This is a genomic window from Streptomyces sp. NPDC000594, from assembly GCF_040299965.1.
In the GTDB taxonomy this organism is placed as follows: Bacteria; Actinomycetota; Actinomycetes; order Streptomycetales; family Streptomycetaceae; genus Streptomyces.
On the sequence record NZ_JBEPCY010000010.1, the window covers coordinates 115,344 to 226,110 of the forward strand.

Genomic DNA, 110,767 nt, shown 5'->3' on the forward strand with positions numbered 1-110,767 from the left:
CGTACCGGGCCGCCGCTGGAACCCTTCCGCTGACACCCCACCGCAGGGGGGAATCCGGACCGGTCCCGTACATTGCGGCGAACGAGGCTTCCCGGAAGGCGTGGGCAGCCTGAGCGGATGACCTGTTTGGTCGCATCCTCCAGACGTAGATGTCGTGTTGGCGTCGATGTCCCCCAACCCCCTGAGTGCGCTGGAGTGTTGGACGGTGTGTGCATATGTTGTTGGTCCCGGCGACGACGGCCGGGGAACAAGCGAGAAGAAGGGGGGATGAGGTGAACGACCCACCGCCACAAGCCGGGGAAACGGAAACGGCGCCCGGGAGTTAGCCGCTCCCGAGCGCCGCACCGACACCCCGAAGGGTGCACATAACCGAAGCGGGTCGGCCGACCTTTTCGACGAGAAAGGCCGCCCCGCTCCACCTACAAGTAGGGAATTCTTGCATGTCCGCGCACCAGAACGGAAGGGCCACCGCCCCGGCCCCCGACCGGGGCCTCCGGCTCGCCCGCGCCATCGCCGCGATGATCCCCGGAGCCACTACCGCCCGCGTCTCCCAGTGCGACCCCGCCCAGAAGTGGCCCAGCCCCCACCTGCGCGCCTACGACGCCCACGGCCGCCTCCTCGCGGTCACCCGGGCGAAGGGGCTGACCGCCGCCCGCTGGATCATCCGCGCCCACCCCGCCGTCGACTGGGCCGAGGCCCACGACCTCGACCTCACCACCGGCACCCTCCGGCCCGCCGCGAAGGCATACGCCGCCACGGGCGGGGGCCGCTGACGATGCCGCGCATACGCACCATCAAGCCCGAGGCGTTCCGCTCCGAGTCCCTCGCCGCGGTCTCCCTCTCCGCCGAACGGACCTTCCTCGGCCTTCTGACCGAGGCCGACGACCACGGGCGCTTCCGCGACCAGCCCGCCGTCCTCGCGGGAGCCCTCTGGTCCTACCGCCCCGGCCACGGCCCCCTCGGGGTCGAGGACGACCTCACCCAGCTCGCCGCCCACAACCTCGTCTGCCGCTACACGGTCCACGAGGACGGCGAGAACCGCCGGTACGCGCACATCGTGACCTGGCGCAAGCATCAGCGGATCAACCGGCCCTCCGGGGTCCGGACCCCGCCCTGCCCCCACCACGAAGCCTCCGCCGTACCGGCCGCGACCACGGTCGTGCCGGAGCCGGCCGTGAGGGCTCACGGAGCCCTCACGGAGGATGCGGTGAGGACTCACGGAGGGCTCACTGAGGGCTCAGTGAGCCCTCACGGAGTCCTCAAGCAATCCGCCGCACATGGCAAAACCGCAGGTCAAGCGGCACTCAGTGAGCCCTCACTGAGCACTCATGGAGGACTCAGTGAGCCCTCAGTGAGGGCTCATGGTCCGGATCTAGGACCTAGGAACAGGGATCTAGGAACTACTGTGTGGGGCGCAAGCGCCCCCGCACCCCAGGCTCCCCCGGCGAAGCAGCTCATCAACGAGTACGCCGGCGCCTGCACCCACACACCGCCGAGCAAGGTGCTCGACCACCTCGGGCGGGAGACCGCCAAGCTGCTGGCCGAGGGCATCGACCCCGACCACGTCCGCGCCGGGCTCGCCCGCCACCGGGTCAAAGCCCTGCACCCGAGCACCCTGCCGAGTCTGGTCCACGAGGCCATGAATGCCGGGGGCGGCTTGGACCGGCCGGGCTTCCCGGCTACCGTGCCCGCACGCCGGGCCTGGGCGAACCCCGCCGACCCTGCCGCCGCCTACGCCGAGGAGCTGTGATGCGCCACCACCAGGCTCAGCCCCAGCCCGTCGGGGGCCTCGCCCGCCGCCTCGCCCACATCCTCACCACCCGGGGCATCGACCCCACCGCCCCGCACCCGGCCGAGGCGGAGCCGGTTCCGGCCCTGCTTGCCGCCGAGTCCCGTATCCCCGCCCGCTACCGGGGTGCCACGGCGGACCACCCGGCGGTCGCCGCCTGGGTGCGCGAGATCGCCGCCGCCGGACGCCCGGGGCCGGGCGGTGCGCCGGGGATCGCGCAGGGCCGGTCGCTCCTAATCGCCGGAACCACCGGCACGGGCAAGACCCATCAGGCGTACGGTGCCGTCCGCAGCCTCATCTCCGCCGGGGTCCGGCTGCGATGGAAGGCGGTCACCGCCGCCGACCTCTACGCCGACCTCCGCCCCCGCCCCGGGCACGACGGTGAGCGTGAACTCGCCGATCTGGCCCGCTGCCCGCTGCTGATCATCGATGACCTCGGGGCGGCAAAGCACTCCGAGTGGACCGAGGAGGTCACGATGCGGCTGATGAACCGCCGCTATAACGAGATGCTCCCGACCCTGGTCACCACCAACCTCGGCATGGGCGACCTTCGCGCCCACATCGGCGACCGCGTCGCCTCCCGCCTCGCGGAGATGGCCGACAAGGTCATCCTCGATGGCCCCGACCGCAGACGCATCCACATCGCCGGGCGACGCCACCCCGTCGCCGCCTGATCCTGCCGACCCCACCGGACCCTGCCGACCACGGGTCCGCCTTCACCGACCCCGGACGAGCACAGCCCTGCCCCGGGATCCTCTGGAGACCACGCATGCACAGCGCCACCGCTAACGAGCCGCGCACTCTCGGCGACCACACCTGGCAGGACCAGGCGGCCTGCAGCACCAGCCACGGCACCGACCCCGAGCTGTTCTTCCCCGAGCCCGACGAGATCGACCGCATCACCGCCGCCAAGAGCATCTGTGCTCAGTGCCCGGTCCGCCGAACCTGCCTGGACAGCGCACTGGAGAACGGCGACCGCGACGGCGTCCGGGGCGGACTCACCGAGGAGGAACGCGACGCCCTCCACAGCAAACTGCCCGAGCGCCTCGACTACGCCCGGATCAACGACACCCTCGCCGGCCGCGACGTCCACCTCAGCCGCGCCGAGCGCCGCGCGGTCGCCCGCAACGCCCACCAAGCCGGGATCCCGGCCGACCAGCTCGCCCGCCTCCTCAAGATCACCAAGGAGCATGCCCAGAAGCTCTACCGCCGAGCCGCCCGCGAGATCCGCAACCGCAACACCACCCAGAAGACCGGGTCCCCCACGGTCACGGTGACCCCGGTGAAGACCCCGGCCCGTGCGGACCTCGGGACGGCCGCGTGACCACCTCGGCGCCGATAGCGGCGCACACCACCACCGCCTGGGACAAGGCCGCCGTCGTCGCCCTCGGCTCCGCCGCCTGCGCCCTCTCCTACGACGCCCTCCAGCAGATGGCTGCCTCCATCCACATCCGGGGCGCCCTCACCTACCTCTTCCCGCTGATCATCGACGGGTTCATCGCCTACGGCGTCCGCGGACTCCTCGTCCTGCGCACCGCCCCGTTCACCGCCCGCCTCTACACCTGGACCCTGTTCGGCACTGCCTCGGCGGTCAGCATCTGGGCCAACGCCCTCCACGCCGTCCGCCTCAACCAGCAGGGCCCATCGGGGACCGGGCTGAAGCTCGGCGACCTCACCGTCGGCGTCCTGTCCACAGTCGCCCCGCTCGCCCTCGCCGGAGCCGTCCACCTCTACATCCTCATCGCCCGCCGCACGGAACCCACCGACCAGCCCGGACAGTCGGGACAGCCGGACACCCCGACCGTCCGCACCGACCGCATCACCACCCACCGCCCGGGACTGACCGACCAGCCGGAGAATGAGCGGCTGGGACTGACCGGTCGGACCGGCGGGGACCGTCCGGAACTGACCGACCCGCCGGACACCGACCGACCGACAGCCACGGTGACCCGACTTACCGCGCCCTCCGGTCCGGTCACCACGGACGGGGACACCCTGGAGGTCCGGACCGGACAGCCGGTCAGCCTGCCGGAGCCTGAGCACACTGGCCGCGAGGAGACCGCGCTGTCCGGGGAACCGGTCAGAAGACCGGCCCCGGACAGCGCACCGACCGGGCTGACCGGCCCGGAGGGCGAGGACGAACTCCTCCCGATCGCCCGCGAGGCGGTCACCCGGGCGGACAAGGTCACCCGCCAGATCGTCGCGGACGCCATCCGGGGGCAGGGCATCCCGCTGGCCAACGACCGGCTGACCGCCCTGGTCACCCAGCTCCGCGCCGAGACGCGACCGGTGCCGGTCACCGCGACCGGATGACCGACCGCTCCACGGGGTGGCCGGGCCGGACACTGACCGGCCCAGTCACCCCCACCCCGGGACACCCGGACACCGAAACCCCGAGCCCACCCGCTCCTGCTCGTACCGGAGGCCCTCGTGCGCACCACCCCGGTCACCCCGGCCGAAGCCGACGCCTGGATCACCACCCTCCACCGCCACGGTCACCTCCACCACGCCGAACGCGGCCCGGACGGGAGCTGGACCGTCCGCCGGACGGCCACCAGCCAGCCGTGGACCCTGCACCACCCGACCCTCGCCCTCGACTACACCGCCGAAGTCCTCCGGGACCTTCGGCGAGCCGTCCCGGAGACCCGCCGATGACCCGACCCGAACCCGCCGACCCCACCACTGTGGTGGAGGGAGGCGACTGCCCGGCGCGAGGCCGAGCAAGCTGTAGCGTCCGAAACTCCTCCGTAGCCCATGGCTGCGGAGGAGTTTCGGACGCGCATGCCCCCACCCCGGAGGGGGCGGGGGAAACCTCCCGGCACCAGGGGGTGCCGGGAGGGGAGGCTGCGACCGGGGGCGGACCGCAGCCAGAAGACGGAGGGGCCGAACCGCCCGCGCATCGCCAGCGTCCTCGCCTGCGCCAGACCGTCCAGCGCGACCACGTCCGCAGCGTCCGCCTCACCGCCGACGAACTCGCCACCGTCCAACACGCCGCCCAGTCGGTCGGGCTGACCACGGCCGGGTTCCTCGCCGACGCCGCCGTCGCACTCGCCCGCACCCACAGTGACGCCCGCGCGTGGCTGACCGACCAGAGGGCCCTGGTCGCAGAGCTGATGACCGCCGCCGCCCAGCTCGCCCGCGCCGGGAACAACCTCAACCAGGTGGCGAGGATCCTCAACTCCGGCGGTCACAGCGACGGCGTCGACCGCGCCGTCGAGCGGGTACTCAAGGCGGCGGTCCGGGTCGAGGCCGCCGCGGTCGAGATCGCCCGGCGGCGGTGACCGGCATGGTTCCGGACATCTCCACCGGCAGCCGTACCTACGGCCTGCTCGCCTACCTCTACGGCCCCGGCCGCCGCGACGAACACACCGACCCCCACATCGTCGCCGCCTGGGAACCCGGCCTCGCGCCCGACCCGGGCCGGGACCCGGCGGCCACGCTCAAGCAGTTGACCGACCGGCTCGACCTCCCCGTCCGCGCCCTCCCCGCCGGCCGACGGCCCCAGCGGCACCTCTGGCACTGTCCCGTCCGCACCGCCCCCGGCGACCGGCTGCTGAACGACGCCGAGTGGGGCGAGGTCGCCCGCCGCATCGTCCACGCGACCGGCATCGCCGAAGCCGGTGACGATCAGGCATGCCGGTGGATCGCCGTCCGCCACGCGCCCGATCACATCCACATCGTCGCCACCCTCAAACGCCAGGACGGCCGCAGCCCCCGCCGCCACCAGGACGCCGTCCGGGCCCAAGCCGAGTGCCGCCGGATCGAAGCCGACTTCGGCATCCAGCGCCTCAACTCCGGCGACCGCACCGCCGCCCAGCGCCCCACCAGCGCCGAGCGCTCCAAGGCGGAGCGCGCCGGGCGGGCCGAGCCGCCGCGCGAGACCCTCCGCGAAGCCGTCCGCCAGTCCCTGGCCGGAGCCGCCACGGAGGACGAGTTCTTCGCCCGGCTCACCGCCGCCGGCCTCCGCGTCGAGAAACGCCTGGCCCCCTCCGGGGACACCCTCGGCTACAAGGTCGCCCTCCCCGGCGACCGCAACCGGGCGGGCGAACCGGTCTGGTTCTCCGGCTCCAAACTCGCCCCTGATCTCTCCCTCCCCAAGATCCGCCAGCGCCTGGAAGCCGGAGCCCTGGACGCCGAAGAGGGGCCCCGGCCGCGCCCGGCCGCCGCCCGCCGGGACGCCGTCACCCCGGCCGTCCGTGCTGTTGCCGTCCTCGACCAGGACGACGAGGACACCGCGGTCGCCCACCTCGTCGGCACCGGTGAACTCCTGGACGCCCTCGCCCAGACGGCCCCGGCCACCACCCGCCGGGAGCTGTCCCAGGCGGCCCGCGCTTTCGAACGCGCCACCCGCACCCACGAACGCGCCGCCCGAGCCGACCACCGCGCCCTCCGCACGGCGGCCCGGGGCGTCCTCCGCGCCGGGGACGCGCTCGGCCGGGGCGAGGACGGCGGCACCACCGCCATGGTGCTCTCGACCCTCGTCCTCGTCACGCTGGCCGCCGCCCGTTGGCACTCCGCCCACGGCCACGCCCAGCAAGCCGCCGCCGCACGGCAAGCCGCCCAGCACCTCCGAACCGCCTACCAGGGTGCCGCCGCACCGCCGTTGAGGGCAATGCGGCACCACGCCCAACGGCTGTCCGACCCCGTACGCCGTCAGCACACCACTACGGTGACCGCCGCTCTCCCCGAGTACGCCGACCGGCTCCGGCAGGAGACCGGCTGGGACGCCCTGATCGCCACCCTCGACCAGGCCCAGGCAGCCGGCCACGACCCCGGCGCCCTCCTCAAGACCGTGGTCGAACAGCGCGAACTCGACACCGCCGACAACGTCAACGACGTCCTCATCTGGCGCATCCGCCACACCGCCAACCTCCCGACCGCGCCGAAGCCGGCCATGGCCCCCGGCCCGGCCCGCACCCGGGCCCTGAAGCCCACCGAGGTCCCCGCCCACACCATCCCGACCCCGTCCGGTCAGCGACGGCCACGCCGCTGACCAGCACAAACCCCTGGACTCCCACCAGCCCTACTGCTATGGCTCGAAGAAGCGAGCCCCGGAGGAGAATCGTGATCCACGACGACACCCACCAGCAGCCCAGAACCACCACCCAGCCCGCCCCCACACCTGATTCCCTGGTCCCGGTGCCGGCCCCGGGCGACGACCCGCTCCGCCGCCTCCAGGAGGAGATCCGCCCCGACGGCGTCCGTATCCGTATCCGCAGCGTTGACCACCCCGAGGAACTCTTCATCACGGGCCTCGTCGTCATCTGCCCCCACTGCTCGGCCCGCCGCGACTGGATGATCATCTGCGACGGCAACCGCATCGACATCCGCTGCCGGTGTGCCCATCAGTGGCATGAGCCCGAACTCAGCCGCGCCGACTTCGAGGTCATGACTGGCGGCAACACCACCGGCCCGGTCTACCCGAGCTTGGAGGACGCCGCCCGCGCCACCGGCTACGACGGCGCCTTCACCGGCATGTACCTCAACGAGCCCCGACCTCTCAGGGAACCAGCGGACGCCGGAGATCAATCAACCCTCACACGGGAGTGATTCCCGGATGTGAAGTATTGACATCCGTCGGGGCAGCCTTTGATCCGAAGGCTGTTTTCCCTGGCCAGAATACATTTCCGCCATAGTCATACAAGCGCACTTTGTCGCTCGAAAGTGTGATAAGCACGATTGAGGACTACTGGCGTGGCGCAGGGACTGGTGTGCTCTGGGCGGCCCTTCGTCAGGCGGGCCGTTCGCCATAACACGGACATGTTCGCCGTGTGGGGAATGTGAAGGAGTACGCCATGATCCGTACGTCGAGGACGAGGGCAGTGATGGCCGTCGCGAGCGCCGTCGGCGCCGCCGTGCTGGCCCTCGGTGCGACCGCCGCCCCGGCCCAGTCCGCCCCGGCCGGGAGCGACGCTCCGGTCAAGGCCGCCGCGCCTGTCCTGCCCGCCGGTGCCGTCGCCCTTCCGCCTGGGGCCCGGGGGCCGGAGCAGTGCCCGGACGGCGCGATGTGCTTCTGGGAGGGCGCGAACTTCTCCGGGAACGGCTGGGCCCTGGCCAAGCCGTCCAACGGTCTGCAGTGCCAGGGCGCGGTTCCGCAGGGGTTCTCCGCGCCCCGCAGCGCCTACAACCGGACCAACGGGAACATGGCCCTGTACCGGGGCGGTTCCTGCATCGGCGTGTGGCAGATCGGGGTCCTCAGCCCCGGCTACGCGTACGGCGATGTCAACCCGAACCGCATCTACGCCTGGAACTGGACCCTGTGACCGTCCGGGCGTCCCTCTGACGGATCCGTCCGGGCCCGCTCCGTGAGGCCCCGGACACCATCCCCGCCCCGGCTGTCCCGGTACGGGGACCGGTGAGGCGGTCTCGAAGAGCCCGCGACCCCGTCCCGCGGCCCCGGCGTCCCGCCTCACCGACCGGCCGTGCAACCGCTCTCCACCGAGGGGCACGGCCCGGCGAAGCCCCCGCTGTCCGGCCCGGTACGCCTATGTATCCGGCCGGCACCGGAGGCTTCGCCGGTTCCGTACGCGGCGGCACCAGACCCCGCGTCACACGCTCGCGGTGGGCTCAGCACACACGTCGATGAACGGATGACGTGCCCACCTTCCAGGCGGAGTACCGGAAACCGCCACTGAGCCGGACCCCACAGACATGCCCGGTCTCCTCTCCCTCCGCAACGGAGACGGGGCCGGACACCTACGACGCGGTGAGCGGGCACGACAACGGGGCCGCCCGGAGATCCGGGCGGCCCCATCGCGGGTCGGTGCATCGGTGGGTCAGACGGGGGCGAGGGCCTTTGTGGCGACGCGGAGCGCCGCGTGGAGGGCGAGGGCTTCGTAGACGGTCGGGTGGACGGTGGTGCTCCAGTCCCCGTGGAGGTTCGGCCAGGTGGCGAGAGTGACGTCCATGCTGTTCAGGCCGAGGTGAGCGGTGACGTCCATGCCGCCGCAGGAACCCGGGGTCCAGGTGAGGAAGAGGCGCCGGGGCCGAGCCGGTCCCGGCGGACGGGGGTGGGGTGCCAGGTGGCGCGGAGGATGTCGCCGGGGCAGGGGGAGACCTCGCGGACGAGGGCTCCCCGGTAACCGTCCGGCACGGGGCGGCGGGTGACCTCGCGCAGGGGGAAGAGGCCCGTGGTGGGCGGGGTCATGCGTCGGTCCAGTCCAGTTCGGTGGTGACGGCGGGTGGGAGGACGTGGTCCTGGCCGTCCTCGGCGATGTAGACGGCGGGGCCGTCCAGGCCGGTGCCCTCGATGACCCGGCCGATGCTGTGGCCGTATGGCCAGTCGGGGTTGACGGCGAGGAAGACGGGGAGGGCGGGGTTCAGGGTCTGGAGCTGGTGGACGAGCTGGGCGACGGTCAGCGGCTTCGACAGGACGGGGACCTCCGGTTCGGAGACGGGCGGGGGTGGTCAGCGGGTGGCGGCGCGGTGGCGTCGGCCCATCTCGGCGGCGTAGCCCTTGGTCGCCGAGCCGGTGCTGGACCAGCTCCCGCAGGCGCAGATGGCGAAGAACACGGTGCGGCCGGGGCAGCCTTCGGCGAGCGGTCTGTTGCTGGTCGTGTACTTGTGCTCGGGCGGGCAGACGGTGCTGTCCGGGTGGTACGCGTTCACGGTGACCTTGTGGGACACGGGCAGTCCTCCGGGGGGACGGTGGTACGGGTCAGGAGCAGTGGGCGCAGAGGGCGGTGGGCGTGGCGAGGAGTCCGGCGAGGAACCCGGCGACGGCCTGCGGGGGGATTCCGCCGGGGAAGGTCTGCGCCCAAATGGGTTCGCCGTTCACGTCGAGGGTGCGGATGTGCCAGAGGTCGCCGTGGCGGGCGGCGGGGGCCTCGGGGAGGAACCCGACGTACATGCCGCCGTCCGGGCTGGTGCAGTGGACGTTGGCGTCCGGGTCGGTGATCACGGCCCAGCCGTGAGCTTCGAGGAAGGGGAAGACGGGTCCCGCGCAGCCGCACCCGCGCGGCCATTCCCGGGCGGCCGGGGTGTGGAGGGGGCTGAGCTTCGCGGGGCGGGGAAGAGCGAGGGCGGAGTGCGTCACGGGTTCGGGTATCCCTTCGTTGACCTGGGTTTTTCCCGACACCCGTACTTGAACATGGGTCCGCAGATGTGTTCCAGTCCGTTCGGGCGGGTGGGTGTCTGCCGTGGGCGAATCCCGCCCCGGACAGGCCGGCGGTGGGAATGGAGGTGCCGCCCGCGGACGCTGTCCACGGGCGGCACCATCGAACAGAAGCAGGACAACGGGGAGGTGGAAAGGTGAACAGGGACGATGCCCGGGAGTACGCGGAGCTGGCCGACGACGTCCGGGCGGCATCACAGGCGCGGGCGCGGATGGCCGACGGCCGCCGCATCGAGATGACCGTGGAGGAACTCGCCGACCTCGTCCGCCCGGACGCCGACGGGGACGAAGGGCGTTAGCCCCGCCCGGCCCGAGGCTTGGCCGCCGGTGCCCCCGCCGGGATCACCGCCTGCGTGCCCACCACCGCCGGTGCCAGGGCTGCGGGTACGGGGGTGGTTGTCCGGGCGCGGGCGGCCTCGGCGCGCGGCTGGACGGCCGCCGAGCGGTCGAGGTCGCGGGTGAGGTGGTTGGCGAGCTGGTTCTCGGGGTGGGCGTCGATCACGGCGCAGATGGCGTGGACGCGGGCGTGGGCCTCGGTGTGGGCGGTGCGGAGCTGGGCGGCGGCGGAGGTGACGGAGTCCAGCTCGTGGAGGAGAGGGACGTGGCCAGGGCGGGTGAGGTGGTGGAGCCGCTCCTGGTGACTGGTGATCTCGGCGTCGGGGAAGACGAGGCTCTGCCGAATCCGGAGCACGGTGAGCAGGGTGGGGTCGGTGGTGCGGCCTTCGCGCAGAAGGGTCTGGAGGGTGTCGACGGGCCGCTGCCAGGCGGCCTCGATGACGGTATCGGCGGTGGCCAGGGCGGCGGGGCTGGGACAACGGGGGTCCTTCCGAGGGGCGGGGGCGCGGTCAGCGGCCGGGTGAACGGGGCGGCGGCCCCTGGCGTGGGGTGAAGGGGAGGACGTTCGGCCCGGCCGGATGCCGGGGCCGGGTGGTGCCCCGGGCCGGGGAGACGGCGGTCGCCACCACGCTCCGTACAGAAGTCCGGCCGGGGTCGGCGTAGCGGTCGGCGACCCGCTGGACGAGCCGCTGCTGGTAAGCCAGAGGCAGGGACTCGATGCGCTCGACGGCCCGGGACAACTCCGGGGTGAACAGGGCCGGCTCGCCGTGGCCGGCCTCCCGGGTCACCGCTCGGACGGCTTCGGCCTCGATCATCGGGGCCCACGCGTAGTCGAGTTCCGCCGTGTCGCAGATGTGCTGGGCGCCGCCGTGGAGCGCGTCGGTGAAGGGCAGGCCGTCCTCCATGACCGTGGGCAGGGAGTCCAGGAGGGTCTGGGTCGCGTGGCGCAGGCGTTTGGTCAGCTCGGGGTCGGTCACCCAGGTCACCGGCTGGAACGGGAGCGGCGGACCACCGGACGGTGGGGTGTCCTTAGATGTCCCGCCGGTTCAGCGGTACCGGGCCGACGCGGCGGCCGGGAGCGCGGTCGTCGTCCGGTACACGAGAGCCGGTGAGGCGATCACCGTCCGGGCCACAGTCGACCGGGACCGGGCGACCGCCGCGCGCTGGATGTCCAGCGGGCTGGGGACCGGCGGTTTGACCGGGGTGATGTGGGACGCGGCCCGGTTGCGCTCCGGGAGGTAGTCCTTGTAGCGGGCGACGGGGGTGGGGTCGGCGAGCCGGTTCATGGTCGCCGTGATCAGGTGGGTCGGGGTGTTCGTGGTGAAGGTGCCGAGCCACTCGGAGGAGTAGCCGGAGGCGCCGCCGCTGACGGTCCACTTCGACCGCTGGTCGCTGATCTCCTCGTGGTGGTCCAGCCGTCCTTTGATGCGGGTGACCAGGGCGAGCCGGTCGGGCGGCTGGCTGACACTGAGGTAGGGCCCGTGGTCGACGCGCCAGCCCGCCTCGGCCAGAGGACGCAGGGGCTCCGTCTTCGAGGCGTTGAGGCGGTCGTGGACGGAGGCGTTGCTGCCGTGGGCATGGTCTTCGGCGAGGGCGGTGGTGAACGCGGCGACCACCTCGACCGGGGTGTAGTGGTCGAAGGTGGCCAGCCACCGGGGCGGGGCGAACGGCTGCTCGTGGCCGGTGATCCGCCACAGGGCGTCGTCCTCGCCCTCGGGCAGCCACCCGATGCGTATTCGCTGGTCGGGCGAGGAGAGATAGATGTTGCCGAGGTCGTCGTCCAGGCTGTGGAACCCGGCGGCGAGCAGGGGGACCAGGGCCGGGTCACCGGTGTAGGTGGACCCGGCGAGATACACCGGGGAGACGAAGACGTCGCCGTCGATCTCTTCAGCAGGGGGCATGACGGGGGCTCCGTTCCTCGGGGGCGGGGTGGTCAGCGGGTGCGGGGCGGGCGGGAGATCGCGGTGACGGCGGCCGGCACCAGGGGCTGGGCCGCGGGCGGGTGCGAGAACAGCCCCGGGACCGCCGCCGTGGAGGGGGCGCGCTGGACGGCGACGGCCGCCCACTCGTTGCTCACGGCCTGCGGCCGGACGAGGACCGGCCGGCCCGGAGCCGGCCCCGGGTCTGCGGAGGCGGGGGTCCAGGAGGCGAGGGCCGTGTACGCGTCGCCGAGCTGCTCGGTCGCCGGGCTCACCCCGTACCGGGCACCCCGCCCCGGGGAGTCCCGGAGGATCAGGCCGTCGCGCTCCATGCGGGTCAGGCGTTGGTAGGCCGAGCTGGGGTGGAGTCCGGTCGTCTCGACGACCTCGGGGTAGGTGAGCGGGCCGTGCTCGTCCAGTGCGGCGAGGGTGGCGGTGGTCCCGGCGGGGCGGAGCCGGGCGAGGACGTCCTCGGCGCGTTCCGCGTCGGCGGTGACCGTGGTGAAGTTCTGGCGGTGCCAGTCGGAGAGGGCACGGTGTACGGGCTCGGTCGCGCGCCCGTACGTCGTGAGCCCGTACGTCCCGTGGCCCGGCCGGTGCACGAGACCCTGGGCCTGCAGCCGTCCCAGGAGCTGGACTGCGTACACATTGGTGTTCCACGGCATGGCCGAAGCGATCTCCGCCGTCCGCATCGTCTCGTGCTGCCGCAGGGTTTGAAGGGTCCAGGTGGTCCAGCGCGGCGAGAGAACGCTGAGGGCGTGGTCGACGGACTCGGTACGGCCGTTCAGGACCGAGTGCAGGGTGGGCATGGTGGAGTCTCCGGTTCGGTTCAGCGGTTGTGGCGGGCCGGGACGGCGGCGCTGGGTAGACCGGTGATCGGGGGCACCGGGGCCACGACGGTCGGTGGGCCGCCGGGGGTACGGGAGACGGCGGCCTCGGCCCGGGACACCTGCCCGAGCCCCTGCACCTGTGCGGGGGCGTACTCGGTGTCGTTGGCGAGGGAGCGGCGGTAGGCGCCGGCCATGGTCCGCAGGTGCTCGGCGCTCTGGTCCCGCCGGGCGGACAGCAGCGCGATCTCGGTACTGGCGGAGCCGAGGGTGGCGGCGCTCTGCCCGCCGCGGACGGAGTCCAGCTCCCGGGCGATGTGCGCGGTCCGCTCCTGGACGCGCTGGTCCAGGTCGTCCACCTTGAACGTGGCATCCGCGATCAGCGCGGTCAGCTGCCCGTACGGGCTGAGGAAGGGATGGCGGCCGAGGAGATCGGCGGCCGATTCGGCACCGAGCGTCTCGCGGACGAGACGGGTACCGAGGCCGGGCGGCGGGGTGCCGTGCACAACAACTCCAGAAGAGAGGAAGGGCGGTTCAGGAACGGGACCGGCGTTGAGCGGCCGGGGCGGTGGCTGCGGTCGGCGCGAGGGCCTGGGGTGGCTGAGCGTCGGCGGTGCGCATGTGCGGGGAGCGGGAGCGCGCGGCCTCGGCCCGCTGGTCCGGTGCCCCGGTGGTGGCTTGGCGGCGGAGGCGGTCGGCGGCGGTGCGGTAGACCGTGTTGTCGTACCGTTCGCCGACCGCGACCAGGAAGATCTCCCGCGGGTGCTGAGACGAGGGCGGGGCGGGGCGGAACTGGATAACCATCCGCCATCGGGTCTGCGGGTCGACGTAGACCTTGTGGCAGCCGGCCAGCTCCCGGTGCATCCGCGCCCCGCGCTCGTTCCCGTGGACCAGGTGCTGGAGTTCCAGCAGGGCCAGATCCCGGATCTTGTCCGGCACAGACCGTAGATCCTCCAGCGCCTCGGGGTGCGCGGCGAACCCGAAACGGGCGCTCTTCACGACAACCCCCGCCGGGCGGGGACGGCCCCGGCCGAGACGACGGGCCGGGGTGGGGTCACCGGGGCCGGGGGAACGGCGAGCCGTACCGGGGCATGGGGAGAGCGGGAGCGCGCTGCCTCAGTGCGTGCCGTGAGGGGGTCGGGGGCCGAAGGCAGGGGCCTGTCGGTGTTCCAGGTCCAGTCCTCGGCGGCCTCGGCGGTGGGGAACGCGCCTTCGCGCAGGGTGTAGGTGCGCAGGCTCGGCGCGATTTCTTCGAGGAAGAGCCGGTAGGGAGCATCCGCCGAGTCGGGGTGCGTGTCGTGGACGATGACCCAGGTCTCCATCCCGGTGTCGAAGCCGCCCGGCTCCCCGGTGTAGTGGTCGAAGACCTCGTACCGGCCTTCGGGATTCACCCGCAGACGGTCCTCCAGCCGGGCGGTGAGCGCGTCGGCAGGACGCGGCCCGTTGGGGTTCAACAGCTCAATGCCCTCGGGCGGGCAGCCCTGCTCGATGAGCCAGTGCTGCGCCAGCGGCGCCAAGGGGTGCTTCTCCCTGGCGAACCGGTAGGTACGCTGCTCGGTGTCGCGGGTGATGTGCAGGGCGACGAACGAGGCGGTGCCGGGGACGTCGTAGATGTACGTCGGGTCGTGGAACAGGAGGTAGCTGTCGCGGCCGTCCGCGGTGTGGTGGGCGGCCATGGGCACGAACGAGTCCTCATCGAGCGTCACGCTGAAGAAATCGTGCGCGACCTCCTCGTTGACGGCGGTGAAGCCGTCGAGCCGGTAGTCCGGCGCGGTGCTGGTGGACATGTCAGTTCACCTCTGCACCGGGCGCGGCCAGCAGTCGGTGGCTGGGCCGGGCAGGGCTGGTGGTGCAGGCGCCGAACGGGCCGTCGGGGGCGCGGAGCTGGAGCCAGGTCGGGTCGAGGTGGTCGCGGTGCCAGGTCGCCGGCCCCGCCAGGCCCGCTTCGGTGTCGGTGAACTGCTGCCACGCCAGCCACAGGCCGTGCAGGCGGGCGATGGCCTCGGGGTGCTCGCGCCACTCGAAGCACCACGGGCGGCCGGTGGTGATCTCCCGCCCGTAGACCGGCAGCAGGAGCCGCTCCACCCAGGTTCCGAGGGCCGCGAGTTCCTCCTCGTACGCCGTCCCGGCCAGCGCCAGGATGAAGATCGAGGACGGCCCCTCCGGCTCCGCCGGACCGCCATCGGTGCTGGTCGGTTCGGCCTCGCCAGGGCCCTCTTCGGCGTCCTCGCCGGAGAGGCGGGCGATGGTTTCGCCCTGCCGCTGGGCCTCGGTGACGAGCCGGTTCACGGTGGAGACCAGGTCGTTCAGGTCGTGGTCCGCGACACGGACCGGCTCGTTCGGGAGTGGTTCGGACATCGACAGCCCTCACTTTGCGTAGATCGGAAGGGTGTTGGGCTGCCGATGGTCCGGAGAAATCCCGGTTTGCCCCGGCCGGGAACCCCGGTGTAGAAGCCGGGGTTCACCCCGCCCCGTGGGCGCAGTGGCCCAGGGGCGGGGCGAGCCGCTCGACCGCGCGGGCCGCCTGCTGGGGGACGACGCCGTTGCCGAGCGCGGTGAGCTGCGCGGGACGCCCCAGCCCGGAGGTGTCGGTGACCCAGCCCGGTGGGAGGCCCTGCATCCACTCCACAAACCGCGGGCTCAGACGGCCCGCGCCATCGGTCGGCGCCGGTGCCGGACGGGTGGCGTTCTCCCATCGGGCGACGGCGGAGGCGTAGGGCCCCCACCGCTGTCCGTCCCGGCGAACAGCGGCAGGACCACCGCCGACAGCGGCGGCCGGAACCCCTTCCCGCCCGCCGCCCCGGAGTGCCCGTGTCCGTAGCCCTGGGCGTCGGGAGCAGCCGGGCCGCCGCCGAGGGCAATGTCAGATCGCCGTTGCCGTGCCGCTGGTTCGGCGACCCCTTGATCCCGTCCGACGCCTTCGGAGTCGGCAGGAGCCACTCCACCTCGTCCGCGAGATTCGGACCGTGCCCACCTTGCTTCCGTTTCACCGGGTGCTGGCTCCCGCCGTTCTTCCCGATATTGCTCGTCGGCGTCTTCAACAGCGGCGTGGCGGGGCCAGGCGGTGAGGAAGATCCGCTCGCGGCGGTGGGGTGCTCCGATGTCGGAGGCTCGAAGCACGCGCCAGCGCGCATCGAACCCGAGGTCGGCCAGGGAGCCGAGTACGGCACCGAGTGCCCGCACAGCAGGCTGGCCTGCATGGTTTCCCAGACACCACGGGCAGGGTTCCAGCTCGCCAGAGGCGGGGGCGGCGGGGGAGGTGAGGAGCCCCCGGACATTCTCGATCACCACCAGACAGGGTCGGAGGATGTTGATGGCGCGGGCGACGTGGTGCCACAGACCGGACCGGGTGCCCGCGGACAGCCCGGCCCGGCGACCGGCGACCGAGACGTCTTTGACAGGGGAAACCGGCCGTCAGGACGCACACCCCCGGAACGGTCGCCCAGTTCACCGTCGAGATGTCGCCGAGGTTCGGTACCCCGGGCCAGTGCCGGGCCAGGATCTTCGACGCCCCCGGGTCGGTGTCGGCGTGCCAGGCGAGCCGGCCGCCGAGGACCGTCTGGACGCCCAGGTCCAGGCCGCCGTACCCGGAGCACAGGCTCCCGATCAGCCGCCCGCCCGGCGGCGGCAGGTGTTCAGCGGGCATGGCGCTGCGCCGACGGGGGCGGGAGGAAGGCCCAGGTTCCCGGGATGCCACGGTGTTCGGGGCGGGCCGGGGGCACCGGCTGGGTCGAGCGGCTGAGCGCGGCGGTGACCTGGGGCGCGGGCCGGCCGATCGTGTCCGCCGCGGTCCGCAGCTCCAGGGCGACGGAGTCCAGGTTCTCCCGTGACAGTTCCAGGTGGTGGCGGAGCAGGCGGAAGGTCGCGTTGGTGTTCGCGGCCGGGAGGGTTTCGGCGCGGTGGTGGAGCTGGCCGAGCTGGCTGTACGCGCGGGTGAAGTTCGCCACCGCCTGCCCCGCGTGCTCGGCGGCGGCGGTGCAGCCCTGGACGACCGTTCCCTGTTCGGGCCCGGGGCTGCCGAGAGCGTTCCGGTGCATGACGTGGCCGGCCAGATCGTTGACCAGACCGTTCAGCGCGGTGAGTTCCTGGGACGCGGTGACCAGGTCCGGGAGACCAGCGAGGGAGCCCGGGACGGTGATCTCCTCGCCGAGTTCCTCGGCCTCGTCGGCCAGCGCGTACAGCTCGTCCCTCTCCAGGGCAGCCCGTCCGGTGAAGTCGTTCATGCAGGGCTCCGTCGGGACGTACGGGCAGGGACAGCGGGGACCGGAGCGGCGGCCGGAGTCGGCGCCGAGGTACGGCGGGGGCGGCTGCGGGCACGGGCCGCTTCCGCCCGGCCGGGCGACGACCTCGCCGCAGGCGGGTTCTCGGGTACGGGGCCGGTGCGGGCGGTGTGCCACCGCCGGCGGGCCTCGTCGAGCGGGCCGAGGGCGTGCAGGGCGTGCCCGATCAGCCGCCCCGCTGGTACGGATGCGTCGTCGGCCAGGGCCCGGATCTGCCGGGCGGACTCGGCCGCCGTACGGACCAGGGCAGTGGCAAGGACCTGTTCGCCGAAGTGCTCTGCGGACCCGGCCAGTGCCAGGGGGTCGCAGACCGCGAGGACCCGTTCGGCGTCGAGGTCACCGCTGGTGAGGGCGCCGCGCCGCTGGACCTCCCACAGCACGGTGAGCTGGTCGACGGGTTCGCCCCGGTGGTGCAGGGCCCCGAGCGCCCGGTAGAGCTGCTGATGCCCCGGGTCCGCGAAGTCGCCCGGCCGCAGCCAGCCGACGACCGCGTCGAGCTGGTCCGGACTGGCGGTGAGGCAGGCCAGCAGGAACTCCTCGTCCGCGAGGAGATCCCCGTCCGCCACCACGGTCGCCCGGGGCACCGGTTCCGGTTGGGTCGGGAGTGGGACGGGGCGGGGGTCGGTGCCCCAGCGGCGTGCGAGGTCCGCCAGCACGGTGGCGAGGGCGTCGGCCCGGAGGAGGGTTTCGTCGGTGCCGCCGCGGACGGTGTCGGCGCGGGCGGCCTGGTGGAGCCGGACGGCGTGCTCGGCGACCGTGCGGTGGATGGCGCCCTCCAGCACCATCCGCCCGTACACCACCGCGTGTTCCGGGCGGGGGCAGGCGGCGACGAGCTGATGCGCGTACGAGGCCGTCACGCCCCGGGTCCGGGTGCCGGCCTCGGTCACCGCGTCCGCGACCCACGACACTGGCACCGCCCCGACCGCCGCCGTGCTCCCCGGATGGCCGCGCTCCCGCAGGGCGAGGGCAGAGGCGTAGAGGGCCTGGTGGGCGGGCCGGTAGAAGTGCTCGGGCCGCAGCCACGGGGAGAGCCGTTCGAGCTGGCCGGGGTCGAGGAACACGGCGCCGAGCACGGCCTGCTCGGCCCGCACCAGCGGGTTCACTCCGGGCCTCGGCGGGAGCGGAGGGTGGTGATGGCCTGCTGTGCGTCGGTGAGATCGGCGGCGTACCGGTCCAGGTCAGCGGCGAACACGGGGTCATCGACTCGTAGGGACAGGATGGGGGTGGTGAGCCACCACTTGCCGCTGCGGCGGACGACGGGGGCGTCACCCAGCGGGCCGGAACGGTCGGAAGAAGGGGAGGGCACGAGGACTCCAGAGGGCGGAGAGAACGGGAAGGGCGGGTGCGGGGAGTCCGTCTGCACCGGCCGGAGAAGGAGAAGAGGGTCATGCGGCGGGTCCGAGGTCGTGGCGGCCGAGGGTCTTGGCGAGGGCGCGCTCGGTGATCGCGGCCGTCGCCGCAGCGGAGGCCGCGCCGTGGCGGGCGGCGTCCGGCTCCTTGTACCAGGGCTTCAGGTCGAGGAGGGCGGGGCGGATGCCGGTGGCCAGCAGCAGGGCCGAGCCCTTCGGGAGCGCGCGGATCGCGTCTGCGGGCAGCACCCGTTCCTGCCGCATCGACACCGACGTCGACTTGCCCGACTCGCTCGTGGACACCGACACCGTGCGGACATCGTGGTCACCGACGAGACGCGAAAGCTTGTCGGCGAAGTCCGCGTCATCGATACCGGAGCCGATCAGCTTGACCGTCGCCGCGGACCACAGCGCGTCCATGCCGCTCTCGCCCCAGACCCGGACCCCCTGCCGGTAGGACTGGAGGATCGTCACCGGGATCACGCCCCGGGACCCCAGGTGGGAGTAGAGGTCGGGCAAGTCCTGGATCTTGCACACGTTCGCCGCCTCGTCCAGGATCGCGAGCAGGCAGGGGTCGAGGCGTCCGCCGTCGCGCTCGGCCTGGATGACCGCCGCCCGCATCACCGCGTCGGCCGCCGCAGCGATGATTGCCGAAGCGGAGCCGCCGCCGTCCTTCGACAGCAGGAACAGCGTGTCGCGGCGGGTGGCGAACGCGTCCGGGCGGAACTCGGCGATCTTCTCCGACCGGCGGGGCGGGGTGACCCAGGCGGCGATCTCCGGGTCGAGGAGGCAGCTCGCGTACTGACGGGCGGTCTCGTAGATGCCGTCGCGGGTTTCGACGGCACCGGCCACGGTGCCCTGGAGCTGCGCGGCGACCGCGTCGAGCCCCGCGTCGTGAAGGAGATCGACCGGGGTGCGGTCGGCGGGCGAGGCGAGCCAGGCCAGCACGTCGGTGATCGGCCGCCCGTCGTTCGCCGCCGCCAGGAACAGAGCGGTCAACGTGTTCGCCGCAGCGGTGGACCAGAAGTCCCCCGCAGACGACTCATCCACCGAGGCGGTGACGAAGTGCCCGGCCAGCCGCCGTGCCCCGGCGAGATCGTGGGCGTCGGCGAGGACGTCCCACCACATCTCCCGGGGTGCGTGGGCGATCTGCTGCGGGTCCAGCGTCCACACCGTCCCCACCTCGGCCCGCGCCGTCGCGGTGGCGGTGAACGCGTCGTTCGCGGCCTTGTTCGATGTCAGCAAAACCGGACCGGGCGCCCGCAGGATCGCCGGGATCGCCAGACCGCTGGTCTTCCCGGAACGCGGGGCCATGATCGCCAGCAGCACGTCCTCCCACGAGGACCGCACCTCCGCCCGTCCCGGCTTCAGGGTGCCGAGGAGGACACCCCTGTCGTTGGGCGCCACGTCCTTCGGGGCCGTGCCTTTCAGACTCGGCCGCAGCCCGATCGCCTTCGCCACGCCCTCCTTCGGCAGCAGCGCGGACAGGTCTCGGGCAGTTGCCAGGCCGCTGGTGCTGCCACACCAGCGCAGCCAGAGCTTCGCGCCGAAGAACCCGCCGGTGAACAGGACGAGGGCGGGCAGGACCCGGCACCCGGCGATGAGCGCCGCCTCGGGCAGGCCCGGCCACACCTCCTCGGGCCGGATCAGGGCGGCGGCGGGATCGTAGGGGACCCAGGCCCCGGTGCCGACGAGGAGGTTGGCGAGGTTACCGAACAGCCATGTCAGGAACCCGGCCCCCATAGCGAGCGCGGCTGCGCCGAGCATCAGATAGAGGAGGAAGTCGGTCCCGGTGGTGGCCGAGGGCGGACGAGAAGAAGACACAGAGCAGTCCCAGACGGAGCAGGCGGACGGGCGGCGGGGCGGGGATGGCCCGGGGCTCTGGTGACCACGAACACGACGAACTCCTTCAGTGACGGCGGGAGGCGGAGGAGGGCGGGGCGGTGGCGGACGGGCGGCTCGCCGCAGGTACGGTCTGCTCCGGAACGGCGGGCGCGCGGGTGGTCGCGGCGGGTGAGGTGGCGGTGGCCGCCGCGCTCCGGTCGGCCCGGCTGGTGCGGACCTCCGTCAGCACGGCCCGGTACGCCGCCTCGGAGACGAGCGACGGGTCGAGTTCCGCGTCGAACCCGGCGGCCCGCAGAAGAACCGTGGCGCGGGTGGACCGCCTCTTCTCCTCCTCGACGCCGAGCCCTTCGGGTAGCTCGTGCCACACATACAGCGGCGGCACCGAGTTCTCCACGAACCCGCACTCCCGCAGCACCTGGTGGGCAAGGGAATCGGTGGCGTCGGCAATGACCTCGCTGCTCAGGGGCTTGCGGTAGATCGCGGCAGCGGTGCCGGACTCCTCATGACGGAAGGACACGCAGGAACCTTTCAGCAGAAAACGGGGTGGTCACCGGGCCCGGCGCTGGTCCGGGACGGCGGACGCTGTCCGGGCGGTCGGGGTGGCGGGCGAGGGGGAGACGGTCCGGCCGGTGAGGGAGGGGGACTGGGCGCGGGCGGCTTCCTGCAGCGCCGGTCCCTGGCCGGTGGTCAGGGCATGGAGGGTGTCGACCTCGGAGAACAGCGGTACAGCGGTTAACGCTAAGTCGGTGATCATGGGCATCTAGCACAGCCGATCGGCCTGGCTGGAGTAGAAGCCTCTTGGCATCCTGGGCCGGGCCGGCCCAGGATCGGATGCCGTTGCCCCATGGCCGAGGCGTGCCGTTTGCCGGGGTCGGGTCGTTGACCGGTATGAGCGCCCCGTCCGGGGCGCGAGACCATGCGAGGGACCGCTGTCGGTGCACGGGGTGACGACGTGCGGGGCAGTGAATCCCGTTTCGGGAAGGACATTCATGACTGACGCGCTGCGGGTGGGCGAGGTACTTCGTCTTGGTGAGTCTTTGCAGGGTGGTGCCTACACCCTGACGCTGCGTGACCACGGGAACCTGGAGCTCACCGAGCCGGACGGCAGTGCCGTGTGGTCGACCGAGACCTGGGACCGGGGGGTGCGTGTGGCCGTGCTCCAGGACGACGGCAACTTCGTCCTCTACGACGGGGACGACACCGCGGTGTGGGCCACCGACACCAACGGCCGGGACGGCGAGCGGCTGGTGGTGCAGGCCGACCGCAACGTCGTCCTGTACGCCAAGGATGGGTCCCCGCTGTGGGCGTCCGGAACCAACACCGACCACCCGCTCGAAGCCCCGTCAACCAGGGCCGGCCACGCCTGAGACACGCACCCGCACATCCCGCTACGTGAACCGGACCCCGCCAGTCCGAACTCGACTGAGCCCCGCTGTCCGCGGGGCTCAGTCCTGTTTCGGGCCCATCCCGCCGCGCCGTGGCGGAGTGTCGTATGGCTCTGGGCGACGATCGTTGCGCATGGTGATTCTCATAAATGACCGGTTGTGAGAACCGTTCTTGCTGGTCGGCGCCGAGCACGTTTGCCCAGACCGGTTCTCGCAGAACCCCTCTCACAACCGGTGAGTTCTGCGAAGCCGTCCTGAGGGACGCGGCCGGGGGAGCCGCGACCTGCGGAAACCGGCTTAGCGTTACTGGCTGTTCCGTTGGTCCCCGACGCCGGGTGTCTGCCGTGGCGGCGAGTTCGGTCTGGAGGTCGCCCAGGTGCTCAGCAGCGGCGGCCAGTTGGTGCCAGGGCCGGTAGGCCGGATCGCTCTCGGCCATCGACAGCATCAGGGATTGGGCGTGGTCCCCGACGGCCCAGAGGACGGAGGCTGCCTGACCCAGCGCTCCGTGATCGGGGTCGAAGAACGGTCGCACCTCGGCGGCGATCGCGCTCGTCTCGTCGGCCTCCAGCAGACGGTCGGTCAAGGAGGCCAGGGCGTTGTTGGCGAGTCCGGCGGCGTTGGTGGCCGGGGACGGGACGGTGGTCATGCTTGTACCTCCTGGTCAGCGGGAACGGGGGGCGGAACGGCCTGGAGCGGGATCGGGGTTCACAGCGGGCTGGGCTTCACCGGAGGGCGGGGCCGCAGCCCTGGCCGGTGCGGTGGCGTAGTAGTCGGTGACCTGGGCCCGCCACGCCGGGGCGGCAGCCGGCTGGCCCTCGCCCAGGGCCCGCAGTTCGGTGGTGGTGCCGTCGAGGCCCTCGCCGAGGGCGAAGAGGGTCGCGGCGGCGGTCTCGAACCGGTCGGCCAGCTCCCAGCCCTCGTCGGTCCCGGGCTCCCGGGCCTGGTCGACCGCCGCCTCGAAGAACTCCGACAGCCGCACCAGGACCCCGTCGACCGGGTCCAGGACGTGCTCGGTGATGTCTGCGGCCTTGGCCGGGGACTCGGCGCCGTTGAGCCGGTCGGTCAGCCGCAGGAGCTGCTGCCCGAGAATGCGCAGTCCGCTCGGATCGGAGGGGGTGGTGAGCCGGTCGGTGTCGAGGGTGGGGTCGAGGTCGACCCGGAAGCCGGCGGCGGTGAGCATCTTCGCCGCCGAGGTGGCCTGCCGGTTCTCGTACTCCCGGCCCATGTCCCAGTGCAGCCGGTACTGCCGGGAGACCAGGCCGTGGTCGTTGATGAACCCGGCATGCCGCAGCATCTCCACGGCCAGGACGCCGTGCTCGGCCCGCCGGAAACCGCCCTGGGGGATGGCGGCGACGTTGCCGCCCCACTCACGGACGATCACCACATGCGGCTGCTCGGACTCGGACATCAAGGGCTCCAGAGGGTGAGGGGCGGGGATCAGAAGTGGGGGTTCTCGGTGGGCCGGTCCGTCCCGGTGGCGGCGGCCAGCAGCTCCGGCAGATCGGCCGGGCTGGCCTCGCGCTGGTCGATCCACCAACCGGCACGTGTCACCGGCCGCACCGCGTCCTCCAGCTCCGCCCACTCCGCCTCGCTGGTGGTGCCCTCGGTGACGAGGGCGGCGTACGCGGCGGTGACGAGCTGATGGCGGCACCGCGCACCCCAGGCGACCGCGCGCTCGCCGCCCTCCAGCGGCGGCATCCGGAACTCCACCTCCCACCCCCGCGCTGCCTCCGCCTCGGCGGCCCGCTGCCCGGCCAGCCAGGACGCGGTGGCCTCGGCGTCCTGCGTGCGGGTGGCCTGCCAGCAGTCGGTGCAGTCCCGCCCGGCCAGCCACCGGGCGTACCCCGCCCGCTGATCAGCCGGACGGGCGGACAGGTCGGCATCGACGCTGTGCCCGCAGGCATGCTCGACGGGCCAGATGGTCTTCACAGCCATGAAGGGACTCCTCGAAGAGGGAAGTGGATACGAGGGGCGCAGGCCGGCGTGTACGGGCCGGATGCCCGCCGGGGCGGGGCAGGGGTGATGAGGATCAGCCCCGGGTGCCGGTTTGGCCAGGCCGCGATATTCCGCTAGACGCCGACGTGGGCAGGGTGGCCAGGACCATTAGGCTGATGATGATCTTGGTCTGTAGCGTGGAGGCCGACACGGCGCAGTCCGCGCCGGTGCGCATCGCATGACGACCAGGAGGGGTTCCGCATGGCTATCGAATCGGGCAAGTGGGAGATGACCAGCAGTGACAACTACGGCGAGTATCTGAAGGCCGTGGGCGTCGGCATGATCCAGCGGAACCTGGCCGAGAAGGCCACTCCCACCGAGGAGCTCACGACCGGCGACGGACCCTGGGAGCTGTCCCACACGACTCAGCTCAAGGTCTGGAAGGTGACGTTCACTCTCGGCGAGCCCTTCGATCAGGTGTCGGAGGACGGACGCACCGCGAAGTCGGTGTTCGCCAAGGACGGGGACAAGCTGATCCTGGTCCAGAAGATCGGGGGCGATCAGAGCCAGGTGATCAGGGACTACAGCCCGACCGGAATGACGGTCACCTATGCCGCCAAAGGCATAACGGCCACCCGCGTGTTCAAGCGCCTCTGAAACCTTTCGCGCACCACAGCATGCCGACACGCCCGGGGCCAGGACCGTGACGACGGCGGCCAGGCCATGTCCGCCGGCCGAGAGCCCTCGGCCGGCAGCAACCTGGGCGGCAACCCCTCCGCCCGGGGCAACGGGAACCGGGTGGGAAGAGCAACGTCCCGATCCAGAACGGACTTCCCAAACCCGCCGGCAACAGCACCGTCTGTGCTCCCCTGTCTGCGGTCCGCCCTCCCGGCACCAGCTGCACCAAGGGCGAATCAGCGCGCCCCCGGCCGCTGGTGACGTGCGATGGGAACGGCCGCCGGGACGGTGCTGGTCGGAGCCGGGGCAGGCCCGGGGAGGAGCCCGGCGTGGGGTGAGCGGGAGCGGGCGGCCTCGGCCCGGAGCGCCCGGGAGGCTTCTGGGCCCGGGACTGCGAGCGGCTGGGCGGCCTGGGCGATCTCGACCAGGGCGCCCGCGTTCTCGTTCCAGGTCAGGGCGTAGTGCCAGCCCTCGGCGTCGCACAGGCCGTCGGAGACGGCGTCCCAGTCGGCCAGCACCTTCTCCCCGGCCTCGATCGAGGCCGCCAGACGGATGAACGGGCTCGTCCACGGTCAGCGCTCCCCGTCCCGGCTGGAACGGTGCCGGGTGCGGCGGGTGCTGGGCTGGGTGCCGAAGGCGTCGGCGCCGAGATGAACGCGGCCGTGACCGGAGTTGGCCGTGCAGGTGTCGAGGTAGAGCCGTACGAGCTTGCCGATGGCTCGGCGGAGGCGGCGTCGGAACACCGGGGTAACGCTCCTTGTATAGAGGAGGAGTGAAGGCGGGGCCACCGGCCGAGGACGAGCAGCCCCGCCGGAAGAGGGCGGGTCAGGCAGCCATCCGGGCGTCCGTGTCGAACAGCGTCCGCTCGGCCGGGTGGAGGAGGTGCTGGGTGATGAAGCTCCGGCCCGCGACCTTCCACAGACCACGCCCCTTGGTGAGCGCCGATACGGCCTGGGTCTCGACGCCGGTGAGGCCGAGGAGGGCGGCGGCGGAGGCGAGCTGGTCGGCTTCCTGCCGGTAGATGATCCGCGTCGAGCAGTCCGTGAGGAGGCCCTCGGCGAGGGCGCGGCTCCGGGAGCCTGCCTCGCCCGCGGTCAGCAGATCGGACAGCCGGTGGATGACCATGACATTGGCGATGCCCAGACCCCGGGACAGCTTCCACTGGGACTGCATCCGCTCCAGCAGGGCGACATGCCGCATCACCCGCCACGCCTCGTCGTAGATCACCCAGCGGCGCCCGGCGGTGGGGTCGGAGATCGCCGCCTCCATCCACGCCGACGCACACGTCATCGCCAGCACCAGCCCCGTGTCGTCGCCGGTGCCGCCGAGCCGGGACAGGTCGATCGACAGCATCGGCGCCGACGGATCGAACCGCACGGTCGACGGGGCGTCGAACATGCCGCCGAGGTCACCGTGGATCATGCGGCGCAGGGCGTGGGCGAGATCCTCGGCAGCCCGCCCGAGCCGCCCCGACGACTCGCCGGTCGCGGCGTCGAGATGCTGGGGCGAGCCGAGAACGAAGGCGACATCGCCGAGCAACGGCGTCGTCCCTGTCTGCTGCGTGTACGCGACGACCTGGTCGAGCGCGATGTCCAGAGCGGTGTGCTCCATCGGGTGCAGCTCCCGGCGGAGCACTGTCTTCGCCAGCGAACCGAGGAGGAGAAGACGCCGTTTACGGACCTCGGTCGTCCAGTCCTCGTCGCTGATCCCGTACGGCTTCTCCGGCGCGTCCAGCGGGTTCAGCCGGCCGGGGAGACCGGGCCCCAGCGCGATGGTCTGCCCGCCCAGCTCTCGCGCGACGACCGTCCACTCGCCCTTCGGGTCACAGGGGACGTAGATCCGGTAGCCGAAGGCGGTGGCCCGCAGGGCGAGGGATTTGGCGAGGGCGGACTTGCCCATGCCGATGATCCCGGCCAGCAGGATGTTCGGGTTGGTGAATCCCTCCAGCCGCCCGTAGAGGGCGAACGGGTCGTAGCAGAAGCTGGCTTCGGCGTGGACGTCTTGGCCGACGTACATCCCCTGCGCGCCGAGGCCGCCCTCGGCGAGGAAGGGGTACGCGCCGCTGGCGACGGCGGTCGTCATCCGGTGGGCGGGGAGCTTGAGGTGTCCGCCCCGGGCGGAAGCCGGACCGGGGCGGCCAGCGGCCGGATAGGTGGGCTGGAGTTCGGGGTCCGGTCCGCTGGTGGCCCTGACTGTGTCGGGGCGGGTGGCGTGGCGGGCCTTGGCCTGCGCGGCGGTGAACTCGGCCTTCGACCGCCGGGAGGAGCGGCGGTCGGTGCGGTGGGGGGTGAACAGCGGGCTGGCGGTGGCCCGGGGACGTACAGGCATCGGTGGGTGCTCCAGGTCAGAGGCGGTCGGGGCCGGTGAAGGGGGCCCGTAGTTCGGCGGGGGTGTGGGTGTGGCGGACCCGTACGGACATCCGCAGGTGGCGCCCGCACACTGGCAGCCGGGGACGGCACCCGCTGCGGACGAGGAACCGGTCGGCGTCGGTGGCGGGGGCGCGGTGCCAGGCGGCGTGCAGGTGCTCGGCCGCCTGCCACAGCCGCACCCGCGCCGCCTTCAGGACTTCGCCCCCGGCGCGGTCGATGGGGGTGGTGCGGGTGGTGTGGGCGTCGAGGAGGGCGTAGAGGGCGAGGCAGTGCTGGTGCAGGGCGTCCAGTTCCGGGCGGGTGGCGGCGAGCGGGCCGTCGGGGACGGTGATCGCCCGGTGGAAATCGAGGGCTTCGGTGGCGAACGCCAGGTCGGTCGGCATCGGCTTCTCGGTCCCCGGGTCACGGCCGGGCGAGCGGCAGGGCGGCGTTGGTGAATGCCTCGGCCTGCTGCCAGGTCAGCGGACGCAGATCGACCAGCGCAGCGACGGCCGCGGTCTCGATCGCCGCGCAGGCGGAGTTGAGCTGGTCGGGGGTGTCGGCGGAGACGGTCACGAGCCCGGTGAGGGCGACATCGGCGTGGCCGGCGATGAGTTCGCGTTCGCGGTTCTTGATGTCCGCGTACTCGACGTTGTCCTCCTCGGAGTCGACCTGGCCCTTGCGCTGCCGCTCCGCCGCGTCCGCGATGACCGTCGCCTTCTTCCGCTGCACGTCCTTGAGCGCCGCGTCCAGGCCCTTCGGCGCGTAGGTCAGGGAAAGGGTGCGGCGGACGCCGGAGGTGAACAGGAGCTGGTGCAGGAAGCCCGCACCGGTTTCGATCCGGGGCCAGTTCTCGATCCAGAACGTGGCGTGGTGGCCAGTGTCGGTCTCGATCCGGTCCGCCTTCTCCACCAGGACCACCGGCCCGGCGGCGGCGGGGTCGGCCTGGGGCCGGTCGGTGTCCGACCACTGGTCGAGGGCCGCGCCCGCCTTCGGGTCGTAGGCGGTGCGGATCACGGCCGCGATCTCGCCCGCGGTCAGCCACCCGCCCGGGGTGAGACCGGCGTTGCGCACCGACTGGTCGAACGTGCCGGTGAGTTGGGTCAGTACGGAGAATGCCCCGGTGAGTCCGCCGCCGGCCTGGTTGATCAGACGGCGGGCGGCCTTCAGATCGAGGGCGATGGCGACGTAGCTCTCGTGCGGGGCGGCGGCCGGACCGGCAGCGGTCAGGAGATCGGTGTAGACGGGCCCGGCGAGATGGGTGTCCGGGTTCCCGTGCTCGGACCAGTACCGCTGGAGCGCGTCACCAGAGTCCGGGACCGTCCGCTCCAGCACCTGCACCCGGGCGATGTGCCCGGTCCGGGACAGCGCTGCCAGGGTCCGGCCCCACCCGGCGACGTTGTGGTTCTGCGCGGCCGGGTCGAGCAGCGCGAACGCCCGCGAGGAGACCCGGACCACGGCGGTCAGGGTGCCCTGGTGCGGGTCGTGCACGGCGCCGGTACGGCGGTCGGGGGAAGTGACCACCCGCAGCGAGGCGGCCGTGCCCGGAAGATGGAGCAGACCCTCCCGCCGGGGCCGGGACGAGGGCCGGGTCAGCCACACGAGCTGCCCCTTCGCCCGCCGGGTCGCGTAGCGGAGGGCGATCGGGGCCCAGTCGGCGAGCGACCGTCCCCGGTAGCGGACGAACACGGCCACGAGGATCACGGTCCACAGGGGGATGAGCTTCAGCGCGCCGGGGACGCCCGTGGACATGAGGACGGCGAGGAGGAGCAGGCCGGTCAGGGAGACGGCGACGAGCTGCGGTGCGGTCAGCCCGAGCAGGATGCCCCGGCGGGAGCGGTGGGGGAACTTCACCGTGGCCGGAGCCGGGGAAGCGGAGACGTCAGGGTGCATGGGTGGTGTCGTCCTTCAAGAAGATGAGGGGGTGCCCCCTGGGGGCGGACGGGTGGGTCCGCCCCCAGGGGTGCCGGTCAGCCGGTCAGGACCGGGGGTCCGAGCCGCCCAGACCGGTGGGCGGCTTCGGGTAGACCCACCGGGCCGGGGTCGTACCGCCCTGCGGACTCAGCCCCGGCGGAGCCGGCGGGGGCGTGGTCGGCGGTGTGGACACCGCCTGGGCCACGGGCGGAGGACCGGTCGGTGCCCCTGCGGGCGCTGGGCCTGGCGCGGTCGCCGAGCCGCTCGGGCTGGTGGTTCCCGGACCAGCGGGTGCGGGGCCCGAGGCAGCCGTGTCGGAGACGGGTGCGGCAGCGGTGCCGGTGGGTGCCGGTGTGCTGGTCGCTCCGGTCGCTGTCCCGGTCGTCCCGGTGGCTCCTGCGGATGATCCGCCGGTCACACCGCCGGTGCCGGTGGGCTGGCCAGGGCGCTGGATGAGCGGTTTGCCGCGGTCGCCGTCGGTGCGGGGGCGGCGGATGAGGGGCTGGCCCTTGTCGCCGGTGGCGTTCGGGTCCTCGCCGAACCGGAAGGTGGTCTGCGGCGGCTCGTCCCCGCTGATCCCCTCCGGCGAGGTGCTGCCTCCGGCCGGGTTGATCCCGGCGGCGACACCCCCGGCGCCCTGGCCAGGGACCTTCGCCGGACCCTGCGGAGCAGGCATACCCGTGCCCGCCTGCATGGCGAGCTGGCCTGCGGTCTTCGCCGCCCCGGCCGCGACCGTGACCCCGGCGACGCCGGTGCGGTGCAGATCGTCCTGCCCGCCGCCGTCGGCAGCCCAGTGCACGAACTTGTAGGTCGCGTACGGGCACAGCAGCACCAGAACCATGATCACGATTCCGGCCATGGCGTCCGACAGCGCGCCGAGACCGTCGGCCGGGTCGGTCTTGCCCATGGCGGAGACGCCGAGGAGGAACACGATCGTCATCAGCAGCTTGGAGACGATCAGGGAGCTGGTGGCCTCGATCCAGCCGCGCCGCCAGCGGCGGGCGACCTCCCAGCCGCCACCGGCCCCGGCGAACACCGCCAGAGTGACCAGGATGAGGATGCCGACCTTCCGGGCGACCATGACGGCCCAGTAGAGGAAGGCGCCGATGGTGGCGCCGAGGGCGACGATCGCGGGGATGCCCCAGCCGAGCCCGTACATCGCCCCGTAGGAATTGACCTTGACGACACGGCGGATCGCGTCGTCGACCGAGGAGTTCGCCGCCTTGAACAAGCCGGCGGACAGGGCGTCCACGATGGTGAGGGCGATGGTGGTGCAGGCGATGGCGGCGAAGGCGAAGAACACCCCGGCGACCGTGCCGGTCACGGCCTGGAACAGGGCCCGCTCATCCCGCCGCCACGCAGCCCGTATGAGCTGCAGGCAGAACGTGCCGACGATCATGACCAGGCCGATCGGGAGCAGCAGCTCGTAGTTCTCGCGGAACCAGGTCGCGTTGAGGTCGACGGCGGTGGTCTTGTCCACGGCCTGCGCGGCGAGGTCGGCAGCGGCCTGGGCCATCTCGCCCATGGACTTGGCGATCCAGGCGCCGATGCCGTCCGTGATGGCCTGGCCGGTCGAACTCGCCACGCCGCCGACGGCGTCGCAGACCGTGTTCATCAGGGGCAGATCACATGCTGAAGGCATGGTTCACCTCCTTTCGTACGAGGTGGTCACGGGGCGGTGGTGGGCAGGACGGCCGCGAGGCGGCACGCCTTGTCGGGGCGGCACTGGACGGCGAGGGTCGAGGACCGGGGCTCGGCCCCGGTGCCCTTGTCGGAGCCGGTCCAGGCGATCGACTGACGGCCGGTGACCGTGACCGCGTAGATGTACGCGTCGGTGATCGCCCCCGGATCGGCGGCGAGCGCGGACTTGAACGCCTGCGGGAAGTGCCCCTCGCCGACCGTCGCGGTCGCGTACTGGGCCTGGTCGCCCATCCGGTACCACAGCACCGGATCCGGCACCAAGTCCGACACGGACGCCCAGTCCGCGTACTTCTTCTCGCTGGTCATCCACTTCTTGAGCCCGGCGATGTGCTCGGGCTGGGAGAGGCGGCGGGTGTCGTACGACCACAGCACCTTCGCGGCGGACTTGGCGAACTCCACCGGATCGGACGTGTTCACGGGCGCCGCCACCTGGCCCCCTTTCGGGACCTTCACCGGGGCCGGAGCCGGCGGAGCCAACTGCCGCGTCTCCGGCACCGAGCCCTGCTCGGCGGTGGTAGGGGTGTCCTCACGGGTGAGGAAGGCGACCAGACCAGCGACCCCGGTCAGCAGCGCCAGCACCACGGCCACGATCAGGGACCGGTGCAACACCGACGACCCCGGACCCGGTACCAGAGAACCCCTCGGGCTGCGATGGAAGGAACGTTTCTTCTCGTGTGTGGGCATCAGTTGACCTGGGTGCCCATCGCGGAGAAGAAACTGACGATGCCGTTCGCCGCGCCCAGCAGCAGCGCGCACCCGGCGGCGACGACGGTGCCCTTCTTGCCGTTCGCCTCCGCCTGGTGCCCGCCGGAGTGGTGGCCCCAGGCCCACACCAGCGCCGACACCGCGAGCGCCCCGACCACCGCGATGATCCCGAAGAGGTTGATCGAGCTGATGACGTCCTTCAGGACGTCCAGACCGGGCAGACCGCCGTCCGCAGGCTTGATACCGGGGTTGAAGGCCAGGAACTGACCTGACTGGCTGAGATTCACCACAAGACTCCTGTTTCAGGGCATACGAATGCCCGGGAGGAAGAGGGAGGGGGAGGTGGACGCGGGGGCGTCAGACGATGCGGCGGACGGCGAGGATGTCCGGCCGCCACTCCGCGAGGGTGGCGATCTTGACGACGTCGCCGGTGCGCGGGGAGTGCAGGATCAGACCCGAGCCGATAGCAAGGCCGACGTGCTCCGGGACCTGGGCCGTGCCCCGGGTGAACAGAAGGTCACCCGGCCTGATCGACCCGACGCCGACCGGCTTGCCCTCCTTGACCTGGGTGTACGTGGTCCGGGTCAGGGAGACGCCGCCGGCCTTGTAGGCCATCTGCATCAGGGACGAGCAGTCGCACCGCCCCATCGGGTCTTGCCCCTGCGGATCGGCACAGGTGCCGCCCCACTGGTACGGGGTGCCCAGGGCACCGAGACCCCAGCGGATCGCCGTCTGTACCGACTTCGGTGCGTCGGACGGGATCTCGTACCCCTTCGGCAGTACCCCGGCCGGGATCGGACCGAACTCCGACCCATCACCACCAGGACCACAACCAGCAGGAGTGCCTGGGGTGTCGCCGCCCTCGGTGAGGGTGGGGGTGATGGCCTTCTGCAGCGCGGTCGCCAGCGGCTCCCACTTCGCGTACGCGTCCGGGAAACCGGAGAGCTGCACCGCCTGCGCGGCCTGGGTCACGGTCATCGACTCCCAGCCCGAGACCTTGAGCAGCCCTTCGTAGAACTTGGTCGAGGCGTACACCGGGTCCCGGACCTGCTCCGGGGTGCCCCAGCCCATCGACGGCCGCTGCTGGAACAGCCCCAGCGAGTCCCGGTCCCCGTAGTCGAGGTTGCGGAGGCCGGACTCCTGGAGGGCGGTGGCGAGCGCGACGATCTGCCCGCGGACGGGGACCTTCATCGCCACCCCGGTGGCCTGGATCGTCCGCGCGTGCGGAATCTGTTCCTTCGGACTGGTCAGGCCCGGCACCGAAACGCCGCCGCCGTCCCCGCCGTTCAGGATCGACTCCACCTGCGCGGCGACCGCCCCTGTATCCACCCCCTGTGCACCGGTGTCGCAGGTTGCCTGTGCGTTGGTGGCGCCGACCAGGGCGACGGCGACCGGGGCGATCAGCAGCAGTGGGGCCAGCGCGACCCCGCCCGCGATCACCGCGACCTTCTTCACGACCGCCCCGTCGAACGAGGCGAGGGGCGTATCTGAACATGCCGCATTGACGGCTCCTTGCGTGTAGGCCGCCCGGCCCCGGCTTTCTCGTCGAAAAGGTCACCGGGAGGCGGGCGGGTCAAAGAAGAAAGAGAAGAAGAGGGCGGGGAAGGTGTCCGGGAGCGGCTAACTCCCGGACACCGGGCCCGTCATTCAGAAGCGGCAGCAAGCCGCCCTCGTAATCTCACCCGCCACACAGGAAAAGCCCCTCCGCGATAGACCTGCGCCCTCGTCTCCTGGACGGGGCAGCACGCAACAGCACAGCTCAACCGGCCCCAGGTCAGGGCCCGGAGCGGCGAACACGAGGGGGACTGTAGGAGGGAAATCCGGCCGCACCAAACGACCCCGGAAACCCGGATCACGTCATTGGGTACGGCCGGGAAAGACGGCTACTGTTCGCGGCACCGCTCACCCCGGACAGGGCGTTTGAGCGGGCCGCGCCCGCATGCACTCAGGAATCCAGCGGGCGTGCTGCCGTCTTTCCCGAAGGAGAAACCGCCGTGCCGTACACGCTGCACCGAGGCGACGCGCTCACCGTCCTGAAGACCCTGCCCGACGAGTCCGTCGACGCCGTCATCACCGATCCGCCGTACAACTCCGGCGGCCGGACATCCTCGGAGCGCACCGCCCGAACCGCGCGGGCGAAGTACACGAGCGGGGACGCCGGCCACGACCTGGCGAACTTCCCTGGTGAGAACCGCGACCAGCGCTCGTACCGGGCGTGGCTGACCGACCTGCTCACCGAGTCGTACCGGGCCGCCCGCGAGCACGCGGTCGTGATGGTGTTCACGGACTGGCGCCAGGAGCCGACGACCTCGGACGCGCTGCAAATGGCGGGCTGGACCTGGTCCGGCACCATCCCCTGGATCAAGCCCGCGTCCCGGCCAAGGAAGGGCGGCCCGAAGCAGGACTCGGAGTTCATCCTCTGGGGCGTCAAGGGCACTCTCGACAAGACCCGGGACCTCTACCTCCCCGGCCACTACGTCGCCTCCCAGCCCCGCAAGGACCGGGTCCACATCACTCAGAAGCCGGTCGAGGTGATGCGCCGCTCGTCCAGGTCGCCCGCCCCGGCGGCACCGTCCTTGACCCCTTCACCGGCTCCGGCTCCACCGGGGTGGCCGCGCTGCGGGAGGGCCGGAGCTTCGTCGGGATCGAGCTGTCCGACCACTACGCCGCCGTCGCCGAGCAGCGGCTGCGCGAGGCCGTCCTCACCCGGGACGACGTCGACCTCGCCGGACCGGAGCAGTGAGACCTGCCGGGCCGGAGCCGACTGGTCCCAGACGCCACAGGGCGGCCGACGCATCGACTTGATGCTCCGGCCGCCCTACTTCGTGTCCGTCAGGTCGTCTCGAACGCCCTGCGGATCAGCGGCACCATCTTCTCCAGGTCTCCCGCCGAGCTGATCCGGACCTCCAGGTCCCCCGTCCCCAGATGGCCTATGCCGCGCACGTCACGCGAGAAGCCGTCCTCCAGCGCGACGGTGGTCGGGTCCACCTTGAGATAGACCAGGATCGCCTGCTGCTTCGAACGGAAGATCACGCACGCCACATTCACCATCCGCCGGTAGACGATGTAGTGCCGCGTCGGCACCGTATCCACCTCACCTGAGGCAGTCAGCAGCTCGTGCAGTTCCCCATACAGATCCCGGAGAGAAACGGGCACCATGTTGTCGACAGCCGCCTCCACCGGCACCGCGCCCTCGGTACCGGACGGTCTCGCGGACTCCCGAGTGCGTCTCGACGGGCTGGTCCCGGAGGCCCCCTGGGCGGACTCGACCAGCATCAGGCTCAGTAGCCCGCCCTCGAAGACCCGGTAGCGCACCAGATCGATCCGCTGGCGCAGATCGTGCACCGCGATCCGGTCATGGTGTGAGAAGTCGGCGGCGATGCAGACCATCCGAGGGCTGCGCCAGTCGATCTCCCCGGCCGCTTCGTCCCCGAGCTTCTCCCGGACCAGGGCCTCGAACTCGTGACGGCTGCTCTTCAGCCACGACAGATAGGAGACCGCCTGGGACATGACCCCGTGGTCGGACCCTTTCTTGTACTCGATTACAACCGGCGTGTTGTTCTCGTCCAGCCCCAGCGAGTCGATTCGTCCCCGGTGCCATGGCCCCGTCGCGTACTCCGATGCCAGGAACCGGATCCCCAGCATCGCCTCCATACCGGCCTCGACCCTGCGCTGCAGCTCCACCTCCAGCGACACCGTCGAACCCCGCACCTCCACATCTCGGCCATCCGCACCCAGCCGGAACAGCTTCAGATCACCCACACGAACCTCCAGCCCATCAGCAGATCGACTGGGCAGAGAATCCACCCGGGCCAGCGGATATTCCGCTGTTATGGAAGCGTGATCAAGTGGCCGGTGTGTCCGGGGCCGGGAGGCCGAGGATCTCGCTCACCGGGCGCCCCCAGGTGGCCCATCGCTGCAGGGCTGCCCGGTCAATCAAGTGGATACCTTGCTCCTCGGCAAACCGCCGACCCTGCCTTGCGAACCCGCCGTTGGTCACTGCGATCACGATGTCCGCCTTGTGGACTGGCCGGGCCGTCCCGTTGAGGCCGTGCAGTGCCCCGTTGCCCATAGACCGGCCGGATGTACCCACGTGTTTGCACTGCACCACCACCCGCTGACCGGAAGGTGAGACCGCTATTACATCGGCTCCCATGTCTCCCGGCCCTCCCGTGCGGCGCTCGATGGCGTGGCCATCCCGCTCCAGCAGCCAAGCCGTGAGTTCCTCGAACTCTTGGTGGTGCAGGTAGTCGACCTGTTCAAGGGACCGGCTCCGGGAGGTCGCTCTGTAGGTGCGGCACTCGGCGTTGAACACCAGGAGTCGGTGAACCTCGCCCCGCTCCTCCCGCAGGATTCGGTCCACTCCCTTCCTCACCTCCTCGGCCTTGCCGTACAGCAGCGCCGCCTCGTCCAGGAGCTGTTCCCCAGTAGCGTTATCGGCGGAGTACCTATCGGGGTCGCCCGAAGCCTCGACAAACTGCTCATGGATCTCGCGGGCCTCGCTGGCAAGAGCACCGAGGTGGTCCGTGGCCTCGTCGAGCCGTGTTGCCGTCAGACCGATGAGCTGCTGCCAGTCCTCTCGCATGGGGACCCAGAAGTCCTTGGCGGTGTGATCTCCGAAGGCCCGGCTGTGCGCGTACTTCTGTTCAGCTCCCACCTCCTCCTGCCACCGCTCGACAGCTCCAACGACGGCCCAGGCGAACGCCTCCTCCTGAGCCCAGAGGTAGGCCGCCAGCAGAGCATCCTGGCTTGCCGCAGCGAGCCCCTCCTGCATCATCCTGGCCAAACCGGGATTTGCGTAGCGGGGGAGGGCTATGAGGGACGAAGGGTTATCGATCACCGGGATAGGTTACTCAGTGGTACTGACAAGGCACCCACTCGCACCCAGGCGCCGGGCAGCGCCTTCCCCTGGATCTTGCCTCGCACTGACTGAGGACTTGGCGTTGGCGGAACCGGCCAAACGCCTTTGTGAGGCGGATAGTGGAAGTCGTCACACCCAGGGGTGGCCAAGGGGTGGCCGGATGCCTCTGGACTGTGCAGCACACCCCAGCGGAGCCCGGCACGCCACACATGCTCTGATCAGGCAAAACGCGGACCGCAGGGCACGGTCTAGAACCGGGCAGCACGATCTCTAACGTGCTCGTCATGCGTAGGTCTCGGGTTTGAGGTTGGGCCGTGTGGTGTGGTCATGGGCGACCAGCCCTGTTGACTGCCTCGGCCAACCCCTGTGCCCCATTGAGGAGCAGATCATCCAGTAGGTTGAGGATGTCTGAACGGCGTGAGGCGGAGCTCGCTTGGGTGTACGCGCGGATCAGTATCTCGCCGATGCGGTGTGCGTCGGCTGCCGCACGGGTGGAGATGTCCCCGGAATCAGTGCCGTGCTCTTCGATGAAGCGGCGGACGCACAGCAGGATCAGATCGTCGACCCGGTCGGCTGCCTGTTCCAGAGTGATCAACAACTGGGGGAGGGCATGGCTGAAGGCGGGCGAAGCCATGAGATCGGTAAGTGGCTTCCGGAACGGGCGAAGGCGTTCGCCCCGTAGGGTTGAAGCTGTTGTGGCAGCTACTACCTTACGTACTTGCTCGTTCGGGTCGTGGAAGAACTGGCTGAGTGCTTCGTGAGCCAACGCGAGGTCGCCGGCGCTGGGAAGCCTCTGGGCACACAGTTCAGCGGCCCCTTGGCGCTGTGCGCTGTCGTCACCTGTGAGGACCGCTTGCAACAGGTCCGGTATGTCCCACTGCATCGCCCCCAGTGCTGCGAGGGATCCACCCCAGCGCCGCACCGCTTCGTTGGTGGAGGACAGCATTCGCTGGATCACTGGCTTCGCCATGGAAGGATCTTCGTAGCCCATGGCCACTGTCAGGCGTACCACGTGCCGAGTGGCCAGCAGGGCATCATCCGCTGTGACGAGCACGTGGAACGCCGCAGTCGCTTGAGTACCGGCGTGACGCATGGCGGCGAGGAGGACATGGGCGGCGCAGGCACGGACCGCAGGGGACGGGTCGGAGGCCATGCGGTGCAGATGAGGGACCACCAAAGCGGTGCGCGAGCCATCCGAGTCGTGGAAAAGGAGACTGCCCAAGATCTCGGCAGAGATCCCGCGTACGGTGTTGATGCCGACTGCGTATAGATCGAGGTCGCTGCTCAACTCGCGGGATTCATCGCCCAGGAGGTCAGAGCGGAGAGCTCGGTCGAGGATCATTTCGACCAGATCAATTGGTGTGGTTGCCGCGTATTTCTGGAGCGGCCAGCCGAGCCAACGGTCATGCTCCGGCACCCCCAGGCTGGCGAGATGCCGTACTGCGGCGAAGACCGGCGCCGGGTCGCTGAGCTTTTCGGCCTTACCGAGTCCTTGGAGAAGGGACGCGCCGTATTCGGGGTGAATGCTGACGTCGAAGTGCAGAGCGAGGTGTGCGAAGCGTTCAGGGTCTTCGATTGCATGGCTTTCCAGCACATGGCGCTGCTCCAGGGCACCGCCAGTGAGGGTCAGCCAGTTGGTTCGGTCCACGTTGTGTTTCCGCACGGCCCGTAGCCACTGGGCATCGTTCATCTTCCGCGCGGCTTCTTCGGCGATGGGAGGAGCGACGAATCCTCCGGTGAGTTCCTTCGGCTCTTCTGGTTGGCGTGCGTCGCCATGACGACGGCGGAGCTCCCCGAGGCGCCGGGCCCCTCGCTCGGAGAGCTTTTCCTCGGGCAACGCTGACAGGAGAACGAATTCGTCCGAGGGAGAGAGCTCCTCCTTGGGAGGAAGCCGGAGGTGGAGCACGGCATCCTCAAGCCGACGGAGGGTTTCATTGGGGAGGAATGGGCTTACGGAGTGGATGACCTGGCGTGCACTCCAGACACCGGGGTGCGAGTACCCGGCCAGTAGGCGGTGCCGGCCTTCGAGCAACAGCTCGGCCGACCAAAGGGCTAGGGACTCTCCTGCGGCGTCCAGGGACTGGTAAAGCAGCCACTGTGCTGTGTCGTACGGGACGGCCGCCAGTTTCTCCAGCAGAGGGCGGAGTTGGGACGGAGAGTCAAGGGCACTGGCTCGCAGTGCCGCAGTCGCACCGTTGAGCAGAGCAGAGTCCAATGCTCTGTCTTCCTGGTTCGGCAAGCGGAAGGGGAAGTGGCCATCGCTGATAGGCCAGCCGGTTCGTGCAGGATGAGCGGTCGCTTCCATGACCAGTAGAAGAACGGGCAGCAGACGGGTGCAGAAGGATGCGGGAGCACCGGTGGAGGCGTGCTCCACCAAGCGCAGGGCGAAGTGTTCCTTGCTGAGGAGAGCGATGACCCTTCGGTGATTGTCGAGTTGTAGAGCGTCCGGTCGTTCGGAGAGATGGGCGACGAGCAGTTCGACTGCCCACTCCGGCTGCTGCTTGCCGAGGTCGTGCACGGAGATCCAGAGGCCGCGCTCGTAGGGGGCGTACTGCCCGGTCCGTACCGCGCTCAGGATCAGGTCGAAGAGCGGTCTGCTGTGCCCGACCTGGGCGAAATGAGTGACTCTGAATAGCCATGTTAGGTAATCCGGATGCATAGTGTGGGGCGCGAGAAGTTCAGCCACTCGATTGGGATGTGTCTTGACGGCGCCCTCCATGATCCGGAGCGCCCACGCACACTCCTGCGGATCGTGCCCGCCCAGCCAGTCCTCGATCACCCCATCATTATCGGCGCAGCGGAACCAGTCGGTGCAGCTGAGGGTGTGCACCAGTCGGTCCAGGTAGGCGGGCCGGGTCGCCAGCACTCGTGCCACGGCGTCCCACTCCTCGGCTGTTGGCGCGTCCAGGGCGCCGAGCAGCGCGAGTGTCGCCTCCTTGATGTGGTAGCGGACGTCCTGGCACAACAGCAGAGCCTCGATCTCCTCAACAAACCGCTCGGGATCCAACTCCCGCAAATGGCTGAGGATCTGGCGAACCTGGCTGCGTCGGAAGAGTTCCTGTTCGCTGCCAGTGAGAAAGGCGACCAGGGTCTCGTTGCGGTGCATCCAGCCGCGTGCGAATGCGTAGTCGAAGAAGCTCTCGTGGAAGAAGGCGATCCGCTGGCCGTCACGCACCAGTACGTGCTCCGACACCAAAGTGTCCCTACTGACAGAAAGCCCATCGCCGTCGAGGACGGTGTGAGGGACTGACAACTGCTGTCGACGGCTGATGGCCTCGGCGACAGTGGAGACCGTCTCCTGGAATCGTGCGCCTGGATTGCGGCCCTGGCATTGCCTCTCCTTATGATTCCAGAAGGAATCGAAGAGCTGCTGGGTGGTGCGGAAAGTGAGTGCTCCTTCCTTACCTGCAACCTGGGCGAGCAATACCAGATGCAGAGGAGATCGCAGCTGCCGCCGCTGATCAGGGCCGACGTCGGCGGCATCGAGCCCCATGGCGGTGATGGCTGAGTCGATCTGTTCGTTGTCGAGCTCCCCGACGGCTACGTGGGTGCAGCGTTCCGGATCGGTGAGCTGCCGGATGCGGTGGTCGTGCTCGGCGTCGAATTTCCGGCAGGCGAGGATGATCCGCATGGTGGGATAGGCACTCGCCTCACGCACCAGATCGGCAACTGCGTCGAAGGTGTTCGGGATACGCCCGGAAATCACGCTGACGGCATCGAGCTGGTCCACGATCAGGACAGACGGCCGCCCGTTCGCCAAGGCGGCGAGCGCGCTGACGGGCGATGTGGTCAGGCCGATGCGCTCGCCCAGCTCGGTCGTGGTGGAGAAGGTACCCAGACGGTCGAGCCGGAACGCCAGCACCCGAGTTTCCTCGGTATTGAGACCGGTAAACGCCTGGTGCAGCACTGCACTCTTGCCGCCCCCGGCAGCGCCTGTGAGAAGGGTGAGCTGAGGGTCATCGGCCGCTCGCTCCGTCAACAGGGCAGCCTCCGGGCGGGAAATGACAGGCTGGAGGAGATCCCGTTCGGCGCTCGCTGCCCAGCGCTGGGTGGCCTCGCTTACCGCGTCGGCCACGGCCCCGCCGTCCAGCAGACGCACGCGCCGCAGCCTGTACTCCGGAAGCCGGGCCGTGATGGCCGCAGCATCGAGACGGGTACCCAGGGAGTCGTTGAGGAGATCGCCCAGACCGAGGGCCGCGAGCCGGCCCGGGGAACCGGCCATTACTTGCTCGGCGAGGGTGGCATTGATTGCGACGATGTCCTGCTCGTCGTGGCACCTCACCCACAGAGAGCGAAGCATCTGCCATGCCGTTTTCGGAGAGCCGTAGATCTTCGGAGAAGAGAGCTGTCGGAAGGGCTTTTGGAGCTCGTCGGTCAGCCAGTAATGAACGAAGGAGTCATAGTCGTTGCACCGGCGGGCCCGGTCGCTGAGTTCTTGCAGTGGCTGCGCGGGCACCGTAGAGACGAAGTGGAAGTCGTGGTCGAGCTCAGCATGGGTGCGGAGATGTCGCCAGATCTTCTTCTCGTCGAGGGAAGAGATACTCCAGCTATTGGAGTTCTTATTCTGTCTCTTGGCCTGATGGACCTCGGTTCGGCCATTTTTTCGGTAGGTGAACTCGACGCCCTCCCCGAGGATTCCGTCCGGTTCGAGGGTGATCGACTCGGCCTGGCCGAGTAGGACATAGAGGGCGTGCCTGATCGTCCACGCACCCTCGTAGCGGTTGCCGAACTTGTCCGCTTCGCCAGCTGGCCTCGGTGCCACCGGACCCCCTTGCTGCTGGATGGCTCCCCATCCTCGCCCTGTGCGTGATGTGCAGAAGGCCACCGTACTCCGCGCCCCTGACAGTGGTGTGGTTGAAGCTTCCGCTGCTCAGCGCCAGCTCTCGGGGACCCCTGCCAGAGGCTTTCGGCGGCTGCGAGTGTGTTGCGTGGATGATTGGCGAATCCGGTGGGGCGGATCCCATACGGAGAAAGTCCGGTCAGGCCAAACTGTTGTCGTTCCGGCTGAATAGGGGCTCTGTTCGTTGGATCCCTGGAGGACAGTTATGGGCCTGTTGCAAAAGCATCGCGGCGAGGTTGGACGGTTCTATGCTGCCCGGCATGACGCAGGGAAGCCCTTGGTCATGGGGGCGTGGCTCGTTGCGACGGAAGACGATCAGGTGGCTTCTGCCGTCGTCGATCTTTACGGCGGCATGCCCAAGCCGTCGTCCTCAAGGGCTGGGGCTGTGATTGAGGTACTGACCAGCAGCGACCGTGTGATGGTGCTGCTGGAGGAGGTATCCGTCGCTTTCCGCATGGTGGCGGCTGGCGTGGACGAGTCGCTCCACGCCTGTGATGGTGACCGGTTTGTAGAACCCGCAGCGAAGCGCGGAACGGCTTGTGGCTGCCCTCCGAGCCTGAGTGACCGCAGGGCGGCAGCGCTGGCGGGGCGGGGGCCTTCTCCGGAGGTGCGGTTGGGGTTCCGGCTGGCCGGCCGTCCTGGGCTGGGGGTGTTCTCGCTCGTCTCGACATCGTGGGAGTTCGCGGCGGAGCAGCCCGAGCTGGCCGACGCTCTGCGGCGGGCAGGGGCCCCGCTCCTGTGCGCGTTGGTCTACGAGCGGGTCGACTTCGTCACCCGGTCCGGGGTACCGGTGAGCTACCGGAGGCCGAGGGTGGAGATCGGCGGTGCGCGTGTCCTCTCGCCGGCCGGGATGTGCCTCGCCGTGTGACGGACGGCCGACGGTTGGCCGGTTGCCGGGGCATCCGCCGGTAAATGGGTGGCGTGGGTCGGCGGGGCGGGTCTAGTCTTCATCCCGTTCCGCCGGGAAGGCTGGTTGCCCCCGGTCCGGTTGTCGGTTCGTCGAGGAAGCAGGAGGTGAGGACAGTGATGACGGTCACGGTCTCGGGCGCTGCCCGCACTCAGGAGTTCATCGTTCCCACCTCTGTGGTCTCCGGCTGACACCCACACACTTCCGCGCGCCGCCGTGCGCGCCCGCCGGGGCCACCCTTCGAAGGGTTTTCCCGTCTTGTCCAGCGATCCGCTGAACCTGTCTTCTTCTGCTGCCTCCGCTCAGGTCGAGGCTGCTCTCACCCCGTACGGCTGGGACGACGGCTGGGCCGACGCGTTCACCCCGTACGCCGCCCAGGGACTGATCCCCGGCCGGGTCGTCCGTGTCGACCGAGGGCTGTGCGATGTCCTCACCCCCGAGGGCATCGTGCGCGCCGACACCGCGTTCGTCGTGCCTCATGACCCGATGAAGGTCGTGTGCACCGGTGACTGGGTCGCCGTCGACCCGGCCGGCGGTGATCCCCGGTATGTCCGGACGTTGCTGCCGCGCCGGACCGCCTTCGTGCGGTCGACCTCGTCCAAGCGTTCCGAGGGCCAGGTCCTGGCCACTAACATCGACAACATCGTCATCTGTGTGTCGCTCGCGGTCGAACTCGACCTCGGGCGGATCGAGCGGTTCCTCGCCCTCGCGATGTCCAGCTCGAACGGTGATGCACTGCTGCATACGTCGGCACCCTCCTGGGAGAGCGGTGCCCACCCCCTGGTGGTGCTCACCAAGAGCGATCTGATTCCCGACCCGGTCGGGCTCTCCTATCTCGTCCAGGATGTGGAGACCGCCGCGCCGGGTGCCACCGTGATCGCCGTCAGCTCGGTCACCGGCGACGGCATGGACACCCTGCGCGCGGTGGTCGGCCAGGGGACGGCCGTGCTGCTCGGGGTCTCCGGCGCGGGCAAGTCGACCCTGGCCAATGCCCTCATGGGGCAGGAGGTGATGGAGGTCGGCGCGACCCGGGAGATCGACGGGAAGGGCCGGCACACCACCACGACCCGGAATCTGCTGCCGCTGCCCGGCGGGGGAGTCCTCATCGACACCCCCGGGCTGCGCGGGGTCGGCCTCTACGACGCCGGGGCCGGGGTCGGTCTGGCGTTCGCGGAGATCGAGGAGCTGGCCGCCGGGTGCCGGTTCCACGACTGTGCCCATGAGACCGAGCCGGGGTGTGCCGTCGTCGTCGCGGTCGAGGACGGGACCCTGCCGGTGCGCCGGCTGGAGAGCTACCGCAAGCTGCTCCGGGAGAACCAGTACATCGTCGCCAAGACCGATGCCCGGGTACGGTCCGAGCTGCGCAGGGAGTGGCGGCGCAAGGGCGCGGAGGGTCGTGCCGCCGGTGCCGTCAAGCGCGGTCTGCCGCTCTGATCCCCGTACCGGCGAGGACACCCCCTCGCACCGGGCGCACCGGGCCTCCCGCGGCCCCGCTCCGTGACCCCGGCGGCCCCGCCCGTGCTCCGGCACGGTGCGGGGCCCCGGGGGCGGGGCCTACAGCTCCAGACCCCAGCTGTGGATCTTCTTCGGGTGGATTCTGATCAGCTCCTCGCTGAAGTGCGGCCCCAGGGTGTGCGGACCCGTCAGCAGCTCCGCCACCCCCCGGATGTCCACGCCCCGCACCCGCCACGGCCGGACGCTCACGATGTCGTCCACCACCAGCGCCACCTTGGGATTGGCCCGCAGATTGCGCCACTTCTTGGTGGTGCCGAGCGCGTACCCGCCGATCAGGACGGTTCCGTCCGGCTGGGGGAAGAAACCGACCGGGTTCGCCTGGGGCTGACCCGATGGATCGACGGTGGCCAGCCGCCCCAGTCGCTGGGACGCGAGATAGGCGCGCTCGGCCTCGGTGAATTCGCTCATGCACGCAGCTTCACACCCACCCGGGCGTCCCGACCACAAATGGCCCAGTGGCACATGGGAAAGAGGTCGGAGCTCTGTCACAGTGCACCCATACCCGGGCGCCACGGGTGGCCCGGGGCCGACCCCGACCGTAGTCGATCGCGGAGGAGCACCCCCATGGCCCTGCCCGGACGATTAGTCGCCACCCTGGTGACGACGGTGAGTCTCACCCTCCTCGGTGCCGTGGGCACCACCCTGCCCGCCCACGCCGCCCCCCAGCGGACGGCCGAGGCCGAAACCGCCCCGCACCGCCCGCTGTGGACCGGGACCTGGGCCACCGCCCCCTCGCACGCCGTCCCCGCCCTCCCCGGCACCTCCATCCGCAATGTCGTCCACACCAGCGTCGGCGGCCACGCGGCCCGTATCCGCGTCACCAACCGGCTGGGCACCGCGCCGCTGCGGATCGGCGCGCTCACCGTCGCCCTCCAGACGCCCGGCGCGCCCAGAAGCCCCGCCGCCGTCCCCGGCTCGCTCAGACCCGCCACCTTCCGGGGCGCCGCCTCCGTCACCGTGCCCCCCGGCCGTGACCTGCTCTCCGACCCCGTGCGGCTGCGGGTCCCGGCCGCCGCCAATCTGCTGGTCACCCTCTACACACCCGAGGACTCCGGCCCCGCGACCCAGCACCGTTCCGCGCTCCAGACCAACTTCCTCGCCCGGGGCGCCGACCACACCGCCGACGAGACCGGCACCCCCTACACCCTCACCACCACCTCCTGGCACTACCTCGCCGGAGTCGATGTCGCCGGCTCCGGCGCCCGGGGCAGTGTGGTGGCCCTCGGCGACTCCATCACCGACGGCTCCGGCTCCACCAGCGGCGCCAACCGCCGCTGGCCCGACCGGCTCGCCGCCCGGCTGCACGCGCTGCCACCGCACCGCAGACTCGGGGTGCTCAACGCCGGGATCGCGGGCAACCGGCTCCTCCTCGACGGCACAGGCCCCAGCGTGCTCGCCCGCTTCGACGCCGATGTGCTCTCCCGTGCCGGTGTGCGCGCCGTGATCGTGATGATCGGCATCAATGACATCAAGGGCACCCCCGCCCAGACCGATCCGGCCGCCTTCACCGACGCCTACCGGAGCCTGGTCGCCCGCGCCCACGACCGGGGCGTCCGGGTCATCGGCGGCACCATCGCCCCCTACGCGGGCCACTCCGGCTACACCGAGGCCCGGGAGGCGGTGCGCCAGTCCGTGAACCGGTTCATCCGCGACGGTGAGGTCTTCGACGGGGTCGCCGACTTCGACGCCGCCGTCCGCGACCCCGGGCAGCCCAACCGCATCCTGCCCGCCTATGACCCGGGCGACCACCTGCACTTCAACGACGCCGGGCTCCAGGCCATGGCCGACGCCGTGGACCTCGCCGGGCTGGGAGTCCGCACCCCCCAGGGCGCCGGGCGCTGACCCGGGCCGGGGACGGGGCCAGGGCCGGTGCGGCGTGCCCGGGAGCCGGCCGGGTCCCGGGCGGCACCGCTCAGCCGGGCAGCCCCCAGGACGGCGCGGGCGCGTTCGGCTCCACCGGCCGGATCCGCAGCGGTGGACGGTCGCCCACCCGGGTGATCAGCGCCGTCCCGCCCCGGGCGAGCCGCAGCCGGACCGTCCCGTCGCCGATCTCCTCGTACCGGATCGGACGGCCCCGCCCGTCCCGGATCTCCAGCGGCCCCTCGATCCCGTGCCGCACCGCACAGGGCGCCCCCGCCTCGCTCCGCAGCCGGATCCAGCGGGTGCGCCCCCCTTCCCGTACCGCACTCAGCAGAAACGCCCCCTGGGTCCGGAAGTCGTGCACCACCAGATCCCGCCAGACGGCCGGCAGCGCCGGAAACACCCTGATCACCCCACCCCAGGACTGGCAGACCATGTCATGCAGCGACTGGGAGGCCGAGAGCGGCGTCTCGATCACCGGACCCGACTCCTTGTAGAGGGTGTTCGGCTGGATGAAACGCGTCATCAGCTGCTCCAGATAGCGCAGCGCGTCCTCGCCCTTCCCCAGCAGCGCCGAGATGGAGGCCGCCCCGGTGAAGGTGTAGCCCTGGAGCGCCCCCTCGAAGCCCACCCAGCGCTTCAGCGACCGCTCGATCAGCTCCCGCTCCTCGGCCGTGCGCCCGGTGACCTCGTACAGCGGATAGATCGCGAGCAGATGCGAGTAGTGCCGGTGCGACTTGGCGAAGGGGACCCCGGCGCCGATCATGAAGCCATGGGCGTCCACCGGATAGGGCGTCAGCCGGGCCAGCACCTCCCGCCAGCGGTCCGCCAGCGGGTCGGCCACCCCCAGGATCCCGGCGGATTCCAGGAGCGTACGGCAGCCCCAGCGCAGCAGCATCAGGTCGTAGTTGCAGTCCGGCGCGTCCACGCCGTACTCCGGTGAGAAGGTCTTCGGCAGATGGAGCCGCCCGTCCGGGCCGGGCGTCAGGAAGTGCAGATAGTAGGTGACCGCCCGGCGCAGCAGCGGGAAGAGGGTGTCCCGCAGGATCGATTCATCCATGGTGTGGCGGTACGAGAGCCACACATTGTGCAGCGCCCAGACGAGGTTGCCCACCTCGGGCGTGGGCGGGTTCCGGCCGGGGATGCCCACCCCGTACCCCTCGCCGGACGCGGTGGCGCCCCCGTTGACCAGCCGGGTGTCGGTGGTACGGGGGATGCCCGAGGAGTCCGCCCGGTAGGCGGGGGCCACCTCGGCGGTCAGCTGGTCGCGGAACTCGCTCAGCGCCCGGGTGACGGCGTCCAGCTCCAGATGGTTGGAGCCGTGGATCAGCCAGTACTCCAGCTGGACGTTGAGGTTCCACCAGGTGTTGGGCCAGGGCGTGGGCTCCAGCCAGGGCCCGCAGGTCGCCATGACCGGGGCGTCCCGCCGCGCCGCCGACGCCACCTTGTACAGCTGGATCCAGTGGAAGCGCTGGAGCCGGGCGTCCGGCAGCGAGAGAAAGCTCTTGCGGTAGTAGCGGTCCCACCAGACCCGGTGCGGGACGACCAGCACGTCGTACGGGACCGCCGAGGCACGCCGTACCGACCGCAGCGCCCGCTCGCGCGCCGTGGCCCGGGGGAAGGAGTGCGCCACCGCGACATGGAGGACGCGCCGGCCCGAGCGGGTGGTGCGCTCCCGCCAGGCGGTGACATGCTCGCCCCCGGCGAGCAGCGGCTGTACGGCGGCGGACAGTTCGCCGTGCCGTTCCACGGTGGCCGGGGGGTTGGCCCGGTACCCCTCGGGGAGCGGCCGGAAGGCGGCGCGCGGGCTGATCGCCTCGGCCGGGTGGAAGACCCAGCGGAAGGCGCGTTCGCCCGCGTCGGGGGCGATCTCCACGGTGAGCACCGACGCGGTGGTGTGGATGAAGGCGCGCAGCCGCAGGGTCCCGGCGGTGGTGGTGACGGTGCCGGTCAGCTCGGCGCCCTGGAGGCGCAGCCGCCAGTCCACGGCGGTGAGGGTGCCCACCGGCTCCAGGGTGAAGTGGCCGATGGGGAGCCGGGCCAGACCGAAGAGCGAGCCGAACTCGGGGCGGTGGTCCTGGACCTCGGAGTGCTGGACGTTGAAGCGGATCGCGTTCCGTCCGCCGGGCTCGGCGTAGATGCCGGAGCCCAATAGTCCGTTCCCGAGGAACGGGCCCTCGAACCAGGTCCTCGGTATCCGCCGCCACCGGGGATCGGCGTCGTCGAGGACGGTGCGCCAGCTGTCGTGGCCCGCGCTGATCCCGGTGTCCGCGCCGGGGGCGGGGGGTGCCGGGGCGGGCGCGGGGTGCGCCGGCGACACCGGACCGAGGGCGAGGGCGCCGCCCAGCGCCGTGGTGCTCGCGAGGACGGTCCGCCGCGAGGGGTCGTGACGCGAGGGTTCGGGACGCGCGGGGTCGTGCTCGGTGGCGGGCCCCTCCCCGCTCCCGTCCGTACGGTCGTCCGGTCCGGACGGGTCTGCTCCGGCTGCCATGGCGCCTCCCGGTGCTCCGCAGGGCGGAACTATCGATTCATCCGAGCTATCACCTGACGGAAGGTAGGGAGAGGGTCATCGTCCGTCAATACGCGACGAGAGATCCGAGGTATATCTGTGTATATGAATCCCGTTCAGCGGGGCGGGTGGAGTCGGCCCCGATGGCGGCAGGACGCGGGTAGGTGCCCGGCCGGCTGCTCGGCCAGGTGCTCAGCTCCGGACGACCGCGACGAGCCAGGCGCCCACCACCAGCAGCGAGCCCAGCAGCTCCACCAGGGCGCGGGTGCCCCCGCCGCGCATCACCTCGCGGGTGGCGGCCACGGCCTGACCGTGGCCGCCGAGCTGGTGCCGCTCGGTGAGATAGATCCCGCCGAGGAAGCCCGGCACCGCACCCACCACGGGCAGCAGCAGAAAACCGGCCACCGCGCCGCACCCGGCCCAGCGGGCGGTCCGCCGGGTCAGCCCGGTGCCGCGCGCCCGGCGGACGGGCAGCAGCCAGACCACCACCTGATCGATCAGGAGCAGGACGGTGGCGGCGACCAGCAGCACCCAGGCGGCCGTGGTCCGCTCATGCAGCGACCACCACAGCAGCGCCGCCCAGACCAGCCACCGGCCCGGGACCCCGGGGACCAGGGCGCCGGCCAGACCGAGCGCCATCACCAGGCCGATCAGCAGCAGCTGCGCCACGCCCATCTGCCCAGGGTGCCGGAGGGCGGGGGGTGCCGCAGTCGGACGCCACCCGTCCGGGTCGCGGGGCCGGGCCGTTCGTCGGCCGTTCGCCGGGCGCAGGGGGGTGCTACGAGATGATCTGCGGGGTTACGGGGCGGTCCGCCGGTGTCGCGGGGCGGGTGCGCGACGCCCGGGTGGGGCCCGCCGGTGTCACGGGGACGGCTCGCGGGCGACCCAGCCCTTGGCGTACGCGTGCCAGCCCAGTTGCAGCCGGGTCGTCACCCCCGCCAGCTCCATCAGCCCCTTCACCCGGCGCTGTACCGTCCGCAGCCCCAGATCCAGCCGCTTGGCGACCCGGGCGTCCGTCATCCCCGCGAGCAGCAGCGACAGGATCTCCAGATCCGTCGCGTCGGGCCCTGCGGGCAGCTCCTCGTACCCACCGCCACCGGTGGGGCCGGTTCCCGGTCCGCCGGGCGCGAGCCGCAGCGGCAGCGCCTCCCGCCAGACCGTCTCGAAGAGACCCAGCAGCGCGTCCAGCAGACCGCAGCCGTGGACGACCAGTGCGGCGGGTTCGCTGTTCCGCCCGGTCAGCGGGACCATCGCGAGCCTGCGGTCGGCCACGACCAGGGAGCCGGGCACCCGGTCGACCACCCGGAGCCGGACACCCTGCCCGGACCCGGCGGCGGACGGCGGGCCCGCCAGGGTCTCGCGCTCGACGACCACCCGGTGGACCACCCCGGGGCCGACCCGCGCGGCCTCGGCCGATGGGAGCTCCGTGAGCAGCGCGCAGACCTCGTGCACCGCGCCCAGCCGCAGCTGGGCCAGCCGGTTGGCGACCGCGCCCGCGCCGGTCACCACCTCCACCAGATCGTGCACGGCGGGCTCGGGCGCCTCGGCCCGGTACTCCTGCGCCAGCGACGCCGCCGCCAGCTCGGCCCGCTCCAGCTGCCGGCGCTGCTGGGTGAGGAGGGCGCCCAGCGCCACCCCGGGCGGCGCGGCGACCCACCGGTCCTTCCAGGCGGAGGAACGGGAGGCGAGGCCCTGCTGTTCCAGCCGCCGCAGGGCCCGTTCCGTGTCGGTCTCCGGCAGGGCCAGGCGATGCGCCAGATCGGCGACCTCCGCCGCGCCGAGCGCGACGAGCGCGCGATACGCGGACTCCTGACCCGCGTCGAGACCAATCGCTCCCAGCACTTCGGACCCTCCCCTTCATACCTGCCACATCATCCCCCGGACCGGCCGGTGCTCCTCGCCCGGGGGACGGCGGCGCGGGCCGCTCCCCGGGGTCCGGCGGACCATCGTCCACCCGATGACTCTTTCGGGTAACGATGGATCGGGCCGGGGGGATTCGCCGTCCCCCTCCGGTGTGCGCCGGAGCGGGAGATGCCGATGGGGCGCACGCCGGTGAAACTCTCTCAGAGGCCTGATCCCGCCGGGTCCCTGGGCGATTCCGGGGGGTTTCGGCGGCCGGGGGAGCGATGGCCTTCCGCATGATGATCGCACCGCTCGGGCGGTGGTCGTGTCCGGTGCGATCTGTTTCCCGGTGGGGGAGCGGTGGACAATACGCGCATGAGTCAGCAGGGCGAAGACGACTGGTGGAACCGGCTGTACGAGGACCCCGCGCCCGCCAGGGGCCGGGCCGCGCCGGTGGACGGCACCCTGGACCACCATTTCGACTCGGCCGTCCATGTGCTGTCCCCGCCGCCGCCGGAGCCCGCGCCGCCACCGGCCCCCTTATCCACGGCCGTTCCGGCGGCCTGGGCGCTCCCCCTCCTCGACGCGGAACGCTTCCCGCCCACGGTCCCCCCGGCCCGCGCGCCGGAGACGGCACCCCGCCGGCCCTCTGCGGGGGGTGTCCCGGACGCCGTGTCCCCGACCCCGTCCCCGGTGGCCGAGGGCCCGTGGGATGCCGCCGACAGATCGGAACTGTCCTCGCGTACGGCGCCGGGCGCGGATGACCGGCTTTCGGTGACGACCGGCGGCACGGGCCGGCCGGGTACGGTCGCCGACCCTGCGGAAGCCGCGCGTCGCACGAGCGGGACGGAGCCCCGGACGGCCGCCGGATCGCGGGCGAGTGACGTACCGGGGACCGATGCCGGCCCGCCCGCGACCCGTGGCCCGGCCGAGCACCCGGGTGCGCCGTACGGCGCGATGAACCCGACGGGCGCCCGGCGCGACTCCCCCTCGAACACGGACACGGACACGGACACGGACACGGCTGCCCGGCCCGCGCGGGAAGGTGTTCCGGCCGGCGGCCCGGGAGACAGGGAAGCCACGCGGGGCGGTACGGGTGGGGACCAGGGGAAGAGGGAATCGTCCCGGTCCTCGGCGGACGGAGGGGTGTCCGGTGGCGATGCCCGGCTGGCGGCGGGCGGTGACCCGGCCGACCCGGCCCCGTCGGATACGGACGCCTGGCCTGGGCCGGAGGGTGTTCCGGCGGAGGGCCCTCGCGCTGTGGAATCCGCGCGGGGTACGGGTGAGGGGTCATCCCGGGTGACCCCGTCCCCGGAGGCGGGTGTCCCGGGCGGGAGCGGTGACCCGGGTGCTCCGGTCTCGTCGGGTACGGTCGCCCGCCCCGCGCAGGGCGGTACGGGTGGGGGCCAGGGGACGAAGGATTCGTCCCGGTCGTCGGCGGACGTGGGGGTGTCCGGTCCCGATGCCCGGCTGACGGTGGGCGGTGGCACGCCGGGTGCGGCGGGTACGGACGCCCGCCCCGTGCCGGAGGGCCTCGGGGGCGGGGAAGCCGCGCGGGGTACGGGTGAAGGGTCGGGGGCGGGTGTCCCCGACAGGTGTCGTGGGTCGGACCGGCCCGTGCGGGAGGGTGGACCGGCCGAGGGGCCCGGGGGCAAGGGCGGCGGGAGGCCCGGGGACCCGAGCGGAGCGGAGTCCGTGCCGGTCATGGCGTTGGCGCGGGCGCCGTGGGAGCCGCCGGAGGGACGGGCGGTGGCCCGGGTGCCGGAGCGTCCCGCCGTGCCGTTCGGCCCCGTACGGACCTGGCCCGCGCGGGGCCCGGCGGGCGCGGGGCACCTGGGTGACCGGCCGCCGACGTACGAGGCGGAGCCCAGCGTGCTGCCCGCCGCCACCCCAGAGAACCTCACCCGGCTCACCCCCGACACCGTGCTCGACGGCGCCCGGTGCGGATCGTCCGTGCTCCGGGCCGTCTCGATGCGCGGGGACTCCGCCCGCTACCGGGGGGAGCCCCGGCGCGAGGCCCTGCTGACCGCCCGCTTCGGCACGGGCCCCGGCGCCCTGGTGCTGGTCGCCGTCGGCAGTGGCGCCCGGGGCGCCGACGGGGCCCATCTGGCCGCCGCCGACCTCTGCCGCTGGATCGGCGGCGCCGTGGCCCGCAGCCACGCCCGGCTCGCCGAGGACATCGCCCACGGCCGCCGGAGCGACCTCAGGGGCGGGCTGCACCGGCTCACGGACCGGTGCTTCGGCCGGCTGCGGGCGAACGCGAACGCGAACGCCGACGAGCCGGGCCCGGCGCCCGGGGACCACCCGGCGGGGCTGCGCTGTCTGCTGATCCCCGCCGACCCGGACTGCCGCACCCGGGTGTTCTTCGGCGCGGGCCCCGGAGGGCTCCTCCGGCTCCGGGACGGCGCCTGGCACGACCTGGAGCCCACGCCCGCCGAGGGCCCCGAAGGGCCGCCGCCCGGCGAGCCGTTCCGGTTCCGCGCCCTGGCCGCCCGGCCCGGTGACACCCTGCTCCTCTGCGGCCCCGGGTTCGCCGACCCGCTGCGCGGGGAACCCGCCCTCGCCGCCGAGCTGGCCGCCCGCTGGGCCGCCCCCGCCGGACCCCCCGGCCTCGTCCGCTTCCTCGCCGACGCGGGAGTGCGGGTGAAGGGGTACGCGGACGACCGGACCGCCGTCGCCCTCTGGGAGACCTGACCGGGCGGCCCTGACCGGGCGGGCCTGACCCGGCCGTACCGCCCGTACCGCCCCGACCGCCGCGCCCGGGAGGCGGAAGCGTGCCGCCCATGGGTTGATGGGAGCTGCGGCCCGCCCTCCCGCAGAAAGGTTTCTCCGCCATGGCCAAGCAGAATGTCGCGGAGCAGTTCGTGGACCTGCTCGTCCGCGCCGGTGTCCAGCGGCTCTACGGGGTGGTCGGCGACAGCCTCAACCCCGTCGTGGACGCCATCCGCCGGCACTCCGCCATCGACTGGATCCAGGTCCGCCACGAGGAGACCGCCGCCTTCGCCGCCGGGGCCGAGGCCCAGATCACCGGCCGTCTCGCGGCCTGCGCCGGCTCCTGCGGCCCGGGGAACCTCCATCTGATCAACGGGCTGTACGACGCCCATCGCTCCATGGCCCCGGTGCTCGCCCTCGCCTCCCACATCCCCTCCAGCGAGATCGGCCTCGGCTACTTCCAGGAGACCCACCCCGATCAGCTCTTCCGGGAGTGCTCCCACTACAGCGAGCTGATCTCCAACCCCCGCCAGATGCCCCGGCTGCTCCGGACCGCCATCCAGAACGCCATCGGCCTCGGCGGGGTGAGCGTGGTGACGCTCCCCGGTGACATCGCCTCCCAGCCCGCCCCGGAGAAGACCGCCGAGCACGCCCTGGTCACCACCCGGCCCTCGGTCCGCCCCGGCGACGAGGAGATCGACCGCTTCGTCCGGCTGATCGACTCCGCCCGCCGGGTCACCCTCTTCTGCGGCAGCGGCACGGCCGGGGCCCATGCCGAGGTGATGGCCTTCGCCGAACGGCTCAAGGCCCCGGTCGGCCATGCCCTGCGCGGCAAGGAATGGATCCAGTACGACAATCCATACGATGTCGGAATGAGCGGCCTTCTCGGCTATGGCGCCGCCTATGAGGCCACCCATGAATGCGATCTGCTGATCCTGCTGGGCACCGACTTTCCGTACAACGCCTTTCTGCCCGACGATGTGAAAATCGTTCAGGTGGACATCCGGCCGGAACACCTCGGCCGCCGTTCCCGGCTGGATCTGGCGATCTGGGGCGATGTCCGGGAGACCCTGCGCTGTGTCACCCCCCGGGTGCGGCCCCGCAGCGACCGGAAGTTCCTCGACCGGATGCTGAGGAAACACGCCGACGCCCTGGAGGGCGTGATCAAGGCGTACACCCGCAAAGTGGAGAAGCACATCCCGCTGCATCCCGAGTACGTCGCGTCGGTCCTCGACGAACTCGCCGACGACGATGCCGTCTTCACCATTGACACCGGAATGTGCAATGTGTGGGCCGCGCGCTATCTCACCCCCAACGGCCGCCGCCGGATCATCGGTTCCTTCAGCCACGGCTCGATGGCCAACGCCCTGCCGCAGGCCATCGGGGCCCAGTTCACCGACCGCCGGCGCCAGGTGATCTCGATGTCCGGCGACGGCGGATTCACCATGATGATGGGGGACTTCCTCACCCTGGCCCAGTACGATCTCCCGGTGAAGGTGGTGCTCTTCAACAACTCCGCGCTCAGCATGGTCGAGCTGGAGATGCTGGTCGCCGGGCTCCCCTCGTACGGCACCACCAACGTCAACCCGGACTTCGCCGCGGTGGCGCGGGCCGCCGGGGTGCACGCGGTACGGGTGGAGAAGCCCAAGCAGCTCGCCGGAGCGCTGAAGGACGCCTTCCGGCACCGCGGACCCGCCCTGGTCGATGTGGTCACCGACCCCAACGCGCTCTCCATCCCCCCGAAGATCAGCGCCGAGATGGTGACCGGCTTCGCCCTCTCCGCCAGCAAGATCGTGCTGGATGGCGGGGTCGGCCGTATGGTGCAGATGGCCCGCTCCAATCTGCGCAATGTGCCCAGACTCTGAGACGGCGGCAGCCGCCGGGGATGAGCGACCCCTCCGACAAAGGGTGTAGACGCGGTCGGTACGGGAGACCAAAGCGTCCGCTTTCGCCGACGGGCGCCCGGGTGATAGGTATGCGTCCCGCGCCCCGGGGCAATGCTCTCCGTGGAAGCTTTCGATACGCAACGTCAAGCCGGGCCGCGTGTCCGGCGTTCGGGTGGGGATGATGACTGGGCGTCAGGGAGGGGCCGGCAGTGGAGGCCACGGGGGCCACCATGGCGGACACGGCGGAGTCGCGGGGCACGGCGCGACACATCCGGGACAGCGGGCGCAGCGGATGTGTCCGGACGGGACGGCGGAGTACGGCCCGGCACGGGCTCCTGTGCGGACGGGCGGCCCGGGGGCCGGGAGGCACCGCTTCCACCGCCGTCTGGGGCGGGCGGATCTCCACGCGGTCCCCGAGATACGGCGGGAGCTGAGGGAGCTGCTGGGGCAGTGGGGCGGCGGTGACCGTACCGATGTGGCGCAGCTCCTCGCGAGCGAGCTGGTGACCAACGCCCTCGTCCACACCGAGGAGGGAGCGGTGGTCACCGCCACCGTGGCCTCCTCCACCCTCCGGGTCGAGGTAAGGGACTTCATCACCGGGCTGCCGGTGCCGGAGCCGCCCGGCAGACGGCGCCACGATCCGCTGGACACCCATGGCCGGGGGCTCTTCCTGGTGCAGAGTCTCGCCGACGCCTGGGGGATCAGGACCCAGGGCATGGGCAAGGTGGTCTGGTTCGAGATCCACCGGACCGACCGGCCTCTCCCGGAGTACGGCGAAAGGCCGGTCCGCTGACTCGGACCGGCCTTTCATCTGTTCAGGGTGTGCAGGGTGTTGCGGGGTGTGCGGGGTCGGGGGCGCGGGGTCGGAGCAGGGCCGGTCTCAGCCGAACTGCTTCTCCAGGTCCTTCAGTTTGCGCTCCAGCGAGTCCAGGCGCGGCAGCGTCTGGGTGTCGTCCTCGGCGGTGAGGTCGACCGTGATCGGCTCACTTCCGGGGAAGGCCGATCCGGCGAACGGGAGAGAGCTTCGGGGCGGAAGAGGCGTGCGCTCGGTTTCTATGGCAGGCTCCACTGCGGGTGCGGAGCCCTCGGGCAGCGCCTGCGCCGGTACTCCCGACGGGCCCCCTCCCGATCCGCCCACCGCGGTGGCTCCCGCCGGTGCCAGGACCGGCAGATTGGGGTCGCGCAGCACCCGGCCCCGGCCCCAGGCGCGGTGCTGGCGGTTGAGGGCCTTGATCCGGGCCCGGTCCAGCTTCGCCTGCTCGCGGGAGCGCACCTGCGCCTCCTTCTTCGCCTGCCGGTCCTCACGGACCTCCTCGACCGCCTCGTCCAGGGTGCGGACACCCTCCAGCAGCATCAGCGACCAGGCGTTGAAGGTCTCACGGGGGGCGCGCAGCCAGCGGACCACACGGATCTGCGGCAGCGGGCGGGGCACCAGGCCCTGCTCGCGCAGGGCGGCCCGGCGGGTCTGCTTCAGCGCCCGGTCGAAGAGGACGGCCGCCGAGAGCGACATGCCCGCGAAGAAGTGCGGGGCGCCCGCGTGGTCCACACCGCGCGGCGCGTGCACCCAGTTGAACCAGGCCGCCGCACCCGCGAAGGTCCACACCAGCAGACGCGAACCGAGCGCCGCGTCACCGTGGCTGGCCTCCCGCACGGCGAGGACCGAGCAGAACATGGCCGCCCCGTCCAGACCGAACGGCACCAGATACTCCCAGCCCCCGGTGAGGCCGAGATTCTGGCGCCCGAAGCCGACCAGGCCGTGGAAGGAGAGTGCGGCGGCGACCGCCGCACAGCAGAACAGCAGGACATAGGAGGCCGTGGCGTACATGGCTTCCTTGCGCCTGCGCCGTTCCTCGTTGCGTTCCCAGGAGTCCTCCGGCTGGGCCGAAGCGGCGGCGGCCTTCTTGCCCCGCGTGAGCACCACGACCGCCACCAGGATTCCCACAACCATGACGCCGCCGGCCAGCAGCCAACTCAGCGATATGTCTCTCATCTTGGTGTCCCTTGCGTCTGCACCGCGTAAGGCGTTTCGGCCGCCATACTGACCGAAGTCCGGCCGCTCCCAGGGGGTTTTGTGGCAAGAGAACGCCAATGGGGCCATGCGGCATACGGTCAGGCGGATTTCACTCGGACTGCCGTGTGGGCAGTGGGAGTTGCGTACGATTTATATCACCCGGACGCGGGGCGTGACATCCGGAGCGGGGCACCGGTCCCGACCTGGTACCGACCGCCGTGGAGAATGCTCCGCCGGATGCCGTGGCGGCCGCTGACTCGGCCGCTGACTCAGGCGCTGGGAAGCAGCCGGGCCACGCGGTCGGCGTCAGGCGTACGCGGACAGGTGATACAGGTGTCGTCGGGCCGCAGTGTATAGAAAAGACAGCAAGTGGCGCGGGACCGGGTGGGAAGACATTCCCCCTGAGGCCCCGTCAACTCCCGGAAGCCCGGCGTACCCACAAAGGGTGCGAGCGATCCCGGGAGCAGCTGCTCCAGCTCGGCGATGGCCCGCCGCTCCTCGCCGAGGAGATTGCCGATGTACCACAGGCCCTCGATGAAGTCGTCCGTGGCCATGCCCCACAGCGCACGCCTGCCGCGCCGCATCCGGGTGGCGAAACCGTCCAGCAGCGGACCGATATGGGCGGCGACGGCCGCGCGCACCTCGGCGCGCAACTCCTCCTCGCTGTCGACCACCCGGGCGCCGGGCAGCGCCGCCGCCGGGTCGTCGGGGAGACAGGAGAAGCCGGTCACCCGGACCGCCATCCGGCCCAGCTCGCGCTGGAAGGCGACATCCTCCACCGGGAAGCGGGGCACCCGCCGGCTCAGGAACCAGGGGAGGGTGATCAGCAGCGTGGCGGGCCAGGCGTACCGGTGCAGTCCGAAGCCGGTGACCACATCGGGGCGGGCCGACCCGCCGTAGTCGCGGAGCACCTGGGCGCGGTCCCAGTCGAGGAAGGTGTCGAGCGCGGGCCCCGCGGCGGCGAGTTCGTCCGCGCCCACCCAGCCGTCGCCCCGGGGCGCGGGCTCGCCGGAGCCCAGGACCCGTACGGCCAGGTTCGGGAAAACCTCGGTCAGACGGGCGTAGGCGGGCCCGACGGGGCACGTCACCACGGGCAGCAGCGCGGGAAGGGTCATGCCGGACCACCGAATCGCGATCGTTAGCAGGTTAGCCTAACCTTATCCGATCGGGCCGGGGTTTGGCCGCGTCACAGCGGCGCCCGGTGTTCGACCTCGGTTTCCGTCCGCCTATCGTGCAGTCAGGCCCCCGGGTACGCCAGCGGGGCCCGGCATCCGGCCCGAGGAGGACCCGAGTGGAGCAGGCCCGAACACGCGCGGCACCGCCGCCGTCCGCGCCATGCCCTCCGCCGGTCCCCGGGGCCGTCCCCGCGCAGCCCCCCTCCGTACCGCAGGTGCCCCCGCAGGCCCGGGGCGGACATCCGCACGCCCCGGCCGCCCCCGCCCCCGTCCGGGTGCGCCGGCACTCCGTCCGGGGACAGATCCTCGGGGCGCTGCGTGCCGCCCTGGTCGACGGTGAACTGGTGCCGGGCGAGGTCTACTCCGCCCCCGCCCTCGGTGAGCGCTTCGGGGTCTCGGCGACCCCCGTCCGCGAGGCCATGCAGCGACTCGCCGCCGAGGGCGCCGTCGAGGTCGTCCCCAACCGGGGCTTCCGGATCGCCGCCCGGAGCCCCCGGGAGCGCGCCGAACTCGCCGAGGTGCGCGCCCTGGTCGAGATCCCCGTCGTCCTGCGGCTCGCCCGCACCCTGCCCGCCGACCGCTGGGAGGGGCTGCGCCCCCTCGCGGAGGCGACCGTACGGGCGGCGGCCGAGGGCGACCACACCCGCTACGCCGACGCGGACCGCGCCTTCCACCGCGCGCTGCTCGCCCCGGCGCGCAACGGGCAACTGCTGGCCGTCGCGGAGGGGCTGCACCGCCAGGCCCAGTGGCCGCTCCCGGCCGCCCCCGCGCTGGCGGCGGACGCGGCCCAGCACGCCGCCCTGGTGGACGCCCTGCTCGCGGGCGACCCGGCCAGCGTCGCGATGCTCCTGGACACCCACTTCGCCCCGCCCCCGCCCTGACCCCCGGGCGGGCCCCGGTGGAGGAGAGCCGTGCGGCTGTACGGCCTTTCTGCGTACGGGCGGGCAGCGCCCTCGCCCCGGGCCGTCCGGGATGACCCCAGGGGACGGAGCCGCCGTGTGGACGGGCCGTTCGGCGTACGGCTCGCCCCGGGGCGGCGGGGTCACTCCGGCGGGGGCGGTGACGGCAGGGTGAGGAGCGGGGCGAGCCAGACGGGGACCCCGCCCAGGAGCCGGAAGAGGCGGGCGGCCTCGGCCCGCAGATGGCCCGCCTCGGGCTCGGGCTCACAGTCGGCGAGGCCGGTGAGCACCGAGGGGACGCCGATCAGATGGCCCTGTTCCAGCCGGATCCGCAGCGCCTCCGAGAAGCTCTCCCGGGCCTCCGCCAGCTCGCCCTCCAGCAGGGAGAGCCGGGCCTGATGGCACCGGGTGTCGGCGAGCAGCAGGGTGTCGCCCCGCGCCTCGGCCCCCAGCTGCGCCCGGCGGAACGCGGCGCGGGCCGCCTGTGGTGCCTCCCCGATGTGCTCGGCGACCAGGCCCCGGCGGAAGTCCAGCAGGGGTCTGCGGGGTGAGTCCGGGGCGAGCAGTGCCGCCGCCCGGCCCAGCGCGGAGCGGGCCTCGTCGGCCCGGTCGCGGACCCCGAGCCGGGTGGCCGCGTATGCCAGCCGCCCCCGTTCGCACGCCGCCGCGCCGCGCTCCTCGTCGTCGCCGGCCAGCGCCTCCGCGGTGCGCAGGGCGTCCTCCGCCTCCGCCCAGCCCTCCCCGGTGAACAGGGCCCGCTCGGTGAGGAGCGAGGCCCGTTCCAGGGCGGTCGCCGGGTCCTCCGTACCGGAGGGGAGCAGGGCCGCCGCGTCGGTCCAGCAGCCGCGTGAACGCAGCCGCCGTACCGCGTTCCGGAGGGGATCATCAGCTGCTGTGGTTCCGGATCCAGACATGGCGGTATGCGCCACTACGCCCTCCCCGAGCACGCCCTTGGGCTGTTGAAGTAGAGGGCATCTCAGCATGGAAGGGGGCACCGGGCCAAGGGGTTTGGTGAATTGCTTCACAAACTCCAGTCGCTGGGTGACGCCCTGTCAGAGAGTGTGCGGGGGCCTTGTCCGCGCTGGATGACCTTGGTCGCCGGGCGCGGCCGGGGGCCCGTGCGGGGCCGGGGGACCCATCATTTTCCGTCAACTCGCGCGGGACGACTCAATCCCTTGGAGTGACGGTGTTCCGGCGGTTCCGGAGGACGCCGGGCGGCCCGGGGCGGGGCCGCCCGCACTCCGCCCGGGAGCGGTCGCGCACCGGGCGGGGGACGTCCTGCCGGTACCGCTCCGTCAGCGCTTCTTGCGGCGCCGCCGCTGTGGTGGTGTCCATGCGCCCCGGTGCTTCTGGCAGCGCGAACAGCCGATCATCGCCGGGTTGCGGCACCGGGTGCCCGCCTGGGTGAGCGCACCGCACAGCATCTGTTGGCCCATGGACCCTCCCTGGCCCGTCGGGAACGTGTGCGGTGCATCCCTGACCGCCGCCGGGGGCCCCTATGCCGGGGCCGTACGGACTGGCCGGTTCCGCCCCTCTGCCGGGATGAGAACCGGCCGTGTTCCGCAGCCCGGCCCACCGTCCCGCGGGCCCCGCCGGACGGCCACGGGCGGCCCGGGGCGTCAGCTCATCCGCAGGGCGAGGAAGAAGTCGAGCTTGTCCTCCAGCCGGGACAGGTCCCGGCCGGTCAGCTGCTCGATCCGGCCGATCCGGTACCGCAGGGTGTTCACATGGAGGTGCAGCCGCTGGGCGCACCGCGTCCACGATCCGTCGCTCTCCAGGAACGCGTCGAGGGTGGGGATCAGCTCCGCCCGGTGCCGCCGGTCGTACTCCCTGAGCGGGTCCAGCAGCCGTGCCGTGAAGGCCCGGCGCACATCGTCCGGGACGAAGGGGAGCAGCAGGACATGCGAGGCCAGCTCGTGGTGGCCCGCCGCGCAGACCTGCCCCGGGCGGGCCGCGGCCACCCGGCGGGCGTGCCGGGCCTCCTCCAGCGCCCCGCGCAGCCCCTCCGCCGAGCTGACCGCCGCGCTCACCCCGACCGTCAGCCGTCCGTCGTCCCCGAGACCGGCCGCGAGCGGCCCGCCGACCGCGCTCAGCAGGGTCTCGGCGTGCAGTCCCGCGCCCCCGTCCGGGCCGCCGGTGCTGTCCGCCGCCCCGGTCGAGGTCACCGGGGGAGCGGAGAGCGGCACCAGGGCGACCGCCTCGGCGCCCAGGTGGGCGACCGCGATGTGTTCCCCGGCCCCGTCGCCCGTGCCGCCCCCGGAGCCGGCCGGGTCCGCGAGGATCTCCTCCAGGAGCGACTGGGCCAGCCGGCCCGCCGCCTCCCCGGCCTCCCCGGTCTCACCGGCCGTCCCCGAAGCACCGGACACCCCCGAAGCACCAGAAGTCCCAGCAGCCCCGGCGGCCTCGGAGGGGGATCCAGCCGTACCGTCCCACTCCACCCGGGCGACCACCATCTGCCAGTGCGGAGCCGCGCCCAGCCCCGGCAGCAGCACCGGCGCCGCCACCCGCAGCCGGGCGGCGATCTCCGCCGGAGCGGCGCCCGACTGCACCAGCTCCAGCACCTCCTGGGCCAGCCGCCGCCGGACCGCGCGCGCGGCCTCCCGCCGGTCCCGCTCCACCGCGATCAGCTGGGTGACGCCCTGGAGGAGGTCGAGCCGCTCACCGGCCCACTCGCCCGCGTCCGCCTCCACCGCCAGCAGCCAGCCGGAGAGCGCGTCCGCCCGGGTGTCCCCGGCCCCCTCACCCCGGCTGCCCGCCGCGCCGACCGGGAAGAGGGAGTACGTCGTACCGCCCGCCGTCGCCCGGTGCGGGGCCGGCCGCCCCGTCCGGGTCGCCGCCAGATGCTCCCGGGCCAGCTCAGGACCGGCCCCCGGCGGCAGCGCCCCCGCCGCGCCCGCGATCAGCCGCCCGGTGGGGGAGAGCACCCACGCCCGCAGATCCAGATCCGAGCTGAGCAGATCGAGCACCGCGTCCGGGCCGCCGCCCGCCGGTCCCGGGGTCATCAGCCGCCGGTGCCGGTCCACCACCGCCGCGAGATCGCCCGCCCGCTCGCCGGAGACCTGGCGCACCACGTACTCGGTGATCGTCGCGAAGGCGACCGACTCATGGACGGCCAGCAGCGGCATGCGATGGCGGGCACAGGCCTCCACCAGATCCGCCGGGACCGCGCCCAGCTCCGCCTCGCCCGCGGCCAGCGCCGCCACCCGGGCCCCGGCGAGAATCCTGACGAAAGGCTCCGAGTCCTCCGCCGAACGCCGCCACGCCAGCCCCGTCAGCACCAGCTCGCCGCCCGAGAGATAGCGGCTGGGGTCCCGCAGATCGGTGGTCATCACCCCGCGGACGCCCCGGTCCAGCTCGTCCTCGCCGCCGAGCAGCCGCAGCCCCAGCGCGTCGTTCTCCAGCAGTGCGCGCAGCCGCATCTCGTCCTCGCCGATCCGTCGTGTCGTCCGTGGCCGGTGGCCGCGGTGCTCTGGGCGAACGGTGCCATGACCGCGACCCGCTTTTCGTTCGAATCTACAAGATGACGGTGGCTACCAGCCAACTCTTTCATGTCATCGGTGACTGCATACCGGCCGACACCCGCTGTCTACTGACGGGCAACGCACCGTGAACACCCTCGCCGTGACTAGCGTGGTAGATGGCGGGGACCCACCGCCCGGAACCGGTCCGTCCGCGGCCGGCGGGGCTCCCGCGGCCCCCGGAAGAGACCCCACGCCGGAAGGGAGCAGCCATGGACTTCCTCCGCCCCACGAGCTGGCAGGAGGCGCTGGACGCCAAGGCGGCGCACCCCACCGCCGTCCCCCTCGCCGGGGGCACCGATGTGATGGTGGAGATCAACTTCGACCATCGCCGCCCCACCCACCTCCTCGACCTGGGCCGGATCCCCGAGCTGGCCCAGTGGGAGGCCGACGGCGACACCGTACGGCTCGGCGCGTCCGTCCCGTACACCCGCATCATCGGGGAGCTGGCCGCCGAGCTGCCCGCGCTGGCCGTCGCCGCCCGTACCGTCGCCTCGCCGCAGATCCGCAATCGCGCCGGGGTCGGCGGCAACCTCGGCACCGCGTCACCCGCCGGGGACGCCCATCCCGCGCTCCTCGCCGCCGGGGCCGAGATCGAGGCCGAATCCGTGCGCGGGATCCGCCGCATTCCCGTCGACGCCTTCTACACCGGCGTCAAACGCAACGCCCTCGCCCCCGACGAACTGATCCGCGCGATCCGGGTGGACCGCGCCGACGGCCCCCAGCAGTACGCCAAGGTCGGCACCCGCAACGCCATGGTGATCGCCGTCTGTGCCTTCGGGATCGCCCTGCACCCCCGGACCCGGACCGTCCGCACCGGGATCGGCTCCGCCGCCCCCACCCCCGTCCGGGCCCGTACCGCCGAGGAGTTCCTGGACGCGGCGCTCGCCGAGGACGGGCTCTGGGAGAGCCGCCGCGCCCTCACCCCCTCGGTCACCGCCGAGTTCGGACGGCTCGCCGCCGCCTCCTGCGCCCCCATCGACGACGTCCGGGGCACCGCCGCCTACCGCCGGCACGCCGTGGGTGTCCTCGCCCGCCGCACGCTCACCTGGAGCTGGGAGTCGTACCGTAAGGAGAGGAGTGCCCCGTGCGAGTGAACATCACGGTCAACGGCCGCCGTCACCAGGCCGACGATGTATGGGAGGGCGAGAGCCTGCTCTACGTCCTGCGCGAGCGCTTCGGCCTGCCCGGCTCGAAGAACGCGTGTGAGCAGGGCGAATGCGGATCCTGCACGGTACGGCTCGACGGGGTCCCGGTCTGCGCCTGTCTGGTCGCGGCGGGTCAGGCCGAGGGCCGCGAGATCGTCACCGTCGAGGGACTCGCCGACCACGCACGGTGCCGGGACGGGGCACCCCCGGCCGGCGGGACCTCCGGCACCTCCCCCGAGGAGGCCCACCACTGGAGCCCCCGGCGCCCCGGGCTCTCCCCCGTACAGCAGGCCTTCCTGGACGCCGGCGCTGTCCAGTGCGGATTCTGCACCCCCGGGCTGCTCGTCGCCGCCGACGAACTCCTGGAACGTGACCCGGACCCCGGCGACTCCGACATCCGGGAGGCCCTCTCCGGCAATCTCTGCCGCTGTACCGGGTACGAGAAGATCCTCGACGCGGTCCGGCTCGCCGCCGCCCGCCGCTCCCTCCCCCAGGACGCCCAGGCCCCGCAGGCCGAAGGCGGCGGTCCCCGATGACCGCCCCCGGCGCCCCTGTCCGCACCCGTACCCGGGGCGGCATCGGCGAGTCCACCCTCCGCCCCGACGGCATCCTCAAGGTCACCGGCGAGTTCGCGTACTCCTCCGACCTCTGGCACGAGGACATGCTCTGGGGCCACACCCTGCGCTCCCCGGTGGCGCACGCCCTCATCCACTCGATCGACATCTCCGGCGCCCTCGCCACCCCCGGGGTGCACGCCGTCCTCACCTACGAGGATCTGCCCGCCCGGGAGAAGAACTACGGCCTGGAGATCAAGGACACCCCCGCCCTCGCCCATGGCCTGGTCCGCCACCACGGCGAACCCGTCGCCCTGGTCGCCGCCGACCACCCGGAGACCGCCCGCCGCGCCGCCGCCCGTATCCGGGTCGACTACGGGGAACTCCCGGTCGTCACCGACGAGGCGTCCGCCACCGCGCCCGGTGCCCCCCTGCTCCACACCGGCCGCACCGACGCCCACGCCGCCCATGTGCCGCACCCCAATATCGTCCACCGGCAGCCCATCGTGCGCGGCGACGTGATCGCGGCGGCGGCGCGGGCCGAGGTGATCGTCCGGGGCGAGTATGTCTTCGGCATGCAGGACCAGGCCTTCCTGGGACCCGAGTCGGGGCTCGCCATCCCCGCCGAGGACGGCGGGATCGACCTCCATGTGGCCACCCAGTGGCTCCACTCCGACCGCGGCCAGATCGCCCCCGTCCTCGGACTGCCCGAGGAGAAGGTACGGATGACGCTCGCCGGGGTCGGCGGCGCCTTCGGCGGCCGGGAGGACCTGTCGATGCAGATCCACGCCTCCCTGCTCGCGCTGCGCACCGGACGGCCCGTGAAGATGGTCTACAACCGCTTCGAGTCGTTCTTCGGCCATGTCCACCGCCACCCCGCCCGGCTCCGCTACGAACACGGCGCCACCCGGGACGGCCGGCTCACCCATGTCCGCTGCCGGATCGTCCTCGACGGCGGCGCCTACGCCTCCTCCTCCCCGGCCGTCGTCGGCAACGCCGCATCCCTCGCGATCGGCCCGTACGCCGTGGACGCCGTGGACATCGAGGCCCTCGCCCTCTACACCAACAACCCGCCCTGCGGGGCGATGCGCGGCTTCGGGGCGGTCCAGGCGTGTTTCGCGTACGAGGCCCAGATGGACCGGCTCGCCGCCCGGGTCGGCCTCCACCCGGTGGAGCTGCGGCGGCGCAACGCCATGGAACAGGGCACCCTGATGCCCACCGGCCAGCCCGTCGACTCCCCGGCCCCCGTCGCCGAACTGCTCCGCCGGGTCCGCTCCCGGCCGCTGCCGCCCGAGCGCCCCTGGGAGAACGCCGACGGCACCACCGATCTGCGCCGGCTGCCCGGCGGGGTCTCCAACACCACCCATGGCGAAGGGGTCGTCCGGGGCGTCGGCTACGCCGTCGGCATCAAGAACGTCGGCTTCTCCGAGGGCTTCGACGACTACTCCACCGCACGGGTACGGCTGGAGACCGTCGGCGGGGTCCCGGCCGCCACCGTCTACACGGCGATGGCCGAGGTCGGCCAGGGCGGGGTCACCGTCCACGCGCAGATCGCCCGTACCGAACTGGGCGTCGCCCAGGTCACCGTGCGCCCCGCCGACACCGGGATCGGCTCGGCGGGCGGCACCTCCGCGTCCCGGCAGACCTATGTCACCGGCGGGGCGATCAAACACGCCTGTGAGGTGGTCCGGGAGCGACTCCTTGAGCTGGGCCGCCGCACCCACGGCCACCACCACCCCGCCTGGGCCGGAGCCGGACTCCTCCTGGCGGACGGCCGGGTGGTCACCGAGGGCGGCGAGGTCCTGGCCGGGCTGACCGAGATCCTGGCCGAAGCCCCGGACGGCGCCGTCGAGGCCGAGGTGGAGTGGCGCCACCGGCCCACCGAACCCCTCGACCGGCACACCGGACAGGGCCGGGGCCATGTGCAGTACTCCTTCGCCGCGCACCGCGCCGTCGTGGAGGTCGACACCGAACTCGGCCTGGTCAAGGTGGTGGAGCTGGCCTGCGCCCAGGATGTCGGCAAGGCGCTCAACCCGCTCTCCGTGGAGGGCCAGATCCAGGGCGGCACCACCCAGGGGCTCGGGATCGCGCTCATGGAGGAGATCGTGGTCGACCCGGTCACCGCCAAGGTCCGCAACCCGTCGTTCACGGACTATCTGATCCCCACCCTCCTCGACACCCCCGCCATCCCCGTGGAGATCCTGGAACTCGCCGACGGCCACGCCCCCTACGGACTGCGCGGTGTCGGTGAGGCGCCCACGCTCTCCGCGACCCCGGCGGTCCTGGCGGCGATCCGCGACGCCACCGGGCTCGAACTGCGCCGGGTACCGGTCCGGCCCGAACACCTCACCGGACACCTCTCCGGAGCCGGAGGCTGAGACCGTGCTGGAAGCCGCCCGAGAGCTGGACCGCTGGATACGGCGGGGGCGCGCCTTCGCCGCCGCCACCGTCACCGCCGTCGACGGCAGCGCCCCCCGGCAGCCGGGCGCCACCCTGGCGGTGGCCGAGGACGGCACCGCCGTCGGGTCCGTCTCCGGGGGATGTGTGGAGGGCGCGGTGTACGAACTCTGCCTGCGCGCCCTCGACGACGGGCGGAGCCTCCATGAGCGCTTCCGCCACAGCGACGAGGACGCCTTCGCGGCGGGGCTGATGTGCGGTGGCACGGTGGAACTGCTGATCACCCCGGTACGGGCCGACGCGCCGGGCGGCGGGGTGTTCGGCGCCGCGCTGGCCCTCGCCGCGCGGGGCGGGACCGGCGCGCTGGTCCGGGTCGCGGACGGCCCCGCCGACCGGCTCGGGCGCGCCCTGCTGGTCCATGCCGACGGCCACCACGAGGGCACCCTCGGCGGGCCGCCCGCGCTCGACCGCACCGCCACCGCCGAGGCCCGTGCCCTGCTGGCGGCGGGCCGCACCGCCACCGTCACCGTCGGCGCCGAGGGCGGCCGGTGCGGCACCCCGCTGACCCTGCTGGTGGAGAGCGCCGCCCCACCGCCCCGGATGATCGTCTTCGGGGCCATCGACTTCGCCGCCGCCCTGGTGACCGTGGGGCGCTTCCTCGGCTACCACGTCACCGTCTGCGACGCCCGGCCGGTCTTCGCCACCGCCGAACGCTTCCCCGACGCCGACGAGGTGGTGGTGGAGTGGCCGCACCGCTATCTCGCGGCCACCCGCACCGACGCCCGGACCGTGCTCTGTGTCCTCACCCATGACGCCAAGTTCGACATCCCCCTGCTGATCCGCGCGCTGGCGCTGCCCGCCGCGTACATCGGGGCGATGGGCTCCCGCCGTACCCACCGCGACCGCGAACGGCGGCTGCGCGAGGCGGGGGTGGACGAGGAGCGGCTCGCCCGGCTGCACAGCCCGATCGGCCTCGACCTGGGTGCCCGTACGCCCCAGGAGACGGCGCTCTCCATCGCGGCGGAGATCGTCGCGACCCGTCACGGGGGTACGGGGATCCCGCTCAGGGGCGCGCACACCCCGATCCACCACGACCCCGCGCCGCACCCGTCATGGTCCGCGTCGGCGCGCTCCGGGCTCAGGGGTCCATGACAGGCAGCGGAGCGCGGTGCGACGGGGTGGGGGAGGAGGCCGCCAGCAGCAGGGGGAGCTGGGCCGCCGCCCACCGGGGCCAGCCCGGGTCCGCCGGCAGCTCCGGCGCGGGCCCGTGCGCGTCCGGGCCCCCGGGGACCCCGCGCGACCAGCGCGCCAGTACCGCCGCCGTCGCGGACAACAGCTCCGGCGGCACCGGGGCCGCCTCCGCCGCCAGCCGGGCCACCAGGACCGCCGCCGCCCGCCGCCGCCGGGGCGACCACGAACCCAGCTCCCCGGCGACCGCCCCGGGCGCCCGCTCCACCAGCCAGGCCGCGCGGAAGAGCGCGTACGGCAGCCGATGCCGCTTCATGGAGTCCTCGGCGACCCGCCGCACCGCCGCCCGGTCCGCCGTCGTCCGCGCCGCCCACCGCCGGGCCGCGAAATAGTCCGTCAGCAGCTCATGGGTGAAGTCCCCGGGGGAGTCCGGCGCCAGCAGACCCGCCCGGTACAGAAACTCCCGTACCGCCGGAGTCCAGGGCCGCACCGAGGAGTCCGCCCGCTCCGGCAGCGCCTGGATCAGCTCGTCCAGCGACGGCCCCAGCGCCGAGTCCGGCTCGCGCAGCTCCCCCGCGTACTCCGCGAGCAGCGACAGGAGCGCCGGTACCGGCACCGGCGCGGGCGCGTCACCCCCCGCCGCCTCCAGCAGCAGCTCCGTCAGCCGTTCGAACAGCCGGTAGCGCCCACCGCGCAGACCGGCCGGACCGCTGTGCGCGTACACCGCGCACAGCGCCACACAGAACACCGGACGCGTCGCCAGCTCCAGCAGCCCCAGCCGCTCCAGCTCCCCCCGGACCTCACCGGCCCCGGCCTCCGACGGTGCCGGGCCGAAGGCCGCCAGACACCGGGCCATCAGCAGCGCCCGGTCCGCCGCGCCCAGCCGGCAGAGCCGCAGATTCCGCAGCCGGCCCTCCTCGATGCCCCGTACCCGGAACGGATCCCGGCTGGTCACCACGACCGAGAAGTGCTCCGACCGGGCGAACGCCACCAACGCCTGCTCGACCCGGCGCCGGTCCTCCTGGTCCCCGACCTCGTCCACCCCGTCCACCAGCAACAGCCATCTGCGGGCCGGATACGGGGGCTCCTCGAACGCCTCCGCCAGCGGCAGCACCCGCGCCCCGATCGGCACGGTGTCGGCACAGCGGCCCGCCGCCGCGCCGAGGTCCCGGCCCACCGCGTACGCCAGCCAGCCGTACGGATTCCACGCCTCATGGCCCATGCCCCGCGCCATCGCCACCGCCGACGCGTACACCGGCACATGGTCGCCGACCGCGCCGTCCAGCCAGTCGGCCGCCGACTCCTGAGCGACCGACCGCAGCAGCGTCGACTTGCCCGTACCGGCCTCGCCCACGATATGCGCGCCCGCCAGCAACTCGGCCGGGAGCACCGGACGGCAGGCCCCGTCGTCCCCCTCCGGATCATGACCGGGCCGGGCCCGCACCGGTACGCGGATGTCCCCCGGCGCCGCCGCCGTACCGCCCCGGCCCGCGAGCGCGGTATGCAGCGCGTCCGCGTACCCGTGCCGCGCGGTCGCCTCCCGCAGCACCGTCAGATAGCCGCGCAGCCGGGGCCCGGTGAGCCGCCACCCGCTCTCCCGCAACTGCTCGTCGGAGAGCATCGCCAGCCAGTCGTCCAGCGGACCGAGACCCGGCCGCTGCGCCTCCCGTAACGCGGGGAACGCCTGCCACACCGCCCCCACCGGCACCAGCCGGGTCTCATGGTCCGCCGTCGGCACCGTTCTGCGCTGCTTGGCCCGGACGACCCCGATGACACAGCCGGAGTTCCGGTCGATCACGGGCGCGCCGCTCGCCCCCTTCCACAGCTCCGAACCCGCCACCTTGAGCAGCTCCGCGCCCTCCCGGTGCCAGGAGCCGCCCACCACCTCCAGGGTGTAGTTGTCGCCGTCCCGGTAGTCATGGCTGGGATGCCCGTGGGCATGGAGCTTCTGCCCGTCCGGCGGGCGGGCCGTGCTCCGGGACAGGGCCGCGCACGGCTGCCCCGGCGGCGCCCCGCCCACCACCCGCAGCAGCGCCAGATCGGGCCCCCGCCCCTCGTCGAAGGGGGCGGTCTCCATCTCCTCCACCGACAGCGCCAGCCGCACCCGGTCGCCGCCGCGCCGCCAGACGCCCTCGATCGTCTCGGGCCGCCGCTCCCCGGGCAGCGCCACATGGGCGCAGGTCAGGATGAGCCCCGGGCCGACGAAGAAGCCGGTGCCCTCGTCCCGGGCGCCGGGCCGCTCGCTGCGGAGGGAGACGGTGGTGGCGTTCAGCGCGGCCTTCAGCCGCTCCCAGGAACGCACGGAGCCGGGCCCGGGGTGTGCGGGGTTGGCCAAGCGGGGACGGCCGGGCTCAGCCGGCGCTGCCACGGCCCCCGTCCGTCCGACCCTCCGCGCCCGGGCGCTCCGCCGGCGGGGTGTCCGTCCAGTCCCACTCCAGGGTCACCGTCAGATTGGCGTCCATGGACCCCTTGGTGATCAGCGCCACCAGACCGCCGCTCTCCACCCCGACCCGGGCCCCGAACTCCACGGTCAGCCGGTGCGGTTGGGCGCTGCGCAGCGCCCCCGTGATCCCCTGGGCGAAGCCCCCGAGGGCGGCGGTCACCTGGTCGAGACCGAAGGTCAGCATGCCGACCTCCTCCTCCAGCGGCTCCCCGTCGCCGTCCCCGTCCCCGACACCCTCCGGCCGGCCGCCCGCGTCGGCGGCCTGGATCAACAGCCTGCTGCCGTCGGGCAGTTCGACCGCGGTCAGCACATCTCCGCCTGCCATGATGTCCCCCTGATCCCAGATCTGTGACTCTGCGGCAGAGTAACGGTTCGGCGGAGTGCTCAGGGGGGACTGTGCGGGAAGAGCAGCGAGGGGACGCGGCGGGGGAGCCCACGGGGGCGCCTGGGTTCGCGGCTGACGTACCGGAGCCGGAGGCCACGCCGCGGGTGCGGGTCACGACGGGTGACATCCAGGTCCACCATCTGGAGTGGATCGAGGGATCGATCCGGGCGTCCGGTGACATCCAGGTCCACCATCTGGAACGGGCCGACGGGCGGATCCAGGCCGCGGGCGACATCCATATCCACCATGTCGAGTGGGCCGGCGGCACCCTGGAGGCGGCCGGTGACATCCAGGTGGGACGGCTGGGCCGGGGCGGCGCCTGGGGCGGCCCCGCCACCGGTCCGGCGCCCGGACCCCCCGTCCTGGAACTGATCGTGACCGGTACCCGTCCCGACCGCCCCGAGGTCATCCTCGGCGACCCCCGCGTCACCCAGATCACCGGCGACCGCCGCACCCGGCTCCACCGCAGGACCGGCGACGTGGACGCCGAACTGCGCCCCGCGGAGCACCCCGCCGGACGGACCGTCACCGAGACCTACACCTGGGGTGCGCGCGCCGGGGACGGCCCCGCCCGGGCGCTCTGGCTGCTCCTGCTGCCCTTCCTGCTGGTCAATCTGGTGGCCTGGACCCGTCCGGCGGGCCGGGACGAGGACGCCCCCCGGCGCCGCGCCCTCCCCCGCCCCGGCCGCCGGATCCACGGCGTACTCGTCCGGCTGCTCGCGGGCGCCCTGACCGTCCAGTTCACGGCCACCCTCGCCACGGCCACGATGGATCTGCTGGCCTGGCAGTGCGGCACCCTCCCCGCCCGGAGGTGCAGGGAAAGCACACTCCTGGAGATCTGGCGCGAGGAGGGAGCAATCTCGACCGATCCGCTGCTGACCACCGCCGCCTTCCTCCCCTGGTGCGTCGTCATGGTGCTGCTCTGGGTGAGCCGGCGCACCATCGCCCAGAACGAGGCACAGCGCCCCGCACCCCAGGGCCGCGGGGACCGGGAGTCCGAGGCATCCCAGGCCGTTCTCTCCGGGCCGGGCTTCTGGTACGGCCGCCGCCAGGTCACCCGGCTGGCCGCCGCCCACACCGTCCTCGGCCTCTCCACTCTCTCCCTGCTGCTGGTCGGCGGCTTCCTCGCCTCCCGCCCCGAGCCAGGGAACTTCCGGTCCACCGTGGCCGCCTGGTGCCTTCTCGTCCTCGCGGCCCTGATGGCCGTGGCCGCGATCGGGGAGCTGATCCAGGCGGGACGCGTCGAGGACCGGCCCGACAGCAGGTCGTACAGATTCGCCGTCGTCCGCGTTCTCCTGGCATTCCTGCTCTTCGGAGCCTCGGCGACCCTGATGGCGTCGGCCTCCGAGGGCAGCCGGCCCAGCGGTCCCCTTCCGGGCACCGGGACCCTCTTCGCCGTGCTGCTCGCCGTGGAACTCACCCTGGTGATCGCCCTTTTCACGGTCTGCGCAACCCAGGGGGGCCACCGTCGTGACCCCGTCAGCGGGGAGCGGCCCGCCGCGGGCGGCTTCGCCGGACCCCTGGTCGCCCTGCTCGCGGTCTGGTGGGCCGCCGTGCTCTCCGCCGTCCTGCTGGGTCTCGTCACGGAGTTCGCCTTCGGGGAGCCCTTCGTGGACGGGCCGTACGGCCCGCCCGCGTTTGTCGCGGCGACCCTGCCCGGCCCACTGGCCGTGGTGCTCCTGGTGGCGTTTCTGCTGCCACCGCTCTCCGCGTGGGCCGATTTCCGCGCCCACTGGCTCCGCTACCGGGTGGAGGCGGACTACCCGAGGGAACCCGGCCAGAAGGCCCGGCTGATGGAGATCTCCCGGGCGCGGGTCATGGCCCGCTTCACCGAAGGGGTGCCCGCCCTGCTGACCGTCGCCGGTCTGCTCGCCCTCGGACATCTGCTGTGGATCGTGGGTACGGGGGTGCTGGGCGTCGAGGTCCGGCCCGGCACCGGGATGACCGAGGCCGGTACGGGGCTGGTACGGGCCGGGCTGCTCGCCGGTGTGGCCCTGGTGGCCGCGCTGCTCCTGATGGGGTGGGTGGCGTATCTCTGGCCAGCCGGGCGCCGTTCGATCGGACTGCTGTGGGCGCTCGGGGCCTTCTGGCCCCGCGCGGCCCATCCCTTCGGCCCGCCGTGTCTCGCGGAGCGGGCGGTGCCCGACCTCCAGTGGCGGATGCTGACCTGGCTGAAGGAGAACCCGGGCCGGGTGCTGCTCTCCGCGCGGGGCCAGGGGGCGGCGCTCGCCGTGGCGGCGGTGCTCCAGCTCCCGCCCGAGCAGCGGCGCCGGGTCTCCCTGCTCACCAGCGGGGCCCCGCTGGCCCGGGTCCTCGGCCGGTACTTTCCGGACTGTTTCGGCGGGGCGCAACTGGCCATGGTCCAGCGGGACCTCGGGGCATGGCGCAATGTCTGGCGGCCGACCGATCCCGTCGGCGGTCCGGTGGGGGTGGCGGGCGATCCCCCGGTGGACGCCGCGCCGCTGCGGGACCCGCTGGTGCTCGGGCGCACCGCGCGGCATCCGCTGTACGCGCCGATCCTCCGGGCGGCGGACTACGCGGCCGATCCGCTCTACCGGACGGAGCGGGCCCTGCTGCTGGAGGACGCCCGCCGGCACCGGGACCCGGACCCGGACCCGGAGCGGTCGCCGGACCCGGAACGGTCGCCGGAGCGGGGTCCGGGGCCGGGCGGGGAGCCGGGTCCGGAGGGCGGGCCGACGGGGTCGTGAGTGCGCGAATGGGTGGATACGGGTGCGTGAACATCACCTTCACCGGACCGGCACACCGGAATACCGATCCCCTTCCGTACCGAAATCGGCGCTCGCCGGGAGAAATGCGGCGACGGTGTCCTGGAGGCCCGCTGGAGCTGAATAACCAGGGCCTTCCGTTTCCTTACCGAAGGGCTGTCCGCACGTAGGGTGGTCGTACGAGATGCTTTCTCCCGGCCGGTCCGGCGTTACCGGAGGGGCCGGGGCGGCAGCGTGACCCGGGCGGGACGGACGGGACCGGCATCGCCGGGGAGTGCGGTCCGTGTGCGCCGGAGCCGCCCCTGTGCCCCCGGTGACCGCCGTTCCGCCGGGGCGGCGGCCCGGCAGCGCGTTCCCCCGGGTATCGGTCTCGATGGGTCACATCCGGTACGGCGGAATCCGGGAAGGTGGCGGCAGATGAGGGGCGATAGCACCGGCACAGTCTTTCCGCTCGCCCTGAGGTCTCCTCCGGGCCGCCCGGTCCCCGTCCCCGGCCGGGAGCGGGCGGGCATCCCCCACAGGGGTGAAGCGGGGGTATCGTCGGTGCCCACGGGCTCGCACCCGGTCACCCGGTGTGCGCCGCGCGAGCGCGGCCCGGGCGCCGTGAGCGATGGGTTCCGGCCAGAAAACCGATGTCGTTCGGGTAAACGATAAGCAAATGCGAACATCGGGACGAGCGCTGGGGCTACGTTCACCCCCATGAGTCCGACAGCGGTGCCCGTCCCCCGGAGGTCCGGCGCGGCCCTCCTCAGGTCGTGTCCCACCCTTCGGGACGCCGTGCTCCGGTCCGCCGCCCCCGGGTGGGCGATCCGGGTCCCGGATGTCGCCGGTGCCCGAGGGGGCGCACGGCGGTCCGGCATGTACGCCCCCTGGCGCAACCGCCCGGGAATTCCCTTCAATTGCCCAGGGGAGAACTGACGCCTTCGGTGAAGCGCATACTTTTCCAGAGGACGGAATCAAGTCAACTCCGTTCGGTGAGCGGTGTGTTGGAGGCCACGTGTCATCGTGGTGTGGCCCCTCCGGTTCCCGGGCCCTCCAGGGGTCCGGCATTGGCGCCGCCGCCGGGTCCGGCCTTATGGTTCGGTAGCGCTGAAAAGTTCGGTCAGCAACACGTAGCGTTGACAGCAGGGGCAGAAATGACCAACGAGCCGGCAATTCCAGTACAGCTGGGCAGGCCCGAGCGCATGTGGGAGCGTGCCGTCGTACTCGTACTGATCGCGGTCACCAGAATGGCGAGGCCGGGATTCCGGTTAAGCGACTGCGAACTGTCCTGCTCCCATTCCAACGGTGGCTGGAACCTGGTCCTCAAACCGGGGGGAAAGGCGATCTTCTATGGGCAGGACGCCGATTGCAGCGATACCACCTATCAGGGCGACAAGCCCGTGGATCTCCTGGTCGACGCTCCCCACTGGCTGCCCGTCGACCGCCTGCGGGAATTGAACGACTCCTATGAACTCGGCTACCTCTACTGGTGGGAGGAGGGCCGCTGGCAGCGTGCCCCGTACCCCGACTATGTCGAGGACGACGGGCTGGCGGCCTCCTGCGACGGCTATGCGGGCATCTTCGACGACCGCTCCCTCGCGGACAGCTTCGCCGACGCCGGGTACCGCGACACCGCCGCCGCCGAACGGTTCATCGCCCGGGTGGCGGAAGGCACCGTCAATGAGTCGGTCTTCCGCGATCTGATGGACTCCGCCCCCGACCCGGGGTCGCTGCTGCCCCGCGAGTCCCGCCTCCCCAGCGCCATGGAGTGGGCGATACGCCTCGGAGTCGCCGAACGGGTCCCGGCGGACCGGGTCCCCGCCGGGCGGGCGCTCTAGCTCCGTACCGCCCGCAGCCTCGCGCGGCCGCCGCGCGGAGCGTACGGGCGGAGATCTCCTCAAGGACGCGGGCCCTGGCCGATAACCGCCCCTGGATCATGGGGAGTCATGGGTCGGGGCCCCCTCCTCCCCCGGAGCCGCCGAGTGGTCCGCCGGTACGATCGGCGCACCGTTTCCCCTGGGGGGACCGAGGAGAGGGGGAGCCCTGTGACCAGCGTTCTTACCGAGATCGCCACCATGGACCCGGCCGTCGTGGGCCGGGTCGCGACGGACCCTGCCAGGAGTTCCGCCCTGGCCCCGGGCCTGGTGGTACGCCCCGCCCGCGCGCGGGACGCCACCGCGCTGTACGGGCTGTCGCGCCCGTTCGCCGTCTCCGGGGCGCTGCGCGAACGACCACCGGAGCTGTACGCCACCGACGCGGCCGACTTCCTGGTCGTGGAGGCCCCCGGCCCCGGCGGGCTGCTCGGCTGTCTGGCCCTGCGGGAGCATCCGAGCGCCCCGCTCGGACCCAGCGGGGTCCTCTACAACTTCTGTGTCGCCCCCGAGGGTCAGGGGCGCGGCATAGGGTCGGCCCTGCTCGCGGCGGCGCTGCGGGCGGCGGGGACGCGTGAGCTGCGGGCGGTGTTCACCGCCACCAGCGGAAGCGGCTCCCTCTTCATGACCCATGGCTTCGCGCCCACGGCCCTGAGGCTCGCGCCGCCCGCGTGGGCGCGGGCCCTCGACCCCCGGCGCGGCTCCCGGGTGCTCGCCCGGCGGTCGGGAACCCTGTCCGGCTGAGCACGGTCCGGCCGAGCGCGCTCGGCAGGGGGCGCTCGGCCGAGGGCGGGACCGGGCCCGGCGGGCGGTGTTCAACTGTCCAATCTCCCCACCGTTCGCCGGGGTTCCGCGTCCGCTATCCGGAAAGTGTGCATCGGTTCCGGCCAGCCCGGGGTCAGACCCTCGCGGTCGAGGCGCCGGGGAGCAGCGCGCAGGGAAGGGAGCGGGGGCCCGGCCGGCCCCCGTGGACCATCGCGTCCAGCAGGGAGACACAGAGCGCTCCCATGGCTCGCGGGGACCGGGTCAGGACGGTGAGATCCGCCCGGCCCCCGCCGCCGGGTTGCTCCGCCTCGGCCGCCGCCGCCGTGGTCACCAGCAGTTCGCCGGGGACCGGCAGACCTCGCTCGGCCGCCGCCGTCAGCAGGGCGTCCGCGAAGGTCTCATGGAGGGTGTGCACCCCGTCCGGCCGTGCGTCCGAACCGAGCAGTCTGCGGGCGGCGGCCAGCGGGGGCTCGTCCTCGTCCGCCCGTTCCACCAGGGTGGGCACGGCGCGGCGGGCGCACCAGCGGGCGTACGCGTGCTCGGTGCCGAGGGTGTGCGCGTCCAGCTCCGGCCCGGACAGCAGCGCCACCCGCCCGGCTCCGCGCTCCCGCAGATGGTCCAGGGCCAGGGCGACGCCCTGTTCCGGGTCGCACTGGGCGAAGGGGACGGCGGAGTGTTCCGGCGCGGGTGGACGGCCGTCGGTGACGACGGCGAGCCCGCGCCGCCGGGCCTCGGTGATCAGGGGGTCGCCCATGACCGGACCGACCACGATCAGCCCGTCCAGCGGCAGCCCCGGCCAGCCCCCGGGCCCGGGGCGCGCCGGGACCACCGCCAGTGCGTGCCCCCGGCGGGCCGCCTCGGCCGCCGCCCCCGCGACGAACGCCTCCCGGTAGGCGAGGGAGGCCCCGCCGCCCCGGGGCGCCGGGTCCCGGCCCCCGGCGGCCAGCCCCAGCAGCCGGACCCGCCCCGGCACCCCCGCCCGCGCGCTCGCGGCGGGACGGTACCCCAGCTCCTCGGCGACGGCCCGCACCCGCTCCCGGGTCGGGGCGCTCACCTTGCCCTTGCCGCTGAGCGCGTGCGACACGGTGGTGAGGGACAGCCCCGCCACCCGGGCGACATCCTTGATCCCCACCCCACCCGGCGCCGCCCGTCCCGCCCCCTGGCCGACCGGTGTCACCGGCCCGCTCTCCCGGTCCGTGGGTGCGGCCGTGGTGGGGGCCGCGCCCGTCAGGGGTGGCTCCGGCTGTGGGCCCGGCGATCCGTTCATCGTCTGGGTGCTCCTTGCTCTGGGCGGGCCGGCGGGCCGGGCGGGCCAGGTGAGGCGGGGCGGCCGTCGGCTCCGGGGGCGGACCCGCGCCACCGACCGTATACCGCCCGGTAAACCCACTGTGACCAGGGTCCTTTCCCGTTGCCGGGGGGCTTCGGGCACCCCCATCGCGCGGCGCCGGGACGCCGGCCCCGGGGGTGCCGGGCGGACGGCGGGAACGGCGGCGCAGAATCGTTCCATCAGGCCGGGCGCACCAGGGCGTTCCGGCGGACGGCAGCAGGGAGGACGACCGTGACCGCTTCCGCGCACATCCCCCGTACCGACATTCCCACCGCGACGGCCGGGGCACCCGGTCCCCGGGCCGGTGCGTCCCGGCCCCGGGTGCTGGTCGTCCAGCACGAGGAGGGCGCGGGCCCCGGTCTGGTCGGTGCCGAACTGGAGGGCGCCGGTCTGGAGTTGCACATCGCCCGCCCCTGGACCGGTGCGGCGCTGCCCGCCACCCTCGCGGACCACCAGGGGCTGCTGGTCCTGGGCGGCTCGGCCAACTGCGAGGACGATCTCGCGGCCCCCTGGCTCCCGGCGGTCCGCGTGCTGATACGCGAGGCGGTCGCCGCGGACCTCCCCCTGCTCGGTATCTGTCTGGGCGCGCAGCTCATCACCGTCGCCCTCGGCGGATCGGTGGTGGCCCGCCCCGAGGGGCCCGAGGTGGGGGCCGTCCCGCTGCGCGCACTGCCGGGCGCCGCCGCCGACCCGGTGCTCGGCTCCGTGCCCGAGGGCACCCCCGCCGCCCAGTGGCACTGGGACGAGATCGGCGAACTCCCCCCGGGCGCGGTGCCGCTGCTCACCGGTGATGTCTGCCGCCATCAGGCGTTCCGGGTGGGGAGACGGGCATGGGGTGTGCAGTTCCACCCCGAGGTGCTCGCCGACGATGTCGCGGTCTGGGCCCGGGAGGACGGCCCGGCGGTCATCGGCGCGGGCCTCGACCCGGTGGCCGCGGTCGACTCGATCCGGGCGGTGGAGCCGGTTCTGCGCGAGGTGTGGGGCCGTACGGCACGGGCCTGGGCGGGTGTGATCCATGACCACCGGGCCCGTGCGGAACGCACGACCGCCGTATGACACCCCCCGTCCCTCCTCCGTTACCTGCCGACACCGTACTGACATAGCACTGACATACGACGCCCTCTTGACAGGCCGTCGCTCCTCCAAAACCCCAGGTCGACCCGGCCGCAGGACCCCTCCCGCGGTCCGGGCGCCCCCGCTCCCGCCATGCTCCCCGCACAGCTGAACGAAGTACTCCGGCATGCGCGGCGCATGAGATCCGCACATGGGGACGCATGCGCGAGTGATGACGGCGGCGACTGTCCCGCCCCCCGCGGCCCATGACACCTTTCGACTCGTCAGCCCGCCGGAAACGAGTGAGGGGAGTACGGGTGAATCCCGAGTACGCCGCGTACTGCCAAGCGGACCGCGACTTCTACGACGCCCCGTACCGCTCGTTCCCCGAGGCCGGCCAGGAGCCGATGTACGCCGTGGCGGAGACGGCCCTGCCCGAGGGGTGGGAGTCCTCCCGTACCGGCGACTGGTTCCTCTGTCGCCCCAGCGGCATCACCCTCCCCACCCAGGGCTGGAAGCTCCATATAGCCGCCGCCCTCGACAACGCCGAATCGATCCTCCAGCGGGTCGCCGAGTACTGTCTGAGCCGCCGGATCACCTTCAAGTTCGTCCCCTCCCGGCGGCTGCTCCTGCTGCGTAACGGCAAGTACGCCGACCGCGCCGGCAGCGGCAAGTTCATCACCGTCTACCCGCCGTCCGAGGAGAGCTTCCCCGAGGTCACCACCGACCTCGCGGCCCTGCTGGAGGGTGAGCACGGCCCGTACATCCTCAGCGATCTGCGCTGCGGCGACGGCCCGGTCCATGTCCGCTACGGCGCCTTCGTCGGACGGTACTGTCCCGGGCCGGAGGGGCGCCCGGTGCCCGCCATCGCCGACCCCTCCGGCACCCTCGTCCCCGACCCCCGGGGACCCGTCCTCAGGATCCCCGACTGGGTCACCCCGCCCGCCTTCCTCGCGCCCCATCTGGAGGCGCGCAACGGCCTCGGGACCGGTGACCTCCCGTACGAGATCCAGGGCGCCCTGCACTTCTCCAACGGCGGTGGGGTCTACCGGGCCCGTCACACCGGCACCGGCGCCACCGCCGTCCTCAAGGAGGGCAGGCCGCACGCCGGGCTCGCCGCCGACGGAGCCGACGCCGTCGCCCGGCTGGAGCGCGAGCGCGCCGCCCTCGAACAGCTCGCCGGACTCGACTGCGTCCCCTCGGTCCTGGGCGTCCATGACATCGGCGGCCACCGCTTCCTCGCCCTGGAGCACATCCCCGGCTCCTCGCTGAACACCGTCTTCGCCCGGCGCTTCCCGCTCTCCTCCGCCGACCCCGGCCCGGAGCGGCTCGCCGAACACACCGCCTGGGCGCACCGGATGTACGGGATGGTGGAGCGTGCCGTCGCCGCCGTGCACGCCCGGGGACTGGTCTTCGGCGACCTCCACATGGGCAACATCATGGTCGCCGACGACGAGTCCCGGATCGTCCTCCTCGACTTCGAGGCCGCCCACCCGGCGGCCGAGCGGCGCGGACAGGTCGTCGCCAACCCCGCCTTCGTCGCCCCCACCGACCGGCGCGGCACCGATATCGACCACTACGCCCTCGCCTGTCTCCGGCTCGCGCTCTTCCTGCCGCTCACCACCCTCTTCATGATCGACCGGGAGCGTGCCGAACGGCTCGCCCAGGACATCACCGCGACCTTCCCGGTCACGATGGGCGAACTGGCGTCCGCCGTACGGGAGATCGTCCGCGACACCCCGCAGGAGTCCGGCACTGCGCAGGAGTCCGCCCCGCAGGAGTCCGCCGCCCCGCAGGGGTCCGGAACCCGGCAGGAGCCCGGTACCTTACGGGAGCCCGCCGCCACGGTCGTGCCCGTGCCGCGCCCCCCGCGCGCCGCCGTCCCCGAACCGGACCACTGGCCCGAGAGCCGTGACTCCATGGCCGCCGCCATCGCCGCCTCCTGCACCCCCGAACGCGACGACCGCTGCTTCCCCGGGGACATCGCCCAGTTCGCCACCACCGGCGGCGGACAGTCCTTCGGATACGGCGCCGCCGGAGTCCTCTACGCCCTGCACGAGACCGGCGCGCCGCCCTGCCCCGAAGCCGTCGAATGGCTGCTCACCCGCGCCAAGGAACCGGCCACCGGCACCCCGCTCGGCTTCTACGACGGACTCGTCGGCATCGCCTGGACCCTCCACCGCATCGGCCACCCCGACCGCGCCGTCGAACTCGCCCGGATCGTCGCCGAGCAGCCCCTCGACGGGCTCGCCCCCGACCTCCACGGCGGCCACGCCGGGATCGCCCTCGCCCTCGGCGACCTCGCCGCGACGGCCCCCGAAGCCGACGCCGCCGTGCTGCGGAAGGCCGCCGAGCGCTGTACCGAACTCGCCGCCCGGGCCCTCCTGGACGGCACCCCGTCCCCCCGGACCGGACTGCTGCACGGCGCCACCGGACTCGCCCTGCTCTTCATCCGGCGCCATGAGACCACCGGCGACCCCGCCCTGCTGGACCTCGCCGCCACCGCCCTCCGGCGCGACCTGGACCGCTGCACCCGCGCCGGCGACGGCTCGCTCCAGGTGCTCGACCGGCGGCGGACCCTGCCCTACCTCGGCGGCGGCAGCGCCGGCATCGCGGCCGTCCTCGACGACTGGCTGACCCACCGCCACGACGACGACCTCGCCGACGCCCGGGTGTCGATCGACCCCGCGCTGCGCTCCGCCTTCTACATCCAGTCCAACCTCTTCCGCGGTGTCGCCGGGCTGATCCTGCAACTGGCCCGCACCCCGCACGGCGACCCGGACGAGCGCGAGCGCGCCATCCGCCGCCACACCGTCCTCCTGGCCGGGCAGGCCACCCCCTACGCGGGTGGTCTCGCCTTCCCCGGCGAGCAGCTCATGCGCAGGTCCATGGATCTCGTCACCGGCACCGCCGGATGTCTGCTCGCCCTCGGCAGCGCCTACCACGAAACCCCGGTGGCCCTGCCGTTCCTCCCGCCGCACCCGCGGCCCATGAACCGGCCCCAGCCAGGGGCCGCGCACCACTGAACACCCCGTCCCCAAGGAAGGAAAACATCATGGCGCTTCTTGACCTTCAGGCCCTGGAGACCCCCGCCGAGGAGACCTTCGGCGATGTCGAGGCCGGCTCCACGGTCAGCATCAGCCTCTGCAACCCGCACAGCAACATCAGCGCGATCCTCTGCTGATTCGCGCCACCCCGTCCGGGGGACCCCGCCGGTGAGAGATCCGGCGGCCCCCCGGCCCACCGGCCGGTCCCGGGCCCATCCGCCCGGGACCGGCCGCGGGTGTGCGCACCCGGACCGTACCGGAAGGAAACCCCGTGTGAAGCCGAGCCGCCGCCCGGCGCCGCCCGCCCCGCCACCGGCGACCACCGCCGTCCGGGCCCCGGGGGCCGGACGGCTGCGCCCCGCGGTGCTCGCCCTCTGCTCCACCGGCGCGGCCCTCGCCGCGCTCGCCCTGCCCGCCGCCCTCGGCGCCACCGTCGACGACCTCGTCGACCGGGGCGAAGTCCTCCGGACCGGGCTGCTGCTCTGCACCGCGCTGATCGCCGCCGAGGTACTCCTCGACGCGCTGGTCGCCCTGGTCGGCGGCGTCACCACCGCCGAACTCACCGCACGGCTGCGCACCGCCGTCCTCGCCCGGGTCACCGGCTGCGGGATCCGCCACGGCGAGGCGGTCGCCACCGGCGACCTCACCACCCGGCTCACCGCCAACGCCGCCGAGTCCGCCGCCGTGCCGGTCAGCGCCGCCACCGCCGTCTCCGCCGTGCTGCTGCCCCTCGGCGGCACCGTCGGGCTCTTCCTCGTCGACCCCTGGGCGGGCCTCTCGCTGCTGGTCGCGGCCCCTCTGCTGGTCCTGGTGCTGCGGGCCCTGGTCCAGGACACCGCGCGCGCCTCCGCCGACTACCAGAGCGCCCAGGCCGAGATCGCCGGCCGGCTCACCGAGGCCCTGGACGGCATCGCCACCGTCCGCGCCGCCGGCACCGCCGCCCGTGAACACGCCCGGATCATCGAACCGCTCGGTGAACTCGGCACCCATGGCCACCGGACCTGGCGGGCCCAGTCCCGGGCCGCCTCGGGCGCCGCCGCGCTGCTGCCGCTGCTCACCGCCGTCGTCCTCGCCGTCGCGGGGGTACGGGCCGCCAGCGGGGCGCTGGGCGTCGGCGATCTGCTCGCCGTCTCCCAGTACGCCGTCCTCGCCGTCGGCCTCGGCCCGCTCACCGGAGCCCTCGCCACCATCGCCCGGGGCCGGGCCGCCACCCGCCGCCTCGAACCCCTGCTGGCGCTGGAACCCGTACCCCACCGCTCGCTCACCCTGCCGCCCGGCGGGCCCGGCACCCTCACCCTGCGCGCCGTCGAGGTCGTACGGGACGGGGTGCCGCTGCTGAGCGGGGTGGACCTCACGGTGCCGGGGGGCAGTTGCACGGCGGTGGTGGGCCGGTCGGGCTCCGGGAAGTCGCTGCTCGCGGCGGTGGCGGGGCGGCTGGCGGACCCGGACGCCGGGACCGTGACCCTGGACGGGGTCCCCCTCGACGGGGTCGATCCCCTGCGGCTCCGGGACGACATCGCCTACGCCTTCGCCCGGCCCGCGCTGCTCGGGGCGACGGTCGAGGACGCCCTCGGCTACGGAGCGGAGCCCGCGCCGAGCGGGGAGCGGATCGACACCGCGCTCCGGGACGCCGGGGCCGACGCCTTTGTGGCCCTGCTGCCGCTGGGGGTCCGTACCCCGCTGGCGCGGGCCCCGCTCTCGGGCGGCGAGCACCAGCGCCTCGGCCTCGCCCGCGCCTTCGCCCGCCCGGCCCGGCTGCTGATCCTGGACGACGCCACCTCCAGCCTGGACACGGTGACCGAACGGTGGGTACGGGGGGCGCTCGCGCGCCGGGCCGGGAGCGTCACCCGGCTGGTCGTCGCCCACCGCGTCTCCAGCGCCGCCGACGCCGACCAGGTCGTCTGGCTGGACGCGGGCCGCGTCCGCGCCGTCGCCCCGCACACCACCCTCTGGCACGACCCCGCCTACCGCGCCCTCTTCACCCAGGCCCCCGAGCCACGGGCCGCCCCGGACCCGCCACCGGACACCGCGGCACCCGGCTCCGGCGGCCGGCCGGCCATCGATGACCTGCCCGAGCCGGCCCACCGGGGCGGGCGTACCGGCGGGGAGGTACGGCCATGAGACGGCACGGCCCCGCGGTGGCGGTACGGGGTGGGCATCCGGCAGGTCCCCGGGCCCGGGGCGCCCTGGGCGCGAGGGACGGGCATACGCGTGGGAAGGGGCGACGGTGAGGCAGCGGAGGGGGCAGCGGACCGCGTTGGCGCGGGTCACCGCCGAGGCACGGCCGTTCCTGCGGGGGCGGGCCGGGACGCTGGTGCGGCTGGGGGCCTGGTCGACGCTGGAGTTCGCCCAGACCTTCCTCACCGGGATCGCGGTCGCCCGCGCCCTCGACGACGGGTTCCTCGCCGGGGCCACCGGCACCGGCCTGGCCTGGCTCGCCCTGGCCGCGTTCGCCGCGGTGCCCGCCGCCCTCGCCACCCGGGGTGTCTTCGTCCACCTCGCCGACCTGGTCGAACCCCTCCGGGACGGACTGGTGCGCCGCGCCACCGCACGCGCGCTGGACACCGCCCTCACCGGCGCGAGCGGGCCCACCGCCGCGCCGGTCTCCCAGGTCACCCATCAGAGCGAGATCGCCCGCGACGGCTGGGCCGGACTGGTGCTGGCACTGCGGTCCTTCGTCTTCACGGCGGCGGGCGCGCTCGCCGGACTCGCCGCGCTCTCGCCGAGGCTGCTGCTGGTCGTCGTGCCGCCCCTGCTCCTCGGGACCGCCCTCTTCCTGGCCACCCTCCCGCCGATGGCCGCCCGGCAGCACGAGTATCTGACCGCGGACGAGGAGTTCGCCGCCCACGCCGGGCGGACCGCCGGAGCCCTGCGGGACCTCGCGGCGGTCGGCGGGGCGGCGCGGGCGGTCGCCGAGGCCGGGGAGCACACCCGGCGGCAGACCCGCGCGGCCCGCTCGCTCGCCCGCTGGGCGGCGGTACGGATCGTCGCGCTCGCGCTCTGCGGACGGCTGCCCGTGCTGCTGCTCCTCCTCGCCACCCCCTGGCTGATGCGCCACGGCCTCACCGGCGGCGCGCTGATCGGGGCCTTCACCTATCTCACCTACTCGCTGGGGCCCGCGCTGAACGCCCTGCTCACCCTGGTGGGTTCGGCGGGCGGCCGGCTGGTGGTGGTGCTGGACCGGTTCACCGGCCCGGTACGGCTCCCCCTGCCACCCCCGGAGCAGCCCGGGAAGCCCGAGCACCCCGAGCAACCCGAGCACCCCGGGAAGCCGCTGCCCCCCGGAGCCCGCCCCGCACCCCCCGTCACTCCCGTCACCCCCGTCGCCGAACTGCGCTCCGTCACCTTCGCGTACGGTCCCGCCGCCCGCCCCGTGCTCGACCGGCTCGATCTCGCGATCCGGCCGGGCGACCGGCTCGCCGTGGTCGGCCCCAGCGGCAGCGGCAAGTCCACGCTCGCCGCCGTGCTCGCCGGGGTCGCCGCGCCCACCGGGGGAGAGGTGCGCTGGCTCGGCCGCCCGGCCCGGGAGGGGGAGCCCACCGCCGTACGCACCCTGCTGCCGCAGACCCCCTATGTCTTCAGCGGCACCCTGCGGGACAATCTGCGCTATCTGCGCCCGGACGCCGGGGAGCGGGAGATCGCCGCCACGGTCGCGGCCCTGGGTCTGGAACCGCTGGTGGCACGGGCCGGCGGACTCGACGCACCGCTCGACCCCCGTCGGATCTCACCGGGTGAGCGGCAGCTCGTCGCCCTCGGCCGGGCCCATCTGAGCACCGCTCCGCTGCTGATCCTGGACGAGGCGACCAGTGAACTGGACCCGGCGGCGGAGGTACGGGCCGAGCGCGCCCTCGCGGGGCGGACGGGCGCGCTGCTGATCATCGCCCACCGGATCGGTTCGGCCGAACGGGCCGACCGGGTCCTGGTGATGGACGGAACCCGTACCGTCGAAGGGACCCCGGCCGAACTCCTCGACCGCTCGGCGCTCTTCCGCGATCTGGCCGGCCGCTGGTCCCGTGTTCCCGGCTGACCCGGGACGGTCCCGGTCCGGTCCGCCCCACCGCGGGGCGCCGTACCGGGCCGGTGGCGGCCGTCGTCACAGCCAGCCGAACTCCTTGGAGAGTCTTATCGCGTCCAGACGGTTTCTCGCGCCCGTCTTGCGTATCGCCGCCGCCAGATAGTTGCGCACGGTCCCGCTCGCCAGATGCAGCGCGTTCGCGATGGACAACACGGACTCTCCCTCCGCGGCCAGGGCCAGCACCCGCAACTCCCGTGCCGACAGCGGCACCTCACTGGCCTGGAGCAGGCCGAAGGCCAGCGACTGATCGATATGGCGGCCCCCCGCGGCCACCTTCCGTACCACCTCGCAGAGATTGTCCACGGGACCGAACTTGTCGATATAGCCGCGCGCGCCGGCGTCGGAGGCTCTGCGGAGATCCCCGGCGCGGTCGCCCCGGGCGAGCACCACCAGCGCGGTGCCGCTCTCGGCGGGCGGCCGTAAGGATTCGGCATAGGTCAGGACTTCCAGGGAATCCGGACAGTCCAGATCGGTGACGAGTATGTCGGCGGGACACTCCGCCATCGCCGGGCGCACCCCGCCCTTGTCGGTGGTCCGTACCGTCAGGCCCTGGTCCCTGCTCAGCAGGCACGCCAGTGAGGCCCGCCACAGGGACACCGCGTGTACCAGGAGAACAGACGTCATGGGCTGCTCCTTCCGAGTTCTTTCCGCCATGCGCGCATCAAAGCCTTCTCACTGGGTGTGTGCGTCCAGTTCGTTTACGTGTTCAACAGACATCAGTTCATCGCAGTCGGGCCGCGTTTCACTGACGATCTGCCTAATACCCGCGACATGCCGTCGCGAGGGGGGCGTGCGAGTGCACGTGGTGTGCGCCTGTGCGCCCCGGTTGGCCAACTTCCGCGCTGTTCCAGAGGTTTGAACAGTCCCGCGACCGGATAGAGAGGCGAGCTTCGGGCGTCGGTGCACCGGCCGGGGTCTCTTCTTCCCCGTGGCCGAAAGGGCAATCCCCGGTACGGGTGAGGGTGGTGTGCCGATCGGTGCCCAGGGGGACAACACGCCCGCGACGACCACCTGTTCGTATGAATTCCGCTCCGGCGGAACGTGCCGCCCCGTCGCCGCCGGAGCGGGAACGGCATGCTGCTGCCCATGCAGGATCCGTTCGCTTACGCCCTTGTCTTCGCCCCGCGCCCCTCCCCGTACGGAACCGGAGGGGTGGCGCCACCCCCTCCGTACGGCGGCTCAGCCGAGCCCGTCGGCCCGTCCCAGGAGCCGGGCGGCGCCGGGGTGGCGCCGGTGCGGGCGCAGATGGCGCCGCATCAGGCCGAGCCTGCGGGTCGCCCGTACGGAGTCCAGTGAGGGATAGGCGTCCAGGAAGGCCGCCCAGTGGGGGAGGGCCGCGTCCAGATGCCCCATCCCCAGCTGGGCCTCGGCGAGACGGGCGTGGGTGAGGGTCCTGGCGTGCCGCTCCCCGGGGGCACGGGCCCGCAGCGACGCGGTCAGCGCCCGGACCGTCCCGGCCCGGTCCCCGAGCGTGGCGAGGGTCTGGGCCCGCTGGTAGTGCAGGGCGCCCAGGGAGTACGCGGTGAACGGACCGGGCGCCTCCGCGCCGTCGAGCCGCAGCCGCTCCGCCCTGTCCAGCGCGGTCAGCGCGGCCCGGCGGTCGTATCCGGCCTGGAGCACCGCCAGATGGGCCTGGGCGTACGCCTGGACCACCGGCGGGGCGTACCGGGCGTGCTCGCAGGCCAGCTCCGCGAGACGGCGGACGGCGGGGCCGCTGTGGCCCAGGTCGTGTGCGTGGGTTGCCATGGTCCGCAGCGCTATCGCGAGCGTCCCGTGGTCGCGGGCGTCGGCCGAGAGCCGGGCGGCGACCAGCTGGTAGTGCTGGGCGACGGCGTCGTCACCGCCGTCGGCGCAGATCCGGCCCAGTAACAGGGTGAGCTGGGCGGCCTTGGCGAGCAGCCGCCGGTGGACCGTCCCGGAGGAGGGGGCGCGCAGCCGGGCGGTCACATCGTGGGCGAGATAGGCGGCGAGCGGGGCCCGGACCGGACCGCCGCCGAGCCGTTCGGCGGCGGTGGCGAAGACCTCGGCCATGGCGTCCATCCGGTCGGCGTCGGCCCCGCCGCCGCGCCGGTCGTCCGCTCCCCGCTCCCCGTCCGGGGAAGGGGGACCGGGGAGCGGCAGTCCGGGTACGGCGAGGGCGAGCGGGCTGAAGGGCGCGGTGGTGAGCGGGGTCCGCCGGGCGGGGGCCAACTCGGCCTCGGTGAGCAGGGCGAGGGTCCGCAGCGGGGCCGCCTCCCAGGAGACCGGGGGCATCCGGTCGGGGGCGCGGGTGAGCCCGGCCTGTTCGGGGGTGACGGGCCGGTCCAGCCGCCGGGAGAGGGCCTCCAGCAGAAACTGCGGCGCGGGCGGCCGGGGCCGTACGCCCGTCAGCCAGCGGGAGACCGAGGAGCGGTCGCAGGCCACCGGGGTGCCGTGCTCGGTCGCCACCTGCCGGATCGCACGGGCCAGCTGGGCGGCGTTCCAGTCGGCGGTCTCCAGCAACTGCCGCAGCCGCACATTGGGGGTAGGGGGCACAGCTCCCTCCTTCGGGACAGCGGGGCGGCCGAGGACACCTGGTGAGCGGATTCACAACCGGGCAAAGTCGCACGGGGTGCCCCGCCACCGTCCGCTCCGGTGCCTTGTGCGTTCCGGAGACCGGGCGGTCCAATGTGATTACCCGGCAGTCGGTCCGGTGCACCAGATGCTCGCCGGGCAATGTCCCCGTGGATATGCGCGAAGGGTCACCCCCGGGGCGGACCCGCCCGGTCGGATCCGGGGCGTGGCCCGGTGGGCCCGGCGCGGCGCGGAGTCAGGGGGAGTCGATGCAGCAGCACACGGACCGCCATCTCCAGGGCGAGGGGGTGCGGGGCCGTGGCGCGGCCCCTGGGCACCGCCCACCGCCCACCTCGGAGGCGGCCACCGCCGATCCCCCGGTTCCCCGGCCGCCCGTCCTACCCGCCGACCCCGCCGCCCCCCGGCCGCCCGTCATGCCCGGCGGCCCGGTCGCCGTCACCCGCGCGGCCCCGTCCCGCCCGGCCGCCCGCCCCGCCACGCCACCGGGGCCCGGGAGCGAGGTCTGGGTGCGGGAGGTCCTCGCCCGGTACTGGGGCGTGGCGGGGCCCGTCGTCCGGCCGCTGCTGGTGGACGGAGCCGCGCCGCTCAGCCACACCGCCGGGCTCTGGCGCACCCTGGAGCCCGGGGCCGGCCGGGTGCTCAAGGTGCGGCTGACCCCCGAGGCCCTGCGCCCGCCCGCCTTCTACGAGGTGAAGGAGCGCATCGGCGACCACTGCCGGAGCCAGGGCGTCCCCGTGGGGGCCGCGATCCCCGCGCTCGACGGCCGCGCCGGGGTCCACCACGACGGCACCGTCAGCGAGCTGGCCCCCTGGTACGACGGTGCCCCCGCCGACCCGGCCGACCCCGCCCAGTCCGCCGCCGTCGTCCACTGCGGACTGCGGCTGCGGCGCGCCCTGGACACCGTCCCCGGCCCGCTGCGGGCCGCCCTCGCCACCGTGCCCCTGCCGCTCCTGGTGGAGGAGGAGGACTGGCGGGCCGCCCTCGTCGACGCCGCCCGCCTCCTCGCCCGCGCCGAGCGCCGGGGCGACCGCTGGTCCCGGCTGGTCGCCGACGCCCTGCGCCCCGCCGTCGCCGCCGGTCCGCTCCTCCATGACCAGCTCGGCACCCCCGGCCGCCCGCCCCGCCCCCCGGCGGTGATCCACAGCGATCTCCACCCCCATCACTTCATCCTCTCGCCGCGCGCGGGCGACCCCGCCGCCGGGACCGCCTATGCCGTCCGCGCCGTCCTGGACTTCGACAACCTCCAGGTCGGCGATCCCCTGCTCGATCTCGCCTGGCTGGCCGAGGCCGCCGGGCGGGTCACCGGCTCGGTCGCCCGGCAGCGTTCGCTGACCGCGTTCCTCAAGGACGCCGTCCGGCTCGGTCTGCTCCGACCCGGCGAGGAGACCCTGCTGATGCCGCTGCTGATGGCGCACTCGCTGCCGGTGATCACCGATATCGCCGAGGACATCCTGGAGCGCGGTGTCATCGGCCCGCAGTGGCCCGGCTACTTCGCGCTGCTCTCCCCGGAGCGCAGACTCGGCATCCACCGCCGGCTCGCCCTCGCGGGACGGTCGCTCTGACCGGAGGAGCCCCGTGCGTCACGCGGGCCCCGGCCAACCGACCCCTTCGTGCCCGGGGACCGTGCCGCCCTGCTCGAACAGGCCAGACCCATCAGCATCGAGCTCGATGTCCGGCTCGGCGGTGGCACCATCGTGCTGCCCGGGGTCACCGTCGGAGCCACCACCGCGGTGGGCGCGGGCAGCGCCGTGACCCGGGATCCGCCCCCGGGCGTGGTCGCCGCGGGCGACCCGGCCCGGGTGCCGCGCCCGCTGCCGTAACGGAAGGCGGTCCCCTGCCGGTCCCCTGCCGGTCCCCTGCCGGTCCCCTGCCGGTCCCCTGCGGGTCCCCTTCCGGCCCCCGCGGCGCCGAACCGTGTCCGACCAGTGAAAGGCACCGCCCGTGGCCCCCTCCGCCCTGGCCGTCGTCTTCGACCACGACGGCACCCTCGTCGACACCGTCGGCCCCGACTTCGACGCCTGTGCCGCCCTCTGCGCCGAGTTCGGCGTCGTCCTCTCCCCGAGGCTGTGGGCCGACCGGATCTGCGGCCACCCCGACGGCCTGCCCGAACTGTTCGCCCGGCTGCGCGCCGCCGGCCGCACCGGCGACGACGACACCGCCCTGCACCGCCGGCTGGAGGCCCAGTGGGTGCGCGTCTTCGACCCCGGCCGGATCCGGCTGCTCCCCGGTGTCCTGGAACTCCTCGACTCCCTCCGGGATCTCGGTGTCCGGCTCGCCGTCGCCTCCGCCGCCGACCGGCACTGGGTGCTGCGCTGGCTGGACCACTTCGCCATCACCGACCGTTTCGAGACCGTGGTCGCCGGGGACGAGGTGCCGCACCGCAAACCCCACCCCGACGCCTATCTCGAAGCCGCCGCCCGCCTCGGGCTCGCCCCGGAACGGTGTGTCGCGGTCGAGGACTCCCGTACCGGGGTGGAGGCCGCCCGCGCCGCCGGGATGACCGTCGTCGCCGTCCCCACCGCCACCACCCGTCACTGCGATTACGGACGCGCCCACCATCTGCTCCCCGGCGGACTGCCCACCCTGCGCTGGCCGCTGCCCCCGCCGCCCCAACTCCCGCCGCACCCATGACCGATGACCCTTTGCGCCCGGGGGCGCGTACCGGCCAAAATCGGGAGGGTGACAGCGACACAACGGAACGCGGACATAGCCGAGATCTGGGACCAGCAGAGCATCTGGTCACAGGCCGCCAATCAGCTCAAGGCATCCGTCGAGAAAGCCAGGACCACCGCGCTCGGGCTGGTCATCACGGCGGCGGCGCTCGCCACCGCGGCCTCCCAGACCATGGACATCACCTCCTGGCTCGGCCCCCTGCTCGCCTTCGCCGCCGCCGGGGCCGCGGGCGCCGCCCCGATGGTCGCCCAGCGCGGCGGGCCCTCCCGGCTCAGCGACTGGATCCGGGCGCGGGCGGTCTCCGAGGCGCTCAAGGCCGAGGTGTACATCTGCCTCTCCGGAACCGGCCCCTACCGGGACCGGGACGGCGCCGCGGCCCTCCTCGCCCAGCGGGCCCACCGCTTCCGCTCGGACGCCACCGACCTGGTCCGCCACACCACCGGTATCACCCCCGCCGCCCGCCCGCTGCCCCCGGTCGGCGACATCGAGAGCTATGTGGAGCAGCGGCTGCGCCGCCAGATCGACGGCTACTACCGCCCCAAGGCGCTCTTCATGCACGGCCGGGTCGAACGGGTCGCCCGGGTGGAGCTGGTCTTCGGCGTCCTCGGCGCCCTGCTCGCCGCCGCCGCCGGGGCCTTCGCCGTCGATCTCCTCGCCGCCTGGGTCGCCGTCGCCGCCTCCCTCTCCATCGCCGTGACCGCCCATGGCATCGCCCAGCGCTACGCCTACCAGCATCTGGAGTTCCAGCGCACCGCCGAGCAGCTGGAGCATCTGCTGGAGGAGTGGAACGCCGACACCACCGGGTGCCACCAGCGGACGGCCACCCTGGTCACCGATTGCGAGCATGTCATCTCCATCCAGAACGAGGCATGGATGATCCGCTGGACCGTCAGCTGATGAGCGCTGCCGAGAGCGCCGTTCTCATCCTGGCCCAGGCCCTGGCCGCGGCCCGTTCCCGGCTGTTCCGGTACCGGGCGCGGGAACTCCCGCAGCCGGCCGAGGAGCTGGCGGAGTACGAGAGCGGGATCCGGGTGCCCCCGCGCGAGGTCGTGGAGGAGTACGCACGGGCCCTCGGCAGCGAACCGGGAGCCCTGGTCGACCTCTGGCGGGACGCGGTCGCCGAGGTCCACCGCACCGACCGGGCGTTCGAGGACCGGTATCTCTCCGCATGCCGCGAACTCGCCCCCGGCTCCGGCGCCCCCGCCCCCGGTTCCGGCTCCGGGGCCGCCTCAACCGGCGCCCCCGGCTCCGCCACCCCCGGCCGGGCCCGGACCCCGTCGCCCGCCCCGTACGCCGTCGAGCGCCGGATCGTCCCCCGGGGCGACCCGGGACCGGGCACCCCCTTCCCCCGCCGCGACCCGGACCACCGGCGGGTCCTGCTCCGCGACATCCCCGGCAGCGGCCGGGGGCGGCTGCTCCGGCGGGAGACCCTGCGGGCCGCCGAGACCCCGCGCGGAGTGGTCCCCTTCCCGCTCTCCGCCGCCGTCCTCGACCGCCCCGACAACCCGCCCGCGCCCGCGGACCTCCTCGCCCTCTGCGGCTCCGCACTCGCCGACGAGCAGCCCTCCGGCTGGGCCGAACGGCTCTTCGCCGCCGGGCGGGCGCTGCTCCTCGTCGAAGGCGTCGAGGACCTCCCGCCCACCGCCCGGGAGGGGATCCGCCATTGGCTGGAGCGGCTGGCCGGGGACCACCCCCGCACCGAGGCGCTGGTGACCGCGTCGCTCTCCGCCGTCCCCGGCGACTGGCTCGCCGACGCGGGCTTCACCGAGTACCGGCTCGCCCCGCTGGCCTGGCCCGAGGTGGCGTCCTATCTGGCCACCGAGCCCTGGTCCCGGGCACCGGACGCCGAGGGCGGACAGCGGCTGACCGAACTGCTGCGCCAGGACCCGGCCCTCGCCCGGATGGCCCGGGACACCCTGGTCCTGGCCGAGCTGGGCTTCCCGTACATCGAATCCGGGCCGCTCGGGCCCCGCCGGGTCGATCTGTATCTGGCGGCGACCACCGCCCTCGCCGACCCGGAGCCCGCACCGGAGACCGACGGCGGCGCCCCGCTGGTCCGCGGCCTCGCCCTCTGGCTCCAGCGCAACGGCGTGCCCCACGCCACCCGTGACCAGACGCTCCGCCAGTTCGAGCGGGCACTGCCCGCGATAGCCCCCGGCACCGACCCGGCCGCCGTCCTGGCGCGGCTGCTCGACCACGGGGGCCTGCTGACGGAGACCGCCCCGGACCGGATCGCCCTCGTCCACCCCTCGGTCCAGTCCTATCTCGCCGCCCGGGAGGCCGCCGACACCGACGCCCTCGGCGAGATCCTGCGCCACGCCCATGAGGACCGCTGGCGGGAGGTGGCCGTCTTCGCCGTCGGCTGCGCCCGCACCTCCGAACGGGCCGGCTACCTCGACGGTCTGCTGGAGCGCGCCGAGCGGGAGCCCGACCGCGCGCCCCGGCTGGTCCTGATCGCCGCCGAGGCGCTGCTGGACCTCCCGGAGCTGGAACGGGATCTGCACTCCCGTATCCGGGGGCGGCTGGCGGAGCTTCTGCCACCCCGCACCGCCTCGGACGCCGACGAGATCGCCGCCGCCGGCCCCCGGATCCTGCCGCTGCTGCCGGACCCCCGGCAGCTCGACCCGGGGGACCCCCGGACCGCCCTGCTGCGGCGGGCCGTCACACGGATGGCCGACGAGCGGGTGGCCGCCGAACTCACCCTTGACGAACGGGTCGACGGCGGCCCGGCCGGGGAGTATCTGCGCCGCTTCCCCGCCGCCCTGCCGCCCTCACCCTCGGTCCCGGTCCCGTCGGCACCCGAGCCGCTGCCCGACCGTACGGCCGCCACCTGGCCCGCCGTCGAGCAGATCCCCGCCACCCCTGAGCCCGCCACCGACCCGGAGCCCGCCGCGGGCGTGGTCCGGCTCGACGGCGGCGAGGACCCCGACACCCTGGCCGCGCTGGCCCCCGGTGCCCGCCGGGCGGTCTGCGGACCCGACGGCGACCCCGCCCTGCTGGCGCTGCTGCCCCGGCTGCACACGGTGGTCGCCGAGGACCACGCCCGCCCCGTCGACCTCGCCCGGCTCACCGTGCTGCCGCTGCTGCGCACCCTGGTCCTCACCCGGGGCGCCGCCCCCCGCGACCTCTCCCCGCTGGCGGGCACCGGGGTGATGTTCCTGGAGATCTCACCCGCCCCCGAGCCCTCCGTCGTCGCCCAGCTCGCCACCCTGGCACGGCTCCGGGTGCTCCACCTCCCCGGCGCGAAACGGCGCTATGTCGAGAGCCTGCGGGAGCTGCTCCCGGATGTCGCCCTGGTACGCGGCCCGTTGTCGCTGCCGGAGCATCCCGCTTTCGGCCACCGGGACGGCCCCGGCAGGGCAGAATGAGCCGGGTCGCGCCGGGGAGGAGAGCCGGGAACCGCGCGGCGGACCACCCGGACTGCCCGGACGAAGCGGACGAAGCGAACGCGGACGAAGCGAACGAGGAGGGCCGTGGTGCTGAGGTACGAGAAGGAGTTCGACCCGGCGGTGACCGGCACCCCCGCCGGGGCGGCCCTCGCCGCCGCGCCGTCCGACAGCCGGGCCGCGCCGTCCGACGGCGGGACCATGCCCCGCGACCGGGCCCCCGGATCCTCCGGCGGCACCCCCGCAGGGCCGGGTGACCCGCCCGGAAAGCCCGGTGATCCCGCCGTTCCGTCCGAGGAGGGATACGCCGCCGACGACGCCGTCTATGTCTTCGACGACGAGAAGGCCGTCCTCGCCGTCAATGTGGCCCTCACTATCGGGCGGCCCCTGCTGCTCTTCGGCCCGCCCGGCTCCGGCAAGTCGACCCTGGCCCCCAATGTGGCCCGCCTCCTCGGCTGGGAGTACTACGCGCATGTCGTCACCGCGCGGACCGAACCCGAGGATCTGCTCTGGCGGTTCGACGCCCTCAGGCGCCTCAATGACGCCCAGGCCCACCAACTGGACGACAACAGCGAGAAGTACTACACCAAGGGCCCCCTGTGGCGGGCCTTCGCCGCCTCCACGGGCCGCCGGGCCGTCGTCCTCATCGACGAGATCGACAAGGCCGACCCCGATCTGCCCAACAGCCTCCTCGGCCCGCTCGGTTCGCTCTCCTTCCCCGTCCCCTGGAACGAGCGGGAGACCGTCACCGCCCAGCGCGACCTGGCGCCCTTCGTCGTCATCACCACCAACAACGAACGCGAGCTGCCCGGACCGTTCATCCGCCGCTGTGTCGTCCATGAGCTGGCCCCGCCCACCCGGGACCATCTGCTGCTGGTCGCCTCCTCCCATCTGGGCGCCGCCTACGACCAGGAGTGGGCCGGCCGGGTCGCCGACCACATCCTCGCGGTACGGGAACTGATGCCCGACCCCGCCACCGGGCCGAGCACCGCCGAGTTCCTGGACGCCCTCAAGGCGAGTCAGCAGCTCGGCATCGCCCCCGGCACCACGGCCTGGGACGAACTGGAGAGCATCACCCTCCGCAAGCGCCGCCCGGGGCTGGAGCCCGCGCCATGAGCGCCCGGGGGGAGATCTCCCTGGGGGATCTCTACCGGGCCGTCACCGGGCTGCGGCCCGCCGACGCCGGGACCGTCGCCGCGATGGCCGGACTGCTGGGCCTCGCCGAGGAGGTCTGCCCCGCCCGGGACGACCGGCCGGCCCCCCGCCGCCCGGACCCCTCCCCGCTCCTTCCGCCGCCTCCGACCCTCCCGCCGCCCCCGCCCCGCGCGCTGGTCACCCCCGAGCGCGTGCCCTGGCCCGAGCCGCGCGCTACCTCCGTACCCGAGAGCCACGGCCCCGCCGTCCGCTTCGCCGAACGCGCCCCGCGCTTCTCGCTCACCCCCGTCGACGGCCTGCTCACCCGTACCGTGTCCGCGCCCGGCGGCACGGCGGGGCCCACCCCCGAACCCCTCCTGCGCCCCGTGGTCACCACCGCCCTGCCGCACGAGCCGCCGTGGAAACGGGAGTGGGCGCGCGGGGTGATGGTCGCCGCGCTCTCCATCCCCGTCGAGAGCCGCGAGTTCGACCAGCGGGAGCTGCTGCGCCGGGTCGCCCGCCAGGACGCGCTGCGCTCCGTACCCCGCCGCAGCAGACTCACCACCCGCCTCGGCGCCCAGCTCCTCCTGGACCACGGACCGGCGATGGCCCCCTTCCAGGACGACCGCGCCTGGGTACGGGAGCTGGCCGCCAGCGTCGCCGGCCGGGACCGGCTCGACGTGCTGCGCTTCCGGGGCACCCCCGGCCGGGGCGTCGTCCGGCGCGACCCGCTCGACCGCGGCCCCTACCGGGCGCCGCAGCCCGGCACCCCGGTCGTCCTCTTCTCCGACCTCGGCCGTACCCGGCATCCGCTGCCCGACCGGTGGGCCCCGCGCCCGGGGGAGTGGACCGCCTTCCTCGACGGCGTCACCCGCGCGGGCTGCCCGGTGATCTGTGTGACCCCCTACCCCGGCACCGACTACCCGGCCGCGCTCCGCCGCACCGTCGCCTTTGTCCCGCTGGACCGCTCCCTCTCGCTCCGGCACGCCCACGCCATCGTGGACCGCACCCGCCGCACCCGGGAGCGGGGGTGACGGGGGGCCCTCCGGAGGCCGCGGCGAACCCGCCGGGTGACGCCGACGGACGGGACGCCGTCGGACGGGACGCCGTCGGACGGGACGGCGACGGTGGTGACCGTGGCGCCGCCCCGTACGCGCCGGCCCTCCCGGAGCCCCTGCCGGGCGCACCTCTCACGCCCGAGGGCGCAAGCGGCACCGGAGTGCCCGGTGGGACGGGGGACGATCCGGCCCTGCCCCCGGTCGCGGCCGGACGGCGGGCGATGGCCGCGTACATCGGGGAACTCGCCCGCGACCGCCCCCAGGTGGTCGCCCTCGCCGAGTGCCTCTGTCTCGCCGCCGGGGTCGAGCAGTCCCTCCTCCGCCGGGCCCGGCTGCGCTTCCTGCCCCGGAGCACCGCCGGTCTGGAGGCGGAGCTGTGGTTCTCGCCGCTGGTCGAGGCGGCCGGCGACCGGGCGTTGCTGCTGCACCCGCTCGCCGCCGATGTGCTGCGCGAACGGCTCGCCCGGGGCCCGCGCGCACACGCCGAGGCCGTCCGCGCCTTCACCGAGGAGGCCCACCGCGAGGCCACCCCCCTGGTCCGCTGGTTCGAACGGCTGCTCTGGGCCGGGCTCTTCCCGGAACCGGACGACGGCCCGCTGGTCGACCGGGAGCTGCGCCGGGTGCTGACCGCCGTCACCGCCACCGGCGCGGACGCCGACGACCTCGGCCGCTGGGCCCTGCACTATCTGCCCCGGCTGCCCGCCGGGGTGCTCCGCCACGACGACGCCTGGCGCATCCAGGTCGCCTCATCGGAGCGGCTCGGTCTGGAACCGCCCGCCGACCTCACCGGACTGCCCCGCCCGCCCGCCGCCCAGGCCCGCTCGCTGGTCCACCGGGAGGTGGTGATCGGGGTCGAGGCCCGCTCCGGCGGGGTCGTCCTCAGCCGCCCGCCCGCCCCCGACGCCCGCCCGCTGCGGGCCACCGGAGTGTGGAAGGTCCGTCTCGACGCGGTCAGCGCCCTCACCCCGGCACCCTCCCACGCCGAACCCGTCCGGCTGGAACTCGACGACGGCCAGCGCCTCACCCTCCCGTTCACCGCGCTCCAGCGGCTGGACACCCGGGGCCGGGCGGTCCTCAGCGTGGCCCGCCCCGGCACCGCCGTCGAGACCGCCGTCGCCACCGGCGACCTCGTCCCCGGCGGCGCCCGGTACGCCCTGCTGCTCGCCGACGGCACCATCCTCCGGTACGAGGCCGACGGCACCCTGCGCGGCTTCCTCCCCGCCGAAGGTCCCCGTACCCACCTCACCCTCTCCGCCGACGGCTCCCGTGTCGCCTGTCTGGAGGGGACGGCGGTACGGGAGTTCTCGGTGCTGGACGCCCTGACCCCGGAGCGCCACTTCCGGGGCCGGTACACCGTCCACCGGATGGACTTCACCGCCCGCCGCCAGGAATCCGTCCGCTGGGTCGTGGAGTACGGCGGGCAGCTCACCCTGGAACAGGAGGACGGGCCGGACATCGTCTACCCGGGGGTCGAGGGAGCCCAGGGTGTCTGGCCGCTGGCCGGCCTCCCGGGCGCCGCCGCCGTCCTCCACCACCGCGACCGGCGGCTGAAGCTGCACACCCCCGACCGACCCCGGGGGAGCACCCTCGCCCTCGGGGTCACCACCGTCGCCGCGCACCCCCTGCGTTCCTCCATCGCCGCCGCCACCGAGGACGGCACCGTCCTCCACTGGTCCCCCGGCGAGGAGGCACCGGTCGCCATCGGCCGGGCACCCTGGCCGGTCACCGCGCTCGCCCTCGGCGCCGACGACCGCCTCGCCGCCGTCGGCGGGGACTCCCGGCTGCTGCTGTGGAACCTCACCGACCCCGAACCGCTGCCCCGGTACGTCCCGCTGGAGTTCCTCGCCGAGCGGGTCCTCGCCCACCCCGGCGGCGGCTGGCTGGTCTCCGGCTCGGGCGGCCCGGTGGAACTCACCACCGAGGACGGCCGCCGCCACCGGGTGCTCCCCGCCCGTGCGCCGGCCGACGACGACCCCGACGACCCCGACGACTGGCTGAGCGACCTCGTCCTCGCCGAGATCGACCGCTCCGGGATCCCCTCCCTCTTCACCGGCCCGGCCGCCGCCCCCGACCGGCTCGCCGCCGCCGGGGTGCGCGCCCTGGTCGTCGGCCCCTTCACCCCCGCCCCGCCGGAGGAGACCGACCCCGCCGAGTACGAGGAGATCGCCGCGCTGCGCACCGAGGCCCGCCGCCATGGGATCCGGATCCTGGTGGACCTCCACCCCGGACCGGACCGGGGCGGCGGCCCCGACCGCCGTGGCCGGTTCCTCGACTCCGCCCGCCGCTGGCTCGACCACGGCGCCGACGGCATCCGGGTCAGCGCCGCCACCGAGGTCGGCGAGGGCGACCTCGAGGACCTGCGCCACCTCCTCGACGGCTACGACAACCGGGTCCTGGTCCGCCGCAGCCTGGAGGCCCCGCACGCCGTCCTCTCCTTCGACCTGGAGGACATGGGCGCCCTCTCCGGCGTCTGCGACATGGTCGTCCCCTCCTCGCTCGCCATCGCGCTCGCCCGCGCCCTCCACGACGCCGACCTCCACTCCTACGGGGCCCAGCTGATGGACGCCCAGTTCTCCCTGGAGAGTTCGGGACTGCGCGCCCGCTGGGGTCACTGCCTGCCGGAGCTGATCGCCCCGGACCGGCGACGGCTGGCCGCCGCCGTGCTGCTCGCGCTGCCCGGCTCCCCCTCCCTCCCCCTCGACCTGCTGCGCGATCCGGAGATCGCCGCCCTGCTGGAGCTGCGCCGGGGCCATCTCGCCCTCTCCCGGGGCGACTTCCGGGCCTGGCTCTTCGACCGGCCCGAACTCCTGGGCGTGGTACGGAGCCATGGCGACGAGACCGTGTTCGCCCTCGCCAACTCGGGTACGAGGCCCCTCGCCGCCCCCGTCACCTCCGCCGACCTTGGCCACGGGGGGTCGCTGCGGCTGCTGGACCTGGTCGACGGGACCACGGTCGAGGCCCCGGACCAGGAGCCCGTACGGGCCGTCGTCGCGGGCGGCGGCGTCCGCTGGTTCCTGGTGTCGCGCCCCGCGCCCACCGCCGTACCGGGGGAGTGACACGATGGCACGCCCACGGATCTTCCTCAGCCACAGCTCCTCCCAGTGCGCCGCACAGGGATGTGTCTGCCGTGCCTATCTGCTGGCCCTGGAGGAGGAGCTGAGGGAGCGCGGATGCGAGCCGGTGGTGGACCGGAACCTCCTCACCATCGGGCTGTGGAACCCCCAGGTCCTCAAGGAGATGAAGACCTGTCACGGTCTGATCGTGCTCCTCTCCCCGCATGCGCTCGGGTCGGACTACATCCTTCAGGAACTCACCGTGGCCCTCTACGAAGAGGCCTCGAATCCGCACTTCCTGCTGCTGCCCGTGCTGCTGCCGGGGGTGCGGCGCCGGCATCTCCCGAAGAGCAAGCTGCACAAGCTGGATCTCGGCCGCTACGACATGGTCGACTGGCCGCCGGCACCCGCCGGGACCGAGGCCGCGGCCGGGGCCGGTTCCCCGCCGGAGTCCGAGGCCGCACCCGAGCCCGCGCCCAAGGACGAGGACGAGGCCGCCACCGGACCCCGGACCGGACCGGCCGGGGTGCCCGAGAAGATCTTCAGCAGGCTCCTCCCCCTGGTGGAACACCTCGGCGCCGTACCCCACCCCGAGGTCACCGACTTCGTCGCCGGCCGCATGACCGATGTCTCCGACCTGGCCCTCGCCCGTACCGCCGAGATACTCGGCCTCGCCACCCTCGCCTACGCCACCGACCACACCCGCCATATCGTCGCCCAGGGCCTGCTCACCGAACGCCCGGTCCAGGAGCTGGGCGACCCCTGCGTCGTCCGCAGCGCCTTCCAGCACTTCCTGCCGCAGGTGAAGGCCGCCGAACACCGCGCCGACATCGTGGACCTCGTGGTCCCCTTCGCCCGGATCCCCGGCCCGGACGCCGAACTCCTGCGGCGGGTCGCCCTCGGCGACGGCGACCGGATCGCGTTATTGCGCTCCACCCTGGGCGAGACCCCCGGGCTCTTCGTCCACCGGGCCAGTGAGACCCCCGTCTCCTGGGCGGTGCGCAAGGCGGTCCCCCGGCTGGACGGAACGGCCTTCGCCGACGGCCTCGTCGCCGGAATCCGCGAACTGCTCCACGAGGAGCTGGCGATGGGGGAGCCCTGCGCCCCGGAGACGCTGGCCAGACTGCTCACCCGCCATGAGACCGAGTCCGGCGGCCCCTTCACCGTCGTCCTCCATCTGCCGCCCGACCCCTCGCTGGTCCGGCTGCTGCTCACGGAGTTCCCCCGGCTGCTCTTCCTCTTCGCCCACGAGCAGATAGCGCCGCGGAACGGCACCGGCGCGCCCGCCACCCTCCAGGGCCTGACCGCAGGGCAGGAGTGGGACATGGTGGAGACCTACCGGAAGTTCCGGAGCTGAGTTCCGCTCGGGCCCCCTCGGTCGTCCCCCTCGGGCGCCCGGCTGTCGGAGGCGTCTCGTATGCTCCCGGCCATGAACGCCGGGGAGAATACGGAACGACGGGTCGTCGACGGCAGATTCGCGCTGGAGGCGCGGCTGGGCGGCGGCGGGATGGGCACCGTGTGGCGCGCCCGTGATCTGCTCCTGGACCGGGACGTGGCGCTGAAGGAGGTCCGCCCCGGCGACCCGGCGCTCGCCGAGAACGACCCGGAGGCCGCGCGTACCCTGCGCGCCCGGGTGCTGCGGGAGGCCAGGGCCCTCGCCCGGGTCGAACACCCCAATGTGGTCATGATCCACCATATTGTCGATGGATCCGCCGGATCCGACAGCGGTGGCAGCGGTGACAGCCGCTACCCCTGGCTGGTGATGGAGCTGGTCACCGGCGGGTCCCTCCAGGACCGGCTGGCCCAGGGGCCCCTGACGCCCCAGGAAGCCGCCCGGCTGGGCCGGGAGATCCTGGCGGCGCTGCGGGCGGCGCACACCGCTGGGATCCAGCACCGCGATGTGAAACCCGCCAATGTTCTGCTGCGCCCCGACGGCCGCCCCGTCCTCACCGACTTCGGGATCGCCGCCATCCGCGAGTCCACCGCGCTGACCACCACCGGATCCCTCATCGGGACCCCCGACTACATGGCGCCCGAGCGGATCACCGGGGACGACGGCGGCCCCTCGGCGGATCTGTGGTCGCTGGCGATGATGCTGTACGTGGCGGTGGAGGGGCGCCATCCGCTGCGCCGGGCCACCACCATGGCCACCCTCGCCGCAGTGATCGGCGAGGAGGTGCCGCCACCGCACCGGGCGGGGCCGCTGACCGGGGTGCTGATGGCGCTGCTGGTACGGGACCCGGCGGCCCGGCCGGACACGGCGGCGGTGGAGGCGATGCTCACGGCGGTCCTGAACGGGGCCGCCCCGGTGGCGCCCGGGCCGGCGGGGGCCACCTCGTACCGGCTGACCCCGCCGCCGCCCACCGCGCCGCCCGTTCCGCCCACCGCCGCGCTGTGGGACGCGCCGGGGGAGCCGCCCCGGGACCGGATACCGCAGAACACCGGCGGACCGCCGTACCCCTCCGGCGACGGGGGCACCCCCGATCCCCGTATCGACGTCATCCGGCGGCCGGACGGAGCCGCGACCCGCTCCCGTACCGCCCGTCGGGCCACGGCGGCCGGGGTGTCGGCGCTCGCCGTCGCCCTCGTCGGCGCGCTGGCGTGGACCGTACTGCCGATGATCGGAGACAAGAAGGCGGCCGACCCCGCCGCCGCGCCCTCCGCCGCCCCGTCCACCGCGTCCCGGACCGCCTCCGGCCGGGCCACCGCCGCCCGTACGGCCTCCGGGTCGCCGGCGAAGGGCGGTTCCACCCCGGCGAAGGGCGGCGACCGCCCGGCCGGCGAGCCCTCGGGGACGCTGCTCACGCCCCAGCGCATCCGCACCGTGATCAAGGAGCTGACCGCCGCGGCCGGCACCGACCGGGTCAGCTCCTTCAGCGTCTACCCGGAGCACGCCTCCATGCAGGCCATCGTGAAGGGCAGCGACTCCCGGTACGACACCTATGTCTACAACGCCGGACGGGGCGTCACCAAGGGCACCATCAGCAGCCGGATGATGTCGATGTTCCGGCCCGTACACCTCTCCGACTACGACTGGGACGTGGTTCCGGAGCTGCTGCGCCGGGCCGACCGGGAGCTGAACATCGACGAGCCGACCATGCGCTACGTCACCGTCTCCCTGCCCAACACCCTCAGCGGCACCCGGCCGGGTCTCTCCGTGTATCTGACGGACGAGTACGGCAGCGCCTATCTGACGGCCGACCCCCGGGGCAAGGTGCTCAAGACCTATCCGGCCGAGGACTGAGCGCGCCGCCCCGCCCGGACGCCACCGCCGCCAGATGGTCCGCCAGGGTGTGCGGGGCCCGCCACCCCCGCCGCTCCGCCCGGGTCACATCGAGGACCACCCCCCGGGCCAGCTGCTCCACCGCGTACCGGGTGAGCCAGGGTTCACGGCCGGGCCGCAGCCGTGCGACCCGCTCCGCCGCCCCCGCCACCGACCGGGCGACGGAGACCGGGAGCCGCCCGATCCCGGCGGGTGTGCCATGGGCCGTGAGCACCGCGCGGATCGTACGGTCGCGGGGGTACGGGACGGGGTCGGCGATGTTGTACGCGCCCGGCGGCCACCCCACCGCCCGCAGCGCCGCGTCGGCGAGATTGTCCACCGAGGTCAGGCTGAGCAGCACATCGCCGCCGGGCAGCAGCAGCCGTCCCCGCCGGACCCGGGAGAGCAGCCGGGGCACCAGATGGGGGTCGCCCGGCCCGTACACCGCGCGCGGGCGCAGCACCACGGCGCCCGAGGCGAGGGCCCGGGCCTCCCCCTCGGCCTTGGTGCGGCCGTAGGCGTTCAGCTGTCCCCGTACCGGATGGTCCTCGGTGATCGGACGGTCGCCGACGGGTGGCGCGTACACACTGGCGCTGCTCATCCAGACCACGGGGCGGTCCCCGGCGGCCCGCAGCAGCCGGGTGGTCCCGCCGACGTTCACCGCGCGCATCCCGGCCTCGGCGGGGGAGCCGGGCACCGGGTCGCCGACCGCCGCCGCGCAGTGCACCACGAAGTCGGCGTCGCCCAGGTCGGGTTCGCCGTGCCGGGCGTCCCAGGGGAGATGGCGCCCGACGGGTCCCGGGCGGCGGCCCACGCACACCACCTCAAGACCCCGCTCGGCGGCGAGCGCGGCGATCCGTGAGCCGCAGAAGCCGCTCGCGCCGGTGACGGCGACGGTGGTCATCGGGGGGCCTCCGCATGCGGCGGGACGGCCCCGGCGCGGACGGTGAGGGAGCGCCAGCCGGGCAGCGCGGCCCCGCGGTCCACCCGGGAGCGGACCACGACGGGGCGGTACGGGGCGAGCGCGGCCAGCAGATCGTCCAGCTGGGCATGGGCGAGGCGGGCGCCCGGACAGCTGTGCGGGCCCGCGCCGAAGACCAGCCGGGCGACGGCGGCGGGGGCGGGGTCGCGGGCGTCGGGGGCGTCCCGGTGGGCCCGTACCGCGTGCCGGGCCACCAGGAGCAGCCGGTCCCCGGCGCGGACGGGGCGGCCGGCCAGTACCGCGTCCTCGGCGGCGACCCGGGGCAGCAGCGGGGAGGCGGCGGTGACCCGCAGCAGCTCCCCGACGAGCACGGGGCGCAGCTCCTCGTCGGCGGCCTGGTCCCAGAGTCCGGCGTCGGCACACCAGGCGACGGCGCGGGGCAGTGCGGCGACGGTGGTGTTGACGGTGGCGACGGCGAGTGCGGACCGTACCCCGGCGTCGGAGTCGCCGGGGGACAGCAGCGCTTCGAGCCGGGCGGTGGCCTCGGCGGCCGCGCGGGAGGTGCCGGGGCGCCGGGGTCCTGGGAGATGGTCGCGGACGGCGAGGGCGGCGGCGCGGGCGGCGGCCCCGGCCACGGCCTCGGGGGCGGCGGGGATGTCCAGGAGCGCGCCGACGGTCGCCCCCGACAGTTCGCGGGCGAGCGCCACCAGTTCCACCGGCCGGCCGTCCCGCAGCGGGGCGAGCCGCCGCTCCAGCACCGCGCGCCACACCGGCCGCAGCCGGTCGACGCCGTCGGCGCCGAGCCCCTGGGCGATGCTCCGCCGGGTCGCGCGGTGCCCCGCGCCCTCCTGGTCGAAGAGCCCGCCGCCGGAGGAGAGCCGCCGCACCGCGCCCCCGGTGGTCCCCGCCGCCGTCCGGTCCAGCGGCACCCGGGTCAGCGCCTCCCGGTACGCGGCCCCGTCGTGCACCACGACGGCCCGCCCGAGCCGCACCACGGCCCGCCCCCGGACGGCGGCGAGCAGGGCGAACAGCAGCGGATGCGCCCGTGTGTAGACACGACGGTCCCGCCGCCGCGCCCGGCGGACACGGGGGGAGACCGATGCGGGACGGGTCATGGTTTCACCTGGTGCTCTCGTGAGAATCGGATGTCGGCGGCCACTCCACCCACGTCCCGCCCGCGGCCGGTGACCCGGCCGGGGGCCCGGTCCGGCGCCCGGACCGGGGGGTCAGCGGATGTGGACATCGTGGTCGTCGGCCGGCAGATAGCGGCGGTCCCAGGACCACAGCAGGGTGCGGCGGGCGCCCCAGGCCCGGGGGCGGCGCAGGCTGGCCCGGACCACCAGGTTCTCCGCGCGGACGACGCGGGCGCTGTGCTCGCGGGCCCGGTTGAGGAGGACGACGTCCTCCGGCGGGCCCTGGAGCGGCACCCTCGGGGTGCCCCCGCAGCGGAGGTAGAGGTCCGCGGTGATGGCGAGGTTGTGGCCGTGGCAGAGCACATAGGGGGTGCGGTAGCGCGGCTGCCGGTGGGTGCGGCGCCAGCGGCCGTAGAGCGCGGCGGTGCGGACGACGGCGGGCAGCAGCCGGCGCAGCAGGCGCGGGGTGCCCTCGTCGCGGCGCGGCACGCTCCGGCCGCAGACCATCTCGGCCCCGGCCGTGAACTCCGCGCGTGCGGCGGCGGTCCAGTCGGGTGCGGGCAGGCAGTCGGCGTCGGTACGGGCCAGCAGGCGGGCGCCGTGCGCGATGGCGTACCGGAAGCCGGTGTCGACCGCGCAGCCCGTCCCCTGTTCCGGTTCGGGGACCACCTGGACGGGGAAGGGTGCCTCCCGGGCGAACCGGCGGGCCAGCTCCCCGGTGCCGTCGGTGGAGGCGTTGTCGACCACGACCAGGGCGAACGCGGTGTCGTGCTGCGCGGCGAGGGCGGCGAGCGTCGCGGGCAGGGCGTGTTCCTCGTTGTACGCGGGGACCACCACCCAGAGTTCGGGTCCGGTGTCGGCGTTCATCGGACCCGCACCCGCCCGCCCCCGGCGGAGGCGCCGAGGTGCCGGGCCGCCAGCCGGGCGGTCGCCGCCCGGTCGGGTTTGCGGGAGCGGCCGGAGAGCGGCACCTCGGCGAGGAGCACCGCGTCCGGGCGGGCGTTCCCCATGCGGGCGAGCGGTGGCTCCAGCGCCGCCCGGATCCGCCGGGGGTCCGTGCCCGGCGCCGGCTGGACGACGGCCACCAGGCGTTCGTCGCCGTCGCCGGTCTCCACCCCCACCAGCAGGGCGAGTTCCACACCCGGGATGTGCAGCGCCGGTTCGTACAGGCCCGGGTAGATGTTCTCCGCGTCCCGCAGCACCATGTCCTTGAAGCGGCCCGCGAGGACGATCCGGCCGTCGGCCAGCAGCCGTCCCCGGTCGCCGGTGGCGACCCAGGGGTCGGGGTCCTCGCCCAGATAGCGGTCGCGGGTGGCGGGCCCGGAGAGCAGCAGTTCACCGGAGGCCGCGGCGCGGGCGGTGACCCCCGGCAGCGGGGTGCCCACGAGATCTCCCGCGCCGTCGAACGCGGCCTTCTCGCGGGCCTCCACGGCCGCCGCGGGGAACAGCTCGGTCAGCGCGTACACCCCCCATGCCGCGTCCGCGCCCGCCGCCCGTACCCGTTCGAGGAGGCCGGCCCCGGCGGGTGCGGACCCGGTCCACACCTGTCCGGTGAACCGCGCCCCGGCCGCCAGCGCGGAGCGCAGCACCGGCGGTGTCAGATAGGTGGCCTGCGGGCGCAGCCGGGCCAGTTGCCGGGCGAGGGCGCGCGGGGTCCTGGCGGGCAGGGCGACGGGGGCGCCCTCGGTCAGTGAGGGCAGCAGGACGAAGAAGGTGCCGCCGAGCACCGGCCGGCCGGGTTCGGGCCGTACCAGGGCGCGGACCGAGGCCATTCCGGCGGCGAGCGAGGAGCGGGTGTGCACCACGGCCCGGGGCCGGGCGGTGGTGCCGGAGGTGAAGACGATGACCGCGTCCCCGTCGCCGTCCACCGGGCGCGGCAGCGGGCCGTGTCCGGGTTCCAGCGCGGCGGCGCAGCCGGGCAGCCGGGGTCCCACCGTGGCCACCGGGCCCAGCTCCGTGAGGTCGGGGAGGGCGAGCCGGGCCCGCCGGGCGAGCGGGCGGGCCCAGCCGGCCACGGCCTGGGCGGTGGCGTCGGCGAGGACCAGCGCGGGGCGGGCCAGGGCGAGCCGGGCCCGCAGCACCTCGGGTCCGGCGCCGGGGTCGAGCACGGCGGCCCGGACCCCGAGCCGGTGCAGGGCGAGCAGCAGGGCGAGGGCGCGCGGCCCGGGCCGTACCGCGACTCCGGCGGTGTCCCCGGGGCCGAGGCCCCGGGTGTGCAGGGCGACGGTGTATCCGTCGGCGAGCGCGGCGAGTTCGGCGCGGGTGACCAGGGTGCGCACGGCCCCGGTGGGCCCGGTGCCGAGGACGGCGGGCCGGTGGCCGTCCCGGCGGAGCGCGTGGTCGAGGGCGTCCAGCATCAGCGGGGGTCCTCCCCGTGGCGGCCGGGCCCCTGGTCGAGGTACCAGCGGGCGGTGCCGACGATGCCGTACGCGCCGAGCCGCCGGGTGGAGTTCGCCACCACCATGTCGGGGGCGTGGACGATGGCGGTGGTGCGCCGCCGCACCCGGTTGAGGAAGAGCCGGTCGGTGGGGGAGGGGCGGCGCGGCATGCCTCCGGCCTCCTCGTACAGCCGGGCGGTGATCGCCATGTTGTTGCCCGCGTGCATGCGGTACGGGGCGAGATAGCCATGGCGGCGGTGGTGCGCGGGCCGTATCCGCCCGAAGAACGCGGCGGTGGTGACCAGGGCCCGGAATCCGGCCCGGCCCAGCGGCCCGTGTTCGTCGGGGCGGGCGGTGATCCGGCCGCAGACCATGCCGGCGCCGGCCGCGAACTCCGCCCGTGCGGCGGCGGTCCAGCCGGGTACGGGCAGACAGTCGGCGTCGGTACGGGCCAGCAGCCGGGCGCCGTGCGCGATGGCGTACCGGAAGCCGGTGTCCACCGCGCAGCCGACCCCCTTGTCGGGTTCGTCCAGGACATGGACGGGGAAGGGTGCCTCACCGGCGAAGCGGCGGGCCAGCTCCCCGGTGCCGTCGGTGGAGGCGTTGTCCACGACGACCAGGGTGAAGTCACGGTCGCGCTGGGCGGCCAGGGCCCGGAGGGTGTCGCCGATGCGTGCCGCCTCCTGGTGGGCGGGGAGCACCACCCACAGCGGGGTGCCGCCCATGCCGGAGGTGCCGCCCATGCCGGAGGTGCCGGTCATGCCAGGGGTGCCGGTCATGACACCTCCCACAGCACGGTCATGACGCTCACTCCGCCGCCGAGGCCGACCAGCAGGACCCGGTCGCCGGGGTCGAGTTCGTCCCGTATTCGGTCGAGCTGGATCCCGAGGGTGGCGCTGGCGACATTGCCCAGCTCGGGCACGGTGACCACCAGCCGGTCCTCGGGGACCCCGGTGAGTTCGGCGAACCGTTCCAGATAGGGGACGGTGACCTGGTGGACCAGGACCCGGCGCAGATCGGTCCACTCCAGGCCGTTGCGGTGCCGGACCCGGTCCAGCGCGGAGGTGCCGATCTTCTCGAAGACCTCGCGCAGCTCATGGCCGTCGCCCCGGAAGTAGGTGTGTTCGTCGCCGCGCGGATGGCGCGATCCGCCGCCCGCTATGCCGCCGACCCGCCAGTGCTCCGAGTGGGTCTCGGTGTCCACATCGAGGATCCCGCCCCGGGCGACCGGCTCGAGGACCACGGCGGCGCCCGCGTCGCCGAAGGTGTATCCGGCGAAGTGCGCGCGGAAGTCGTCGAGTCCGGGCGGGTCATGGCGGACGGCCCGGCTCGGGGTCTCGCCGGTGACGACCAGGGCCCGCCGGGCCCGGCCGGCGAGGATCATGGCGCGGGCCAGGTCGACGCCGTTGACGAAGCTGTTGCAGGCGTTGGTCACATCCAGCGCGTGGGCGCGGGAGCCGAGCGCGGCCTGGACGACATGGGCGGTGGCCGGTTCGGCGAGGTCCCGGCTGGCGGAGGCGAAGACCAGCAGATCGATGTCGAGGGGGCCGTACCCGGCCCGCTCCAGCGCCACCCGGGCGGCGCGCTCCGCCAGGGTGGAGGCGTACTCGTCCGGTGCCGCGACCCGCCGGGCGCGGATGCCGGTGGCGCGCTCGAAGACCCCGCGCGGCAGGGGCAGTCCGCTGCCCGCCGCGACCGTGCGGCGCAGCCGTTCCGAGTCCATGACCCCGTCGGGCAGACAGGACCCGACCCCCGTGATGCCGACGCGGACCGGGCCGCCGTCGGCGCTGCTCCTCTGACTGTGCATGCACCGGAGCGTAGGAGCCGGATTCGGCCATCGGCGTGAGTGCGGATACTCAAGCCGGGTCTGAGCATCACCTAGGGAGGCCAGGAGGTCACGAGGTCAGGAGGACGGGATCGCGGCCCCGCTCTCCCGCGCGTCAGACCGCGGCGCCGGGAAGGGGACCCTCGGACGCGAGGAGCGCGGTTGTCCCCGTGACCCGTATGCCGGCCTCGTCGCCCGTGCGCAGGGTGATCGGACCCGCCGCCCGGACCGGGACCGGTGTGCCGACTCCGTCGGCGTCCAGCAGGACCAGGGCGTCGTGGCCGTGGTAGCGGACCTCGGTCACCCGGGCGCGGGTGGCCGACGCTTCGGAGGCGGGGACGAGCCGCAACTGCTCCGGGCGCAGGGCGACGGTCCCCGCCCGGCTGCCCTCCGGCGGGGTGTCGCTCAGGGGGATCGGGCCGAGGGCGGTGACCGCGTGGCCCGCGTCGACGGTGGCGGGCAGCAGGACGGCCTCGCCGACGAAGGTGGCCACCCAGGGGTCCGCCGGGCGGGTGTAGATCTCCTGGGGCGTGCCGGTCTGCACGACCCCGCCGTCGCGGATCACGGCGATCCGGTCGGCGGACGACAGGGCCTCCTCCTGGTCGTGGGTGACCAGGAGGGCGGTGGTGCCGGCCGCCCGCAGCGCGGTGCGGATGTCGGAGCGCAGCCCTGCCCGCAGGGCACTGTCGAGGGCGTTGAAGGGTTCGTCGAGCAGGACCAGCGCGGGGCGGGGCGCCAGTGCGCGGGCGAGTGCCACGCGCTGCTGCTGACCGCCGGACAGCTCGTGCGGCATCCGGCTTCCGTAGCCGCCGAGGCCGACGAGTTCCAGCATCTCGGCGGCGCGTGCGCGCCGTTCGGTACGGCCGGTGCCCCGGAGGCCGAAGGCCACGTTCCGGGTGACGTCCATATGAGGGAAGAGGGCTCCCTCCTGGGCGACGATGCCGACGCCCCGGTGTTCGGGCGGGACCTGGACACCGGGGCCGCTGACCGTGCGCCCGCCGAGGACGATCTCACCCGCGTCGGGGGTGAGGAACCCCGCGATGATCCGCAGGAGTGTGGTCTTCCCGCACCCGGACGGGCCGAGGACGGCCGCCAGCTCGCCTTCGGGAACGGTGAGGTCGAGGCCGTCGAGCACCCGGACGCCCTGCCCGTACGACGTGGTCACCGCGGTTACGCGCAATCCGGTCATGTGCGCCTTCCGAGCAGATAGGAGGGTACGGCGGCGAGCAGGACGATGGCCGCGGCGTAGGGCGCCGCCCCGGCGAAGGCCCCCGCCCCGGTCTCGGTCCACAGCCGGGTGGCGAGGGTGTCGGTGCCGGTGGGGCGGAGCAGCAGGGTGGCCGGCAGCTCCTTCATGATCACGACGAAGGTGAGGGCCGCCCCGGCTCCGATTCCGGGGGCCGCCAGGGGGACGGTGATCTCCCGCAGGACCTGGAGGGGCGATCGGCCGAGCGAACGCGCCACATCCTCCAGCACGGGCGGGGACTGGAGGACGGCGGCGCGGGCGGAGGCCACCGCCACCGGGAGGAACAGCACGACATAGGCGGCTATCAGGAGAGGAAGCTCCTGATAGAGCGGGTAGGCGTAGCGGACCGAGAAGAAGACCAGGGAGAGTCCCACGGTGATGCCCGGCACGGCGTGGCCGGCGTACACGGACTGCTCCAGCAGCCGGGAGGCCCGTCCGCGGTGGCGGGCCGAGAGCACCCCCACCGGCAGCGCGAGCAGGGTGGTGACGGCGGCTCCGGCCGCGGCGACGGTGAGGGTGGCGACCGTGGCGGACCACAGGCGTTCCGGATCCCAGCCGGAGTTGCCGACCGTGAGCCAGTAGCCGAGGGTCGCGAGGGGGAAGCCCACGGCCGCGGCGGAGACGGCGGTGCACCAGGCGAGTGCGGGCGCGGTCCAGCGGCCCAGGGGGAGGGTGACCGGCGGGCGGGCGCTGCCCCGTCCGGCGCGGGCGTACCCGGCGCGGCCCCGGGTCCGGTTCTCCGCCAGCACGAGCAGCACGGTCATGGCGACCAGCACACAGCCGAGGACGGCGGCCGGGGTCCGGTCGAAGCTGGCCTGGTAGGAGGAGTGGACCGCGCGGGTGAAGGTGTCGTAGCGGGTGATCGACACCGATCCGAAGTCGGAGAGGACATAGAGGGCGGCGAGGATCGCGCCACCCGCCGCGGCGGGCCGCAGCTGGGGGAGGGTGATCCGCCAGAAGGTGTGGAAGGCCCCGCTGCCCAGGGATCGCGCCGCTTCCTCCTGCGCGGGATCGATGCCGCGCAGCGCCGCCGCGACCGGCAGGAACACATAGGGGGAGCAGGCGAAGGTGAGGGTGATGGCCGCACCGGGCAGGCCGGCGAGCGAGGGCGCCGCGGATATCCAGGTGAAGGCGGCCACATAGCTCGGCACCGCCAGGGGCAGGGTGGCCAGCACCGCCCACATCCGCCGGCCGGGCAGGCGGGTGCGGACCGTCAGCCAGGCGAGGGAGATGCCGAGCACCAGACTGGCGGCGACGACGATCGCGGTCAGTTGCAGGCTGCGGCCGAGGAGTTCGAGGGTGCGCCGCTCGGTGACGATGTCCCAGGCGTAGCCCCAGCCGTGTTCCATCGCGCGTACGCCGAGGTAGCCGAGGGGCAGGAGTGCGAGGAAGGCCGCCGCGACGGCGGGAAGGAGCAGGACCAGCGGCTTCGTAGCCTTCGCTTCTTCAGTGAGTGGGACTCCCCGGACCCAAGGGTCCCGGGAGCGGGTCCTGACAAGGCCACCCGAACGATGCACGACAGCT

Annotated in this window: 98 protein-coding genes and 2 pseudogenes; 43 read left to right on the top strand and 57 right to left on the bottom strand. The window is 73.5% G+C overall.

Going from position 1 to position 110,767, the window contains the following annotated elements; all coding sequences use genetic code 11:
- Positions 1-440: 440 nt before the first annotated feature.
- From ABT354_RS16905 to ABT354_RS16950, 10 genes are all read left to right on the top strand, one after another.
- On the top strand, positions 441-773 hold the full coding sequence (locus tag ABT354_RS16905; protein WP_351494305.1) for a hypothetical protein: 333 nt from the start codon (positions 441-443) through the stop codon (positions 771-773).
- 2 nt (positions 774-775) lie between these two features.
- Entirely contained in the window at positions 776-1,750 is a 975-nt protein-coding gene (locus tag ABT354_RS16910; RefSeq protein WP_351494307.1) for a hypothetical protein, read from the top strand.
- A complete protein-coding gene (locus tag ABT354_RS16915) occupies positions 1,750-2,463 on the top strand; it encodes an ATP-binding protein (protein WP_351494309.1) in 714 nt (237 codons plus the stop codon). Before ABT354_RS16910 ends, ABT354_RS16915 begins: the two co-directional genes overlap by 1 nt.
- Positions 2,464-2,558: 95 nt before the next feature.
- Positions 2,559-3,113: a WhiB family transcriptional regulator gene (locus ABT354_RS16920; RefSeq protein ID WP_351494311.1), complete on the top strand. Its 555-nt coding sequence runs from the start codon at positions 2,559-2,561 to the stop codon at positions 3,111-3,113.
- Positions 3,110-4,102 (top strand): DUF2637 domain-containing protein, encoded by a 993-nt coding sequence (locus tag ABT354_RS16925; protein ID WP_351494313.1) that lies wholly within the window; start codon positions 3,110-3,112, stop codon positions 4,100-4,102. Before ABT354_RS16920 ends, ABT354_RS16925 begins: the two co-directional genes overlap by 4 nt.
- Positions 4,103-4,219: 117 nt before the next feature.
- On the top strand, positions 4,220-4,444 hold the full coding sequence (locus ABT354_RS16930) for a hypothetical protein (protein ID WP_351494315.1): 225 nt from the start codon (positions 4,220-4,222) through the stop codon (positions 4,442-4,444).
- 173 nt (positions 4,445-4,617) lie between these two features.
- A complete protein-coding gene (locus ABT354_RS16935) occupies positions 4,618-5,070 on the top strand; it encodes a plasmid mobilization protein (protein ID WP_351494317.1) in 453 nt (150 codons plus the stop codon).
- 5 nt (positions 5,071-5,075) lie between these two features.
- Complete coding sequence (locus ABT354_RS16940) at positions 5,076-6,782, top strand: mobilization protein (RefSeq protein WP_351494319.1); 1,707 nt, start codon at positions 5,076-5,078, stop codon at positions 6,780-6,782.
- A gap of 71 nt (positions 6,783-6,853) precedes the next feature.
- Positions 6,854-7,339 carry a hypothetical protein gene (locus ABT354_RS16945; protein ID WP_351494321.1) on the top strand — a complete coding sequence of 162 codons (486 nt, stop codon included), beginning with the start codon at positions 6,854-6,856 and terminating at the stop codon, positions 7,337-7,339.
- Between the two features lie 245 nt (positions 7,340-7,584).
- Positions 7,585-8,052, top strand: coding sequence for a peptidase inhibitor family I36 protein (locus ABT354_RS16950; RefSeq protein ID WP_351494323.1), 468 nt, complete (start codon positions 7,585-7,587; stop codon positions 8,050-8,052).
- A gap of 513 nt (positions 8,053-8,565) precedes the next feature.
- On the opposite strand, the gene ABT354_RS16955 is transcribed toward ABT354_RS16950, so the two are convergent.
- The 4 genes from ABT354_RS16955 to ABT354_RS16970 all read right to left on the bottom strand — a co-directional run bounded on the left by ABT354_RS16955 (position 8,566) and on the right by ABT354_RS16970 (position 9,824).
- Positions 8,566-8,697, bottom strand: coding sequence for a hypothetical protein (locus ABT354_RS16955; protein ID WP_351494325.1), 132 nt, complete (start codon positions 8,695-8,697; stop codon positions 8,566-8,568).
- 5 nt (positions 8,698-8,702) lie between these two features.
- The gene (locus ABT354_RS16960) at positions 8,703-8,936 is read right to left on the bottom strand and encodes a hypothetical protein (protein ID WP_351494327.1); all 234 of its coding nucleotides are present in this window, start codon (positions 8,934-8,936) and stop codon (positions 8,703-8,705) included.
- Between the two features lie 260 nt (positions 8,937-9,196).
- A complete protein-coding gene (locus ABT354_RS16965) occupies positions 9,197-9,415 on the bottom strand; it encodes a hypothetical protein (RefSeq protein WP_351494329.1) in 219 nt (72 codons plus the stop codon).
- A 31-nt stretch (positions 9,416-9,446) separates the two neighbouring features.
- Positions 9,447-9,824, bottom strand: coding sequence for an SPDY domain-containing protein (locus ABT354_RS16970; protein WP_351494331.1), 378 nt, complete (start codon positions 9,822-9,824; stop codon positions 9,447-9,449).
- Between the two features lie 215 nt (positions 9,825-10,039).
- Between ABT354_RS16970 and ABT354_RS16975 the strand changes: the two genes are divergently transcribed.
- The gene (locus ABT354_RS16975; protein WP_351494333.1) at positions 10,040-10,201 is read left to right on the top strand and encodes a hypothetical protein; all 162 of its coding nucleotides are present in this window, start codon (positions 10,040-10,042) and stop codon (positions 10,199-10,201) included.
- On the opposite strand, the gene ABT354_RS16980 is transcribed toward ABT354_RS16975, so the two are convergent.
- The 17 genes and pseudogenes from ABT354_RS16980 to ABT354_RS17060 all read right to left on the bottom strand — a co-directional run bounded on the left by ABT354_RS16980 (position 10,198) and on the right by ABT354_RS17060 (position 21,212).
- A complete protein-coding gene (locus ABT354_RS16980) occupies positions 10,198-10,593 on the bottom strand; it encodes a hypothetical protein (RefSeq protein WP_351494335.1) in 396 nt (131 codons plus the stop codon). The genes ABT354_RS16975 and ABT354_RS16980 overlap by 4 nt on opposite strands.
- A 154-nt stretch (positions 10,594-10,747) precedes the next feature.
- Positions 10,748-11,224, bottom strand: coding sequence for a hypothetical protein (locus tag ABT354_RS16985; RefSeq protein ID WP_351494337.1), 477 nt, complete (start codon positions 11,222-11,224; stop codon positions 10,748-10,750).
- Between the two features lie 60 nt (positions 11,225-11,284).
- Entirely contained in the window at positions 11,285-12,139 is an 855-nt protein-coding gene (locus ABT354_RS16990; protein WP_351494339.1) for an SPDY domain-containing protein, read from the bottom strand.
- A 32-nt stretch (positions 12,140-12,171) separates the two neighbouring features.
- Positions 12,172-12,966, bottom strand: a complete 795-nt coding sequence (locus tag ABT354_RS16995; protein ID WP_351494341.1) for a winged helix-turn-helix transcriptional regulator — start codon at positions 12,964-12,966, stop codon at positions 12,172-12,174.
- A 20-nt stretch (positions 12,967-12,986) separates the two neighbouring features.
- Positions 12,987-13,490 (bottom strand): hypothetical protein, encoded by a 504-nt coding sequence (locus ABT354_RS17000; RefSeq protein ID WP_351494343.1) that lies wholly within the window; start codon positions 13,488-13,490, stop codon positions 12,987-12,989.
- 28 nt (positions 13,491-13,518) lie between these two features.
- Positions 13,519-13,983 carry a hypothetical protein gene (locus ABT354_RS17005; RefSeq protein ID WP_351494345.1) on the bottom strand — a complete coding sequence of 155 codons (465 nt, stop codon included), beginning with the start codon at positions 13,981-13,983 and terminating at the stop codon, positions 13,519-13,521.
- Positions 13,980-14,771 carry a hypothetical protein gene (locus ABT354_RS17010; protein WP_351494347.1) on the bottom strand — a complete coding sequence of 264 codons (792 nt, stop codon included), beginning with the start codon at positions 14,769-14,771 and terminating at the stop codon, positions 13,980-13,982. The genes ABT354_RS17005 and ABT354_RS17010 overlap by 4 nt, the downstream gene beginning before the upstream one ends.
- A 1-nt stretch (position 14,772) precedes the next feature.
- Entirely contained in the window at positions 14,773-15,342 is a 570-nt protein-coding gene (locus ABT354_RS17015; protein WP_351494349.1) for a DUF4913 domain-containing protein, read from the bottom strand.
- 103 nt (positions 15,343-15,445) lie between these two features.
- The gene (locus ABT354_RS17020; RefSeq protein WP_351494351.1) at positions 15,446-15,604 is read right to left on the bottom strand and encodes a hypothetical protein; all 159 of its coding nucleotides are present in this window, start codon (positions 15,602-15,604) and stop codon (positions 15,446-15,448) included.
- 20 nt (positions 15,605-15,624) lie between these two features.
- Positions 15,625-16,347, bottom strand: coding sequence for a DNA cytosine methyltransferase (locus tag ABT354_RS17025; RefSeq protein ID WP_351494494.1), 723 nt, complete (start codon positions 16,345-16,347; stop codon positions 15,625-15,627).
- A 91-nt stretch (positions 16,348-16,438) separates the two neighbouring features.
- Positions 16,439-16,630: pseudogene (locus tag ABT354_RS17030) on the bottom strand (DNA cytosine methyltransferase); the annotation flags it as partial.
- The gene (locus ABT354_RS17035) at positions 16,620-17,207 is read right to left on the bottom strand and encodes a hypothetical protein (RefSeq protein ID WP_351494352.1); all 588 of its coding nucleotides are present in this window, start codon (positions 17,205-17,207) and stop codon (positions 16,620-16,622) included. The gene ABT354_RS17035 and the pseudogene ABT354_RS17030, both read right to left, overlap by 11 nt.
- Complete coding sequence (locus ABT354_RS17040) at positions 17,204-18,367, bottom strand: DnaB-like helicase N-terminal domain-containing protein (protein WP_351494354.1); 1,164 nt, start codon at positions 18,365-18,367, stop codon at positions 17,204-17,206. The genes ABT354_RS17035 and ABT354_RS17040 overlap by 4 nt, the downstream gene beginning before the upstream one ends.
- The gene (locus ABT354_RS17045) at positions 18,364-18,570 is read right to left on the bottom strand and encodes a hypothetical protein (RefSeq protein WP_351494356.1); all 207 of its coding nucleotides are present in this window, start codon (positions 18,568-18,570) and stop codon (positions 18,364-18,366) included. The genes ABT354_RS17040 and ABT354_RS17045 overlap by 4 nt, the downstream gene beginning before the upstream one ends.
- A gap of 79 nt (positions 18,571-18,649) precedes the next feature.
- Positions 18,650-20,380 carry a type IV secretory system conjugative DNA transfer family protein gene (locus ABT354_RS17050; RefSeq protein ID WP_351494496.1) on the bottom strand — a complete coding sequence of 577 codons (1,731 nt, stop codon included), beginning with the start codon at positions 20,378-20,380 and terminating at the stop codon, positions 18,650-18,652.
- 142 nt (positions 20,381-20,522) lie between these two features.
- Positions 20,523-20,975, bottom strand: a complete 453-nt coding sequence (locus ABT354_RS17055) for a hypothetical protein (protein ID WP_351494358.1) — start codon at positions 20,973-20,975, stop codon at positions 20,523-20,525.
- Positions 20,976-21,005: 30 nt separating this feature from the next.
- Positions 21,006-21,212, bottom strand: coding sequence for a hypothetical protein (locus ABT354_RS17060; RefSeq protein ID WP_351494360.1), 207 nt, complete (start codon positions 21,210-21,212; stop codon positions 21,006-21,008).
- Positions 21,213-21,447: 235 nt separating this feature from the next.
- Between ABT354_RS17060 and ABT354_RS17065 the strand changes: the two genes are divergently transcribed.
- Positions 21,448-21,825, top strand: a complete 378-nt coding sequence (locus ABT354_RS17065; protein WP_351494362.1) for a hypothetical protein — start codon at positions 21,448-21,450, stop codon at positions 21,823-21,825.
- 679 nt (positions 21,826-22,504) lie between these two features.
- On the opposite strand, the gene ABT354_RS17070 is transcribed toward ABT354_RS17065, so the two are convergent.
- The gene (locus ABT354_RS17070) at positions 22,505-23,251 is read right to left on the bottom strand and encodes a hypothetical protein (protein WP_351494363.1); all 747 of its coding nucleotides are present in this window, start codon (positions 23,249-23,251) and stop codon (positions 22,505-22,507) included.
- A gap of 29 nt (positions 23,252-23,280) precedes the next feature.
- Entirely contained in the window at positions 23,281-23,778 is a 498-nt protein-coding gene (locus ABT354_RS17075) for a hypothetical protein (RefSeq protein WP_351494365.1), read from the bottom strand.
- A gap of 261 nt (positions 23,779-24,039) precedes the next feature.
- Between ABT354_RS17075 and ABT354_RS17080 the strand changes: the two genes are divergently transcribed.
- Positions 24,040-24,435 carry a lipocalin/fatty-acid binding family protein gene (locus tag ABT354_RS17080; protein ID WP_351494367.1) on the top strand — a complete coding sequence of 132 codons (396 nt, stop codon included), beginning with the start codon at positions 24,040-24,042 and terminating at the stop codon, positions 24,433-24,435.
- A 257-nt stretch (positions 24,436-24,692) separates the two neighbouring features.
- Here the strand turns inward: ABT354_RS17080 and ABT354_RS17085 are convergent, their stop codons facing one another.
- The 9 genes from ABT354_RS17085 to ABT354_RS17125 form a co-directional block, all read right to left on the bottom strand.
- Positions 24,693-24,974, bottom strand: a complete 282-nt coding sequence (locus tag ABT354_RS17085; protein ID WP_351494369.1) for a hypothetical protein — start codon at positions 24,972-24,974, stop codon at positions 24,693-24,695.
- A gap of 54 nt (positions 24,975-25,028) precedes the next feature.
- Positions 25,029-25,199 (bottom strand): hypothetical protein, encoded by a 171-nt coding sequence (locus ABT354_RS17090; RefSeq protein ID WP_351494371.1) that lies wholly within the window; start codon positions 25,197-25,199, stop codon positions 25,029-25,031.
- An 82-nt stretch (positions 25,200-25,281) separates the two neighbouring features.
- Entirely contained in the window at positions 25,282-26,784 is a 1,503-nt protein-coding gene (locus ABT354_RS17095) for a putative type IV secretion/conjugal transfer ATPase (protein ID WP_351494373.1), read from the bottom strand.
- Between the two features lie 16 nt (positions 26,785-26,800).
- Positions 26,801-27,208: a DUF6238 family protein gene (locus tag ABT354_RS17100; RefSeq protein WP_351494375.1), complete on the bottom strand. Its 408-nt coding sequence runs from the start codon at positions 27,206-27,208 to the stop codon at positions 26,801-26,803.
- A 19-nt stretch (positions 27,209-27,227) separates the two neighbouring features.
- Positions 27,228-28,697: an SCO6880 family protein gene (locus ABT354_RS17105; protein WP_351494378.1), complete on the bottom strand. Its 1,470-nt coding sequence runs from the start codon at positions 28,695-28,697 to the stop codon at positions 27,228-27,230.
- 85 nt (positions 28,698-28,782) lie between these two features.
- On the bottom strand, positions 28,783-30,360 hold the full coding sequence (locus ABT354_RS17110; RefSeq protein ID WP_502983432.1) for an SCO6881 family protein: 1,578 nt from the start codon (positions 30,358-30,360) through the stop codon (positions 28,783-28,785).
- A gap of 26 nt (positions 30,361-30,386) precedes the next feature.
- The gene (locus ABT354_RS17115; protein ID WP_502983433.1) at positions 30,387-31,103 is read right to left on the bottom strand and encodes a hypothetical protein; all 717 of its coding nucleotides are present in this window, start codon (positions 31,101-31,103) and stop codon (positions 30,387-30,389) included.
- The gene (locus tag ABT354_RS17120) at positions 31,103-31,411 is read right to left on the bottom strand and encodes a DUF6112 family protein (RefSeq protein ID WP_351494382.1); all 309 of its coding nucleotides are present in this window, start codon (positions 31,409-31,411) and stop codon (positions 31,103-31,105) included. The genes ABT354_RS17115 and ABT354_RS17120 overlap by 1 nt, the downstream gene beginning before the upstream one ends.
- Positions 31,412-31,481: 70 nt before the next feature.
- Entirely contained in the window at positions 31,482-32,579 is a 1,098-nt protein-coding gene (locus tag ABT354_RS17125; RefSeq protein WP_351494384.1) for a C40 family peptidase, read from the bottom strand.
- 539 nt (positions 32,580-33,118) lie between these two features.
- On the opposite strand from ABT354_RS17125, the pseudogene ABT354_RS17130 reads away from it, so the two are divergent.
- Positions 33,119-33,867: pseudogene (locus ABT354_RS17130) on the top strand (DNA-methyltransferase).
- Between the two features lie 89 nt (positions 33,868-33,956).
- Here ABT354_RS17130 and ABT354_RS17135 read toward each other — a convergent pair.
- From ABT354_RS17135 to ABT354_RS17145, 3 genes are all read right to left on the bottom strand, one after another.
- Positions 33,957-34,886, bottom strand: coding sequence for a DUF5655 domain-containing protein (locus ABT354_RS17135; protein WP_351494386.1), 930 nt, complete (start codon positions 34,884-34,886; stop codon positions 33,957-33,959).
- A gap of 82 nt (positions 34,887-34,968) precedes the next feature.
- Complete coding sequence (locus tag ABT354_RS17140) at positions 34,969-35,964, bottom strand: restriction endonuclease (protein ID WP_351494388.1); 996 nt, start codon at positions 35,962-35,964, stop codon at positions 34,969-34,971.
- A gap of 346 nt (positions 35,965-36,310) precedes the next feature.
- Positions 36,311-40,747, bottom strand: a complete 4,437-nt coding sequence (locus ABT354_RS17145) for an NACHT domain-containing protein (protein ID WP_351494390.1) — start codon at positions 40,745-40,747, stop codon at positions 36,311-36,313.
- Between the two features lie 361 nt (positions 40,748-41,108).
- On the opposite strand from ABT354_RS17145, the gene ABT354_RS17150 reads away from it, so the two are divergent.
- Together ABT354_RS17150 and rsgA are read left to right on the top strand one after the other, a co-directional pair.
- Positions 41,109-41,693, top strand: coding sequence for a hypothetical protein (locus tag ABT354_RS17150; RefSeq protein ID WP_351494392.1), 585 nt, complete (start codon positions 41,109-41,111; stop codon positions 41,691-41,693).
- Between the two features lie 297 nt (positions 41,694-41,990).
- Positions 41,991-43,166 (top strand): ribosome small subunit-dependent GTPase A, encoded by a 1,176-nt coding sequence (gene rsgA, locus ABT354_RS17155; RefSeq protein WP_502983434.1) that lies wholly within the window; start codon positions 41,991-41,993, stop codon positions 43,164-43,166.
- A 120-nt stretch (positions 43,167-43,286) separates the two neighbouring features.
- On the opposite strand, the gene ABT354_RS17160 is transcribed toward rsgA, so the two are convergent.
- The gene (locus ABT354_RS17160; RefSeq protein ID WP_351494394.1) at positions 43,287-43,655 is read right to left on the bottom strand and encodes a PPOX class F420-dependent oxidoreductase; all 369 of its coding nucleotides are present in this window, start codon (positions 43,653-43,655) and stop codon (positions 43,287-43,289) included.
- A gap of 156 nt (positions 43,656-43,811) precedes the next feature.
- On the opposite strand from ABT354_RS17160, the gene ABT354_RS17165 reads away from it, so the two are divergent.
- Positions 43,812-45,089 (top strand): SGNH/GDSL hydrolase family protein, encoded by a 1,278-nt coding sequence (locus ABT354_RS17165; protein WP_351494396.1) that lies wholly within the window; start codon positions 43,812-43,814, stop codon positions 45,087-45,089.
- Positions 45,090-45,159: 70 nt separating this feature from the next.
- On the opposite strand, the gene ABT354_RS17170 is transcribed toward ABT354_RS17165, so the two are convergent.
- The 3 genes from ABT354_RS17170 to ABT354_RS17180 all read right to left on the bottom strand — a co-directional run bounded on the left by ABT354_RS17170 (position 45,160) and on the right by ABT354_RS17180 (position 49,458).
- On the bottom strand, positions 45,160-47,598 hold the full coding sequence (locus ABT354_RS17170) for a glycosyl hydrolase family 95 catalytic domain-containing protein (RefSeq protein ID WP_351494398.1): 2,439 nt from the start codon (positions 47,596-47,598) through the stop codon (positions 45,160-45,162).
- Positions 47,599-47,808: 210 nt separating this feature from the next.
- Entirely contained in the window at positions 47,809-48,291 is a 483-nt protein-coding gene (locus tag ABT354_RS17175; RefSeq protein WP_351494400.1) for a DUF456 domain-containing protein, read from the bottom strand.
- Positions 48,292-48,477: 186 nt separating this feature from the next.
- A complete protein-coding gene (locus tag ABT354_RS17180) occupies positions 48,478-49,458 on the bottom strand; it encodes a helix-turn-helix domain-containing protein (RefSeq protein WP_351494402.1) in 981 nt (326 codons plus the stop codon).
- A 1,704-nt stretch (positions 49,459-51,162) separates the two neighbouring features.
- Between ABT354_RS17180 and ABT354_RS17185 the strand changes: the two genes are divergently transcribed.
- The 3 genes from ABT354_RS17185 (at position 51,163) to ABT354_RS17195 (ending at position 54,849) form a co-directional block, all read left to right on the top strand.
- On the top strand, positions 51,163-52,152 hold the full coding sequence (locus ABT354_RS17185; RefSeq protein ID WP_351494404.1) for a protein phosphatase 2C domain-containing protein: 990 nt from the start codon (positions 51,163-51,165) through the stop codon (positions 52,150-52,152).
- Positions 52,153-52,292: 140 nt separating this feature from the next.
- Entirely contained in the window at positions 52,293-54,035 is a 1,743-nt protein-coding gene (locus ABT354_RS17190) for a pyruvate dehydrogenase (RefSeq protein ID WP_351494406.1), read from the top strand.
- 358 nt (positions 54,036-54,393) lie between these two features.
- A complete protein-coding gene (locus ABT354_RS17195) occupies positions 54,394-54,849 on the top strand; it encodes an ATP-binding protein (RefSeq protein ID WP_351494408.1) in 456 nt (151 codons plus the stop codon).
- A gap of 87 nt (positions 54,850-54,936) precedes the next feature.
- Here ABT354_RS17195 and ABT354_RS17200 read toward each other — a convergent pair whose 3' ends face one another.
- Together ABT354_RS17200 and ABT354_RS17205 are read right to left on the bottom strand one after the other, a co-directional pair.
- Entirely contained in the window at positions 54,937-56,046 is a 1,110-nt protein-coding gene (locus tag ABT354_RS17200; protein WP_351494410.1) for a DUF2637 domain-containing protein, read from the bottom strand.
- Positions 56,047-56,336: 290 nt separating this feature from the next.
- Positions 56,337-57,182, bottom strand: a complete 846-nt coding sequence (locus tag ABT354_RS17205) for a (2Fe-2S)-binding protein (RefSeq protein ID WP_351494412.1) — start codon at positions 57,180-57,182, stop codon at positions 56,337-56,339.
- 176 nt (positions 57,183-57,358) lie between these two features.
- Between ABT354_RS17205 and ABT354_RS17210 the strand changes: the two genes are divergently transcribed.
- Entirely contained in the window at positions 57,359-58,123 is a 765-nt protein-coding gene (locus ABT354_RS17210; protein WP_502983435.1) for a GntR family transcriptional regulator, read from the top strand.
- 161 nt (positions 58,124-58,284) lie between these two features.
- Here the strand turns inward: ABT354_RS17210 and ABT354_RS17215 are convergent, their stop codons facing one another.
- The 3 genes from ABT354_RS17215 to ABT354_RS17225 form a co-directional block, all read right to left on the bottom strand.
- Positions 58,285-59,055: a hypothetical protein gene (locus tag ABT354_RS17215; protein WP_351494416.1), complete on the bottom strand. Its 771-nt coding sequence runs from the start codon at positions 59,053-59,055 to the stop codon at positions 58,285-58,287.
- Positions 59,056-59,436: 381 nt separating this feature from the next.
- Positions 59,437-59,577 (bottom strand): hypothetical protein, encoded by a 141-nt coding sequence (locus tag ABT354_RS17220; RefSeq protein WP_351494418.1) that lies wholly within the window; start codon positions 59,575-59,577, stop codon positions 59,437-59,439.
- Positions 59,578-59,760: 183 nt separating this feature from the next.
- Entirely contained in the window at positions 59,761-61,560 is a 1,800-nt protein-coding gene (locus ABT354_RS17225; RefSeq protein ID WP_351494420.1) for a PucR family transcriptional regulator, read from the bottom strand.
- 311 nt (positions 61,561-61,871) lie between these two features.
- Here ABT354_RS17225 and ABT354_RS17230 point away from each other — a divergent pair, with 311 nt between their 5' ends.
- From ABT354_RS17230 to ABT354_RS17245, 4 genes are read left to right on the top strand one after another with little or no spacing between them, the layout of a single operon-like run.
- Positions 61,872-62,756: an FAD binding domain-containing protein gene (locus ABT354_RS17230; protein WP_351494422.1), complete on the top strand. Its 885-nt coding sequence runs from the start codon at positions 61,872-61,874 to the stop codon at positions 62,754-62,756.
- Positions 62,747-63,343: a (2Fe-2S)-binding protein gene (locus ABT354_RS17235; protein ID WP_351494424.1), complete on the top strand. Its 597-nt coding sequence runs from the start codon at positions 62,747-62,749 to the stop codon at positions 63,341-63,343. Before ABT354_RS17230 ends, ABT354_RS17235 begins: the two co-directional genes overlap by 10 nt.
- Complete coding sequence (locus ABT354_RS17240) at positions 63,340-65,739, top strand: xanthine dehydrogenase family protein molybdopterin-binding subunit (protein ID WP_351494426.1); 2,400 nt, start codon at positions 63,340-63,342, stop codon at positions 65,737-65,739. Before ABT354_RS17235 ends, ABT354_RS17240 begins: the two co-directional genes overlap by 4 nt.
- Positions 65,740-65,743: 4 nt before the next feature.
- Complete coding sequence (locus ABT354_RS17245; protein ID WP_351494428.1) at positions 65,744-66,910, top strand: XdhC family protein; 1,167 nt, start codon at positions 65,744-65,746, stop codon at positions 66,908-66,910.
- Here ABT354_RS17245 and ABT354_RS17250 read toward each other — a convergent pair.
- Positions 66,897-69,281 carry a serine protease gene (locus ABT354_RS17250; RefSeq protein ID WP_351494430.1) on the bottom strand — a complete coding sequence of 795 codons (2,385 nt, stop codon included), beginning with the start codon at positions 69,279-69,281 and terminating at the stop codon, positions 66,897-66,899. The genes ABT354_RS17245 and ABT354_RS17250 overlap by 14 nt on opposite strands.
- Before the next feature lie 16 nt (positions 69,282-69,297).
- On the bottom strand, positions 69,298-69,714 hold the full coding sequence (locus tag ABT354_RS17255) for a CU044_2847 family protein (RefSeq protein ID WP_351494432.1): 417 nt from the start codon (positions 69,712-69,714) through the stop codon (positions 69,298-69,300).
- A gap of 164 nt (positions 69,715-69,878) precedes the next feature.
- On the opposite strand from ABT354_RS17255, the gene ABT354_RS17260 reads away from it, so the two are divergent.
- From ABT354_RS17260 to ABT354_RS17270, 3 genes are all read left to right on the top strand, one after another.
- Positions 69,879-72,482 carry a hypothetical protein gene (locus ABT354_RS17260; protein ID WP_351494435.1) on the top strand — a complete coding sequence of 868 codons (2,604 nt, stop codon included), beginning with the start codon at positions 69,879-69,881 and terminating at the stop codon, positions 72,480-72,482.
- Positions 72,483-73,636: 1,154 nt separating this feature from the next.
- Positions 73,637-74,320, top strand: coding sequence for a hypothetical protein (locus tag ABT354_RS17265; protein ID WP_351494437.1), 684 nt, complete (start codon positions 73,637-73,639; stop codon positions 74,318-74,320).
- 207 nt (positions 74,321-74,527) lie between these two features.
- Positions 74,528-75,097 carry a GNAT family N-acetyltransferase gene (locus tag ABT354_RS17270; RefSeq protein ID WP_351494439.1) on the top strand — a complete coding sequence of 190 codons (570 nt, stop codon included), beginning with the start codon at positions 74,528-74,530 and terminating at the stop codon, positions 75,095-75,097.
- Positions 75,098-75,251: 154 nt separating this feature from the next.
- Here ABT354_RS17270 and ABT354_RS17275 read toward each other — a convergent pair whose 3' ends face one another.
- Positions 75,252-76,385 carry a LacI family DNA-binding transcriptional regulator gene (locus tag ABT354_RS17275; protein ID WP_351494441.1) on the bottom strand — a complete coding sequence of 378 codons (1,134 nt, stop codon included), beginning with the start codon at positions 76,383-76,385 and terminating at the stop codon, positions 75,252-75,254.
- 291 nt (positions 76,386-76,676) lie between these two features.
- Between ABT354_RS17275 and ABT354_RS17280 the strand changes: the two genes are divergently transcribed.
- The 5 genes from ABT354_RS17280 to ABT354_RS17300 all read left to right on the top strand — a co-directional run bounded on the left by ABT354_RS17280 (position 76,677) and on the right by ABT354_RS17300 (position 84,572).
- Positions 76,677-77,501, top strand: a complete 825-nt coding sequence (locus tag ABT354_RS17280) for a type 1 glutamine amidotransferase (protein ID WP_351494443.1) — start codon at positions 76,677-76,679, stop codon at positions 77,499-77,501.
- Between the two features lie 314 nt (positions 77,502-77,815).
- Positions 77,816-80,524: a class III lanthionine synthetase LanKC gene (gene lanKC / locus ABT354_RS17285; protein ID WP_351494445.1), complete on the top strand. Its 2,709-nt coding sequence runs from the start codon at positions 77,816-77,818 to the stop codon at positions 80,522-80,524.
- Between the two features lie 29 nt (positions 80,525-80,553).
- Positions 80,554-80,682 (top strand): SapB/AmfS family lanthipeptide, encoded by a 129-nt coding sequence (locus ABT354_RS17290; RefSeq protein ID WP_351494447.1) that lies wholly within the window; start codon positions 80,554-80,556, stop codon positions 80,680-80,682.
- Between the two features lie 136 nt (positions 80,683-80,818).
- The gene (locus ABT354_RS17295) at positions 80,819-82,666 is read left to right on the top strand and encodes an ABC transporter ATP-binding protein (RefSeq protein ID WP_351494449.1); all 1,848 of its coding nucleotides are present in this window, start codon (positions 80,819-80,821) and stop codon (positions 82,664-82,666) included.
- Positions 82,608-84,572 carry an ATP-binding cassette domain-containing protein gene (locus ABT354_RS17300; protein WP_502983436.1) on the top strand — a complete coding sequence of 655 codons (1,965 nt, stop codon included), beginning with the start codon at positions 82,608-82,610 and terminating at the stop codon, positions 84,570-84,572. Before ABT354_RS17295 ends, ABT354_RS17300 begins: the two co-directional genes overlap by 59 nt.
- A gap of 66 nt (positions 84,573-84,638) precedes the next feature.
- Here the strand turns inward: ABT354_RS17300 and ABT354_RS17305 are convergent, their stop codons facing one another.
- A complete protein-coding gene (locus tag ABT354_RS17305) occupies positions 84,639-85,244 on the bottom strand; it encodes a LuxR C-terminal-related transcriptional regulator (RefSeq protein WP_351494453.1) in 606 nt (201 codons plus the stop codon).
- A gap of 555 nt (positions 85,245-85,799) precedes the next feature.
- The gene (locus tag ABT354_RS17310) at positions 85,800-87,134 is read right to left on the bottom strand and encodes an NsdA family TPR-like regulatory protein (RefSeq protein WP_351494455.1); all 1,335 of its coding nucleotides are present in this window, start codon (positions 87,132-87,134) and stop codon (positions 85,800-85,802) included.
- Between the two features lie 287 nt (positions 87,135-87,421).
- Between ABT354_RS17310 and ABT354_RS17315 the strand changes: the two genes are divergently transcribed.
- From ABT354_RS17315 to ABT354_RS17360, 10 genes are all read left to right on the top strand, one after another.
- On the top strand, positions 87,422-88,735 hold the full coding sequence (locus ABT354_RS17315) for a phosphotransferase (RefSeq protein ID WP_351494456.1): 1,314 nt from the start codon (positions 87,422-87,424) through the stop codon (positions 88,733-88,735).
- 48 nt (positions 88,736-88,783) lie between these two features.
- On the top strand, positions 88,784-88,993 hold the full coding sequence (locus tag ABT354_RS17320; RefSeq protein WP_351494458.1) for an LbetaH domain-containing protein: 210 nt from the start codon (positions 88,784-88,786) through the stop codon (positions 88,991-88,993).
- A gap of 121 nt (positions 88,994-89,114) precedes the next feature.
- Positions 89,115-89,804 carry an HAD family hydrolase gene (locus tag ABT354_RS17325; protein WP_351494460.1) on the top strand — a complete coding sequence of 230 codons (690 nt, stop codon included), beginning with the start codon at positions 89,115-89,117 and terminating at the stop codon, positions 89,802-89,804.
- A 48-nt stretch (positions 89,805-89,852) separates the two neighbouring features.
- Positions 89,853-90,743 (top strand): DUF4231 domain-containing protein, encoded by an 891-nt coding sequence (locus tag ABT354_RS17330; RefSeq protein ID WP_351494462.1) that lies wholly within the window; start codon positions 89,853-89,855, stop codon positions 90,741-90,743.
- Positions 90,743-93,214: an NACHT domain-containing protein gene (locus ABT354_RS17335; protein WP_351494464.1), complete on the top strand. Its 2,472-nt coding sequence runs from the start codon at positions 90,743-90,745 to the stop codon at positions 93,212-93,214. Before ABT354_RS17330 ends, ABT354_RS17335 begins: the two co-directional genes overlap by 1 nt.
- A 108-nt stretch (positions 93,215-93,322) precedes the next feature.
- Positions 93,323-94,348: an AAA family ATPase gene (locus ABT354_RS17340; protein ID WP_351494466.1), complete on the top strand. Its 1,026-nt coding sequence runs from the start codon at positions 93,323-93,325 to the stop codon at positions 94,346-94,348.
- On the top strand, positions 94,345-95,400 hold the full coding sequence (locus tag ABT354_RS17345) for a hypothetical protein (protein WP_351494469.1): 1,056 nt from the start codon (positions 94,345-94,347) through the stop codon (positions 95,398-95,400). Before ABT354_RS17340 ends, ABT354_RS17345 begins: the two co-directional genes overlap by 4 nt.
- Entirely contained in the window at positions 95,397-98,480 is a 3,084-nt protein-coding gene (locus tag ABT354_RS17350) for a hypothetical protein (protein WP_351494471.1), read from the top strand. Before ABT354_RS17345 ends, ABT354_RS17350 begins: the two co-directional genes overlap by 4 nt.
- A 4-nt stretch (positions 98,481-98,484) precedes the next feature.
- Positions 98,485-99,834 (top strand): TIR domain-containing protein, encoded by a 1,350-nt coding sequence (locus tag ABT354_RS17355; RefSeq protein ID WP_351494473.1) that lies wholly within the window; start codon positions 98,485-98,487, stop codon positions 99,832-99,834.
- Positions 99,835-99,906: 72 nt separating this feature from the next.
- Positions 99,907-101,721, top strand: coding sequence for a serine/threonine-protein kinase (locus ABT354_RS17360; protein WP_351494475.1), 1,815 nt, complete (start codon positions 99,907-99,909; stop codon positions 101,719-101,721).
- On the opposite strand, the gene ABT354_RS17365 is transcribed toward ABT354_RS17360, so the two are convergent.
- From ABT354_RS17365 to ABT354_RS17400, 8 genes are all read right to left on the bottom strand, one after another.
- Entirely contained in the window at positions 101,696-102,643 is a 948-nt protein-coding gene (locus ABT354_RS17365) for an NAD-dependent epimerase/dehydratase family protein (protein ID WP_351494477.1), read from the bottom strand. The genes ABT354_RS17360 and ABT354_RS17365 overlap by 26 nt on opposite strands.
- A complete protein-coding gene (locus tag ABT354_RS17370) occupies positions 102,640-103,776 on the bottom strand; it encodes a cytochrome P450 (RefSeq protein WP_351494479.1) in 1,137 nt (378 codons plus the stop codon). The genes ABT354_RS17365 and ABT354_RS17370 overlap by 4 nt, the downstream gene beginning before the upstream one ends.
- 111 nt (positions 103,777-103,887) lie before the next feature.
- Positions 103,888-104,661 (bottom strand): glycosyltransferase family 2 protein, encoded by a 774-nt coding sequence (locus tag ABT354_RS17375; RefSeq protein ID WP_351494481.1) that lies wholly within the window; start codon positions 104,659-104,661, stop codon positions 103,888-103,890.
- Positions 104,658-106,151, bottom strand: a complete 1,494-nt coding sequence (locus ABT354_RS17380) for a class I adenylate-forming enzyme family protein (RefSeq protein ID WP_351494483.1) — start codon at positions 106,149-106,151, stop codon at positions 104,658-104,660. The genes ABT354_RS17375 and ABT354_RS17380 overlap by 4 nt, the downstream gene beginning before the upstream one ends.
- On the bottom strand, positions 106,151-106,951 hold the full coding sequence (locus ABT354_RS17385) for a glycosyltransferase family 2 protein (protein ID WP_351494485.1): 801 nt from the start codon (positions 106,949-106,951) through the stop codon (positions 106,151-106,153). The genes ABT354_RS17380 and ABT354_RS17385 overlap by 1 nt, the downstream gene beginning before the upstream one ends.
- On the bottom strand, positions 106,948-107,979 hold the full coding sequence (locus ABT354_RS17390) for a 3-oxoacyl-ACP synthase III family protein (protein ID WP_351494487.1): 1,032 nt from the start codon (positions 107,977-107,979) through the stop codon (positions 106,948-106,950). The genes ABT354_RS17385 and ABT354_RS17390 overlap by 4 nt, the downstream gene beginning before the upstream one ends.
- Positions 107,980-108,112: 133 nt before the next feature.
- A complete protein-coding gene (locus tag ABT354_RS17395) occupies positions 108,113-109,186 on the bottom strand; it encodes an ABC transporter ATP-binding protein (RefSeq protein ID WP_351494489.1) in 1,074 nt (357 codons plus the stop codon).
- Positions 109,183-110,667 (bottom strand): ABC transporter permease, encoded by a 1,485-nt coding sequence (locus tag ABT354_RS17400; protein WP_351494502.1) that lies wholly within the window; start codon positions 110,665-110,667, stop codon positions 109,183-109,185. Before ABT354_RS17400 ends, ABT354_RS17395 begins: the two co-directional genes overlap by 4 nt.
- Positions 110,668-110,767: the final 100 nt, after the last annotated feature.

Excerpts from the sequence above, each read along its gene's own strand:
- ABT354_RS16905 (WP_351494305.1), top strand. The coding sequence starts at position 441 with ATGTCCGCGCACCAGAACGGAAGGGCCACCGCCCCGGCCCCCGACCGG.
- ABT354_RS16910 (WP_351494307.1), top strand. The coding sequence starts at position 776 with ATGCCGCGCATACGCACCATCAAGCCCGAGGCGTTCCGCTCCGAGTCC.
- ABT354_RS16915 (WP_351494309.1), top strand. The coding sequence starts at position 1,750 with ATGCGCCACCACCAGGCTCAGCCCCAGCCCGTCGGGGGCCTCGCCCGC.
- ABT354_RS16920 (WP_351494311.1), top strand. The coding sequence starts at position 2,559 with ATGCACAGCGCCACCGCTAACGAGCCGCGCACTCTCGGCGACCACACC.
- ABT354_RS16940 (WP_351494319.1), top strand. The coding sequence starts at position 5,076 with ATGGTTCCGGACATCTCCACCGGCAGCCGTACCTACGGCCTGCTCGCC.
- ABT354_RS16950 (WP_351494323.1), top strand. The coding sequence starts at position 7,585 with ATGATCCGTACGTCGAGGACGAGGGCAGTGATGGCCGTCGCGAGCGCC.
- ABT354_RS16955 (WP_351494325.1), bottom strand. The coding sequence starts at position 8,697 with ATGGACGTCACTCTCGCCACCTGGCCGAACCTCCACGGGGACTGGAGC.
- ABT354_RS16960 (WP_351494327.1), bottom strand. The coding sequence starts at position 8,936 with ATGACCCCGCCCACCACGGGCCTCTTCCCCCTGCGCGAGGTCACCCGC.
- ABT354_RS16990 (WP_351494339.1), bottom strand. The coding sequence starts at position 12,139 with ATGCCCCCTGCTGAAGAGATCGACGGCGACGTCTTCGTCTCCCCGGTG.
- ABT354_RS16995 (WP_351494341.1), bottom strand. The coding sequence starts at position 12,966 with ATGCCCACCCTGCACTCGGTCCTGAACGGCCGTACCGAGTCCGTCGAC.
- ABT354_RS17010 (WP_351494347.1), bottom strand. The coding sequence starts at position 14,771 with ATGTCCACCAGCACCGCGCCGGACTACCGGCTCGACGGCTTCACCGCC.
- ABT354_RS17015 (WP_351494349.1), bottom strand. The coding sequence starts at position 15,342 with ATGTCCGAACCACTCCCGAACGAGCCGGTCCGTGTCGCGGACCACGAC.
- ABT354_RS17020 (WP_351494351.1), bottom strand. The coding sequence starts at position 15,604 with ATGCAGGGCCTCCCACCGGGCTGGGTCACCGACACCTCCGGGCTGGGG.
- ABT354_RS17035 (WP_351494352.1), bottom strand. The coding sequence starts at position 17,207 with ATGAACGACTTCACCGGACGGGCTGCCCTGGAGAGGGACGAGCTGTAC.
- ABT354_RS17050 (WP_351494496.1), bottom strand. The coding sequence starts at position 20,380 with ATGCTCGGCGCAGCCGCGCTCGCTATGGGGGCCGGGTTCCTGACATGG.
- ABT354_RS17060 (WP_351494360.1), bottom strand. The coding sequence starts at position 21,212 with ATGATCACCGACTTAGCGTTAACCGCTGTACCGCTGTTCTCCGAGGTC.
- ABT354_RS17065 (WP_351494362.1), top strand. The coding sequence starts at position 21,448 with ATGACTGACGCGCTGCGGGTGGGCGAGGTACTTCGTCTTGGTGAGTCT.
- ABT354_RS17070 (WP_351494363.1), bottom strand. The coding sequence starts at position 23,251 with ATGTCCGAGTCCGAGCAGCCGCATGTGGTGATCGTCCGTGAGTGGGGC.
- ABT354_RS17075 (WP_351494365.1), bottom strand. The coding sequence starts at position 23,778 with ATGGCTGTGAAGACCATCTGGCCCGTCGAGCATGCCTGCGGGCACAGC.
- ABT354_RS17080 (WP_351494367.1), top strand. The coding sequence starts at position 24,040 with ATGGCTATCGAATCGGGCAAGTGGGAGATGACCAGCAGTGACAACTAC.
- ABT354_RS17095 (WP_351494373.1), bottom strand. The coding sequence starts at position 26,784 with ATGCCTGTACGTCCCCGGGCCACCGCCAGCCCGCTGTTCACCCCCCAC.
- ABT354_RS17100 (WP_351494375.1), bottom strand. The coding sequence starts at position 27,208 with ATGCCGACCGACCTGGCGTTCGCCACCGAAGCCCTCGATTTCCACCGG.
- ABT354_RS17105 (WP_351494378.1), bottom strand. The coding sequence starts at position 28,697 with ATGCACCCTGACGTCTCCGCTTCCCCGGCTCCGGCCACGGTGAAGTTC.
- ABT354_RS17110 (WP_502983432.1), bottom strand. The coding sequence starts at position 30,360 with ATGCCTTCAGCATGTGATCTGCCCCTGATGAACACGGTCTGCGACGCC.
- ABT354_RS17115 (WP_502983433.1), bottom strand. The coding sequence starts at position 31,103 with ATGCCCACACACGAGAAGAAACGTTCCTTCCATCGCAGCCCGAGGGGT.
- ABT354_RS17150 (WP_351494392.1), top strand. The coding sequence starts at position 41,109 with ATGGGGGCGTGGCTCGTTGCGACGGAAGACGATCAGGTGGCTTCTGCC.
- ABT354_RS17160 (WP_351494394.1), bottom strand. The coding sequence starts at position 43,655 with ATGAGCGAATTCACCGAGGCCGAGCGCGCCTATCTCGCGTCCCAGCGA.
- ABT354_RS17165 (WP_351494396.1), top strand. The coding sequence starts at position 43,812 with ATGGCCCTGCCCGGACGATTAGTCGCCACCCTGGTGACGACGGTGAGT.
- ABT354_RS17170 (WP_351494398.1), bottom strand. The coding sequence starts at position 47,598 with ATGGCAGCCGGAGCAGACCCGTCCGGACCGGACGACCGTACGGACGGG.
- ABT354_RS17175 (WP_351494400.1), bottom strand. The coding sequence starts at position 48,291 with ATGGGCGTGGCGCAGCTGCTGCTGATCGGCCTGGTGATGGCGCTCGGT.
- ABT354_RS17185 (WP_351494404.1), top strand. The coding sequence starts at position 51,163 with ATGGCGTTGGCGCGGGCGCCGTGGGAGCCGCCGGAGGGACGGGCGGTG.
- ABT354_RS17190 (WP_351494406.1), top strand. The coding sequence starts at position 52,293 with ATGGCCAAGCAGAATGTCGCGGAGCAGTTCGTGGACCTGCTCGTCCGC.
- ABT354_RS17200 (WP_351494410.1), bottom strand. The coding sequence starts at position 56,046 with ATGAGAGACATATCGCTGAGTTGGCTGCTGGCCGGCGGCGTCATGGTT.
- ABT354_RS17205 (WP_351494412.1), bottom strand. The coding sequence starts at position 57,182 with ATGACCCTTCCCGCGCTGCTGCCCGTGGTGACGTGCCCCGTCGGGCCC.
- ABT354_RS17215 (WP_351494416.1), bottom strand. The coding sequence starts at position 59,055 with ATGTCTGGATCCGGAACCACAGCAGCTGATGATCCCCTCCGGAACGCG.
- ABT354_RS17220 (WP_351494418.1), bottom strand. The coding sequence starts at position 59,577 with ATGGGCCAACAGATGCTGTGCGGTGCGCTCACCCAGGCGGGCACCCGG.
- ABT354_RS17225 (WP_351494420.1), bottom strand. The coding sequence starts at position 61,560 with ATGCGGCTGCGCGCACTGCTGGAGAACGACGCGCTGGGGCTGCGGCTG.
- ABT354_RS17230 (WP_351494422.1), top strand. The coding sequence starts at position 61,872 with ATGGACTTCCTCCGCCCCACGAGCTGGCAGGAGGCGCTGGACGCCAAG.
- ABT354_RS17240 (WP_351494426.1), top strand. The coding sequence starts at position 63,340 with ATGACCGCCCCCGGCGCCCCTGTCCGCACCCGTACCCGGGGCGGCATC.
- ABT354_RS17255 (WP_351494432.1), bottom strand. The coding sequence starts at position 69,714 with ATGGCAGGCGGAGATGTGCTGACCGCGGTCGAACTGCCCGACGGCAGC.
- ABT354_RS17265 (WP_351494437.1), top strand. The coding sequence starts at position 73,637 with ATGACCAACGAGCCGGCAATTCCAGTACAGCTGGGCAGGCCCGAGCGC.
- ABT354_RS17275 (WP_351494441.1), bottom strand. The coding sequence starts at position 76,385 with ATGAACGGATCGCCGGGCCCACAGCCGGAGCCACCCCTGACGGGCGCG.
- ABT354_RS17290 (WP_351494447.1), top strand. The coding sequence starts at position 80,554 with ATGGCGCTTCTTGACCTTCAGGCCCTGGAGACCCCCGCCGAGGAGACC.
- ABT354_RS17300 (WP_502983436.1), top strand. The coding sequence starts at position 82,608 with ATGACCTGCCCGAGCCGGCCCACCGGGGCGGGCGTACCGGCGGGGAGG.
- ABT354_RS17305 (WP_351494453.1), bottom strand. The coding sequence starts at position 85,244 with ATGACGTCTGTTCTCCTGGTACACGCGGTGTCCCTGTGGCGGGCCTCA.
- ABT354_RS17315 (WP_351494456.1), top strand. The coding sequence starts at position 87,422 with ATGCAGCAGCACACGGACCGCCATCTCCAGGGCGAGGGGGTGCGGGGC.
- ABT354_RS17335 (WP_351494464.1), top strand. The coding sequence starts at position 90,743 with ATGAGCGCTGCCGAGAGCGCCGTTCTCATCCTGGCCCAGGCCCTGGCC.
- ABT354_RS17345 (WP_351494469.1), top strand. The coding sequence starts at position 94,345 with ATGAGCGCCCGGGGGGAGATCTCCCTGGGGGATCTCTACCGGGCCGTC.
- ABT354_RS17355 (WP_351494473.1), top strand. The coding sequence starts at position 98,485 with ATGGCACGCCCACGGATCTTCCTCAGCCACAGCTCCTCCCAGTGCGCC.
- ABT354_RS17360 (WP_351494475.1), top strand. The coding sequence starts at position 99,907 with ATGAACGCCGGGGAGAATACGGAACGACGGGTCGTCGACGGCAGATTC.
- ABT354_RS17365 (WP_351494477.1), bottom strand. The coding sequence starts at position 102,643 with ATGACCACCGTCGCCGTCACCGGCGCGAGCGGCTTCTGCGGCTCACGG.
- ABT354_RS17370 (WP_351494479.1), bottom strand. The coding sequence starts at position 103,776 with ATGACCCGTCCCGCATCGGTCTCCCCCCGTGTCCGCCGGGCGCGGCGG.
- ABT354_RS17375 (WP_351494481.1), bottom strand. The coding sequence starts at position 104,661 with ATGAACGCCGACACCGGACCCGAACTCTGGGTGGTGGTCCCCGCGTAC.
- ABT354_RS17380 (WP_351494483.1), bottom strand. The coding sequence starts at position 106,151 with ATGCTGGACGCCCTCGACCACGCGCTCCGCCGGGACGGCCACCGGCCC.
- ABT354_RS17385 (WP_351494485.1), bottom strand. The coding sequence starts at position 106,951 with ATGACCGGCACCCCTGGCATGACCGGCACCTCCGGCATGGGCGGCACC.
- ABT354_RS17390 (WP_351494487.1), bottom strand. The coding sequence starts at position 107,979 with ATGCACAGTCAGAGGAGCAGCGCCGACGGCGGCCCGGTCCGCGTCGGC.
- ABT354_RS17395 (WP_351494489.1), bottom strand. The coding sequence starts at position 109,186 with ATGACCGGATTGCGCGTAACCGCGGTGACCACGTCGTACGGGCAGGGC.